At 46.0% G+C, this 87,799-nt stretch carries 63 protein-coding genes; 26 read left to right on the top strand and 37 right to left on the bottom strand.

Features of this window, described 5'->3' with window-relative positions; all coding sequences use genetic code 11:
* The 18 genes from ACT6R0_RS17815 to ACT6R0_RS17730 form a co-directional block, all read right to left on the bottom strand.
* On the bottom strand, positions 1 to 2,675 hold a 2,675-nt coding region (locus ACT6R0_RS17815), incomplete at its 3' end, for a PKD domain-containing protein (protein WP_444655173.1).
* A gap of 25 nt (positions 2,676 to 2,700) precedes the next feature.
* A complete protein-coding gene (locus tag ACT6R0_RS17810) occupies positions 2,701 to 8,061 on the bottom strand; it encodes a choice-of-anchor L domain-containing protein (RefSeq protein ID WP_444655175.1) in 5,361 nt (1,786 codons plus the stop codon).
* A gap of 328 nt (positions 8,062 to 8,389) precedes the next feature.
* Positions 8,390 to 8,872, bottom strand: coding sequence for a helix-turn-helix domain-containing protein (locus ACT6R0_RS17805; protein WP_444655177.1), 483 nt, complete (start codon positions 8,870 to 8,872; stop codon positions 8,390 to 8,392).
* 170 nt (positions 8,873 to 9,042) lie between these two features.
* Positions 9,043 to 9,816, bottom strand: coding sequence for a hypothetical protein (locus ACT6R0_RS17800; RefSeq protein ID WP_444655178.1), 774 nt, complete (start codon positions 9,814 to 9,816; stop codon positions 9,043 to 9,045).
* 95 nt (positions 9,817 to 9,911) lie between these two features.
* On the bottom strand, positions 9,912 to 10,775 hold the full coding sequence (locus tag ACT6R0_RS17795; protein WP_444655179.1) for a T9SS type A sorting domain-containing protein: 864 nt from the start codon (positions 10,773 to 10,775) through the stop codon (positions 9,912 to 9,914).
* Between the two features lie 103 nt (positions 10,776 to 10,878).
* Complete coding sequence (locus tag ACT6R0_RS17790; RefSeq protein WP_444655180.1) at positions 10,879 to 12,741, bottom strand: hypothetical protein; 1,863 nt, start codon at positions 12,739 to 12,741, stop codon at positions 10,879 to 10,881.
* A 285-nt stretch (positions 12,742 to 13,026) separates the two neighbouring features.
* Positions 13,027 to 14,106, bottom strand: a complete 1,080-nt coding sequence (locus tag ACT6R0_RS17785) for a carboxypeptidase regulatory-like domain-containing protein (protein ID WP_444655181.1) — start codon at positions 14,104 to 14,106, stop codon at positions 13,027 to 13,029.
* Positions 14,107 to 14,314: 208 nt separating this feature from the next.
* Entirely contained in the window at positions 14,315 to 15,328 is a 1,014-nt protein-coding gene (locus ACT6R0_RS17780) for a FecR family protein (protein WP_444655182.1), read from the bottom strand.
* Positions 15,329 to 15,396: 68 nt separating this feature from the next.
* Positions 15,397 to 15,999, bottom strand: a complete 603-nt coding sequence (locus ACT6R0_RS17775; protein WP_444655183.1) for an RNA polymerase sigma-70 factor — start codon at positions 15,997 to 15,999, stop codon at positions 15,397 to 15,399.
* 286 nt (positions 16,000 to 16,285) lie between these two features.
* Complete coding sequence (locus tag ACT6R0_RS17770) at positions 16,286 to 16,963, bottom strand: hypothetical protein (protein ID WP_444655184.1); 678 nt, start codon at positions 16,961 to 16,963, stop codon at positions 16,286 to 16,288.
* 13 nt (positions 16,964 to 16,976) lie between these two features.
* Positions 16,977 to 17,687, bottom strand: coding sequence for a hypothetical protein (locus ACT6R0_RS17765; RefSeq protein ID WP_444655185.1), 711 nt, complete (start codon positions 17,685 to 17,687; stop codon positions 16,977 to 16,979).
* 5 nt (positions 17,688 to 17,692) lie between these two features.
* Entirely contained in the window at positions 17,693 to 18,565 is an 873-nt protein-coding gene (locus tag ACT6R0_RS17760) for a hypothetical protein (protein WP_444655186.1), read from the bottom strand.
* A gap of 21 nt (positions 18,566 to 18,586) precedes the next feature.
* Positions 18,587 to 19,657, bottom strand: coding sequence for a polyprenyl synthetase family protein (locus tag ACT6R0_RS17755; protein ID WP_444655187.1), 1,071 nt, complete (start codon positions 19,655 to 19,657; stop codon positions 18,587 to 18,589).
* Between the two features lie 7 nt (positions 19,658 to 19,664).
* Positions 19,665 to 22,256 (bottom strand): hypothetical protein, encoded by a 2,592-nt coding sequence (locus tag ACT6R0_RS17750; RefSeq protein WP_444655188.1) that lies wholly within the window; start codon positions 22,254 to 22,256, stop codon positions 19,665 to 19,667.
* A 1-nt stretch (position 22,257) separates the two neighbouring features.
* Complete coding sequence (locus ACT6R0_RS17745) at positions 22,258 to 23,730, bottom strand: hypothetical protein (RefSeq protein WP_444655189.1); 1,473 nt, start codon at positions 23,728 to 23,730, stop codon at positions 22,258 to 22,260.
* A gap of 193 nt (positions 23,731 to 23,923) precedes the next feature.
* Positions 23,924 to 24,172, bottom strand: a complete 249-nt coding sequence (locus tag ACT6R0_RS17740) for a hypothetical protein (RefSeq protein ID WP_444667432.1) — start codon at positions 24,170 to 24,172, stop codon at positions 23,924 to 23,926.
* 10 nt (positions 24,173 to 24,182) lie between these two features.
* The gene (locus ACT6R0_RS17735) at positions 24,183 to 28,928 is read right to left on the bottom strand and encodes a hypothetical protein (protein ID WP_444655192.1); all 4,746 of its coding nucleotides are present in this window, start codon (positions 28,926 to 28,928) and stop codon (positions 24,183 to 24,185) included.
* A 53-nt stretch (positions 28,929 to 28,981) separates the two neighbouring features.
* Positions 28,982 to 29,545 (bottom strand): phage tail protein, encoded by a 564-nt coding sequence (locus tag ACT6R0_RS17730; RefSeq protein ID WP_444655194.1) that lies wholly within the window; start codon positions 29,543 to 29,545, stop codon positions 28,982 to 28,984.
* Positions 29,546 to 29,726: 181 nt separating this feature from the next.
* Here ACT6R0_RS17730 and ACT6R0_RS17725 point away from each other — a divergent pair, with 181 nt between their 5' ends.
* Genes ACT6R0_RS17725 through ACT6R0_RS17710 form a run of 4 tightly spaced genes read left to right on the top strand, consistent with a single transcriptional unit; the run spans position 29,727 to position 32,185 of the window.
* The gene (locus ACT6R0_RS17725) at positions 29,727 to 30,098 is read left to right on the top strand and encodes a hypothetical protein (protein ID WP_444655195.1); all 372 of its coding nucleotides are present in this window, start codon (positions 29,727 to 29,729) and stop codon (positions 30,096 to 30,098) included.
* A 20-nt stretch (positions 30,099 to 30,118) separates the two neighbouring features.
* Positions 30,119 to 30,766: a 7TM diverse intracellular signaling domain-containing protein gene (locus ACT6R0_RS17720; RefSeq protein ID WP_444655196.1), complete on the top strand. Its 648-nt coding sequence runs from the start codon at positions 30,119 to 30,121 to the stop codon at positions 30,764 to 30,766.
* Complete coding sequence (locus ACT6R0_RS17715) at positions 30,724 to 31,518, top strand: sensor histidine kinase (protein ID WP_444655197.1); 795 nt, start codon at positions 30,724 to 30,726, stop codon at positions 31,516 to 31,518. The genes ACT6R0_RS17720 and ACT6R0_RS17715 overlap by 43 nt, the downstream gene beginning before the upstream one ends.
* A 1-nt stretch (position 31,519) precedes the next feature.
* Positions 31,520 to 32,185, top strand: coding sequence for a response regulator (locus tag ACT6R0_RS17710; RefSeq protein ID WP_444655198.1), 666 nt, complete (start codon positions 31,520 to 31,522; stop codon positions 32,183 to 32,185).
* A 47-nt stretch (positions 32,186 to 32,232) separates the two neighbouring features.
* Here ACT6R0_RS17710 and ACT6R0_RS17705 read toward each other — a convergent pair whose 3' ends face one another.
* From ACT6R0_RS17705 to ACT6R0_RS17675, 7 genes are all read right to left on the bottom strand, one after another.
* Positions 32,233 to 33,549: a TolC family protein gene (locus ACT6R0_RS17705; RefSeq protein WP_444655199.1), complete on the bottom strand. Its 1,317-nt coding sequence runs from the start codon at positions 33,547 to 33,549 to the stop codon at positions 32,233 to 32,235.
* A 67-nt stretch (positions 33,550 to 33,616) separates the two neighbouring features.
* Complete coding sequence (locus ACT6R0_RS17700) at positions 33,617 to 36,043, bottom strand: FtsX-like permease family protein (RefSeq protein ID WP_444655200.1); 2,427 nt, start codon at positions 36,041 to 36,043, stop codon at positions 33,617 to 33,619.
* 2 nt (positions 36,044 to 36,045) lie between these two features.
* A complete protein-coding gene (locus ACT6R0_RS17695; RefSeq protein WP_444655201.1) occupies positions 36,046 to 38,460 on the bottom strand; it encodes an ABC transporter permease in 2,415 nt (804 codons plus the stop codon).
* Between the two features lie 53 nt (positions 38,461 to 38,513).
* Entirely contained in the window at positions 38,514 to 39,218 is a 705-nt protein-coding gene (locus ACT6R0_RS17690) for an ABC transporter ATP-binding protein (RefSeq protein WP_444655203.1), read from the bottom strand.
* 30 nt (positions 39,219 to 39,248) lie between these two features.
* A complete protein-coding gene (locus tag ACT6R0_RS17685) occupies positions 39,249 to 40,682 on the bottom strand; it encodes a S41 family peptidase (RefSeq protein ID WP_444655204.1) in 1,434 nt (477 codons plus the stop codon).
* A gap of 69 nt (positions 40,683 to 40,751) precedes the next feature.
* A complete protein-coding gene (locus ACT6R0_RS17680; protein WP_444655206.1) occupies positions 40,752 to 41,180 on the bottom strand; it encodes a hypothetical protein in 429 nt (142 codons plus the stop codon).
* A 5-nt stretch (positions 41,181 to 41,185) separates the two neighbouring features.
* Complete coding sequence (locus tag ACT6R0_RS17675; protein ID WP_444655207.1) at positions 41,186 to 42,427, bottom strand: efflux RND transporter periplasmic adaptor subunit; 1,242 nt, start codon at positions 42,425 to 42,427, stop codon at positions 41,186 to 41,188.
* Positions 42,428 to 42,569: 142 nt separating this feature from the next.
* Here ACT6R0_RS17675 and ACT6R0_RS17670 point away from each other — a divergent pair, with 142 nt between their 5' ends.
* The 3 genes from ACT6R0_RS17670 to ACT6R0_RS17660 all read left to right on the top strand — a co-directional run bounded on the left by ACT6R0_RS17670 (position 42,570) and on the right by ACT6R0_RS17660 (position 45,700).
* Positions 42,570 to 43,907, top strand: coding sequence for a sigma-54-dependent transcriptional regulator (locus ACT6R0_RS17670; protein ID WP_444655208.1), 1,338 nt, complete (start codon positions 42,570 to 42,572; stop codon positions 43,905 to 43,907).
* 6 nt (positions 43,908 to 43,913) lie between these two features.
* On the top strand, positions 43,914 to 45,239 hold the full coding sequence (locus ACT6R0_RS17665) for a sensor histidine kinase (protein WP_444655210.1): 1,326 nt from the start codon (positions 43,914 to 43,916) through the stop codon (positions 45,237 to 45,239).
* Positions 45,240 to 45,334: 95 nt separating this feature from the next.
* Complete coding sequence (locus tag ACT6R0_RS17660; protein WP_444655211.1) at positions 45,335 to 45,700, top strand: hypothetical protein; 366 nt, start codon at positions 45,335 to 45,337, stop codon at positions 45,698 to 45,700.
* Between the two features lie 91 nt (positions 45,701 to 45,791).
* On the opposite strand, the gene ACT6R0_RS17655 is transcribed toward ACT6R0_RS17660, so the two are convergent.
* Entirely contained in the window at positions 45,792 to 46,481 is a 690-nt protein-coding gene (locus tag ACT6R0_RS17655; RefSeq protein ID WP_444655212.1) for an SIMPL domain-containing protein, read from the bottom strand.
* A 52-nt stretch (positions 46,482 to 46,533) separates the two neighbouring features.
* Complete coding sequence (locus ACT6R0_RS17650; protein WP_444655214.1) at positions 46,534 to 47,166, bottom strand: rhomboid family intramembrane serine protease; 633 nt, start codon at positions 47,164 to 47,166, stop codon at positions 46,534 to 46,536.
* A gap of 108 nt (positions 47,167 to 47,274) precedes the next feature.
* Here ACT6R0_RS17650 and ACT6R0_RS17645 point away from each other — a divergent pair, with 108 nt between their 5' ends.
* Positions 47,275 to 48,174, top strand: a complete 900-nt coding sequence (locus tag ACT6R0_RS17645; protein WP_444655215.1) for a lysophospholipid acyltransferase family protein — start codon at positions 47,275 to 47,277, stop codon at positions 48,172 to 48,174.
* Here ACT6R0_RS17645 and ACT6R0_RS17640 read toward each other — a convergent pair.
* Together ACT6R0_RS17640 and ACT6R0_RS17635 are read right to left on the bottom strand one after the other, a co-directional pair.
* The gene (locus ACT6R0_RS17640) at positions 48,164 to 49,660 is read right to left on the bottom strand and encodes an aminotransferase class V-fold PLP-dependent enzyme (protein WP_444655216.1); all 1,497 of its coding nucleotides are present in this window, start codon (positions 49,658 to 49,660) and stop codon (positions 48,164 to 48,166) included. The two genes, ACT6R0_RS17645 and ACT6R0_RS17640, sit on opposite strands and share 11 nt — an antisense overlap.
* A gap of 115 nt (positions 49,661 to 49,775) precedes the next feature.
* On the bottom strand, positions 49,776 to 50,996 hold the full coding sequence (locus tag ACT6R0_RS17635) for a porin (protein ID WP_444655218.1): 1,221 nt from the start codon (positions 50,994 to 50,996) through the stop codon (positions 49,776 to 49,778).
* A gap of 102 nt (positions 50,997 to 51,098) precedes the next feature.
* On the opposite strand from ACT6R0_RS17635, the gene prmA reads away from it, so the two are divergent.
* Together prmA and ACT6R0_RS17625 are read left to right on the top strand one after the other, a co-directional pair.
* A complete protein-coding gene (gene prmA / locus ACT6R0_RS17630; protein WP_444655219.1) occupies positions 51,099 to 51,932 on the top strand; it encodes a 50S ribosomal protein L11 methyltransferase in 834 nt (277 codons plus the stop codon).
* 21 nt (positions 51,933 to 51,953) lie between these two features.
* Positions 51,954 to 52,229 carry an ATP-dependent Clp protease adaptor ClpS gene (locus tag ACT6R0_RS17625; RefSeq protein ID WP_444655221.1) on the top strand — a complete coding sequence of 92 codons (276 nt, stop codon included), beginning with the start codon at positions 51,954 to 51,956 and terminating at the stop codon, positions 52,227 to 52,229.
* Between the two features lie 71 nt (positions 52,230 to 52,300).
* Here the strand turns inward: ACT6R0_RS17625 and ACT6R0_RS17620 are convergent, their stop codons facing one another.
* Positions 52,301 to 52,759 carry a hypothetical protein gene (locus ACT6R0_RS17620; RefSeq protein WP_444655222.1) on the bottom strand — a complete coding sequence of 153 codons (459 nt, stop codon included), beginning with the start codon at positions 52,757 to 52,759 and terminating at the stop codon, positions 52,301 to 52,303.
* A gap of 556 nt (positions 52,760 to 53,315) precedes the next feature.
* On the opposite strand from ACT6R0_RS17620, the gene ACT6R0_RS17615 reads away from it, so the two are divergent.
* The 10 genes from ACT6R0_RS17615 to ACT6R0_RS17570 all read left to right on the top strand — a co-directional run bounded on the left by ACT6R0_RS17615 (position 53,316) and on the right by ACT6R0_RS17570 (position 70,472).
* Positions 53,316 to 54,752 carry a T9SS type A sorting domain-containing protein gene (locus ACT6R0_RS17615; RefSeq protein WP_444655224.1) on the top strand — a complete coding sequence of 479 codons (1,437 nt, stop codon included), beginning with the start codon at positions 53,316 to 53,318 and terminating at the stop codon, positions 54,750 to 54,752.
* A gap of 159 nt (positions 54,753 to 54,911) precedes the next feature.
* Positions 54,912 to 57,701 carry a triple tyrosine motif-containing protein gene (locus tag ACT6R0_RS17610; protein ID WP_444655226.1) on the top strand — a complete coding sequence of 930 codons (2,790 nt, stop codon included), beginning with the start codon at positions 54,912 to 54,914 and terminating at the stop codon, positions 57,699 to 57,701.
* 246 nt (positions 57,702 to 57,947) lie between these two features.
* Positions 57,948 to 60,992: a SusC/RagA family TonB-linked outer membrane protein gene (locus tag ACT6R0_RS17605; protein WP_444655228.1), complete on the top strand. Its 3,045-nt coding sequence runs from the start codon at positions 57,948 to 57,950 to the stop codon at positions 60,990 to 60,992.
* A gap of 11 nt (positions 60,993 to 61,003) precedes the next feature.
* A complete protein-coding gene (locus ACT6R0_RS17600) occupies positions 61,004 to 62,524 on the top strand; it encodes a RagB/SusD family nutrient uptake outer membrane protein (RefSeq protein WP_444655229.1) in 1,521 nt (506 codons plus the stop codon).
* Positions 62,525 to 62,535: 11 nt separating this feature from the next.
* Complete coding sequence (locus ACT6R0_RS17595; RefSeq protein WP_444655231.1) at positions 62,536 to 64,089, top strand: PKD domain-containing protein; 1,554 nt, start codon at positions 62,536 to 62,538, stop codon at positions 64,087 to 64,089.
* A 6-nt stretch (positions 64,090 to 64,095) separates the two neighbouring features.
* Positions 64,096 to 65,739, top strand: coding sequence for a glycoside hydrolase family 16 protein (locus ACT6R0_RS17590; protein WP_444655232.1), 1,644 nt, complete (start codon positions 64,096 to 64,098; stop codon positions 65,737 to 65,739).
* Positions 65,740 to 65,822: 83 nt separating this feature from the next.
* A complete protein-coding gene (gene bglX / locus ACT6R0_RS17585; RefSeq protein WP_444655233.1) occupies positions 65,823 to 68,126 on the top strand; it encodes a beta-glucosidase BglX in 2,304 nt (767 codons plus the stop codon).
* Positions 68,123 to 68,890 (top strand): glycoside hydrolase family 16 protein, encoded by a 768-nt coding sequence (locus ACT6R0_RS17580; RefSeq protein WP_444655234.1) that lies wholly within the window; start codon positions 68,123 to 68,125, stop codon positions 68,888 to 68,890. The genes bglX and ACT6R0_RS17580 overlap by 4 nt, the downstream gene beginning before the upstream one ends.
* Before the next feature lie 100 nt (positions 68,891 to 68,990).
* Complete coding sequence (locus tag ACT6R0_RS17575) at positions 68,991 to 69,806, top strand: AraC family transcriptional regulator (RefSeq protein ID WP_444655235.1); 816 nt, start codon at positions 68,991 to 68,993, stop codon at positions 69,804 to 69,806.
* Positions 69,807 to 69,953: 147 nt separating this feature from the next.
* The gene (locus tag ACT6R0_RS17570; RefSeq protein ID WP_444655236.1) at positions 69,954 to 70,472 is read left to right on the top strand and encodes a DUF6265 family protein; all 519 of its coding nucleotides are present in this window, start codon (positions 69,954 to 69,956) and stop codon (positions 70,470 to 70,472) included.
* Between the two features lie 49 nt (positions 70,473 to 70,521).
* Here the strand turns inward: ACT6R0_RS17570 and ACT6R0_RS17565 are convergent, their stop codons facing one another.
* The 4 genes from ACT6R0_RS17565 to ACT6R0_RS17550 form a co-directional block, all read right to left on the bottom strand.
* Positions 70,522 to 72,777, bottom strand: coding sequence for a hypothetical protein (locus ACT6R0_RS17565; protein ID WP_444655238.1), 2,256 nt, complete (start codon positions 72,775 to 72,777; stop codon positions 70,522 to 70,524).
* Positions 72,737 to 73,774, bottom strand: coding sequence for a hypothetical protein (locus ACT6R0_RS17560; protein ID WP_444655239.1), 1,038 nt, complete (start codon positions 73,772 to 73,774; stop codon positions 72,737 to 72,739). The genes ACT6R0_RS17565 and ACT6R0_RS17560 overlap by 41 nt, the downstream gene beginning before the upstream one ends.
* A gap of 290 nt (positions 73,775 to 74,064) precedes the next feature.
* Positions 74,065 to 75,525 (bottom strand): aminoacyl-histidine dipeptidase, encoded by a 1,461-nt coding sequence (locus ACT6R0_RS17555; protein WP_444655240.1) that lies wholly within the window; start codon positions 75,523 to 75,525, stop codon positions 74,065 to 74,067.
* 21 nt (positions 75,526 to 75,546) lie between these two features.
* Positions 75,547 to 75,807 (bottom strand): (2Fe-2S) ferredoxin domain-containing protein, encoded by a 261-nt coding sequence (locus ACT6R0_RS17550; RefSeq protein ID WP_444655241.1) that lies wholly within the window; start codon positions 75,805 to 75,807, stop codon positions 75,547 to 75,549.
* Positions 75,808 to 76,104: 297 nt separating this feature from the next.
* Here ACT6R0_RS17550 and ACT6R0_RS17545 point away from each other — a divergent pair, with 297 nt between their 5' ends.
* From ACT6R0_RS17545 to ACT6R0_RS17525, 5 genes are all read left to right on the top strand, one after another.
* The gene (locus ACT6R0_RS17545; RefSeq protein ID WP_444655242.1) at positions 76,105 to 77,166 is read left to right on the top strand and encodes a DUF3810 domain-containing protein; all 1,062 of its coding nucleotides are present in this window, start codon (positions 76,105 to 76,107) and stop codon (positions 77,164 to 77,166) included.
* Between the two features lie 41 nt (positions 77,167 to 77,207).
* Positions 77,208 to 77,702: an RNA polymerase sigma factor gene (locus ACT6R0_RS17540; protein ID WP_444655244.1), complete on the top strand. Its 495-nt coding sequence runs from the start codon at positions 77,208 to 77,210 to the stop codon at positions 77,700 to 77,702.
* A gap of 4 nt (positions 77,703 to 77,706) precedes the next feature.
* Positions 77,707 to 78,348 carry a hypothetical protein gene (locus ACT6R0_RS17535; protein ID WP_444655245.1) on the top strand — a complete coding sequence of 214 codons (642 nt, stop codon included), beginning with the start codon at positions 77,707 to 77,709 and terminating at the stop codon, positions 78,346 to 78,348.
* 23 nt (positions 78,349 to 78,371) lie between these two features.
* Positions 78,372 to 79,226: a TraB/GumN family protein gene (locus ACT6R0_RS17530; RefSeq protein WP_444655246.1), complete on the top strand. Its 855-nt coding sequence runs from the start codon at positions 78,372 to 78,374 to the stop codon at positions 79,224 to 79,226.
* Positions 79,227 to 79,334: 108 nt separating this feature from the next.
* Complete coding sequence (locus ACT6R0_RS17525) at positions 79,335 to 81,467, top strand: outer membrane beta-barrel protein (RefSeq protein WP_444655248.1); 2,133 nt, start codon at positions 79,335 to 79,337, stop codon at positions 81,465 to 81,467.
* Positions 81,468 to 81,532: 65 nt separating this feature from the next.
* Here ACT6R0_RS17525 and ACT6R0_RS17520 read toward each other — a convergent pair whose 3' ends face one another.
* Both ACT6R0_RS17520 and ACT6R0_RS17515 read right to left on the bottom strand, forming a co-directional pair.
* On the bottom strand, positions 81,533 to 82,336 hold the full coding sequence (locus tag ACT6R0_RS17520) for a lysophospholipid acyltransferase family protein (RefSeq protein ID WP_444655249.1): 804 nt from the start codon (positions 82,334 to 82,336) through the stop codon (positions 81,533 to 81,535).
* Between the two features lie 39 nt (positions 82,337 to 82,375).
* A complete protein-coding gene (locus ACT6R0_RS17515; protein ID WP_444655250.1) occupies positions 82,376 to 83,017 on the bottom strand; it encodes an NUDIX hydrolase in 642 nt (213 codons plus the stop codon).
* Positions 83,018 to 83,068: 51 nt separating this feature from the next.
* Between ACT6R0_RS17515 and ACT6R0_RS17510 the strand changes: the two genes are divergently transcribed.
* The gene (locus ACT6R0_RS17510) at positions 83,069 to 83,512 is read left to right on the top strand and encodes a DUF4268 domain-containing protein (RefSeq protein ID WP_444655252.1); all 444 of its coding nucleotides are present in this window, start codon (positions 83,069 to 83,071) and stop codon (positions 83,510 to 83,512) included.
* Between the two features lie 52 nt (positions 83,513 to 83,564).
* Here the strand turns inward: ACT6R0_RS17510 and ACT6R0_RS17505 are convergent, their stop codons facing one another.
* Positions 83,565 to 86,810, bottom strand: coding sequence for a T9SS type B sorting domain-containing protein (locus tag ACT6R0_RS17505; protein WP_444655253.1), 3,246 nt, complete (start codon positions 86,808 to 86,810; stop codon positions 83,565 to 83,567).
* Positions 86,811 to 87,799: the final 989 nt, after the last annotated feature.

The raw sequence follows: 87,799 nt of genomic DNA, 5'->3' as shown, positions 1-87,799 counted from the left end.
TCACCGGGATCATTGTAGTCGCAAAGCGTGTACGGAACAGGGGCATTGGCGACCGGAAGCGGGTTAACGATGAGCTCAACACTGGTTTCTTTAAAGCAGCCCGTTATAGTGTTAGTTACCCGGGCAATTATCGTATCGGTAGCACTAAGGTAGTTCGCGGGGTTAACGATGAGGCCAAGATCATTGTAGAAGGTTACTGCATACAATGCAGGGTCATAACCCTCGAGTATCGCATTTTCCAGTAGGGTAAGATCAAAAACGGACTGCCCGTTGCCGGCATTGTTGTCATAACACTTCCGTAGAGGAGGTAACTGGGCGATCGGGGGAAGATGATAGATGATCAGCGATGCTGCATCATCCTGAAGGCTGGAGCAATACACATCTGACACATTTGTAATACCAATGCTTATTTGTCCCTGAACGCTATCCGGCAGATTTATCCCAACACTATTTCCCATAACAGTGGTTATAGTATAGTTTTGGTTGCCGATGTAGTATAAAAAAGTATAAGGCGCTGTGCCTTCGAAACCTGTAAGAGTAACCGTTGGGCTGCATAATATACTGTTATCTATCACTATAGATGCTTCTGGACGCGAAACCACATTTACAGTATGAATATCATTAAGCAAAGTATGGCAGCTTTCGTTCTCCACACTTATCATTTGCAAAATGTGCTCACCGATAACACTTGTAGGAATGTTGACATACACAGAATTTCCAACAGTGGTGCTAACACTGCCCTGCTCACCATCCAGCAAAAAAGCAAATGTATAGGGAGCCTCTCCCCCGCTTCCCGTGAACGTGAACTGGAAAGGCTCATTTTGGCAAACACTGTCACCACCCTGAGTGATCAAGGCCTGCACGTTCCCTTGGTAGAGGGTAAAGCTTTTCGCCTCTATGCAACCCTGTCCGCTATTGAGGTCTTCTATGCTGACAAATATTTCTTCGCCATCTGTACCATCATATTGCTCCGGAGAAGTAATGGGAGCGGCAAGGTCCAAAGCATTATCATAAGAATGATGGAACTGGAAGCTGTAGCTGTCCGCATTGGCCCCGTTAAGGATCAGGGCAATGTTTTGCGTAAGGTCGAATGGGCCACCACAATTTGACAGGTCCTGAGGCGCCGTAAGGTCCATTTGGGGCAAAACCTCAATGCATTTGGTTTGGGTATGGGTACACCCAAAATCATCTGTTGCCCAATAGGTAAAGCAATGCTGTCCCGCCGTATCAGGACGTACTGTTATAATATTCCCATCGGTCGATAGTATTGCCGGATCGGGAAGCCAGCCTCCGGAAACGATCTGTGGCGTGAATGAAGGTGACAATGACGGGTAAAATTCCAGTCCCCAGGAGAAGAGATTGCCGTTATGCTGGTGCAGGTTATCCCTTATCTGTAGTGTCCACGCACCATTCAGGGGACTACCTATCAAAGAATCGAAACTTTCATGCGGTAAATATGTACCCGGAACTACCTGCGGAGGAAAGCCCATTCCTGGTTCTCCAAGTATAATGGAAGGCGCATTTATAAACGGTACCGATGCTGCCATGGAAAAGCAGTACTCCTTGCCCACCCCTACCGCAGGATCCCAGTCAGGGATCGGGAAGCCAAGGTATTCGCTGCTGCTGAATCCGGGGCTGTTATAATCGAACAATTTTACCTGCTGTCCGTTAGGGCTTATCAAAAGTATGTCGAGATCGTTCACGCGAGCATGCTCGATATTAAGGCATATTGACTGAAGCTGTCCCACATCTGTAAGGAGCTGTCCCGGTGCAAAACAATCAACAAGTAGTACAGACTGTGCCAATGAAGGCGGGTCACCCGAAAATATATCATCGATATAGGCTTCACCACCTTCAAAAGGGCCGCACTGGGATGCATAAGGCGTGGGTATCACGTTCGCAGTGATATCGACCGAATGCCCAAAACATAATTCATCTGTATCTGAAGTAATATCAAATACAGGGTCAGTCGCTACCTGCACCACAAGGTCAAAAATATTGTTGTTCCTGCAAAGGGCAGCATCGGTAATGGTAAGCTTTACCCGATATATTCCGGGAGCATCATAAGCCGTAGTGGCCGACTGACCGTTGACGGCTACCCCATTGCCAAGGTCCCATTGGTATACGGCACCGTTGGAAGATCCGGAAAATATGCCATTACCGTTAAATGTTACCGCTCCGCCGGGGCAAACCCTGATAATAGTACCATCGGCGGCAGGGGTCGAACTTGCCAGCACCGCGGTTATTTCCTGACAGGCAGGTACACACGAAATCGCGGCCATCCACCCCGGCGCGACAATATTACCCCCTGATACGAAACGAACCGTAAGACAGCCCGAAGCATTACCTGCCGAAGCCTGTATGATACCGGGGCCGATCGTTCCCGTATATAGCCCCAACAATGGCGATGCATCGCTGCTGCCATCAAAAACATACATAAAATCGTAATTTTCCTGTAGTTGGAATGTGCTGAAGTTTAAACGTATCTTATTTCCCGTTGTAGCAGGACAAAAGGTTTTTGTAAGCAGCTGGTCATTGTTATAATTGCCCGAAGCCCCGCCGGAATCGTAAAACGTGCCTGAGCAGGTAGTGACAGGCGCATTGTTCATCAGGTAGTTTTGTGACCAAAGCGGCATACAACACAAGATCATTAAAAGAAATATCAGTTTTTTCATAGCAATTATCTTTTGATCACTGATACTAATTCTCCAATGCAAGATAGATCCAACCGGTCTGCACTTCCCTTCCCCCTTCAAATTCAATCACATAAAAATAGGTGCCGTCAGGAAGCTGTTCACCATTTTCTGCCCGGCCATCCCACTCATTGCTATACGGGCCTTTTTCATACAGCTTTTTGCCATAACGGTTAAATATCTGCAGCTTTGCCACATCATAGCCTTCAAGGTCAAAAACATCGTTGAGCCCATCGCCATTTGGCGATATTCCCTTTTGGATAAAGCATGAAGTATCCGTTACCAGTTTTTGACCGGAGCCATCACAATTATCAAGCGTAACCGTTACATGGTATGTACCCGCACCCGAAACTGTTACTTGTTCCGAGCCACTACCTGAAACGATAGTACCACCATCGTTCACCCATGTATAGTCATATTCTGCGTCCGCTACAGCATTGAGCACAGTGGCTTTTAGCAGGTACTCATTGCCATTGCAGCCACCCGTGATCTCCAGCTGCGGTACATCGGTCACAAATACGGTAAATGCCTGTTCTGCTGAACAGCCGGAATTGCCATCACCTGTGTAAGCATATACCACCTGTGTCGCCCCAACTGTTGTGATCTCTCCACCGGTGGCGCCTGTGCTGTTATAATACCTTATACCATCAATTGCAGGAAGTGTGTAGGGCCCGCATGAGTGAACATCCCCGATCTCAGGGAGTTCAAAGCTTTCGGCGATCGTTACCAGGAAACCAAATCCTTCGGTACAATTTGGCCCTGCAGAATAATAGATGTAAACCATGCGTTCCCCAATGGCAGAGATCGTCGTACCATCCAGAATAATTCCTTGTCCGCCCGGATCCGCATAATAATGACCCACCGCCGGAACGGGCAGCGTATATGCCTGGCATTGTATAACATCCTGCGGCTGGCTTAATAATCCCGAAGTATAGAATTCGACAGTGACAGTATCTGTCGAAGAGCATTCGGAGTTGTTGTAGAGCGCGGTAACGGTATATGCGCCGGCAGTTGTGACCGTTAGCGATGGCCCTGTTTGGCCATCAATAACATCATCCCCGTTCTTCCAAACAAATGTGTAGCTGTTTTGGGAAAGCCCTGTATTTATGGTATATGAATCGGCACACACAGCGGTACCATTGGCAATGAGGTGATCGGCCCCAAGATCAATGCTGCCAATATCAAAACTGCCCGCCTCTATGAACACGGCCGAGTCCATGGCATGGTCGCCCCTATCGGCAATGACCAGCTTTATATGGTACTGGTGCCCGGGTATCACATCGGCATATGCCGTCAGCGGAATGGTCATGCCGTTAAAGTTTACCGGAGCCGCCAGTTGCGGTATGCCATCGGGTAAAAAACCCCACTGGTCAAATTCATACTCGCCGTAATATTGCCCAAAATAGACAGGGTTTTGCGAATCGCAGGTGCTGTTGAAAGCCGTATCGCGTATCGTTACTACCGATATGGGAATACTCGTACTGGGCAGCACCGCAAGGTTTACAGGCGGCGCTCCCGGCACGCTCAGGTCGGTAAGGATGAATGCGAAAGAGTCGGAGTAATTGCATTGATAGTAGCCGTATTCATCTGATGCGAATATAAAATTGAAATTGATGAAAGGTATTACAGGTACAAAATCGAATTCCAGCTTTGTGGCGTTATGGCTGTTGAGCGGCGTGCCCGTACCCTCCAGTATTATTGCTTCAAGGTCGGTATCGCCTGTCCAGTCAGGTATCGGGCTATTTGGGCTGGCGCCATCTGAAAGATAGGTATTGTTGGGCCCCGGTACTTTGCCCACATATCCGGTAGTAAGGACTACCCCTTCGGCAAAAGGAAAACCGGAACCGTTCGCATTAAAGTATCCGATGCTGTTCACCGAGCCAAAATCTGTCCCGGTAGACGAAGTAACGTTGGTTATAATGGCACAGGTAGCATCAAAAAGAATATCGTGTACAAGCTCTTCATCAGTAAATAGCTCGCTCGTGGCGATCACCTCAGGCAATGTACCTATGCACACATTAAAATCGTAACTGGCGCCCTGCGGTGCAAAAGCCTGTATATAGTAAGTATCTCCCGGGACAAGTGTATTGGCTATGATGTGGTTTAGCGATGCGTCCTGTGTGCCCGCATAGCACGCCATATAGGTTAGCCCTCCCTGGCAGCCGCCCGAAAAGAGCGAGAATCCCGGCGATGAGGCTACCGTTTGCCCCTGGGCATTGACGCTGTTCATTTTTATATAATGCTCGGTGCCCGTAGCCACGAACTTAAACCATACGTCCACATTATCATTGCCAATGCAGGGATATTCGTTACCTGACGAAAGGCCGGAAACGCCTGAACCGAATAGGGTTGCCTCAACTATTTGCCCGCAATACGCATCGTCATTAACAGGCACAATGATCGCCCCTTCACAAAAGTCGTTGCTTATTGGGGTATGAAGATCATCGTAATACGACCAGGTACTTACATCATCCGCACCACACACAGCACGTACGTACACTTTGTAAGGCAGGCCCGGCGTTAGCGGTCCAAAGGTAAAGGGACTGGCATCTGCCGTTTGCCATCCTGGTGCACCGGGCATTGGGAATGGCGCATTATAGGGAAGCACAAGCACCTGCCATTGGGTCGCGGCGCCTGTTTCAGTCCATTCTACAGTTACGCTGGTTTGCGTTACAGCCGTAACCGTAACATCTGTTGGCTTGGCGCATGTGGGCGCGGGGTTACAAACCACATCTGCCGTCCAGCCCTGCATGCTGGTATCTACCCAGGCGAGCGCGTTGTTGCTTTTGAATTCGAAAGTAAGGCAGCCCAGCGGATTTGTGGCTTCGAACGGGCCCGGCAATTCCGAGCCCCAAAAACCTCCCGGCTGCTGCACATTGGGATATTGGGAGTCACCGGGGCCATTGTTACCTGCTATTTGTGGTGAAGACGTTGTAGGGCCGTCATAGACATACAAGACATCGCCGCCACCGGGATGCAGGGCAAATGAGTTAAAAAACACGGTCACCATGTCCCCGGCATTATCAGGGTATATCGTTACCACCGAAGTGGATACCTGCGGATAGTTCCCCGTTCCGCCTTCATCCATGAAGACCTCGCCGCAAACCGGTGGAGCGGGTTCTGTAGTGAGGGGAACAGGCCCTGCCCATTCACTCATGCCATTACCTGTAGAGGAGCAATTGGCCCTTACATAAAGATCGTAGCAGGTATCAGGGTCAAGGTCTTCGTGAACAAAAGGGTTGTCGGTAGTGGTCACACCCACCGCATCTGCTTCAGGGGCCGGTGATCCGCACAGTACCGCAATAACTTCCCAACTTGTAGCGGGGCCAACATTGGTCCAGGTCACAGTAACCTTTGTAGGCAAGGGCAGGCTTGCCACTACTGCCGTAGGTTTTGGGCACGGCGGCGGCGGCGCGCACGTAACATTGGCTTTCCAGCCTGCACCGTTAAAATTCTGGTTGCTCATAAAATGGAAGGTAAGGCAGCCACTCTCGCTAGTAGCTACGAACGGCCCTGGCACCTGTGTACCCCAATATGCCCCCGGTTCAAGGATGTTGGGCAGCCATCCGCCCGTGTTGCCACTGTCAAACTGTGGGGCAGATGTGGAGTCGCCATCATATACATACATCCCGTCAAAGTTTTGCTGGATGTCAAATTCTGTAAATTCTACTGTCACCACCTCACCGGGTATATCAGGGCATATCGTCACGGTATAGTCGGTATTGGCAGCATAGTCCATCGGCCCCGCGGGATCCATGAAGATACCACCACACACCGGTTCGGGCACAAGCGTCACAGCGGTTTGTGGCAGGGTAGGCTCACTGTAGGAAGGTCCGTCGCACACAGCAATAACAATGATGTCATAACAGGTCGCGGGATCGAGGTTTTCCAAAGTTAGCGTGGGCTGTGAAGCAGATATCCCGCCGGGGCTTCCGGCAACCGGTGCAGGTGAGCCGCAAGGTACCGCATATACGAGCCATTGTGTTGCCGCGCCTACCGGTGTCCAGCTTACTGTCGCACTGTTCAGTGTGGTTTGGGTTACCGTTACAGCCGTCGGCTTTTGGCATGCCGGCGCGGGTGCGCAGGTAATGTTCGCCAGGAAGCCCGAATTGTTCACAGAACCTCCGCTCAGGAACCTGAACGTAAGGCAGCCATCGGCACTAGTTGCCGTAAAAGGCCCGGGGACCTGGTTGCCCCAATAAGCGCCGGGAACGGTCATTATGCCATATCCCACGCCATTGGTACTCATGATCTGTGGTGCATTTACAGAACCTCCATCGTATACATAGATGCCGTCAAAGCCCGGCTCGGTATCAAAATGGGTAAAGGTAACAGTTACGATCTCGCCGGGACCGGGGCATATTGTCGTTATTGTATCCGTATCAGGAAGGTAATTACCGTCTATCCCGCCGTTATCTATATAATTCCCGCCGCAGGTAGACGGCAGGACATCGGTAGTAAAAGGCGGTGAGCTAACCCACTCTCCTTCTTCATACATACAGACCGGGCGTATCCATACCACATAAGCCGTACCGGGAGCCAGCGCGGATGCAGAAGCAAGCGTTGTCTGGGTTACCGTGAAGCCGGTGTTGGCATTTGGGAGCGTTGTAAGTAAGGGTGTGCCGGCAAAAGGGCTTGTAATTGGCATTCCCGCAGGAAGCACATGCACCTGCCACTGTGTTGCCGGACCGGGGCTGTCCCAGGAAACAACAGCGCTGGTGGTTGACGGTACAGCATTTATGTTCGCCACATCCAGACATCGGCCGGTAACCACTACATCATCTATGAGCCAGCGATCTCCGCCCACACCTGAGCCAGTCTGGGTATGCACCCTTACAAAGGCAAGGTACATAGCAGGTTCGGGCAATGTCATGTTCACTACCTTTTCCTCATACACATCATAATCCTGCATGAGGCTGGCTTCGGTCCACGAAGCTACAAGAGTGCTATAGGATGAAGGGAGTGTAGGGTCGGAAGCAGCTGAAGCAGCCCGGACCTCGAAGATGGTACCGTTTTGCGGCTGTAATGTGGTACGGGTACGGAAACGCAGTTGCGAATCGGCAGGAAGCGTAATGAGCGGTGTAGCGAGATAGTCCTGAGAAGTATTGCCCTGCCCTATATTTTCCCTGTTTATATAGGCCGCCCGGGGCTGTGAATGCGCGGGATAAGTACCCTGAGTGTTTAGTGTCCAGCTTTGCTGTGTGCCGGTACCGTTATCAAAAATGTGCCAGGTCCCTGAATTTGGCAAGGTCCATGCAAGGCCTGTAGGTGCAGTTATGCCGGGATCGTCAAAGGACTCCTGGAAGTCCTGGCAAAGGCACCTACAACAACTCATCAATAACATAAGCAGTAGCGTATTCTTTTTCATGGTAAATGTTTTAAGGCATGAAGAGGGCTTCGATGCCGTACAGTTAATAGTTTGTTCGTATGCTGCGGAACATCCGGCCATGTCATAGCAGCGGGACATTGCTTTTTTTTAGTTAATAACACTGTACGCGCATGCGTGCCTTGTAACCAAAACGGAGTGTTATGATGTCGTAAATGTATTGTTTAGATGAGGTTAGGAATGCGTTGTAAAGACCCAAATTTGACCTGATTCAGGAATCAGGACAAATTATTTGCAGTACCGGCAATTGTTAGGGAAAATAAAAACACAATATATAAAAAACAACAATAAAAAACTGAATATCAATAAATTAACCAGTACATTCTTTTTTAAAACCACTAGGTGTAAGGCCTGTTTCAAGCTTAAACGCATGGTTAAATACCGATCTGGAGTTGAAACCCGCCTCCTTAGCGATACCCTGCATGGTAAGGTTGCCATATTTGGCATCAGATAGCAGTTTTTTGGATTCGGCGATGCGATATTTGTTGATGAGCTGGTTAAAATTCATGCCTGCATAGTGATTGATCAGCTGCGAAACTTTTTTAGGATGGAGGTGAACATAGGCCGAAAGAAGATCAACTGTAAGGAAGGGATCGGTAAAAATCCTGTCATTTTCCAGGGCATTTTTTATGCGTTCGAAATTATCCGCATCAGCAACATCCATAATAGGAGCATCCGCGGTTTTTGATGGCATGCCCGAAGACCCGGATATTATTCGTAAAAAAAAGGGATGGGCCACATAAATAAGCGCAATGGCAAAACCGGAAGTGCAGATGATGGCAAAATGGTTCATGCAATATGTGATTTAAAAAAGGCTGTTATCGTGCAAATGTTGTGTGGCCTTATATAGAAATAGTATAAAAAAGGAAACAGAATGCCCCTATCCGGGCATTCTGTTCTTAAAACACAACTGAAAAAAAACTACTCAAATTTTAATGGGTGCCTGATCTTTTTAACCCTCACTTAAAGAAAGTCAAAGTAGTCTACAAGGTTAGTGGTCGCATTAACTCCTGCAAAAGTGCCATTGTCATTCACTTTCTCCTCAAGCACTATGAGCCTGGACCTGTTATTTTGCATTACCATTTGGGCTATGACCTGCTGCCCGGCAACGTAGGGATCTGTAGTACCGTGCTTTACCAACTCTACAGTGATAACAGGCGGAGGCCCAAAAGGGAATTCTACGAAAGTGCCAAAGCTATCCCTGGTTATATTTTGTGCCACGGCAAGCACCTCGCCGTTCGTTTTTTTAATGATGGCATCTATCGCCCCATCGTAGCCGCTGTTGGAATACCTGTTCATGGTCGGGAAGATGAACTTGTACCCGGTCCTGCCCGTAGCGCTTAGCGTTCCCGGCGGCGATGCGAGCACCTTATCAATGTAGATGGCTTCTTTTACATAAAATGATATCGTATCTGCAGGCTGTTCGTCGGTAAAAGTGTATGAATGCAATACCTCGCCCGTCGCCTTGTTCACTACGCTTATATTTTCGGGCAAATGGTCAAAAAACACAAATTTATATTCGTTTTCGATCCTGCCCTTAAAGGCCGTAAGGTCCCCTATTTTAATAGGCTGCCCGTTTGCTACCACCTGCACCGAATCGGCCATGGCATTATAGCCCTTTATCACTATCTTACCCGCTACCTGCGGCCTGTAAAGTGGTGTAAGTTGGTCTTCGCACCCTGTACATACCATTGCCGCACCGATAAAAAGCAGCAATGACCTGAATATACTTTTCATAAAGTCAATTTTTTAATGGAACAGGCCTTTGCCTGTTCAGCTTTGTTTAAAACACTGCCGGTGCCCTAAGGCCCCCGACAGTGTACCTACCTAAACTACTTCTTGATAAATTTCAGCCTTTCGGTCGCGGCACCATTATCGATCGCCACGAAATACATACCTCCGGCAAGCTCGCTTACAGCGATGCCTTCTTCGCTATAAACTGTTTCCTTAACGATCTTGCCACTCAGGTCGAATATCTGTAGCGTTAATGGCCCTGCAGCCACAGATGCCTCTGTAAATTTCAGTTTAAGCGTTTCCGCAACCGGGTTTTGCTCAATGGCAATGGTATCCCTGTTATGGCCTTTAACCCCGGCTATCCCTGACGCAACGATTTTTACATTGTCAATTTCATAGCCTACAAAAAAATTGTTTATGGTTACAAAAGCAATATATACCTGCTCTTCGCCAACATAATCTGTAAGATCGACCGTGTGATCGGCAAATTCAGGATCGGTCATCGACACACGGTTAAGATATACCTCACTTAACAGTTCAAAAGATGCTGTTTCCGGCGATGTAGAAACATAAACATATAAATTGTCGGGACCGTCATATATACTTTTTTGTGCATTGATGATAAGACTTGTTTCACCCGTGTACAATGAAAGGTCTATTGCAGGGCTTTTAACCCACTCGTGATCGAAAGGGTAAGCCCCTCCGTTCCCAAGCGGACTGCCCGTGATCATATCAATATTATAAGCGGCCAATACTGAGCGTTGCCCAATAGTAATGTCAGGCTGCCCGGCATCATTTATCTGGATGTCCTTGTTGGCCTGCCATGATTGCCCATCGGCATTCAGGTCAAGTACCGTCCAGTCGGAAATATTACCGTCATTAAAATCGTCTTCCCACACTACGAATTGTGCGCTGGCAGAAATAGAAAATGCAATTGATGCAAAGAGTAATGATTTTTTCATTTTGTTTGATTGTTTAATAGTTGTTATTTGCTGCATGTGTAACGCTTCGGAAAGTGCAGCTGTCCCGTATTATTGCCGGCCTTCAACGGCCAGCATGATTATCTTAAAATGAATAATTCAAAGAGAGGCTTACAGTCCTGCCGTTCCAGGCCTTAAAGAACTTATTGTCTATACCTTCGTCATATCTGTTCGTAGCCCCTGCTCCAAGTCCAAATTGCGACCTGGGGTTCGTACCTGCTTCGTTATCCAATATTTTCGTGTAGCTGTTCATATTGCTGTAGGTCTCTATTGGAGTGTCGAACAGGTTTTTAAAACCACATTTGAACTCAAGGTTCTTTTGCTTCAGGAACTTGTAGCTTACCTGTGCGTCGGTCGTTGCATAAGGCATACGTATCTCTTCGGCATTGTAGTTGAAACCTACCAAGATGTACTGGTCGCCCGTAGCATTGTGGCGTATGCTAAAGCCTAAACGCTCGCCAATGTAGTCCAACCCCAGGTTGTAGTTGTATGGCGATTGTCCGTATAGCGGTCGGTTAGCCTCATACAGGCCGCCTGTACCGTCTATATTTTGATATCCGGTCACATCGGTATGGTTTATTGCCGCGTTCCCATACAGGTATATCCTGGTAAGGAGTTCGCCTTCACCAAGGAAAGAGAGGTTTTTGTACACCTCTGCTTCCACACCCCACAGCCTGGCACTATGGGAGTTCATGTTAAAGATCGTCCTCGAACCACCATCGCCACCTATCTGTGCCACTGCTTCTATAGGTTTTTCAATATTCTTTTTATATATGCCAAACGATAGTATCTCCCCCCTCGACGGGAACCATTCTGCCTTGAAGTCTAAATTCTCTACAACGGTCGATACGATACCTCCTGTGTAATTCAAAACCTGTGCATTGCGCAACGGATCATAATACGGCATATTGATACGCTCTGAGAACTGTGGGCGCAGTACCGACTTGTTATACCCCACCCTAAGGTTCGTTTTTTCGGTAGGGCTTACCGTAAGGTTTACCGATGGCAGATACTGCCATATGGCCTCGTCCAGCTGCGCCGTGCCAAAGCCCAGTGGTGTATCTGCCTGGCTCGATATATGGGTATATACAAAGCTCTCTGCCCTGAGGCCCCATACAAGCCTTACATACTTGGTCACCTTATTGTCAAGCATCAGGAATGGCGAATGTATCTTAACATCGCCCATGTACTGCTTGCCGTAATTGGTCGTTCTTTGCCAGGCAAAGCCACCCCACTTATAATAAGAGCCGTCCAGCAATTCGGAAATTGGGAAATTGACCTGAGCCCTGTTGGTGCCCTGGCCTATAACTGCAAGTCTTGCTGATTCCTGCTGGTTCGTGGCTTTTTTATAGGTCCCGAAATACCCAGCTTTTATGTCATTTTTAAAATCCTCGCCGAAATTGACCGCATATTTAAAATTGACCGCCGCATTGTAATTTTTCTCCTCATTAGTAAAATTTGCCCTCCTGAAGTTGTCACCGCCACTATTATATATCTCCAGGCTAAGGTACATGTCATCTCCTGCCCTGCCCCAGCCCCTGTTCATAAAGGTCGCGTCTTTTGTATCTTTGCTTGTACTGCTGTAGGCCAGGTACCAGTTGATCTCCAGGTCGCCCAATTTGTGTTCGCCTTCCAGTTTGTTCTGGATAAAACCCTGGTATACCGGGTAGGCTGTTTCAGCCACAAAGGGCAGGTATGTCCCTTCCACGATACCGATAACATTGCCAGCGTAATAATCCCATCCTGTTATTTGGGTAAGCGTGTTGTCATACATATGCATAATGGTGTTGCGTACCGTGAACTTATGCCTGCCCAATGTTATACCGGCATTCAACATACCACCAAGGGTAGAGTTGTAATTATAGGAAGCACCTGAGTTCTTAAACCCGTATCGCTTTAGTGTGGCGTAGCCTTCCCCGGCTTCGGCCAGATATTCATTATTGCGCATCCATGAACCCCTTTCGGTATGCTCTATTTCCAGCTTTTCCTGGGTATTCTTAAATATCAGCGATCCTACAAAACCCCAGCGGTCATCATTGTCAAGATCAAATGCGCGGCCAAGTGCGAACTGGATCGAAGTTCCCGGGTCCGCATTCGTGGTATACGTAGTAAAGTTATCTTGTGTAAATCTTTTGGACTGTTCAATGGCAGGTAAGGCCTCGGCTTCAGTCTGAACTTCGGTAGAGTGATTTTGAATTCCCGCAGGATAATCCCTGCTGCCATCGTCAAAGCCTCAATAATCATGAGCGCCCTGCTGCTTGGTAAGCCTGTCTTTAAAAACGCTTCGGCTGTTGTAAGAGCTTCCTATGGAGAATGATGTAAAATCTTCTTTAGGTATCGCTTTTGTCCTTACCTCAACATATCCTCCCGCAAAGTTGGCATTCATGTCGGGCGTGGCATTCTTACTTACCACCACACTTTCTACCATTGCCGTGGGGATAATGTCAAAGCTGAACTGTTGCTGTACCGCATCGGTGCTCGGGAGGTTAATCCCGTCCATTACCGCTTGGTTCCATCGGTCGCCCATAGACCGTACTACTACAAAACGGTCATCTATGGTGGTTACCCCCGTAATGCGCTTTAATGTTGCACCAACATCTTTATCGGGTGTCCTGGCGATCTGCTCGGCAGATATACCGTCGGACATTTGAGGGGCGTTCTTCTGTTCCAGCAGCATCCCTTCGGTAGTCGCCGTGGCTTTTTTGAATGTTTTTGTTATCACCACTTCATCCAGCGCTCCCACATCCTCTGTCATTACAAGGTTTAGCGTAGTAGTTTGTCCGCCCTCTACCACTATGTCCGTAACTTTCAGAGGCTGGAAGGAAATATAGTCCACTTCAAGGATGTAGCTGCCCGGCTGCAGGGAAAAAGAGTACGAGCCGTCCTCGGCAGATGTTGCCGTCTTATCTGTACCGGCGATCTTTACCGTCGCACCCGGAAGCGGCATGCTGTACTGGTCCAGCACAAGTCCTTTTATGTAGCCCGGTTCCTGTTGTTTTTCGCCTTCGAGGATAACATATCCCGAAATGACGCGATAGCGTATGCCTGTATCGGCCAGTATGATCACAAGAGCTTCTTTCACGCTAATGTCCTGTGCTATCGTTATTTTTTTAGTGTTGTTCTTTATAAGTTGTGTAGCGAAAGAAAAGGATACCCCAGTGCTGCCTTCTATTTGGCGCAGGCTTTCTGTAACATTGGCATTGTTGAGCTCCAGCCTTAGTTTTTGTTCCAGCACCTGTCCATTCGCCTCACCGGCAAATGCAGCGCTTACTATAAAGAAGCGCAGGAAGAACACAAGAATGGAAACCCTCATAAGAAATCGTACATTAATTATCTTTTGTACCTCAATTTGCATAAATTTGTATGTTAACGGTGTTTTCTTAGTGGAAATGTTTATTCTGCACACCGGTTCCCGGTATGTGGTTTACTCCTTAAAGCCGTTCGGCGCCAACCCCGGCTTTAAGACGCGTTACCAGAAGCTGCCCACGGGCAGCTTTCTTTTTTAGGTCTGTTTTATATTATCATATTTTTTTGTGGATGTTTATGGTTTTTCCTTTTATCTCATATTGAAAACTGCCGGTCGCGGCAAGTACCTCCATTATGTCCTCTATAGGCATGCCATTGGTAAGCGATGTATACAGACGCATTTGCCTTAGCCCGGGGTCGGATATTGTAATTTCCATACCATACCAGCGCTGCAGTACTTTTGTGATATCCTGTAATGGCACATCGTTAAAAACCTGCTTCCCATCTTTCCATTCCAACACTTCTGTTTTGTCCACAGCTGTCTTTACGGCTTTCTTTTGCCTTGGGTCCCATGTTACCTGCTCACCAGGTGCCAGTATTGCCAGTTCTTTCATTTCGCCGTCATGTTCACGCGCTACCCTTACTTTTCCTGTACTAACTGCCACAATGGGAGCGCCACCTTCAAAAGCCTCGATCTTAAATGATGTGCCCAGTACTTTGGTATATATATCGCCTGTGCGGATGATAAAGGGTTTATCCGGATCTTTTGTAACATCAAAAAATGCCTCGCCCGATAGCGAAAGCTCCCTGGTGTCATCATCAAATCGTTTTGGATGATCAAGTGTGCTCCCCGGGCCAAGCCATACCTTTGAATTGTCAGGAAGAACAATGAGCATGTTCTTTCCTGTAGGATTAGCGACAGTCATCGCGATCTCAGTATTTTGGCCGTTATAAAAAGTATTAAAAATACCATAACCACCCAGTGTCAGCAACAGGAGTATGGCGGCTGCCATGGCATAACGGAGATATCCTGGCTTTCGTGGTTTAGCGATGCTACTGTTATCTTCAGCCGCGATACGCTTATGTATCTCTTTTTTCCACTGCCTGAGCAAAAGGCTTTCTACATCAGGCGTTGGTGCCGTTGCCTTCATTTCGGGTTCCATCTCATCCCACGCTTCATTAAACACGGCCTGTGCTTCGGGCTGCTGCAGGAACAGGTTCACCTCATGGGTTTCGGCATCGTTGGTTTCGCTGTTGAGGAATTTTTTTATAAGGTCTTTATATGTCATTTTACGTATCCTGTTTTTTGGCCTACATATACTAAGACACAAAAAACACGTGACACCCTTGCCTTATCTTAAAAAAAATCTAAAAAAAATAATTGAAAAACCGCGACCGGTAGTTTATCAATGTAACGTGGCATATTTTTTCGAAGTGAACGCAATGCTGCAGATACATGCCCTTCCACTGTTTTTACAGAAATGCTGAGCCGCTGTGATATTTCGGCATACGAAAGTTCTTCATGCCTGCTAAGCATGAACACCGTTTTACATTGCGGGCTAAGCATTTCAAGGCATTTTTCATACTGCTTTTGAAGATCCTCGAACTCAAGCTGGTCACCGGAAGGATCTTGACCTCTGTATATCGTGGCAGCCGATGCATCTCCAAGGGATATTGTTTCGAGCGCCCTGGTGCGCAAATGATTGAAGACCTTATTACGAATGGCAGTGAATAAATAGGACGGAAGGTTCTGTATGTCGGAGAGCCTTTCCCTGTTCTGCCATATCCAAAACATTACATCCATCATCAGTTCTTCCGAAACTGATGCGTCCTTTGTATATTTGAGGGAGAATTGGTATAGCCTGCCTGAGTATCTCGAAAATATTTCCTCATAAGCGCGTACATCGCCTTCACAACATTCCTGGAGTAGAAACAGATCCGTCTTATTTGATGATCCCATTGGGCGTTTATATAAAAGGGTAAAAATACTTACACATTTTGCAATAAAAAATTACCCCAATATTAACAAATTGTAAATTTAATTATTAAATATTTTTATGTTTTCCAGCATTTTCCAAAAAACAGTTTATAATTACTCCGAATTGACTGATGTAAAGCATAGTGACTGTTTCAGTTCGCTGTGCCGCGATATTGTTCCCCGGTCCCGCAATATTTACCGCATAAAAAACCCTGCTATGTAGTTTAGCAGGGTTAAATACTCCTATGTGCTTATATCGCATAGCAAATTATAAGCTCTGGCATTGCGGCAGCATTTTATTCACCTCACTATTTACTGCCGGTTTAAGCGCACTGGCTATTGCCCCGGTAATTTGCCCTTTAAAGGCACCAACGATCACATTTACCAACGGGTCCAGCAAAAAGCCAAATACCCCAAGGCTGTCAACATGTACCGAAAGCTCGCTGTAATCAACATCCATGTTGCTCATGGAAATAGAGTCGAGGCATATAGCATCGTCCGTCTGGCTGGCAGAGAAAAATCCTGTAGCCGAGGCACGAAGTCCCGATACGGTCGCCGATCCGTCAATGCTTACACTTGGATGGGCAAAGCCACATTTAGCCTCAACGTTGCCCCAAAGCGCGGCATCAAGGTTTTGTGCCATAGATGCCACCACACTTATGTTCCCTACCAATTTTGCAGGGTCCTGGGGATCATCGTGCGTATTGCTTACGGTGATCGAGTTAATGGTAATGCTGCTAAGCCCCCGCATATTGCCAACATTATAGTTGGCCCCGACAGAAGCATCACATAAAATAAGGTCAATGGAGCCTATCCCCTCACTGCCATGCGCTACCTGTCCCCACGGGTCCATGTTATTGCTCCTGATATTCTGTTGTATCGCCCCGTTAATTTGCGGGAGCATGCCCGCGATCATTTGATTCAAAAGGTCTTCAATAGGATTCATATCGTTATTGTTTTTAAGGGTTTAATTGCTGCCTGATGGCATTTTGGAATATTGTGGTCAATTCCCTGCTCAAATTATCTTTGGTGCCTGGGGAATTGAGCTCATCATTTACTTTCGCCACAATAGCATCAATGGTAGTTTTCTTTTTTATAAATTTTGAAAATGCAGTTGGCCAAAACTCACCTCCGCCACTGTCAAAGGTAACTTTAGGCGTGATCAGAGCGGTATCGGGTACGCTGGCCTGAAGCGAATTTATCGTTGTAATAATATTGATCAGCTGGTCGCCGGACAGAAGCATTTGCGCATTAAGTGCTGCTTTGTCTATCGTTACTTCCAGGGTCCCTGTCAGTTGGTTCCCCGTGAATGAAAGAGCAAAATCAGCACTCAGCTCCAGTATCGGGTTTACATTTGGCGGCGGCGGGGACAGTGTGCAAAACTGCGCATTGATGGCAGTGTTAAGCCCTGTAAATACAAAGGAGCCTCCCTCCTGCGCATTTACAGAAACGCTTGGGATCCCCTTTATACTTATGTTGGTAAGCAAAACATTTATAGGTATCACACCTATTGTCTGCTGCCCCAGGTCCAGCCTGTCCATGGTATAGGGGTTAAGCGATGGGTTTTGGGTATCGGTCAATATCTTAGGCAGGTATATCCTGCTGTTGGGATCACTCATTCCGGTCTGGAACAGTTTCGAGAAAAATATATCCTGGTTCACTACTGCCATAACTCTTATTTTAAATCGTTAATTAGGTCATTGAGTTTTCCCTGCATCCCCGACGCCAGGGTCTCCCTCACGCTCTGTTTGTTAATGCTTTCATTAAAGAGCACCTCTATCTTTTTCAGGGTATCATCATTGCTGAACGCCTGGTTTATAGCCTCTTCATTGGGTTCTTTTAAAGGGTCGTCGCCTTCCAGGGTAATGTCGGTCACAACAAGCCCGTCACCTTCTGCGAACACGATGCTTAATCCTGCCATCGTGCCGCTTCCTTCCGGCGCATAGCTTTCCGGTACCGTTACGGTCGTAGTAAGGTCATCATTAAGGCTGATGAGCAGCACCCCGTTAAAGTTCGCCTTTCCTACACTTCCCTTGAAATTACCATCAGAATGGATGTCTTCTTTATGCAGGTTATCATCTGACTGGCAGGTTACATCAAAGTAAAATTTCGCCGGGTCAAAGGTCAGGTCGCCAAGGTCCGGGTAAGCATTCATTTTCGCACTGAACACCACTGCATATTGCATTTGCGCATTTGCCGGATATACCCTGTAAGAAGAGATCAGTGCATTGTTGAGCCCATTTATGGATACCGAACTAATGTTAATAACGGGAACTGTAAAGGCGTGCGCCCCATCATACCCTTCCAGCGATGCCCAGGCTGCATTGCACAGGGTTTCGCTTACCTGGCTTTTAATACTCTCTATGCCGCCCATATTGATCTCTGTTACATAGGGCACCAGCGTTTTATCGCCATCTACCTTCAGGTCTTTCAGGAATATGGGAAGGTAATACCTTTTGTTTGCGGGATCGTTGGCCATAGCCACGAGCGACTGTATGAGGAAGTTTAAAAAACCTCCCGCAGTATCTTTTATGTTATTCTCTATCATGTATAATGGTATGAATTGTTATTAATATCTCCTGTTCACAACATAGTAGGCAATGTCACTCAGGGCAGTGCGGTACTCGTTGTCCGGAAATGTATCAAGGTACCTCATGCTGTCAATGATCTCCGACCGTGCATCAAGCAGTGACTGTACAAATCCCTCACTGTGCCTAATCGCAGTAAGGCCTTCCATCAGGTCGTCTTGTGTAAAAGTGGTCCCTTTCATTATTTTGGTAACTATATGCTCCTGCCCCAGCTCGTTCATGGCATAAATTATGGGTAATGACAGCCTTTTCCTGGCAAGGTCGGTCCCGGGGAACTTACCCGTATCGTCAAGTGACCTGGCAATATCAAACACATCATCAATGATCTGGAAAGCCCTTCCTATCCTGCGCCCGAAAAACCCTATCCTGTTCGCTTGCCTTGTATGGCCGCCGCCCAGTGCCACGCCACACTCGCATGCAACGCCAAAAAGTATGGCTGTCTTGCGTTCAATGGTTTGGAAATAGCTGGCCTTAAGGGTTAAAAAATCCCAGTCGGGGTCGGTTTGCAGCTCGTCGATCTCGCCACAGCATATCCTGAAGGCCGAGTCCAGCACCAGGCGTACCAGGTGCATATCGCGTTCCGTTTCTATCGAATTCGTAAAGCAGCGTATGGCCTGTACAAATTGCAGGTCGCCTATAAGAATGGCCATGTCTATACCCCGGTGCTGATTAACGGAGGGGATCCCTCTCCGCATTGGGGCATGGTCTATGATATCATCATGAATGAGTGTTGCCACATGCAGCATCTCGGTAGATACCGCCGCATTTATTACCTTTTGCGGCAGGGGCTCTTTACTACCCCACATCATCCTGGCACTAAGTATAAGCATCAGGGGCCTAATTTTCTTTCCCCTTTTATAGATCTCCAGTTCTATATCGGTAAGGTAGGGCATCTGTGGCTCCAGCGCTACTTCGAGTGCCGCGGCATACCTGTCCATGTCTTCCTTTACTAAATGCAGTGCTGCGGTTACCGGGTTGCTCACGTCAATGCTGCTTTCGGTGTAAGTAGCGGCGTTCCTGGTCACGGCCGCGCCATATATTTCTGCTTCCATATTTCGTTTATTTTGTGGTTCCGAGAGCGCCTGCGGTATCTACGGCACACTGCTTAAGGGTTTCGAACACTGTATCAACTATCTTCTCAGCTTCATCCAGCGCGACATTAAGCCCGTCTACCAGCGCGTTGAAGATCTCTGATGCGGCATAGCCAATGCCTTTCAGTATGTTGGCGATCTCTTCCGCTGTCTGCTTAAAGCCGTTATATATAGCCTCGGCTATTTTTGCCACCTCCAGCGCAAATGCTACCGCGTTCTTTTTTACCCAGTCTACAAACTCGCTCAACGCGTTGAACGCCGAAGCAAAAAGGTCGGCAATGTTGTCTTTCAGCCATTCCCATACCGTATCTTTCAAGCCGCTAAGCGAGGTAATAGCCTTGCTGATATCGATCTCAAAAATGGTTTTAAATTCATCCTCACTGCCATAGGCAATGTGTATGCCCAAGAGGTCAAAGAGGAACTTGCCTTCAAGCAGGAACCTGCCCTTACTGCCGTCAACAACTATCCCCAGGCCGGCTGCAATGCTAAAGTTAGGCAGATCGATCTTTGGTATCAGGTCAACCCCAAAAACTGTAAGCGGCCCTATCGACACGTTCTTCCACCCAAAGTTGAATTCGAAAGAACATTTACAGCTATACGTTTCAGGGTTCAGCCCGGCCGTAATGGCATACCCGCCCCACGTACCGCTGTCGCCCACCTGTATCCCTTCAGTCACTTTCATACTGAATTCAAAAAGCCCGTCGGTGGTCGCAATGCCGTACAAGTGCTCCTCGATGACATCAAGCACTTTCAGGTAACCACTCGCGTAGAAATACACTTCTTTATCGGCATTAAGGTCCCTCCGTACAAGATGCTCCGCTATCAGGTCGATCTTCATCCCGTCAGATGCCACCGCGATGATCGGGCCTTTGGTAAGGTCCGGCGATCGTTTTTCATTATCCCAGGCAGCCAGCGTAAATACATCGCCTATTTTCACAGCTTTCTCCATTTTAGCCATGCCTTTAAAGCTCTGTTTGCTATTGGTATGGGTGATCTCAACATCCAGCAATACCTGGGTTTGCTGCAGCACATCAAAACTGGCATGGGCCGTAAAGCCTTTTTTGAACTCCTTGGTACCAATGTGTAGTGAATTCCCTTCGACAACTGCAAAATCTACATATTTGATCCGGATAATGTCATTGATGAAATCCATCCCCGGTACCGAGCCGGTATCAACACTGGTGATGCCATTAATAAGGTCGCCAATGGAAAGGTCATTTTTGTCGTTCGTTTTTTTCAGAAGGAAAGCGATACCGGTAACCGCATCAAAGTTGAGCACCTCACCTGCTACGCCAAACTCAAAATCCTTATTATCATCTGTCGTGAACATGAAATCGCCTCCCAACTGTACCGATACTCCGCCTGAAGTTGCCGCCAGGGCCACTGCCGAATAAAACTCTTTTACCGTAAGGCGGCTGTAGCCAAAAGGATGCACCCAGTCGCCCAGCGAGAGCATTAGCTGTATGCTGCCATCAGAAGGCTTTATGGTACTTGACAATGTAAGCCCAATGCCCCCTTCGCTGCCATCCGGCGGATAAAACTTACCATTGGCCGACGCGATGATCTTATAATCGCTGCCTTCCATATCCCATTCCAGCCCAAAGTCCTGAAACTCAAAGATGGCATCGGATCCCGGCTTAAATTTAGACGAACCATATTTCGCCATGAGGGTGAGCTTATCTTTCAGGTCGCTGTTGGCATACAAGGCAAGTGTCTGGTTTTCCCCGATGAGCGAAACCAGTGGCTTTAGCAGGTTATCAAGCTCAAGTGTGGTAAAAAAAGTGATCCCGTTCTTTACCTCAAAATCGCCGGTCACGATAGAAGGTACTTCGCCATCGCCAAATAACTTCAGGCCGGTTAATGTTTCTGCCGATGCTTCAGGCAATGAAGAGAACAGCAGGCCCGACTGTTTGAACTTTACATCTTTAAGCGGCGCCCAAATACTCCCAGGGCTCCATTCGGCCACTACCGCACCGGCAAGCACGCATACTTTTGCATCATCCGGCTCCCCTGTGGCTTCTCCATTGTAAACGATCCTTATCGCGCCTGCGGCCAGTTTTTCCGATCTGTAATACAGGTCTCCCGTACCTCCAAAGTCGATATTCCTGTCCTTATCGATCTTTAAGGAGAGCTGTCCCTTCTCAAAAGTTACCTCGTTAAAAGGCGCATGGTCCAATAGACCCGGCCACAGATCACTGAGCCTCCACGACAGTTTATCCCCCATTGTGGCATCAAGCTCGATCGCTACTTCACTTGAACTTAATTTGGTAAAAGTTACCAGGATATAGGCATCGGCATAGTCGCCTGTTCCTTTCACTTTAAGCTTTGCCTCATCCGCCGTAGCGGTCCCTTCAAATGCTACCGGGCTCATTTCAAGCTGCAGGGCCGCACCGCTTCCCGTTACTTTAAAGCTGCCTGCAGACCCGATAGGTATCGTAACACCGTTAAGGTAATACTCCATCGCTGTTGCTATAACCCCGGGAAAAAGCCCCGAAGCCAGTTTAAGGCTTTCCCCCTTTATATTATCGGTAAGGGTCTTTTTGATATCTGTTGCAGCCATTTTACTTTCTTGAAGATTGAAATGCGCCAAATACTTTTTGGAGCGTGTTATTCAGCCAGTTCCCTATATATTTTTTCACATCATCGCTGCCCAGCTCCTTATTTATCTTATCCTCCATAAGGCTCGCGATCTGGCCCGAATTATTGTAAGCATTGATCACTGCCGAGCCGATAGACTGAAGGCCCAGCCACGAATCCTGATCTGTAATGTCTACTGACGCTATTTTGACATTCGACTTGAAAGATGTTACATTAGCTGTTGCCTTAAGGTCAGGCATAGCGGTAAATGTAAGACCTGCGTCCATTGTCAGGTCGCCCGCATTTATCCTTACCATGAACGACCCGGTCATGAGTGTTGCGTTGGCATCCTCGCCATCTTTAACTTCAAGGTTCTTATCTACATTGCCTATAGCCACCAGGTATCTTTTTTCATCAGCGCTAAGCGAATCCATGAACTCATCATAGTTGCGCGGTGTTCTTTTCTTCATTGCCAGCATCTTTTCCGGCGAAACACCTTCAATAGTGCCATATACCTGGTTTACCGTCATTGGCACCGTGTTTTTTGATGTGTTGCCCGTTTCGGCCACAAATCCTTCAAACTGCAACGCAGCCTGTCCTGCCGCGTTGAACTGTTCTTTTGTGATGTTGCATTTTTCCGGTGGGTTCTTTCCGTAACCAAAAGCCGCATAAGCCACGGCAAGTTTTTGGTTAAAGGCATTGGTATTATAATTCGTGGCGCCATTTTCCCCGTCCATGTATACATTGCCGTTCACCGGTACGTTCGGGTCTTTGCTCGCCTGGTAGGTCGTACCCATAAAATGCTGGTTGGCCGGCTGCACCCATGAGTTTTTCAGGCCCTTGTTGTTTTGGAAAGAATAGTTGTACACCTCGTTATGATCGTAGAATTTATCCATGAGCAGGCCACCGTTCTTTGTTTGCCAAAGTTTTGTGCGCTGGCCCCTTGCTTCTTCAAGATACTCGTCTGTCCCTACCAGTTCCCCGGATCCGGCCATCCTGTCTTTAAAAGGCATAGGCAGTATCGCCGCCGAATCCAGGGCACATTCTGCCAGGCCCGTAGCTACCAGTGTATAGCTTCCTGAAACAGTAATGTCAGGAACGCCGATCACCGCCTTTATGGTACCCTTGGAATCGGTCTCGTCCTTATAGGTAAGTCCACCGTTCGTTACATTATGCATGTCAGATATGATCACGTTAGCGAACCTGATGCCTACATAGCCGCTTTTTACCGGCAGCCATGATATCAGGTTGTCCGATTTCATAAGCTGGAACGACCCAGTCGCGGGTACATTGTCCAGCATGAGGTTGCCCATGGGATCTGCTTTTATACCTTCTTTTGAAATGCCGTCCTTAATAACGTTCGGCAGATAGTAATCGCTTTCAGGGTTCCACATAGCGGCCCATGCGGCCTGTGTAAAAAATTCGTTTGGAGACTCTCCGGTAACTTTCTTAGCCATGATCTTGATAGTTTATGTTATTGTTTATAGGTTTTGCACAGTTATATACTGTATCACATTGCCAAAACTATTTTAAAGACAAGCGCCATAACAGCGTATAAACACCTGTTTTTTAGCACTACTTAAAAGCCCATATAAAAAAGGCCTGCCCGGGATACCGGACAGGCCACACAAAAAAAATATAAAAGGAAAGTTATGTACCGTAATGGCTTCCGCCATGCGATGCTTTCTTTTTTTCTACAAAGTGGTAAAAGGCAAAGGCTACACCTGCTATCGCAAGGAATATAAGCCTTGGGTTCACTGCCACGGGCTCTTCCACCGTGCCGTCCACATCGCCGTTCTCATCCTCAAAGCCGGTCCCGGGGTCGTCATCGGCAAACACCAGGAAATCGCTTAGCAGCATTATGAGGCATATATAAATTTTTAAATATCTGTGTATCATGATAATTTTCTTAATAGATCATTTTTTTACTAATTGTGGCCCCTCCTGTAGTAGTTACCTGCACTACAAGCATCTGCTGTTCTGACTGTAGGGTATCGATAGTGAAAGTGGAAACATCAGGTATAGCGCTGTCATACAGCAGCCTGCCCCTTATGTCCGTTACTTTAACCCTGCTCATGGATAAATTACCGCTGCTTACCGAAATGGCACCATTGTTCTTCCAGACGATCACCTGGCTTATGTCCTCTTTCGGGCCATCAGTCCCCAATGCATCTGCATACACTACATGAAAACGGTCATTGATCGTACCTGCCTCTGTCGTAAAATTATAGGTACCTCCAGTAGTAAGGTTGTGTGTGGTACCAAGCAGGTCGTCCCTGAGGTAAATGTGCTGGCCGTTCGAAAAGATACCTGTAACATGGTCCAGGGTTATTCCATAAGATCCGGCTGTCGTGGCTTTATAGCCCATGGGTACCTCATCGCCTGCATCAAACGCCGCACGTGCCTGGATGGCAAGCATTGTGTCTTCTGCCAGTGTATATACCGCAATGACACCGTCATTAAACAGCCTGCCGTCATATCCATAGTCCAGCCCATTAGTCGTTACTCCGCTGTATACCAGCGCGGCCTGCCCAAACTCACCGGCACTGCCTGTTATGTTGAGCCACATTTTAGAACTGGATGGCGTATCCTGGGCCGACATGCCATTCCTGAAGAACTGCCCGTTGTTCTCCCCTCTCCTCATACTATTCTTAAAAAGTATCTGGCTTGCCGTGGACGCCGCCTTTATATGAAAGCCCTGCCCCGGGTTGATTACCCAGTTGGCCTCATCGCCGTCTTCAAATGCATTGCCGGCAGCAGCATCAGCTTCCTGGGTGGCACCTACATAGGCCGCCAGCGTCAGGGTAGCATAGGCCGTACCTGCAGTACCGTTCCTTTTCCTCCAGAAATACAGTGTCCCATTATCCAGTGATCCACTGTTCTCCAGTATAAGGTCCTGCACACTTATTGGTGATGGGTACGGATTGCCCACTGCGTTGTACCTGTTACCCGTAGCGATGACCGGCACAGCTATTTCGCCATTGTTCGGTACACCCCTGAATATCCCGTTGAACACAGATGCCGATGTGTCGCTCAATCCTTCGGGCATACGTATCAGGTACCCTTTCCCAACGGTAAAGTTCACTTGATCCGGAGTTCCTCCAAAAATACCCGAAGCACTCTGGTAGTTGCTGTAAGCGCCCAGTTCGGTGTTGTACACATAAAATCGTTCGTCAAGGGTTTCCTCAGAAAAATCCTTTAACGTCTGGCTGCCGCTCAGTGGCGATGACCATATTGTATAATCTTTACCATATATCGCGGCACTGTTGCGTTTGTATATGATATTCCCAAAGTTATTGGAGTTGTCTATCTGTACAAGGTTACTGTTATCCTCAAATGTCAAACTGCCTCCTTCTATGTATACCGGCCCTTTTATGATAAAGTCATCCCCCGGCTCAACCACTACGGCACCACCGTTTATCATAAGCGAACAGGCCGTTATTTCGCCGTGCAAAGCCGAATTATAGTCTCCAAAGATAACTGCCGTAACGTTAAAGCATGTTGGCGCGCCATTGCTCCATTCGGTACCGTTCCAGAACGTAGTGCTGCTGCATTCGCTTCCGTCAGATACGGTTACATCTCCCTCTGTACTACAGCCGTTCATGTCCGTTACCGTTACTGTATAGGTGCCCGGCTCAAGTCCTGATGCTGTTGCCTCGTTACCTCCATAAGGCGCCCACGAATAAGTAAAATACCCCGCGCCACCCCATGCATCGGCAAAGGCTGTAGCTGTGCCATCGCATCCTGTGCTTACAGGCTGCAGATAAAGCGACACCGGCTGTGGCTGCCCTATTGTAATAGTATACTCTACCGTACAGCCACCCTGATCTGACACGGTAACGGTATGGTTACCGCTGGCAAGCCCCGTGGCTGTAGCCTCTGTACTGCCCGACGGTGACCAGTAATAACTGTAGTTACCGTAGCCGCCAACAGGTGCCACCGTTGCGGTACCTGTTGCTGCGCCAAAGCACTGCACATCGGTTTTGGATACCGTAGCTGACAAAGGCGTTTCCGGTTGGGTGATCGTAAATGTTTCCTGAATAGTACATCCATTGGCATCGGTAATGGTTACTGTATGCTCTCCTGCCCAAAGACCTGAGGCCATAGCCTCTGTACTGCCTGTAGGCGACCACGAGTAGCTGTACGGCACCGTACCGCCCGTTGGGATCACAGTAGCAGTACCATCTGCCCAGTTGGTACATATTACATTGGTTTGTGAACCGGTAGCAGATAAGGCATCCGGTTGGGCGATCGTAAAGTCCTTTTGTGCCGAACATCCAACGGCATCAGTGATCGTTACCGTATAATTACCCGGCGATAGCCCAACAGCAGTAGCGTCAGCACCTCCTGCCGGCGACCATAAATATGTATAGGCTCCCGTACCACCCGAAGCCACAACAGTCGCGGTACCATTAGCCTCGCCATTACACAATGCGTCTGACTGTGACTGCGTGGCCGTTATAGCCAGTGGCTGTGTTATGGAAAAATCCTTTTGTAAGGAACATCCGTTCACATCGGTAATGGTAACGGTATAATTTCCTGCGGCAAGATCATTTGCCGTTGCAGCCGAACCACCCGAAGGCGACCATGAGTAGATGTATGTACCGGTCCCTCCCGAAGCAGCTACCGTAGCACTTCCCGTGGCGGCTCCGTTACATATAACATCTACCTGGGATCGCGTAGCCGCCAAAGCTTCCGCGGGCTGCGCGATGGTAAAGTTTTTTTGCAGGGAGCATCCATTGGCATCAGTGATCGTTACCGTATAATTACCTGCCACCAGATCACTTGCCGTAGCGCCCGTGCCACCGGATGGCGACCACATATAGCTATAGGCACCTGTACCACCCGAGACAATTACAGTCGCAGTTCCTGTGCTGCTGCCATGGCACAAAGCATCTGTTTGTGACCCTGTGGCTGACAATGCCGCTGCAGGCTGCGTAATGGTAAAGTTTTTCTGGATGGAACAGCCATTGGCATCGGTTATCGTTACCGTATAATTGCCGACCGGAATATTGCCCGCCGTAGCACCCGATCCTCCCGATGGCGACCATGAATAGCTATAATTGCCGGTACCGCCCGAAGGTGTTACCGTGGCACTGCCTGTACTGCTTCCAAAGCACAGGACATTAGTTTGCGACTGTGCAGCCGATAAAGCTGCTGCGGGTTGCGTAATGGTAAAGCTCTTTTGTATGGAGCAGCCATTAGGATCGGTTATTGTGACCGTATAATTGCCTGATGCCAAATTGCTTGCCGTAGCACCCGATCCGCCAGAAGGCGACCATAAATAATTATAATTACCGGCACCGCCCGAAGGTGTTACCGTAGCACTGCCCGTAGCATTCCCAAAACATAAAACATTGTTTTGCGACTGCGTAGCGGTCAAAGGTGCAGCAGGCTGCGTTATGGTAAAGCTTTTTTGCACGGAACAGCCATTGGCATCGGTAACGGTAACAGTATAAGTGCCTGACGCCAAATCGCCTGCAGTAGCCCCCGACCCACCCGATGGAGACCAGTAATAGGTGTAACTGCCCGTACCGCCCGAGGCCGTTACCGTAGCGCTGCCCGTAGCATTGCCGTAGCAAAGTACGTTGGCTTGCGATTGTGTCGCGGTTAAAGCTGACGCAGGTTGCGTGATGGTAAAGTTTTTTTGGATAGAACAGCCGTTAGCATCGGTTATAGTCACCGTATAGTTGCCTGATGCCAAATTGCTTGCCGTAGCTCCCGATCCGCCCGATGGTGACCAGGAATAAGTGCAAGCGCCTGTACCGCCGTTAGCAGCAACGCCGGCACTCCCTGTGCTGTTCCCATAACATAAGACATTGGATTGCGATTGCGTTGCCGACAACGGTGCTGCAGGCTGCGTAATTGTAAAAGTAGTAGAACTGCTGGTACCACAACTTGTGGTTATCGTACACGTCCATTGGCCGGCCGCAAGGCCTGTAGCGGTCCTTGTACCGTCGCCTGCCGGGTTACCCGGGCTCCAATCATAGCTTACCGCTCCGGGAACTGCAGCTACTGTAGCGCTGCCCGTTGCACCTCCGTAGCAAAGTACATTGGTTTGCGTAGCCTGGGTTGCCGTTATTGGCGCGCATTGCCAGGTCATGGTATCGTGCGATACATAACCTGTATTGCCGGATGTAGTTACAACATATTGGTCTATAGCCACATTCGAATTGTTCTGGCCTCCATAGGTTGCCATGTTGATAAATGAAAAACCATTTTGGTAACTCGGATTCATGTTAAAGCCAGAGGATGTAACATCAAAAACAACAACACCGCCAAGCTTTCCGGTAATTGTGACCGGGCTGTTTTGCAGGGCCAGGTTATTGGATGACAGGAACAGCCAAAGGCTTTTGAGCTGGAATGCCGCACCTGTACTGGTAGATATGGTAAATTGTACCGGTACAAAAGCTTTTGCGTAGGTGTCATTGTCGATATAAGCTGTATCGGGGCCGGAGCCATTCCACCCGGTATTAGCGAACATCTTTTGTATGTAAAATTTCCCTCCCGCCTGGGTGGTGATGTTAAATTGCTGCCCGTTATCGTTAAATGTGATCGCGCCCTGGGTCTCTGTCTCAAAGGTCTCCGTTGTCTGTGCACATAAGAATGTGGAAACGAACAGGAGGCAGACGAGTATATAGTAATGTCGCTTCATGATAATGAATTTTACTTTGGTAATACTTGTTTCTTTTTGGGGTAATTTTGTGGCTATGGCCTGGAAGGATAGATCCCTTCAACACAAATGATATAGCTCATGGCCAGGTAAGGGTTCATTAGAGAAAACTCTTTGCCTCCTCCTGTAGTGGGATCAATGGTCACAGTTGTATCGGCAAGCTGCATATCAGGCACTGCGTCAATAAAACCGAAATTGGGTTCAAATGATCTTCCTGTCCCTTTTCCCGGCGCACCAAAGACCGATGTCCTTTTTGGTAAAGGATCTGCGGCATTAGTAGTGCTTACCATAACTTTTGCTGTGTGGGTATGGTCCGGCACATGTGTAGCGTCCAGTATCATTTTTTCTGTCCCGCCATTATCTCCGGGCTTATAAGCTGTCTTCCCTGCTTCGGCTATCGTACCTGCTCCAACAACAGCCCTGCTCCTAAGGTCGGGCAATGCAAATGATCCTGCTCCGTCCCCTCCGTACGTTGTACCAATGAGGCTGAACAAGTCGCCGAACCTGTGTGTCGATAATAGCTGCCCTTCGCAAAACATCCATCCTCTTGGGGCAAAATTGCCCGCAAACAATTTTACAATTCCTGTGTACTCTTCCATGATATTATATTTTTTGTGTTATAAGGCAAAACTAGATCAGCACCTTTCTATAAAATCACGTAGAAATACCTGTTTTTAAATATCCCATTAATTGCAATTTTGCTTAACTTGCACTACGCTATAATTTATTTAAAAGGAAAAGTAGTACAGACAACCAGTATAAACCACTAAATAAAAAGACATGCTTAAAGATGAACTAGCAGCAAAATTCGACAACAGGATCGAATTGGAAACCGCCCAAAACTGGGCAAAGAAATGGCGTGAAGGTAAAGAGGGCTACATTTTTCACAGCCAGGTGAAAGGCTTCCTAATACCTATTGAAGGATTAAAACACATATTTGATAGCGGAGCAGAGGCTGCCAGGGCATACATTGGAGTTGATGATAACGGAGAGGCCAAGCTAATGTTCGTAGGCACAACGTATAACCATCAAATGCAAACGCATGATGATATGCTGCCAAAATCAGCCCAACCCGGCTTTATTTATGATTTCACCCTGCCATGCCCGCGTGCCTGTGGCTATAACAGCCCTTTGAACGACCTTGAACTATAGTAGAACGACTTTCTAAAAAAATGGAGACATTAAAGATCTTTTCGGGGATCGGCCTTGTGATCCTTTGCATTAATGTCATAATTTACCTTATAGGCTTTTTCAGGAATGAAAAAGCCTATAAATATTTCTCGCTTTATCTTTTGGCAATAGGCGTGGTCCAGTTGATCATGCAGGCCTTTGCGCTGAGAAATCAAAACAACCATTTCCTGTCTAACTATTACCTGTTCTCCCAGTTTATTTTATTGAGCATCTTTTTTTATAACCTTTTCCTTGGGGTCGCAAAAAGAAAGAGCCACCTTATAATGGCCACCTCTGTAATAACGACCATAGGGCTGGTCATACAATACTCCGTTTACCCGGACAACTATTTCACTTTCAACTCGCTGGGCCTGCTCATAACTTCTGTGATCCTCATTGCCTATTCAGTACTCTACCTGTATGAACTTCTTGGTAAAAAGCTGCCATTCCATTTCGTGACCATAGGGCTGTTCATTTACCTTATCAGCAGCGCGCTTATTTTTGCGTCTGCCACATCTCTTGTAAGTATAAATGACGAATTTTACGTGTATATTTGGAATACCAATGCCATTTTGTTCATTATATACCAATTACTCGTATTGTGGGAATGGAAACAACGTTTTTTACCCCGGATAACACACCGGCACTGATCGTCCTGGCTGGCATTTTCCTGATGCTGACCATGGGCATTACCCTATTGCTTTTCTTTTTCTTTTCGAATAGGAAGATCATGCAAAAAGAACTCGAAAAGAAGAACATCGAACTGCAGCACAGCAAAGACCTCCTTTCAGCGACCATTGCAACACAGGAAAAGGAACGTAAAAGGATAGCTCAGGACCTTCATGATGACATCAGTTCCAAGCTAAATGTAGTCTCGCTCAATTGCCACCTGCTATCCATGCAGGGTGTTGAGGCAGAAAAACAAGGAGAGATACTCGGATCGATCATAGAATTATCATCTAAAGCCTTAGAGAATTCCCGCAGGATAGCCCATAATCTTTTCCCACCCGTTTTTGACAAATTCGGCCTCCATGCCGCGATAGAAGAATTATGTTCTGAATTCAACAGCCTCGACAACATAGCCGTTGACTATAGTAGCAAGGTAAATTTTGACAATGCCGATAAAGAAAGGCACATGCATATATTCAGGATATTGCAGGAACTGCTCAGCAACTCCATACGCCACGGCAAGGCTACCAAAATGAGCATCCTGTTCGAAAATGAAGCCGGAAAAACAGTATGCCATTATAATGACAATGGGATCGGGTTTGATGTAAATGCCATAAAACAACAGGCTGGGCTGGGAATGAAAAACATACAAAGCAGGATCGACCACCTAAAGGGCAGCCTTACCACAGACTCGGGAACAGGCCACGGAACAACCACGATATTCAGCTTTTAAAATGAGTACCATAAAAATACTTTTAGCCGATGATGAGCCGTTGTTCAGGAACGGCATCGCATTCCTTTTACAGCGGGAAGCTGACATGGAAATAATTTTTGAAGCGTCGAACGGCATCGAGGTCCTTGACTATCTTTCAGGTTGCACCGTATATCCCGATATTATCATAATGGACCTTAAAATGCCCGGTGTTAATGGTGTTGAAGCTACGGAGGCGGTATGCGAACACTTTCCTTCGATAAAGGTAATAGCACTGACGAGCTATAATACTAAGCCATTCATTGCGAACATGATAAGCACCGGTGCGTCATCTTATCTTGTAAAGAACATTACACCTGATGTTTTGCTTAAAACCATAAGGGAAGTGGCTTTAAAAGGGTATTATTATGATGCTTATGTGTTAGAGGTATTAAAAGAGAACATACAGGCCCCAAAAAGATCAAATTTCAACAACTGGGACCTTACGGCCCGCGAAAAAGAGATCATCAAGCTTATTTGCATGCAGCAAAGTACCAAAGAAATAGCCGACACGCTCTTCATAAATTACCGTACCGTTGAGGGTCACCGTAATAACCTGCTGCTCAAAACACAATCGAAGAACATGGCAGGCCTGGTCGTATTCGCGCTCCAGAACGACATCCTCAAACTCGAGGACATAATAGTGTGATCCATCGCAGATGACTTAGTTTAGTCATAAGTCATATGAAAATTAAGCTATATAGCATTGTGCTCAATGAACTTCAGCTTAAGGGTCAGGTACGTTACCGTATATTTTGCTTTCAGCAGATCATATTCGGCGGTGAGCAATTGGTTCTTTGAGGCCGAAAAAACAACAGCTTCGATCAGGCCGTGCGTAAATTTTGCCTGCGCTGCAGTAAATGACCTATCAGCATACGTTCGCGCCTTTTCAAGCTTTTGGGCTATTTCCCGCGCCTGCTGCAGTTTTGCTATTTCCTGTTCTATGAGCTGGCGCAGCTTTATCTTTTCCTGTTCTGCCTCCACGGTCTTTTTTTTGTATTCGATCTTTGCCACCTGCACATCCCTGTGGTTGCGCAACCCATTGAATATGGGTACATTCAGCTGTACGCCTACGTAGTGGTTCTTATTATCGTCGAGCTGTGTCCAGAAAGGGTTTACGCCCTGCGTGCCTAAACCGTTCAGCGGAAGGTAGTAAAATGACGAGTAACTGTAATAAGCCCCCAATACAGGCAGGTATTTATTTTTCTGCATTTTCATTTCCTTCCTTGCAATGTCCTCCGCCAGCTGTGCCGAAACTATGGCGGGATAGTTTTTCAGGGCATTTTCGTATACCGGATCGCTATTTTCGGCGAAAGCCTCTGCATAGCCTTTAGTATCCAGTGTCATAGCATCGGGCGAAAGCCCCGTGGCATTCATCAGTTGGATCAGCTGCAATTTTCTGTTATACAGCAATTGCCTGGTCTCAATGATGCCGTTCTCCTCAAGTGCATAGCTCACCTGCATGTCATACAGGTCGCTTTTGGGCCTGCTGCCCAGTTCTGCCTCCTTTTCTATCCTTTTTAAATTATACACCGCGTTCTCAAACTGCGCCAGCTGTACCTTTAGCAGTTCCTGGGTATACAGCGCATTGAAATAATTCTCCATGATGCTGAGCGAATACTCCGTTGCTGTGGCTTCCTTGTCGGCATTAGCCCTGAGCACCGCCAGCTTGTTGCGGCGTGCCTGTGTAAACACATTCAGGTCAAGCAACGTAAGGGAAGCATTTAGTGAAAAATTGTCCGTCTGGATATTGCTGCTTACCCTGTTATTGGTCGCAGGGTCAATGGTCGACCCTATGCTGTAGTTATGGCTCGCAGAAAAGTCTACCTTCGGCAAAAAATCCATGCCAGGGCTCCGGTAGGTAGCCTTTGCGCTGACGATGTCCAACTCCCTCAGCTGGATATCAAGGCTGTTTTTCCTCCCCTCGTCCAGGCACCGCTGTAATGTCCATACTTCCTGCGAAAAAGCAGCAACAGGAAACAGCATTATATATAGAATAATCTTTAGCTTCATGGCACATTCCGTTAAGGCTGTGGGTACTCCTGCCCCACAGCCGGTATTATTAACTAACTTCAGATCCTTATTCGTACTTAAGGTATTTCAGCACCTCGACCCTTGTAGCGGCATAGGTCTTAGACAGCACTACCACCAGCGTAAGGGCCATCAGCGCGCAGAAGCTCACCGCGAACGGCAGCCACGACACCGGCAGCCTGTATGCAAAATTGTCGAGCCACATATCCAGCAGCAGCCAGGCCGGCACGAACGCTATGGCAAAACCAACAATGCAAAACACCACGTACTGCTGTGAAAGCTCTTTTAAAAGCGTAGCTGTTTCGGCACCCAGGGTCTTGCGTATGGCGATCTCCTTCATGCGGCGCTCTATGTTGAACGATGCCAGGGCGAACAACCCGAACAGCGCTATCACGATCACCACCACATTGAGCAGCGAGAACAGGTTGCGCTGCTGCACATAGCTGTGGTAGGTACGCTTAAAATTCTTGTTGATAAAGTCGTACGTGAACGGAAAGTCGGGGTCTATCTCCTCACGCCAAAGCTTTTCTATAGCGGCTATGGCAGCTTCGGTATGCTGCGGGTCGATCTTTATGTAGATGTTGTGGGCGTTTTGCAGCATCCAGTCCACCGTTTTGTAATGATAAATTATGACAGGCATTATCTTTTCCTGCGGTCCGTTGATATGGAAATCTTTTGTAACCCCAATTATCTTGAACTTGATGCCATCCTGCCATTCTACATAGGAATTCATCGGGTCTTTGATACCCATGAATTTTACCGCGGCCTCATTCAGTATTACCGAACTAATGGTATCCTCTGCGAATTTCGGTGACAGAGTGCGACCCTCCTTCATTTCCACCTCAAGCATTTCCAGCAGATTGTAGTCGGTCACCATGTTCTGCATCGAATAAAACTGGCCATTATAGCCATAGCTGGTATAAAAGCTCGTCCCCTCGCCCACTCCGGCTGTATTGGCCGATACCATCTCCACTCCTTTTATGGCAAGCAGCCTGTGTTTGATGTTCATATACTTGTTCGCCACTATCTTTTTAAATCCGGGCACCTTAAAATCATAGGGGTTGCGGTAATATACCGATATCACCTGATCGGCCTTAAAGCCGGGATCTTTAGTGATCAGGTGGTTTACCTGGCTGTATACCACATACGATCCTATGATGAAGAACGATGCTATGGCAAACTGCCCCACCAGCATGGCATTACGAAGCCAGATCCCTTTTTTGCTGCTGCCAATGGTTCCGCGCAATACCTGCACCTCTTTAAAACCTGACACATAAGCCGCCGGGAATACCCCTGCCACGAGAACCACTGCAATAAAAACACCAACCAGTTGCAACAGGAAATAGCTGCTTTCCATGACAAGGCTTTTGCGGAGGAACTCGTTATAATACGGCAGTGATACCTCAACCACTACCAATGCTATGAGTATGGCAAAAAAGGTGGTTACCATCGACTCGAACACGAATTGGGTTACCACATCGCGTTTAGATGCCCCAAGCACTTTGCGTACGCCTACTTCCTTCGCCCGCTTTATGGCATTGGCAGTCGCCAGATTCACATAATTGGCTATCGACATGATAAGGATCAGTACGGATAGCCCCACCATGATCAGCAGCAGCTGGTAATTGCCCTTGCTTTCAGGTACATCGCCGGCATGGGTGTGCAGCCTGATATCTTTCAGCTGTTCTAAATATACATTTATCGAACCGAACCTTTTGATATACTCCTCTACCGATATCCCGCCGTTTTGCGCGTTCCTTTTGGTATCGTTCTCCAAATACAGCGCCTCGATCTTTTTTTCGACCGATGAGGCATCTTCCGGGCGGGCCAGCTTCATGAACAGTGCGAACCTGAAGTTGCCCCAATTATTTTCATTCTCCTTAAGCTTCGCGTCAATGCGATTGGTTACCATGTCGGGCATGTACGACGACTTGCCTGTAATTTGATATACACCGGTTATGGTGAACGGTTTGTCTTCATATGTTACTTCTCTCCCAAGCACATCGGCAGTACCGAACAGCTTTATTGCAAGTTGGTCGCTTATAGCGATGGACGTTGGGCTAAGGGCTTTTTTGGGATCCCCTTTCACAAATGGAAATGGAAAAAACTCAAAAAATGTAGCCTGAGCGTCTACCACTTTTTCGGCCATGACCTTTTTGCCATCGCTCTTAAGTATGTTGCTGTTGTACCAGCCTGACATGTAGCAGTGGCTCTTTACCTCGGGTATCGTGCTAAGGGCATTTCCCAAAGCATCAGAGCTGGAACCCCACACTTTATCTTCCCCAAGGTCGGAAACCGAAAAGAAGATGTGTTCCTTACCGGGATTCCAGGTATTATAGCTTTGCTCGTCGTTCCAGTACAATATGGCGAATATCAGTCCTGCGATACCAAGGCTTATGCCTAGCACATTCAGCGCGCTGAACAGCTTGTTAGCCTTTACATGGTATAAGTATACCTTTAACCAGTTCTTTACCATGGCTATTCGTATTTAAGATAAGTTAGTACATCTACCCTTGTAGCCACATAAGCCCTTGACAGCACAACCGCCAGTGTAAGGGCCATTAGCACGACAAAGCCGATAATGAACGGCACTACCGACATCTCTATCCTGTAAGCGAAATTATCCAGCCACATATCCAGTAGCATCCATGCCGGCACAAAGGCCACTATGAACCCAACGATGCAAAACAACACATACTGCAATGACAGTTCTTTCAGCAGGGCACTGGTCTCTGCGCCAAGGGTCTTGCGTATGGCAATGTCCTTCATGCGGCGCTGTATGCTATATGATGCCAGGGCGAACAAACCGAAGAGCGCTATCAGTATCACCACGAAATTCAGGAGCGAGAACAGGTTCCTTTGCTTCACATATGATTCGTAGCTTTTCTCGTAATTTTTATTCACGAACTCATAGCTGAACGGGTACTCAGGATCTACTTTCGATGTCCAGAACTTTTCAATATCGGCTATGGTCTGCTCCATATCATCTGCCGACACCTTTATGTATACTTCGTTCAGGTTGTATACCATCCAGTCAATAGTCTTAAAATGGAAAAAAGCCATTGGTGGTATCTCTACATGCGGGCCATAGAGGTGGAAGTCTTTTACTACGCCGACAACTTTCAGCTTTTGCTCATTCCAGTCCACTATTTTTCCCACCGGGTCATTCTCCTTCATCATCTTCATTGCCGTTTCATTAATGAGCATGGTATCAATGGTGTCCGATGCTATTTTTTCTGAAAGCTGCCTTCCCTGTGCCATTTTAACCTGTATCATGTCGAGCATGTCAAAATCTACTGCAATGTTTTGGGCCTGTACCAGCTGGTCTTTATAATCAAAACCCGATGATGAATGGGAACTGCTGCCAAGTGAAAATGCACCGCCTGACACTCCCTCTACACCTTTTATCTTGCTAAGTTCCTGCTTCAAGGTCTCGTAATGGCTGTACATTACTACAGGATCGTCATTTTGCGGTATCCTGTAGAATATCTCTATTACCTGGTCGCCTTTAAGGCCAAGGTCTTTATTACTCGTGAATCGTACCTGTTCATATACAATGTAGGAACCCGTAATGAAGAATGCCGCGATCGCAAATTGCAGGATGAGCATACCGTTGCGCAGCCATGCCCCGCTTTTGCTGCGGCCAAAGTTTCCTTTAAGTACTTTAAGGGCCTCAAAGTTGGCAACATACACCGCCGGGAAAATGCCGGCAACGATCACCACGATGAAAAATATCACTATCAATTGTATGTAAAACTGGCCGCTGCTCAGTTCGAGCGACTTGTCCAGAAATTCATTGTAGTACGGCAATGCCAGTTCTACAATGACAAGCGACAAAATAATGGCGACCAATGCCGTCAGGATGGTCTCAAAAATAAATTGTTTTACAATGTTGCCTTTTGAGGCGCCAAGTATTTTGCGTATACCTACTTCTTTGGCCCGTCTAATGGCGTTGGCGGTAGCAAGGTTCACATAATTTACAACTGAAAGTACCAGGATGAGCACCGACAGCCCCGACATGATGAGCAGGAACTGGTAGTTGCCCCTGCCTTCGGGCATACCGCTCACAACAGATCGCAGCCTTAGGGTGGAAAGTGGTTCAAGTATAGCCTTCATCGTACCTTCCTTTTTAATATAATCCTGAATCGATACCCCTGCATGTTTAGCATTTGGTTTGGTACGGTTATCCATATAGATATTGTCTATCTTTTGGGTAACTGCTTCGGCATCATCCGGCGATTTCAGCTTTAGCATAAGGCCGAAATTAAAATTGCCCCACTGGTCCTCATTGCCCTTCAGCCTTGTCTCCTCCATCAGGTTGGTCACTGCATCAGGCTCAAACGACGATTTCCCCGGAATGCGGTACACGCAGCGTACTATAAGCTTCCTCCCGGAATAGCGTACCTCTTTACCCACTGCTTTTTCATTCCCGAAAAGGTTTTTAGCCACCTTTTCCTCCAGCGCGATGCTCCTGTTATCGGGAAGCCCTTTTCCAATACTTCCCTGAACAAATTCAAAAGGGAAAAGATCAAAGAAATTCGCCTGCGCGTCGAGTATGTTTATCTGCTGCTTTTTTTGCCCATAGTGTACCATTTCATAATAGTACCACTCGTTGAAATAGCAATATTGCTCCACTTCCGGAACATCCTTTATGTACCTGGACAGAGGGTATACATTGTGCGACCATATCCTGTCCTGCCCAAGATCGGTAGACATGGCAAAAACTACGTCCTTCTCCGGATTCCATTGGTTATAGCTGTGCTCGTCGTTCCAGTACAGGATACTGAACACCAGTCCCGCCACGCCTATACTCAGCCCCAATATGTTGAGCGAAGTAAAGAACAGGTTGTTCTTGGTGTTGTATAAATATATCTTCAGCCAGTTCTTTAACATGGTTGATCGTTTTTAATTTGTGATTGATTTTGAATGATGATCGAACTTTGCTGTTAATTGGTCACCAGCACGTCTACGTTCCTGCTGTTCTGCCTTTCGCTCATGATCATGCCGTCTTTCATGATGATGGTACGTTGCGAGAACGAAGCATCATAGTCAGAGTGCGTTACCATTAATATCGTCGCGCCGTTGGCATGCAGGTCGGTAAGCAGCTCCATTACCTCGTTGCCGTTCTTGCTGTCCAGGTTCCCTGTAGGCTCATCGGCCAGTATTATCTTCGGGTTGGTTACCAGGGCCCTTGCCACGGCGGCCCGTTGCTGCTGCCCTCCCGATAGCTGTTGCGGATAGTGCTTCAGCCTGTGTGATATGGCCAGCCTTTCGGCAATGGCTTCCACCTTCTTTTTGCGTTCGCCCGCGGGCACTTTATTGTATATTAGCGGAAGCTCGATGTTATCGTATACCGAAAGCTCATCAATAAGGTTAAAGTTCTGGAACACAAAGCCAATGTTCTCCTTGCGTATCTTCGCCCTTTCGGTTTCCTTTATCCCAACGATCTCCTGGCCCGACAGCTTGTAGCTTCCGCCCGAAGCGCTATCCAAAAGGCCCACTATATTGAGCAGCGTCGACTTGCCGCAGCCCGAAGCGCCCATTACTGTTACAAATTCGCCCTGTTTTATTTCCAGCGTAACCGAGTTCAGCGCTTTGGTCTCCACTTCTTCCGTACGGAATGTTTTTGAAAGGTTTTCTATCTTAATCATGTCTTTATGTCGTTTTATTATTTATAGTTGTTATTTCTCAAAACTGTCTTCGGCATACTGTACCCACTGGTGCTGTGGTATTTCAGCATCAAGATAGTAGTCAGGCTGAATGCCTTTGTCATCTATTGCCATATCAGGGATGCGCAGCGATCTCGAAAGGCAATACCTCAATATGATGCCACACGGCGAAGTAACGGAGTGCATGTTCGAAATATCCAGTACTCCTGCTGTTGTAGTGCCAAACAACTTGGTCTTGCTGCTTTGTTTTGCGGCCAACAAAAACTGTTCGCTCGTACTGCCATTGCCTTGGTTTATCAAAATTGCGACATTTTTTGGAAAAGGATGTACGGTATCAAGTTTTTGAACATATACCGTTTCGTCATTCCAGCCTACATATCCGCCCATGTTATCATTCAGCCTTTTTATCATTACATTTACCTCCGTTTTTTCTTCTTCCGATATCCCCTCTTCGGCAAGATATTCCTGCATGCGGGCATTGTTGAGCGGAGTAGACAGGAACTGCGTGGCCACTACCCGTATCGGGTTGGTATACAGGAACGGAATGATCTCTGCATAACTTCCGTCCGATCCGCCACCGTTATAACGGATATCCACAACAAGGTTTTTGGTTTTCAATATCTTGTCGCTGTTAGCTGCGATCACGCTGTCGATCGCTTTTTTATTACTCCCATCGAACGAAGGTATCCGGAGCACCAGCGTTTTATCGGAATATTGCTGCATTATGGGGCCATTGGTATTTATAAGCTCAAGGTAGCTTTTTACCTGGGGTGTATCCTGCAACTTTGGATCATCCCTCTTCAGCGTAAAACCGCCGAGTGAGATCGTGTTGTTTCCGATCATTTTTACATCGTCCAGCTTGTATTCCGAATAGTTGCGCAGGTAATACACGCCGCCCATTTTTTTACCATCGGTATCCAGCCTCAGCTTGATCTGGTTCTTCTGCCAAACTGTATTTCCCCCATCAAGGATAAACCCAATATAGCCTGTACCTTGCTTCAAAATTGCAATGGTATAAGGCTCACTTTTCCAGATACCTTCGTAGCCGTCCTGCTTAATTCCTGCAAGGTACTTTTTTAACTGTTTGTCAGTGCCTTTGTACTTTTCCCAGTTGGGTTTTGCCTCGGCTACAGGCTGAACAGGTGCCTGCTGTGTATTATCGCGCACCATATCAATATCGATGTGGCCACTGCGGAAAAACTTCAGCCAGTCATAAAGCGCGTACAGGCAGTCATCCGTACTTGTAATAGCTTTTACTTTTTCGGCGAATGCCTCATTGTGCTTTTGGTAGGCAGCTTCACCTTTCCTGTCCAAGGCGAATTTAAAACCGGCGTCGTTCTCCTCAAAAGTTTTCTTTACCCAGTTAAAGTTGTCGGTACAGGAGCAGTCCTGGGCATAAATGGTTGCTCCTAAAAAAAGCAAAGTGATCAAAATGGCCTTTTTCATGTTGTGTTAAATTCGTTTTTTGATTGATGATTGATTTTATTTTGATTGATTTGATTGATGATCGAACTCCTACATCTGCTTCCATCGTGCTTTGTACGACCCCGATGTATCCTTCCCGCGGAAATTAACCTTGTAAATTGTGCCTCCCGACAGCTTCAGCCGTACCGTACCGTTTTGCGAAACGGTGACCGACTTGACGAACAATTCCTTACCCTCATCGTCCGTCACTTCCATTTGCAGCTCACCCTTTTTTACCGTTAGGGTATAATCCAGCTCAATTTCAGTATCCTGTGCGGAGGTTATGGTGATGTAGGTGAGCCCGCTGTAAAATTTGTATGTAGCCTCTGTAAAGTCTTCGCCGTTCACGTTTTTCCATTTCTTGTCTTTTACGGGCTGTACAAAATACGTCCCTGATGAATGGATCGCCACCCGCTCCTGTGCCATGGATCTGAATACCGACACAATTGTGATCACTACTACTAAAATGAATTTGTACATAACTGCTATTCTTCAAAGTTTAAAATTTCTGTTTCCTTATAGTTCGCATACGATGATGTCACTACCCTGTCGCCCTGCTTTAGCCCGCCCAGCACTTCGTGGTACAGCGGGTTTTCACGCCCCAGCTTTATCTCGCGGCGTTCGGCTTTGTCGCCATTTACCACAAATATCCATTTGCCTGCGGTCTCCTCGTTGAACCTCCCTTTTGGCAGTACCAGCGTTTTTTGCTTTTCAGAAAGCATTAGCCTAACGCTGAAGCTAAGGCCCTGCTGCAATGAGAGTTCTTTATCTCCTTTAAAATTCAGTTCCACGGTAAAGCGGCCACTGCGTATCTCGGGGATCACTTTGGTTACCACCACATCGATCATTTCCCCCTTAAAGTCTACTTTGCCCTTTTGGTTCTCGCTTACACGCGGAAGGTAATATTCATCCACCTCAGCCACAAGCTTGTAGCCTTTCATCACGTCTATTTTTCCAATGCTTTCCCCCGCCTGGTAGCTTTTACCCAACACGGGCTCAAAAGAAGTAAGCCTGCCTGCAAGTGGCGCGGTAACTAAAAAATTCTTTTTGTTGGTGCGCAGTATGTCGAGGCTTTTGTACATGATGGCCTGCGATCCTGATATCTGCGCGATCTGTATCCGGTTGGCTTGCTTTTCCCTCTGGATGCTCTGCTGGATAATGTTTTTCCTTTCTTTCTGGAAGCGGAAGTTCTCCTGTGTTTTCTCCCATTCATTTTTAGACAGTATCTCCTGGCTGTACAACTTCTCATTAAGGTCATATAAATTTTTGGCATCTACATAATCGTGTTCTATCGCCACAAGGTCCTTCATCATGCCCAGCTCCTGGTTGCGCAGGTCGAGTTTGGCTTTGTTAAGGTTATTTATCTGCTCAATGATCGAGGTTTCCTGCGTTACATACCCTAATTCGGTGTTCGGGTTATACAGCCTCGCCAGGGGTTGGCCTTTTTCTACATGGTCGCCATTGCCTACGAATATTTCCTGTATAGAACCGCCCTCGATCACGTTCAGCAGCATCGAGTTCAGTGGCTCTGCCTTGGCCTGGAATACAATGAAGTCCTCAAAGTAATCGCTCTCTACGGTCTTAACGGTTATCTCGCCTTTTTTTACGGTAAGGCTCCTTTTTTTGGTCGCTGCCGAATAGCCAAAGTAGCACAGGAACAAAAAAACCGGCGCTGCCAGCAGCAGATATTTATTTTTTTTACTTTTACGATTGATGTTGGTGTCCATTGCATTTGTTTGGTATACGATAATGCAAATTCGTGCCACGCATTTAAAAACTATAACCAACTGAAATACAAAAGCTACCTAAAACCATGAGGATTGCATTATGTCCGTTTTCGGACAGTGTTCGTCCGAAACTGTACACTCCATGAAAAAAACACAAGCCGGCATATTGGTAATAGATGATAAAGAAGACATCCTTTTTGCCGCAAAAATGGTTTTAAAGAAGCATTTTGAGGAGATACATACCCTTGCCGACCCTAAAAAAGCGCTTGCCCTGCTGTCAGAAAACAGGATCGATGTGTTGCTCATGGACATGAACTATAGGATAGGTTTTGAAGATGGCCGCGAAGGCATTTACCTGCTGAAAGAGATAAAAGCCTTTTCGCCAACTACGGTAGTGATCCTGATGACCGCCTTTGGTAAAGTGGAAACTGCTGTGGAAGGATTAAAACTGGGCGCATTCGACTACATACTGAAGCCGTGGGACAACGACAAGCTCATAGCCACCGTAAAGCAGGCTGTCGCTGAAAGCAGGCGCGAACGCAAACAGGAACAGGCTAAGCCGAAAGAGTCGGTTTTCATAGGAGGGTCGCCTGCCATAAAACGCGCCTACTCACTGGCAGAAAAAGTAGCCGCCACCGATGCCAATGTGCTTATACTGGGCGAAAATGGGACAGGAAAATCAGCCATGGCGCGGCACATCCACCAAAGATCACAGCGGGCCGCACAGCCTTTCGTACACGTAGATCTCGGTGCACTGAACGAGAATATTTTTGAGAGCGAGCTGTTCGGCTATGCCCGTGGCGCGTTTACCGATGCAAAGGCCGATACGCCCGGGCGCTTTGAACTGGCAGATAAGGGTACCATATTTCTCGATGAGATAGGCAACGTGCCGCTACACCTGCAATCCAAGCTGCTGCAGGTGATACAAAATAAGCAGGTGACCAGGCTTGGCGAAGCAAAGGCCCGCCCGGTAGATGTGCGCATCATCACCGCTACAAATGCAAGCCTGAAAGCGCTTACGGCAGCACGCGAGTTCAGGGAAGACCTGTACTACCGCATCAATACCATGGAGATACTCCTGCCGCCACTACGGGAGCGCCGTGAGGATTTGGCCCCGCTGGCACAGTTCTTACTCGATGCCATGGCCGGTAAATACGAACGCGATACCCTTGTTTTTGCACCCGATGCGCTAAACCAAATCGAAAAGCATGCCTGGAACGGAAATATCCGCGAGATGGAGAACCGTATAGAGCGCGCCGTGATACTGTCTGATAACGGTATGATCAATGTTTCCGACCTCGACCTCGATATCATCATTGAAACCGAAGTTTCGCAGGATATCCAATTATCGGACATGGAAAGGACCGCCATAGAACGCGCGCTGCAAAAACACGGCAACAACATCAGCAAAACGGCTGAAGAACTTGGCCTCTCGCGCGCGGCACTCTACAGGAGGATGGAAAAATATGACATGAAATAAAAATACATGAAGTCCTTAAAAATATACCAGCTCTTTTTTATCAGGCTGCTCCTCATCATGACGGCAGCAGGCATTGGCATTTATTCACTGGCACTGGGGCTGCCCTATACAGCCTTCTTCTGCCTCCTTGTTACCGTACTGCTGTTGGCCGAGTTATTCTCTTTCATAAAGAATACCTATCTGTTTTACGACAAGGTGCTTTCGGCCATATTAAATAACGATTTTTCAGCCGATTTTTCAAGGCATAGCAATTTCGACAATTATAAAAACCTTTTACGCCTGTATGACACCCTCAAGGAACGCCAAAATGAGCAGGCTACCAAAGACCTGGTATACCGCACTATCCTTAATACCATCGAAACGAGTGTACTTATCCTTAATAAGAACGGCGATGAATGGGCCATATTCCTGATGAACGATCATTTTTCGGACCATTTCAGTACGCCAAAGGTCTCCAAATGGAAATACCTCCAAAACCAATTGCCTGCGCTTTGCAACATTATCGAGGAACGCGATTTCAGGGATCTCAGGACATCGGTACAGATAAGCCTGGGCGGTGGGGAGAGCCAGACCTACATGCTGCAAACGTCGCGAAGCACCACCTTTGGGCAGGAATATTACATTGTGATGCTCGACTCCATACAAAAGGTAGTAGCCAAAAAAGAAAAGGACGCGTGGATCAACCTCATGAAGGTAATATCGCACGAGCTGATGAACTCCATTACCCCGATACGTTCCCTAACGCAGAACATGAATGAGCTCGTAGCACAGGATACCCTGAGCCGCGAGGACATGGAAGACATTCGCGAAAGCGTACACACCATGATACACCGCAGCGACCACCTGCAAAGCTTCATAGAAAGCTACCGCAAATTGGCTATGCTACCATCACCCGACAAAAAAAGGGTGGAGCTGAAAAGCCTGCTGGACAGTTCGCTCGCCGTGATGGCCCCCATTTTCAAAAAAGCGGGCATAACAGTAAATAATGATGCCACCCAGAACCGATGGATCATGGCCGATGCCAGGCAAATGGAGCAGGCGCTCATTAACCTCCTCACCAACAGCATGTATGCTCTCGAGGGCAGCGACAGGAAAGAGATAACCATTGCTGCTGAAGTGAAGAACAACCGTACCTTCGTTACTATAAGCGATACAGGACTGGGTATCGATAAAGAGATCGAGGATAAGATATTCCTGCCGTTCTTTACCACCAGGCCCGATGGCGCGGGCATTGGCCTGACCCTGTCCAAGAACATTATTGAAGCACACGGCGGCTACCTCAGCTTTAAGAATGAGGGTAGCGGGGCCACATTTATTATCAGCCTTTTATAATTAATGCAATGCCCGTAACCGACATTTAAAATAACTATAACACAGTGCTTTTATTTTTTGGAGTACCTTTAAGGTTAAACATTAAAATAGTACCCATGGACACAAATACATCCCCTACCCACAGCGTTGTCTTAAAATATACCCTTGACAGATCTGACGACATAGCGCTTAACTGCGACCACTGGACACCAACGGATTTCGCTGGCGCCATAGATTCAGGGCTGCTGATATATGAAGGGCTGCTTGAGGCCGGCAGTGCTATAAATACCCCAATTCAAGGCGCTGACACGACCACTGTTTTCATATATGCCGACATACCGGAGATCAGCCATCCGTTTGAGATCGAAAACTTTTCTCAGTCTCTTGTTGATGCCCTGCAAAGCGGCGCATGCTCTATCGAGGTAAACAGCCACCATACCGTTGTAATTACCATTAAGGTCAACATTGCTAATAACAACTAATCCCACAGGAATAACGATTGATCGTATTTGATATTCGCAATGAACATAAAAAAAAGGGAGCCGAAGCTCCCTAAATTATTTTATGTTGCTATTATTTCAGTTCATAGCTAATGTTCACGTTCGCTGTAACTACGATCTCACCTACTGCAAGCGTTTCCATGGGAGCACCGTCGGCCATCGTTTTAAACTCGGCACGCATCATTGGTACAGGGTAATAGGTTTGTGTGTTATCGGTAACTAATAGGGCTTTACCTACAGCCTGTCCCAACGCGCCCGCATAATCCCCGGCTTTCTTTTTAGCATTGGCTATAGCTAAAACCCTTGCTTCGCTGTCATACTGGGCCTGCTTTGACGTACGGAACTCTACACCGTTGATGTTGTTGGCACCGGCATCTACTACACCCATCATTAGGGCATCGTATTTAGAAAGGTCCTTCAGGTGGATAACGATCTGCTGGCTAGCTACAAAGCTGTATTTCTTTTTATCGTAATCATAGTTCCTGTTCAGGCTTACCCTTTTGGTCTGGTAGTCCTTCTCAGGCACTTTCGCCCCTTTCAGGTATTTGATGATTGCATCGATAGCCGCATCGTTCTTTTTCTTTACATCATTGGCATCAGAACCTGTGTTCTCTACGCCAATGGTTATTACCGCCTCATCGGGGGTTACATATACTTTTCCCTCGCCCGATACATTGATCTGCGGGATCTGTTTCTCCTGAAGGGTCTGGGCGTTGGCCATCATGCTTACGGTGGCGAACAATACAAGTGCAATTCTTTTCATGATATTTATTTTTTGATTTTGATTATTGTTCAGATTTCAAATTACGTGCCAATTATAGCTTGCCCATCTTCGCCATTACGAACAAAATGATGATGGGTACCGCCAACACAATGACTACAAACGTATTATGCTGAAAAATTTCCGGCATTCTTGAAAGGGTAATGGCATACCCGCCAATAGCCCCACCAAAGTGTGCGGTATGCCCGATGTTGTCCCTCTTAACCTTCATGCCATAAATGGAGAACAGTAGGTAAAAGATGCCATAGAGATATCCGGGAATAAAGAAATTGATCTTCATTTCCGGATATATCAGGATAGCAGAAAACACCACCCCAACCACCGCACCTGATGCTCCGAGCGCGGAGTAATGGTATTCATTTTTATGGAAATAAAGCGTGAGCAGGTTGCCCGCGAAAAGGCTGACAAAATATACTATTAAAAAACCTACGGTCCCTAATGCGCCTATGACCCAGGGGGCAAAGAAAAACAGCGTGATCATATTAAAGATCAGGTGGGTCATGTCAGCATGGAGGAAAGCAGAAGTGAACATCCGGTACTGCTCACCTGCCCTGATAGCACCAATATGGAACAGGTACTTTCTCTTGAAAGCTTCGTCGTTAAAACCTTTATAACTCACTATCGCGTTGATGGCTATCACCGCTATCAATACCAGATCTGTATCCATTGTTTTGTATAGAAATTGTAAAATTAGTTATTGCGCGCAAACTGTGCGTTAATTATCTTACAAACTTTAAGTCGGGAATAAAAAGTATATTTGCATAAAAATTACAGCATGCAGCTTTTAGCCTACGCGCTCGCATACCCCATACTACGTTTTATATCCATACTGCCTTTTTGGGCACTGTATTTCCTTTCAGATTGTACTTACATACTGCTGTACCGTATCATCGGGTACCGCAGATCGACCGTGCGAAAGAACATGGCACTGGCACTACCGCATTTGTCAGAGAAAGAACGCCGTGAGGTTGAGAAAAAGTCGTACAGGCACTTTTGCGATACTTTTTTTGAAATGGCCAAATCGCTTAGTATTACTGATAAGCAGATACGGCAGCGCTTTACATTCACCAATATGGAGCTTGCCCACGAGTATGAAGATAAGGGCAAAAGCGTGGTTGTCCTTATAGGCCATTACGGCAGCTACGAATGGCTCCTCTCCATGAACCTGCATTTCCATACGTTCAAAGGCATCGGTATTTACAAAGCCGTCCGCAATAAATACTTCAACGAGTTGGTAAAGCGCATACGTCGCAGGTTTGGCGCAGAGCTTATTGGGACCAAGAGCATCATTCCGGCCATGCGCAAAAATGCCCGTGAGGGAATAAAAGGTTTTTACGGTTTTATCAGCGACCAATCGCCCAAAAGCCAAAGTATCATTTACTACGGTAAATTCTTTGGGGTAGAAGTGCCAATGCAGGTGGGCGGCGAGATATTAGCCAAAAAGCTCGACATGAACGTGATGTTCGCCCGTGTGGAAAAAGTAAGCCGCGGCCACTACCAATGCACTTTTGTAGCTTTGGAGGGAAGCCCGAAGGAGTATCCGAACTTTGCCGTGACCGACTGGTTCATGAAACTGCTTGAGGAACAGATAATCGAAAAACCGGAGTATTACCTTTGGACCCACAAAAGGTTCAAGCACCGCAAAAAAGACACTGACAATAAAGCTACAGCGTAAACCAGTCCTTAATTATCTCATTTACCTCGCCGCCTGAATTGGCATGGGCAAATTCGTTGCTGTTCTTATTATAATTATAGTCCTTAGCCCATTCGGCATGGTTTTGCGCCAGTGCCTCAATGGCATCGCATACATATTGTATCTCGGCGTTGGTAGTCGTTGGGTGTATGGACATGCGTATCCATCCCGGCTTTTGTATAAGGTCCCCCGCCGTGATCTTATCTGTAAGGTAATTAGACATTTCCTGGTCTACATGCAGGAGATAATGGCCGTAGGTCCCGGCACAACTGCATCCGCCACGGGTCTGTATGCCGTAACGGTCGTTCAGCAATTTTACACCAAGGTTAAAGTGCATCCCATCGATATAGAATGATACTACGCCCAGCCTGTTTTTATGCTGCCCGGCAAGGATGTTCAGGTTCGAAATGTTCCCAAGGCGTTCGAACACATAGTCAATGATCTCTTTTTCCCTTTCAAGGATGTTGGCTACACCCATCTGCTCTTTCAGCTTTATCGCAAGGGCGGTTTTTATTACCTGCAGGAAACCTGGTGTGCCTCCGTCTTCCCTTTCTTCAATATCATCTACATATTTATGCTCGCCCCAGGGGTTGGTCCAGCTTACGGTCCCCCCGCCCGGATGATCGGGGATCATGTTCTTGTACAGCTTTTTGTTGAACACCAAAACGCCTGACGTGCCGGGGCCGCCAAGGAACTTGTGCGGCGAGAAGAATATGGCATCCAGATAAGCATCCTTATCTTCAGGGTGCATGTTGATATCAACATAAGGCGCAGAACATGCAAAGTCTACAAAGCAAACTCCGTTATATTGGTGTACCAGCTTAGCGATCTCATGGTATTGGGTTTTTATGCCAGTAACGTTACTGCATGCCGTTACCGATGCTATTTTGAGGGTACGGTCTTTATATTTTTCAAGAAGTTCCTTAAAGCTGTCCAGGCAAATGAGCCCTTCAGGACAGGCGGGTATCACTTCTACATGCGCAATGGTTTCCAGCCATGATGTTTGGTTGGAGTGGTGCTCCATGTGCGATACGAACACTACCGGCCTTTTTTCTTCGGGAACATTAGTATATTTCCTAAGGTTCTCCGGCACTTTCAGCCCCAAAATGCGCTGGAATTTATTGATAACACCGGTCATGCCGCTGCCGGTCGTGATGAGCACATCATCCTCGCTGGCATGCACATGGTGCTTTATGATATGCTTGGCTTCATGGTAGGCATTGGTCATTGCAGTGCCCGAAACAGTTGTCTCAGTATGGGTATTGGCTACAAAGGGGCCGAATTCATTGAGCATCTTCTCCTCGATAGGGCGGTATAATCTTCCGCTGGCGGTCCAGTCAGTATACACGATCTCCTGCTTGCCGAATGGCGAAGTGAATTCCTGCCCTATCCCGACAATGTTTTGCCTGAATTTTGCGAAATAATGCTCCAACTCACTTTTGAGCATCGTATCTGCAGCCTGTAGCATAGTAGTAATGTTTGATTCCTGCAAATGTATCAAAACTTATCGGAAGTAGCATTTCCAAAGGTTTTTTTGCCACGAATTACACAAATTTCACAAATTTTGTTGAGGACCATCTAATCTATATCCCCATCTCTACCTGGAAGCGGATGTACCAGTTTTGCTTTGAGGTATTATCGAAATAGCTGAGTTCATCCAGTGTAAACTCCAACTGCGCCTTGAAGGCGTGTTCCCAAACGTACTTGGTCAGTCCCAGGCTGTATTGTTTCGCATCCGGCGCGAGTGCTGAGATATCTTTATTGGCCTGCTGTGTAGAGAATCGGCCTATCAATTCAAAATTAGACGGAAAGAGGTAGCTGAGCTGGTAATCCATGCCATTGCCTGTAAAGATGTATTCAACATCTGTAGCATCTTCCGGGTTCACGGTGATCGGGTTTTTCGCAACGCGCTGCATGTAAGCCGTCATGAATGCCCAGCCGTCATATTTAAACATGCCGTCGAAGAACAATGACCGCATGTCCCTTTTCTCAAAAAGGTCGTTGCCCAGCTGCCCTCCCGTACGCCTTGCCTTGTTATTGAACTGGTATGCTCCAGAGATCATGACCTTGGGTGTTTGCTCTCGCTTTAGGTCGCCTTCAAAATAAGCGCCATCTTTTGTGAACGCACCGAAAGGGTACAGTTCCGCTTTTCCGGTATAGGCAAGGCCATTATCCGGCTCGTCGGTTGAGTTGCGCCCCTCGCCCATGGTTACTGCACAGCGTAGATTATAGGAGAACTTATCGACCGATTCGTGCTGGTTGTGTACCTGGAAGCCAAAATCCCTGTCGATGTTGAATTTTGCGTTGTTTATGGTCCTGTCGCTTAGCTGCAACCCCCCGGAAGAGTTGACACGCTGGCGGTTCCCCGGAAGTTTGGTTTGCCCAAAACCGAAATTCCAGCTTTTTGTAGGGCGGTAAAACACCACTGCGTCGCGAATTATGTTGAGGTTCTCCCCCTCCTTGACCTCTCCCACATCGCCCGGGGCAAAGGAAAGCTGGATAGCATAAATGAACCGTGGGTCGCCCACATAACCGTCAAAGCGCAGCCGGAGGCGGCGGATCTGCCCATCAATTGCCGACTCTTCTCCCTCTTCCTGAAGATAAGTAGCACGGTTTTGTATCCTGAAGCGGATGTTCATCTGGAAAAGGCTATCAGGCGAGGTAATGCCCAGCCCCTTGCCATAGTTATAATACGGCAGTGCAGAGAGCTTGAGGTCATTGTCGGTCGTGGTTCGCTGTAGAGTGACCTGCGCAGTGGCAGGCAGGAGAAAGAAGATGAACAATAGCGTAATAATGCGTTTCATTCCTGTAGTTGTGTTGTTAGTTGTATTGATGATGCAAACTTAACACATTAATAATTATGACTCAATATTGCTTTACCATTACCTTTGCAAAAAATTTAGGTTATGTCGAACATATACATGGGTTACCATTTTACCATCGAACCCAAAGAGCCGGGCACCGAAATACTGATCGCAGAGCTGGGCGAAACCGCATTTGAAAGCTTCATTGAAACCGAAGAAGGGCTTTCGGCGTATGTACAAAAAGAGTTTTGGAACGAAAATATCCTTGAGGATATCCGGATATTGGATTCGGATGAATTCAGGATAAGCTATACATTTGAGGAGATAGACCAGGTAAACTGGAACGAGGAGTGGGAAAAGAATTTCGAACCGATCGATGTGGACAACACTTGCCGTGTAAGGGCACCGTTCCATGAGAAGAAAGATGTGGAGTATGACATTGTGATCGAGCCCAAGATGAGCTTTGGCACCGGCCACCACGAGACTACCTTCATGATGATACAGCACCTGTTGGAAACCGATGTTGAGAATAAAAAGACCCTTGACATGGGCTGCGGTACTGCCATCCTGGCTATTTTGGCCGAAATGAAAGGCGCCCGGCCGATAGATGCCATTGACATTGACAACTGGTGTTACCTAAATTCCATTGAAAATGCAGAACGTAACAATTGCAGGCATATTTCAGTTTATGAAGGTGATGCGGCATTGCTGGATGGAAAACGTTACGATGTGATCATAGCCAACATTAACCGCAACATACTGCTTAATGATATGCAGGCATATGTGAACTGCCTTAACAAGTATGGAATATTATTGTTGAGCGGTTTTTATGAGGACGACATACCGGCTATAGATGCTTCGTGCAGTGAAAAAGGCCTTACTTTTGTGAAAAAGTTTAGCCGAAATAATTGGGTTTCACTAAAATATGTAAATTAGTACCGTATAAAAACGTTGGAGATGAGCACAAGGGAAAAAGTTTTAGAAGAAGTACTTGTTAAGGAATTGACTTCCCTTAACAACGAGATCGTATTGTATAATGATGATGTAAACACTTTTGACCATGTTATCAATACGCTGGTAAAAGTTTGCAGGCATACCGCCGAGCAGGCTGAGCAGTGTTCGCTGATCGTACATTATAACGGAAAATGTACTGTAAAAACAGGAGAATACAACGATCTGGAACCGCAATGCACGCAATTGCTTGAGGCGGGATTAAGCGCTGAGATCGTTTAATTAAAAATACTTAAATATAAAAAGGATGCCGCAACGATTGCAGGCATCCTTTTGATTTATAGTAAAAGATGTTATTGTGCAGATCCTACTCTAATATATGTGTCGATCTGGTATACGGTAGCGCTGCCTTCCTGCTCCATGTAAATAGTTTTGGTGCGAAGTTGTGTCTCGGTTAGCTCCTCGATCTTGAATGATTCAAATTCTTCTCCTTCGCCTACTGTTAATGTCTCACCATTTTTCATATACGTTTCAGTACGCACTACTTCATCACAGTTGTTATCACCGTTATAAACTACCCATTTGTATACACCATCCTCAAGGAATTCTACATAGTCCTTACTGCAACCTTCAGAATGAGTATAATCCTCTAGTGTTTCCTGCTCCATTACCCTAAAGCCTGTTTTCTCATGTTGCCATTTTCCTCCTATTAGTGATGCGGAAAATTGTGTGCTATTGCTATCATCATCACTACATGATGTAAAGGCGAAACCTGCTGCAACAAATGCTAATAATAGTGTAAACTTTTTCATTTCGTTAGATATTAAATTATTTTAGTTTTGATATTGGAACAAAATTATGGCCGGAAATAACGGTAAAAAACTAAAAAACAGTTAATTAGTTTTACTTTAACATCATGAAGAATGTACTTTTAACATTCAAAACACTTAAAATCAAAAACTTAAAATGCTTTTGAATTTTTAAAAATAAAACTCGATGTTGATCAAACTAATAATTATTTAACATATTAAATATTTAATATGTGAAAACAAAATAAAAAATTATGTTATGGTCATTTGTTAGGCCAAGATAATCATTGATGTGTCTGGAAAAATACTACAACAAAAGTTAGATCAGTACTTTTTTAACTATACATTACCACAACATTTGCTGTCTCTTAACGATTTTGTGTCAATGTAGAAAAAGCGTTATTTTCATTTATATCTTTGTATTGATTGAGTTTTTCGGAATTAACGATATGAAAATTATAGCGTTAATTTTTTGTATAGTTTCTATATAGTAAATTTGTTACATCGTTTTCGTTGAATACAGTACTTTTATCCCATTAAACCTCTTAAAACATTATTTATGGAATTGAAAAAATTACTCAAAGCCAATTTATTTAAAGCAACAGTTTTTGCAGGCACGCTGATCAGTGTTTTTTCTGCCAATGCACAAACCGAGCTTACAGTGGATGCGAACGCTGCATTCATAGGATATGTTGGTGTTATCAATCCTGCGGACAATGCATGGCTGTGGGGAAGTGGATGGGAAGTTGCAGACCTTAAAAGCGTTGTTAATACAGCGAATAACACAGTAACCCTTTTCCCTAACTACAACCTTTATGGTAGTGGTGATGACCCATCTTACTGGACGAATGGTGAACTAGGCGCCAAAATTATCGAGGCCAGCACTTATGTAGAAAATAATTCCCTTATAGGCCAGGATGTGGTTTTTAGCGGGAATGTGAACAGCAATAACCTTGCTGCAGGCTATGAAGGCCTTGCATTTATTAAAGTCATGGATGCGTCATACGCAATATTGAGCAACCAGACTGCCGAACTTGATATGGGCAACTTTACAATAACTACGAACGTTGCCAACTTTCCAACTGCTGCACACGTACAGTATGGATTTTCAATAAAAGGACTTAACGGCAACCCGGCACATGAGATGGCGAACGGCAAGATCGAAGTTACTGCCGGCGATCCGGTGATAGAAGAGCCGGGCGAGGACGAAACTGTTGTTACCGTTGACACTTCACTTACCGAGGTAGGATTTGTAGGTGTATTTAACCCTGCGGACAATGCCTGGTTATGGGGAAGCGCCTGGGCAGTTCCAGACCTTAGGAGTGATGTGAACGATGGCAACAACACCATTACACTATATCCTAACTACAACCTTTATGGTTCAGGCGATGATCCGTCATATTGGACTAATGGCGAATTTGGAGCTAAGATCGTTGAATGCAGCACTTACTGGGAAGGTACAGGCCTGTTAGGACAAACGATCACCTTTGAAGGAAACACGCTAAGCAACTCGCTTATAAATGCTTATGATGCGCAAGTTTTCATTAAAGTAATGGATGCCACTTTTAATATGCTTGATTACCAACATGAGGCTCTTGTAGGCGGTACGGCATTTAGCGTAACTTCTCATGCAGAAAACTTCCCAACTGCAGCACACATTCAGTACGGATTCTCTGTAAAAGGCCTTAATGGTAACCCTGCGCACCTCGCTACGAACGGTTTCGCAGTTGTTGGTGCAGCTACTGCCAGCGCTGTAGATTTCAGCAAGAAAGCAGTTGTAATGTTCCCTAACCCGGCAAGCAGCGTACTTAACTTCTCATCTGAAGATGGTATCGATAGCATAGAGATCTTCAACATCATGGGACAAAAAGTTGTAAGCGCAAAACCGTCACAAAATGCTGCATCTGTTGATGTATCAGGACTTACGAACGGTGTTTACATTGTAAATACAATGGTGAACGGAAAGCAGAACGCTGCCCGTTTCATCAAACAATAATTCATATTTCTAAATTTCATGTTGATAAAAGCCGCCTATTCATATTTGGGCGGCTTTTTTTTAACGCATTATTAAGAGATCACCTCGCGATGTACAGCCATTTTGTTTTCAAGTCGTATATTCGTAAAACCATCTGTAACTAACCAAACCTACCACATTTTGATCAGAAAGGCACTTTTATTCCTATTGTTGTCCCTGGCAGGATATGCCCAGGAACTGCCGCCTATTTTAAAATATACCCCGGAAATTTACAATGCCGGCAACCAGAACTGGATGATAAGCCAGGACAGCGGTAACTTTATGTACTTTGCCAATAACGAAGGCCTGCTGGAGTACAACGGGTCTTCATGGACACTGTATCCATCTCCGAATGAGACTATACTACGCTCGGTAAAGGTTATCAATAACCGCATTTACACAGGGTGCTACATGGAATTTGGCTACTGGGAAAGGCAAAAGAACGGTACGCTTAAATACAATTCGCTCAGTAAAAGTGTAAAAAAGAGCATTCTCGACGATGAACAGTTTTGGAATATACTGCAATTTGACCACTGGGTTATATTCCAGTCCCTGAGCCAGATATTTATTTACGATACCAAAACCGCAAAATTCCAGATACTTAAGCCCGATACCGGTGTGAACAAAGTGTTTACCGTGAACGGCACGATCATGTACCAAACCTTTGGCGCGGGTTTATTTGAAATTGAGAACGGCAGCAGCAAGATGATAAGCAACAATGAAGCTTTCATTAAAAATAAGATCGTTAACATATTTCATGCCAACGACGGCCTGCTACTGCAAACACAATACAACGGATTACTGGAGTATCGCAATGGCGTTGTAGCACCATGGGCGACCGACGCGGATGACCAGCTGCGCATCAGCAGTATTTACAACAGCCAGATGCTTTCGGACGGCAGCTTCGCACTGGGTTCGGTATCTAATGGTATCTTTATTATAACGCCAACAGGCAGGCTGAAATACCACATTACCCAAAACAAAGGCCTTAGCAATAATACGGCCTTATCAGTATTTGAAGACAGGGATAAAAACCTGTGGGTCGCGCTTGATAACGGCATAAATTGCATCAATCTGCAGTCCGCCGTCAGGAGCTTTGTGGACGATACGGGATTTTTAGGTACGGTTTATACATCGATATTACACAACGGGACGCTTTATGTAGGCACCAACCAGGGACTTTTTTGCAAGGCTTACCTTAGCAATGATGATTTTAAATTCGTTGCAGGTACCAAGGGTCAGGTATGGTCGCTATATGAACATGGCGGGACGCTTTTTTGTGGGCATGACTCGGGAACTTTTATGATCAATGGTGCGGCATCGACTCATTTGTTCTCGGGATCGGGGACCTGGAAGTTCGAAAAATACCCGGGCAACAGCGATCTGCTGCTACAGGGGAATTACCATGGCATATCTGTACTGGAAAATACCGGTGGCGGATGGAAGTTGAGGAACTGGATAAGGGGGTTCGACTATTCGAGCCGCTATTTTGAACTGTTGGGCAATGACATATACATAAGCCACGAGTATAAGGGCGTTTTCAGGATAACTACTGACAGTGAGTACAATAAAGTACTGAGGTCCCATACCTATAAATCTCCGACAAAGGGCAAGAACGCAAGCTTAAGCAAGCTTAACAATGACATTTTTTACGCTTCTAAGGATGGCTTTTTCAAGCTGGACAGGAAAACCAGAGAATTTGTAAAACAGGAAAAATTATCGAAAAGCTTTGTAAACAACGAGTACATTTCGGGTAAACTTACACCTGACAGGACCGGGAAATTGTGGTTTTTCACCAAGAACTACATCAATTATTTTTCGTGCGGCAAGCTGAATACGGAACTGAAGCACGATGTGATCCCGATCCCATCGTCGCTTACCAACTCCATGCTGGGATATGAGAACATAACGCAGATAACGCCAAGCACATACCTGATAGGAACGACCGATGGCTATTACACCATCAATATGAGCGATCTGTTATTTAATCGTTACAATGTATTCATTACCAATGTTTCGAGCAATGTAATGAACGAGAGCCCGGTTTCGCGGTCCATAAAGGATGAAGGCAGCTTTAACCATAATGATAACAACGTTACCTTTTCGTTCACCGTTCCTGAATACGGCAAGTATATCAATGCCGAATATCAGTACATGCTAGAAGGTGTACAGGATGAATGGAGCGAATGGAGCACAAGGACATTTGTAAGTTTTAAGAACCTTGCTTCGGGGGAATATACCTTTCGTGTCAGGGCAAAGACGGGTAACTCGACATCCTTCAACACTGCCGAATATACGTTCACTATCCTAAAGCCATGGTATGCTACGACCATAGCCCTGCTCATATACCTTGTGCTTGCCATCATTGCGGCTTACCTTATAAACAGGGCATACAAAAACTATTACCAAAGGCAGAAGGAAAAGCTTATTGAGGAGAACAACAGGCTGCTTGAGATAAAGGAACTTGAGAACGAACAGGAATTGATGAAAGTGCGCAACCAGCAGCTCGAACAGGATTTTGATAACAAGAACCGCGAACTGGCCGCCTCAACAATGAACCTCATCAAAAAGAACGAATTACTCTCGATGATAAAGGATGACCTGAAGAAATCGGGCGAAGGCGGCAATATAAAATCGGTCATTACCACCATCAACAAGAACATCAATGAGGATGATACCTGGGATATGTTCAAAGAGGCATTTAATAATGCGGACAAGGACTTTTTAAAGAAGATAAAAAAGGCACACCCGTTGCTTACGCCCAATGATCTTAGGCTATGTGCGTACCTTAGGCTCAATTTATCATCTAAGGAGATCGCACCTTTGCTCAACATATCTGTAAGGAGCGTGGAGATCAAGCGATACCGTTTGCGTAAAAAAATGGAGCTGCAGCACGAATTAGGCCTTGTTGAGTACATTCTGTCAGTATAAACCACTACAACAATTAATCAAAACACCTATACATTCCCACAACAAACCGTGTATATACAAGGTTTTCGTTAGCTTGATATAGTCATATGAAAAACACTTAAAATAGTGTTAACAGTAGCATATCAGCGATAACCAACTGAGATGGTGACTTTTTTTGGGAATGTATATATTTTGTAGGGGTTGATTTTGATCTATTTATTCCAGACTACCATAATTTTAGAACATCACAAAAACCAAATTTTTTATATGAAGTCAAAATTATTCTTAATTGCCTTTATGCTGGTTTCAACATTTTGTTTTGCACAAAGTGTTGAGATCAGCGGTACGGTAAATGAAGCGGCGACCGGTCTCCCCATACCCGGAGTGAGCATTACGATCAAGGATTCAACTGGTGGTACAACTACTGACATCGATGGTAATTTTTCGATATCGGTACCTACCGGGGCAACACTTATATTTAGCTATATAGGTTTTGAAACGCAGGAGATGATAGCTGCCTCTAACCAAACCGTGACTATCAGCCTGAAAGAGAGCACACAAACTCTTGACGAGGTAGTGCTTATTGGTTACGGCTCGCAAAAGAAAAAAGAAGTAACAGGTGCAGTGAGCGTTGTAAGTGCACAAACTCTTGAAAACCTAAGGCCTGTGAAAGTAGAGCAGGCATTACAGGGTACTGTTTCAGGGGTTAATGTGACCACTACATCGGGTTCGCCCGGCTCGGGCCTTACCATCAGCATACGGGGTATTGGGACCAACGGCAACAATAACCCGCTGGCAATTATCGATGGATACATTGGCGAGCTTGGGCTGCTTAATCCTCAGGATATAGAGACCATTACCGTGCTTAAGGATGCACAGGCCGCTATCTACGGGTCAATAGGTGCGAACGGTGTGATATTGATCACTACTAAAAAAGGAAGGAAAAACCAAAAGCCAACCCTTTCGTACAATTTCTATACAGGTTTCCAGGAAACTACAAGGGAACTGCCTACATTGAACGGTTCGCAATATGCGGCCTACCTCAACGAAAGCTATGCCAATGGAGGTGACCCCATCCCCTACCCTAATTTGGGCGGGCTTGGCGCCGGTACCAATTGGCAAAAAGAAGTATTTGGGAAAGAAGTACCTATTATAAGCCATGACATGACACTACAGGGAGGATCTGAGTCGATCACATATTCTGTTAGCGGCTCCCACCTTGATCAGGAAGGTATCGTTGGCGGTAAAAAGTCGGCTTTCCTAAGGAATACGGCAAGGCTTGCGCTTAATGCCGACCTTAGCGACAAGCTAAAACTGAACACCAACGTTATTTATACCTATTTCAACAGGAGGAACCTTAATGAGAACGCATTAGGATCGGTACTGTTCAACGCTATTAACGTATCGCCTTTACAAAAGCCGTATGACGATAGCGGTGACTTTTCGCTTGTACCGTCTACGACCGGTTTTGGTAATGAGATCATCAACCCGCTGGCGCAGATAGACAACACGTATAATTCGTACCATTATAAAAAACTTAACGGTAGCTTTGGGCTTGATTATAACCTGTTCAAAGGTTTGACCGTAACTGCGAGGATGGGCTTTAACACCTCTAACAGCGAGTCAAAGACCTTTGCCAAAATGGTAAATTATGGTTCCGGTAAAATATACAACGTAACACGCAGCAGTGTAACGCAGGGTGCCGTAAACGATAACAACTACAATTTTGACCTGTTCGCGACGTATCAGAAAACTATAGCAGAAAGCCATAACTTTAGCTTTACGCTTGGCAATACCATATTTAAAGAATGGGGTAACGGACTATACGCCACAGGTTATGATGTACCGAACAATTCATGGGAGTTTGCCGACATTAACCTTGCCAATGGCCTGCCTACACAGCAGCCGAACAGCTCTTACACATATGACGAGAGAAGGCTTTCGTATTTCGGGAGGCTGCAGTACGACTATAAAGGCCGCTACCTGCTCTCTGCCATGCTGCGTCGCGATATGTCAACAAAATTCGGCCCCGAGAACAGGGTGGCTTACTTCCCTTCGTTCACAGGTGGTTGGGTCCTCTCGGATGAGTCGTTCTTCAAACAGAACAAAATATTGAATTTCGCAAAGATCCGTGCCAGCTATGGTACATTGGGTAATGACAACATCGGATCAAACCTGTACACATCATTGCTAAATGGTGAGGCTATGTATGTATTCGATGGGGCACTGACGCCGGGTAGGGCAACAGGCGTTATTACCAACCCAAATGTAAAATGGGAAGAAGCAAGGAAATTTGACGTTGGTGTCGACCTGAATTTCTTTAACAGCGATGTAACCTTTGTAGCCGATTATTTCGTAGATACACGACATGACCTGCTTGTGCCTGGCATACCTGTATCGGGTATTTTAGGAGCTGCGGCGCCGGGTTCTGGATTTCCGACGATCAATGCGGGTAACGTAAAAAATTACGGGCTCGAGCTTGCTGTTGGTTACAAAAAGGACCTTACAGACAATTTGAGGATCGATGTTAATTACAATGTTACGTTTATCAAAAATAAGGTACTACAGGTAGACAATGCTACAGGATATCTTCAGGGTGGTAATTTCGGCACAGCTGAACCTGCCGCGAGGATGGAAGTGGGCAAGCCAATGGGATACTTTTATGGTTACAGGACCGATGGTATTTTCCAGAACCAGGCCGAGATCGATGCTGCACCTTCGCAAACAGGCCTTGGCGCACAGACCGTACAGCCGGGCGACATACGATTTGTGGACATGAACGGCGATAACAAGATCGATGCAAATGATAAGACCAACATTGGCGACCCAATACCGGCGGCCACAATGGGCTTTAACATTAACCTGAAATACAAAGGTTTCGACTTCGCGGCATATACGTTCGCATCGATAGGGAATGACATGCTAAGGAACTATGAAAGGACCGTGCCGAACGGTAACAGGCTAAACTATGTTCTTGACCGTTGGACAGGAGAAGGTACCAGCAACACCGTACCAAGGGCTACTACGGGAGCAACGAACAACAATGTGATCTCTGACTATTTTGTTGAAGATGCATCCTATGTAAGGATACAAAATGTCCAGTTGGGCTATACGTTCACAGAAGACATATTGGGCAAGGCAGGGATTACAAAAGCAAGGCTTTATGTGGGTGTGAACAACCTTTACACTTTTACTAAATATATGGGTTATGACCCTGGAGCTTCTTCCGGTGCGCCAATTGGCGGTGGTATCGACTATGGTTTTTACCCGGTACCAAGAATGTACATGATAGGAGCGAACATTAATTTTTAATTTAAGAAAACATGAAGAAGAGAATATTAACTGTCATAGCCGCATTTACTATCTTAAGTATGTCGGTATCTTGTGGGGATGATTTTGTAGACAGGCAGCAGCCCTACTCTATCGACTCCGAAAACTACTTTAACTCGGAAGATGATTATCAGCAGGCGCTTATTGCTGTGTATGACATATTGCAGCCATCCTACCAAAACGTACTTTTGGGAGAGATAGCTTCTGATAATACCCTTGCCGGCGGCGAGAGCGCGACCGACGTTCCCGGTTTCCAGCAGGTGGACGACATGACCCATACCCCGATCAATCCAGAAGTAAAAAAGATATGGGACTGGATGTTCGCTGGGATTAACAGGGCCAATTACATCCTTGAATTTAAAGATAAGACCGATTTTGAAGGCAAGGAGCACGTACTGGCACAAACACGTTTCCTGAGGGCTTACTTTCATTTTGAGCTTGTAAAATGGTTTGGCGGCGTACCAATGAAAGGCGACGCAAGGTTTAAGCTGGGTGATGAGACCACGATCCAACGTTCATCTGCCGAAGAGGTATATGCTGCTATCGAGGCCGACCTGCTGTATGCTATTGAGAACATCAATACCGGCGCACCGGCACAGCAGGGCCGTGTGACAAAGGGTGCCGCTCAGGCATTGCTTGGCAAAGTGTACCTGTACTGGGCAGACCTTGGCAACGGGAACCCTACGAAATTCGCGGATGCGGCCAACGTATTGGAAAGCCTGATATCAAGCAACGCATATAGCCTTGTTACAGACTACAGTACCATTTTTGAGAATAATAACGAGAACAATGCTGAGTCTGTGTTTGAGATACAGTATAGTGATGGCGAAGGCGGAAGCTTTGAATGCCTCCAGTGCAGCGAGGGTAACATTGCCGTGGGCTTTAACGGGCCCAGGGGATACAACGGGCCTTTCTTTGAGTCCGGCTACAGCTTTAACGTACCTACCCAGGAGGCCTATGATATGTTTGAAAGCGGAGACATGAGAAAGGATATAGCGATACTTAATATCCAGGCGATCGTTGACGCTTATCCTAACTGGAATAATGGCGCCGGCGTTCAATATGGCCAGGGGTACGAGCACACAGGCTTCTATAACAGGAAATATATACCAAGGGTGGGCGACCTTAACCCACAAGACCCGAACCTTACCAACCCGAACAACTATAGGGCTATTCGCTATGCCGATGTGCTGCTTATGGCTGCTGAGGCATACAACAGGGGCGACATTGACGATACAAGGGCACAAATGTACCTGAACATGGTGATACGCAGGGCTTATGGGAACACCCTGCACGATGTTACTGAAACAGACTCAAACCTTACCGAACTCATTTGGCAGGAAAGAAGGAAAGAGCTGGTAGGCGAAGGCCATCGTTTCTTTGACCTGGTGCGCACCAAAAGGGCAGCGGGCACGATACCCGGCTTTATTACGAACAAGCATGAGCTCTTCCCGATACCTTTCGAAGAAATACAGTTCTCTAATAACCTTTGGCAGCAAAATCCTGGCTATTAATAAAAAAAGATATGAAACAGATAAAATTTATTTTCAGCATCCTGTTCGTAGCATTGCTTGCAGGCTGCTCTGATGAAGACGGCGATACCACATTTGCCGATAAGGCCGACGCGCCGCAAAACATTTCGGCCCTGTTCACCATTACTCAGGATAATAGCGGCCTTGTTACCATTGCGCCCCATGGCGAAGGAGTGGTGTCATATGAAATATATTTTGGTGACGGCACCGAAGCCCCTGCGGCCGTGCAGGCAGGCGGAAAGGTAAACCACGTATATACCGAAGGCCAGTACAGCGTTAAGATAATAGCGACGGGAATTAACGGCAAAACGACAGAAGTTACCCTGCCACTTACCGTGACATTCGTACAGCCTGAGAACCTTGAGGTAACCATTACCGCGACGGTAGGGAATCCGTTCAAGATCAATGTTACCGCTGAGGCCGACTACGAGACGCACTTTGACATATTTTTTGGAGAGGACCCGTTGGCTCCGGCAGTTCAGTATAATGAAGGCGCTCCTGCGGTTACGCATACCTATGCTACTATTGGTACCTATACGATAACGGTTATTGCTTACAGCGGCGGCGCTGCTACGGCTGTTTACACACAGGATGTGACCATAAACAACCCATTGCTGTTGCCTATAAATTTTGAGAACCCTACACTGAATTATGCCATTACTAACTTTAATGGCGCTACAGGTTCAAAAGTTGCCAATCCGCATTCAGGAGGTATTAATACCAGTGCCAACGTTGCAGCGATGACTCCGGCAGCAGGTGCGGTATATACGGGTGGCTTCCTGACGCTTGACACACCTGTAAACCTTACTGTAAATAAATTCATCAGGGTAAAAGTATGGTCGCCGGCAGCAGGAGTTCCTGTATTGCTTAAGCTTGAGAACCTTACGAACGGCCAGGTGGGCCACGAAGCGACTGCGGTAACAACTGTCGCCAACCAATGGGAAGAATTGGTATTCGATTATTCATCTGCAAGTACTGCACAGCAGTATTCCAAGCTTGTTTTCTTCTTTAATGCAGCAAACAACGGAACGGGCGATACGTACTATTTTGATGACATTGTACAGTCGGCTACAGGTATTCCGCTTGCATTCCCTATCACATTTGAACAGGGAGGAGTAGATTATGATTTTGAAAGTTTCCAGGGAGCAGCGACATCTGTAATAAACAATCCACACATTGGCCCTGCGAACCCAAGCGCAAAAGTGGCTCAGTTCTTTAAGCCTGTTGGCAGCCAGGTATGGGCAGGCTCATTCCTGACCATGACCGACCCTATTGATTTTACTACAAATAAAGTTATTAAGATGAAGGTATGGAGCCCTACAGCAGGAACCCCTGTGATCGTGAAATTTGAAAACATGGCCGGAACGAACAACATAGAGCGCGTTGTATCCACGTCTGTTGCTAATCAATGGGAGGAAATGACCTTTAATTTTAACGATATTGTAAGCGCCAACAATTACAGGAAGATCGTTATCTTCTTTGGTGGAGGTCAGCCGGGTACAGGCGCGAATTACTATTTTGATGACATTAAACTTGTAAACAATTAAAAAAGCATGAAAAAGATATTAAAACCTTTCAGCATTCTGGCGGCACTGCTTATGCTTGTGATAGCATGCCAGGACGACGACAAGAAGTTTGGCGACCTGGTTGCCCCGACAAACCTTACCTTTAGCTATGATATTGTTGGTCAGTCGGCCGAATTTCCAAATGGTGACGGTACCGGGAAGATAGTGATGCATGCCGGCGCTGATAATGCCATTAGCTACAAATTCATTGTGGAAGGCAATGATGCGGGAACGGTTTCCGGCGGGAATTTCCCATATACGGCAACAACGCAGGGCGTGAACTCTTACGAAGTTACAGTAGTAGCCTATGGCAAAGGTGGTGTTGCTACAACAGCTTCTTTTATGGTAGAGAATGTTCTGCTTAACTTTCAGGATGAGGAAACTACACAGTTCCTTACGGGCGGCGCAAGCAAAGTATGGTACATTAAAGCAGCCGAGCAAGGACACCTTGGCGTAGGCCCTAACACTCCTGACGGTGCAAACAACTGGCCGTCATGGTACTCTGCGGCTCCGTTTGAAAAGGCCGGAGCCGAGGCAAGCGATTGCTTTTACAACAGCAAATTTACTTTTAGCCTTGTTGACGGCTTGATCAAATTTGAACATGATAACGGAGGGGCGACCTTTGTGAACAAAGATTACACTGCCGAAATAGGCGGAACTGCAATAGGGACCGATACCTGCCTGCCACACGATGTTTCGGGCGTGAAGAACGTTACCCTTGGAGCATCGAGCTCGTATGTGGCCAATGTGAGCACAGGTACGCAATTTACGATATCTAATAACGGTTTCATGGGCTACTACATTGGGGCACACACGTTTGAGATAATGGAAATTACGGCCAACAGGATGCAGGTTCGCTTTTTACAGGGCAACAGTACCGCGAACGCCTGGTACATGGTATTCAGTACAGAGCCACCGTACGGAACTGAAGAGCCTGAGTACAATACCCTTGCATGGGAAGACCAGTTTAACTACGAAGGTGCTCCGGATGCAACTAAGTGGAATTTGGAGACCGGCAACAACGGCGGATGGGGTAACAACGAGCTGCAATACTACAGGGCCCAAAATGCTACTGTGACCGGCGGATCACTAAGGATCACTGCAAAGGCCGAAAGCTTTAACGGCTTTAACTACACCTCTGCCCGTATGACGACCGAGGACAAAAAAGAGTTTACTTACGGAAGGGTGGAGATACGTGCCAAACTTCCTACGGGCGGCGGTACATGGCCTGCGCTATGGGCATTGGGTGCCAACCACAACCAACCGGGCTTTACATGGCCGGCATGCGGAGAGATCGACATTATGGAGCACGTGGGCAACCAGCAGGATGTCATTCACGGCACGCTTCACTATCCCGGGCATTCTGCCGGTAATGCGAATACTTCTTCAACCACAGTTGCGGGCGTTTCTAATGATTTCCACATTTATGAATTAGTATGGAGCCCAAGCTTTATTAAATTCTATGTAGACGGTGAGCAGTTTAAAATATTTGCCAACTCCCCTACTGTTCCTTTCAACCATGATTTCTTCCTGATATTCAACGTTGCAATGGGTGGCAACATGGGCGGCGCTATCGCTCCCGGCTTTACCCAGTCGACAATGGAGGTAGATTACGTAAAGGTTTTCGAATAATATAAAACATCTGTTCTAATATCCAGTGCGGAGGGAAGCCCTAAAAGCGGCTTCCCTGCCCCATTGGACACTAAAAAATTATAATGAAATATAATTTACCAAAATATGCCCTGGCAGCCCTCCTTGCCATAGCACTGGGATGCAGTTCCACAAAACAGGATATTGCTTCATCATCATTGCCGATCGAGCGAAAAGTAGATTCGGTTTTGAAGCTCATGACACTTGAAGAGAAAGTGGGCCAGATGAACCAATATAACGGTTTTTGGGATGTAACGGGCCCGGCGCCAAAAGACGGAGACGCGGCCGAGAAGTATGAGCACTTAAAAAAAGGCTGGGTAGGCTCTATGCTGAACGTAAAGGGTGTAAAGGATGTAAAGGCTTTGCAAAAAATTGCCGTGGAACAGACCCGGTTGGGAATACCGGTCATTTTTGGTTATGATGTGATCCACGGATATAAGACCATAAGCCCCATACCACTTGCCGAAGCGGCGAGCTGGGACATGGAGGCCATAAAAAGATCGGCAGGGATAGCTGCCGCCGAAGCAGCAGCTTCGGGACTGAACTGGACTTTTGCCCCTATGGTAGATGTGTCCAGGGATGCACGCTGGGGCCGCGTTATGGAAGGCGCGGGCGAAGACCCTTACCTAAACAGCCTTATTGCTGTTGCAAGGGTACAGGGATTTCAGGGAGACCTGGGCGAATTTAACCTGGCAGCTTGCGTAAAGCACTTTGCAGGGTACTCTTTTGCCGAATCTGGCAAAGATTATAATACGGTAGATATAAGCCATAACACGCTTCATAATATAGTGCTGCCGCCATTCAAGGCAGCCGCCGATGCAGGTGCTCTTACCTTCATGAACTCGTTTAACGAGGTTGATGGCACCCCCGCGACAGGCAACGCATTCCTGCAAAGGGAATTGCTTAAAAAAGAATGGAACTTTAAGGGATTTGTAGTGTCGGACTGGGGCTCAATGGGCGAAATGATGGCCCACGGCTATGCGAAAGACCTGAAGCATGCCGCAGAACTTGCCGCGAACGGCGGCAGCGATATGGATATGGAATCGCACGGTTATGTGCTGCACCTCGCAAACCTGGTAAAGGAAGGCAAGGTATCTGAAGATAAAATAAATGATGCCGTGCGCCGTATACTAAGGGTAAAGTTTGAACTTGGCCTTTTTGATAACCCGTACAAATACTGTGACGAAACGCGTGAAAAACAAACCATAGGCAAAAAGGAATTCCATGATGGTGTGCTGGACATGGCCAAAAAGTCGATAGTGCTTTTAAAGAATGACAGCAAAAAGCTGCTGCCACTAAAAAAACAGGGGCAGAAGATCGCGGTGATAGGCGCATTGGCTAATGACAAGACCAGCCCGTTGGGCAGCTGGAGGATCGGGGCCGATGATAACACTGCCGTATCTGTAATGGAAGGGCTCCAGGAATACAAGGGCAACCAGTTGGTATATGCCAAAGGTGCCGATGTGGCGCTGGGCAACCCCAAATTCATTGTGGAGACAAAGATAAACATGACCGATAAAAGCGGCTTCGGCGAGGCTGTAAATGCTGCAAAAGGTGCCGACGTAGTGATCATGGTATTGGGCGAGCACGGATTGCAGACCGGAGAAGGCCGTAGCCGTGCCGAGCTTGGTCTGCCGGGCGTTCAGCAGGAATTGTTGGAAGAGGTATATAAAGCCAATCCGAACATTGTACTGGTACTTACCAACGGAAGGCCGCTGGCGTTGCCATGGGCAGCACAGCATATCCCAAGCATTGTGGAAGCATGGCATTTGGGCACGCAAAGCGGGCACGCGATCGCGCAAGTACTTTATGGCGACTACAATCCGAGTGGCAAGCTGCCAATGAGCTTCCCAAGAAGCGTAGGCCAGGCGCCTATATACTACAACCATAAAGCCACGGGAAGGCCGGGCAACGGACAGCCTACAGAAAGCGTTTTCTGGTCGCATTATATCGATGAGCAGCCTACCCCACTCTACCCTTTTGGGCACGGATTGAGCTACTCTAAATTTGAGTACAGCAACCTGAAGCTGGGCAGCCCATCGTTTGCGGCGAAAGGAAAATTAACCGTATCTGTAGATGTGGCAAATAACAGCGCAGTTGACGGCAAGGAAGTAGTGCAGCTATACATAAGGGACTTTATCGGGTCGGTCACACGGCCGGTAAAGGAACTGAAAGGCTTTGAACTTGTTGAGATAAAGGCAGGACAGAAAAAAACAGTTACATTTACCATCGACGAGAGAACGATCGAATTTTATACCGCGAATGAAAAGTGGGAAGCAGAACCGGGTGATTTCAGGGTGTTCGTGGGTGGAAGCTCATCAACATCGCTGGAGGCAGGATTCAGCTATAATAAAGATGCAAAACCATGAAAAGAACCGCGATAGCGATAGCAATTGTGTCGGCCCTGACAGTTTCGGCACAGGTGAAAAAAGGCAAGCTGGTGTGGGAAGAGAATTTTAACGGCAAAAAGCTTGACGAGAAGGTGTGGAACTTTGAGACCGGAGACGGCTGCCCCAACGTATGTGGATGGGGCAACAACGAACGCCAGATCTATACTAAAAACAACCACAGGCTGGAGAACGGACACCTTATCATAACGGCAAAGAAAGAGGGCGACAAATATACCTCGACCCGTATAACCACTGCCGGCAAGAAAGAGTTCAAGTACGGCTATATCGAGGCGCGTGCCAAGATACCTACCGGAAAAGGCATCTGGCCTGCCTTTTGGATGCTGGGCTCGAACATTGGCCAGGTAAGCTGGCCGTTGGCCGGAGAGATAGACATTATTGAATATGTGGGCAAAGACCCGGGCATGGTGTACAATACCCTGCATTTTAAAGACCGCCACGGTGGCAATGCCCTGGGACACCGTACAGCATTCCCTAAGATCGAGGAAGGATGGCATACGTATGCTGTGAACTGGACGGCCGATAAGATCGATTTCCTAGTGGATGAGAAAGTACTGTTCACTTATACGCAGGAAAACAAAACCCAGGAGAACTGGCCTTTTGACCAGCCTTTCTTCATATTGCTGAATATGGCGATAGGCGGTAACTTTGGCGGGCCGGATGTAGACGACAGTATTTTCCCGCAAGAGTACCACATTGATCATGTAAGAGTATATTCCAACTAAAATAGACTTGAGTTAGTTCCGAAGAACGGGTGCCTGAGAAGGTGCCCTTTTTCATTGTAAGCCTGTTGTTAAAAATCGTATTATTGCTTTTTAGAAGAACATGGAATATAACGTTTATGATCCCAGAGAGGAACTGGCCCGGCAGGTACGCTACCACTGGAGCCTGGATGCCGGTGCCGATGGACCCAAAGAACGGGAACGCATTTTTCCTGACGGTTGCATTGAACTGATCTTTAATTACGGCGAGCTTTTCCGTAAGCATGAGCCGGACGGGACTTCGTCCCTGCAGCCGCGAGGTATCCTGTACGGGCAGATACGATCGTACATAGAGGTGCAGCCAACCGGGGCGGTGGGGCTGTTCAGTACACGCTTCAATCCTGCGGGACTGCAGCCATTCATCGACGTTGATGTAAATAATTTTACCGGAAGGGCACTGACCGTTGCTGAAATATGGGGCGATGACGGGATCGCTCTGGAAGCTGCGATGATAGCATGCGACAATAATGAAAACCGCAAAGCCACCGTTGAAAATTTCCTCCTGAAAAAATTAATGTCGGTCGCTTATGATAACCGAGATGTAGAATATTGTGTGGAATCCCTCCTGAAAAGCGAAGGCAGCGTAAGCATTGATAAGATGGCAGATGAGTTAGAAATAGGGCAGCGCCAATTGGAGCGGAAATTTGTCGCTGCAGTAGGGCTTTCTCCAAAGTTCCTGGCGCGCATCATACGGTTCCAGAATACGTTACAGCTTATCGAAAAGAAAGAATTTATAAGCTTTACGAATGTGGCCTATGACAGTGGATTTTATGACCAGGCACATTTCATCAGGGATTTTAAAGAATTTACCGGACTCAACCCTAAGCAGTATTTTTCGGAGAATTTAGAGATGGCAAAACATTTTGTTTTTGATGAATAGTCCTCACCCCCAACCCCTCTCCGAAGGAAAGGGCGAAACGTGCTCACTCAGCAGTAATTCCGATCATGATAATAATACCTTATGTCGCTTTTTTACAATTTTGCTGTTTATCCAAACTGCATATTTGCATCAAAACAAATCATAACAATGAATAGGACACTTACGCTTTTATCAACTGCAATAGTATGCGGGGCAGTGCTATCGTGCAACAGCAAAAAGGAAACGGAAAGTATAGCGACCAATGCGCCTGATGTTAAGACATATCCTTTGATGAAAAAAGCAGCCTGGCTTATCGGCAGCTGGGGCAACACTACACCCGAGGGCATTTTGACCGAGAAGTGGAATAAGGAAAACGACTCGGTGTACCACGGCGAAAGCTATTTTGTGATAGGCAAAGACACCGTTTTCTCTGAAAGTATCCAACTCGAAGAATCAAATGGCAAACTGGTGTACAATGTTACCGTACCGGGACAGAACAACGGCCAGGCCACGCCGTTTGAGCTAACCTCATCGTCCGATTCGCAAATGATTTTTGAGAACCTGAAGCATGACTTCCCGAGCAAGATAACGTATAACAAAATTACCAACGACTCGCTAGTGGCTGAAATATCCGGCATGCAGAAAGGCAAGCCGGCCACTGAAACTTTTGAAATGAAAAGGCAGTAATTTTTGACTTATATAATACGAAACCCTGCCGTTAAAGCAGGGTTTATCGTTACCGCCGTGCCTCAAAATACCTAAAATAAGAGGCACACCCCGATTCATACAGGTCGCTGTAATACGATGGATAGAGCTTCCTGAACTTATCCCTGTACTTGTTGTGGGCAAGGGCATAATCGTAGCTGCTGGTGTTATAATCATCTTTTGTGGTTACGTGCCAATATTCCACTTTCTTATGCTCGCATTTTGCCGCCAGCCTTAAGCACAGCGCACGGAATTTCCGTGTTTTGGCATATTTATAAGCCTCCAAAAAGTATTGCTTTGCCTGATCGCAATTATGGAAATCGTCCTCATCGGGAAGTGAACTGGTAAGCTTGACGCTCGACCATGTATAGCGCCGCATGTACCAGGTATTGCCATTCTGGGTCATGTTGTAATAGCAATTCGCTGCAAGGAAGTTATAATAATCCCTATCCTTTTCGGCAGGGTCGGCACCTTTTGCTATGTATTTTATCAGGTGCTTCGTTATATCGGCCTTGGTAAGTTGTATGCTGTCTCTCCGCTCGACAAAATCGGGCGTATATTTAAATTCATAGAATGGGTTGTCATCCAAATACCCGGTACTGCGTGAATCGGGCGCCATTTTGTTGAAGGCCGCAAGCGCTTCGTGCAGCCTGTTGAGGCGCAGGTACTTTGTCCCCAAAAGGTCATTCAACTCGTTCACATCTGTTGCTTTGGCATACAGCCAACTGGAAAATGCGTCCTTTTTACGGTTATTGTTTATATCCGAAATAAGGTTTTTTACCGCAGTAGTGCTATAGGTCCCATCGATATATTCGAACCAGTAGCGGTAATAATCATTGTAATAAGGCGTACGTTGGTCCTTTGCCTTCCATTCCGTGTCGTTAAGGTGCGAATAGATCAGCGCTGCATCGGTGGTATTGCCGAGGTACTCCAGTTCACGGCCTATGGCGAATACAAACTTTTCATTGTGGTTTTCCAGCTCCGACATGAGCAATGCCTTTACCAACCCTGGTATTACCGCGCTGCCTTTGGGTTGGTTGGCCGTAAGGCACAATGCCTTGATCAGCGCCAGCTGGTGCTCTGTATCCTTTGGCAAATCGTGCTTTAGTGAGTTGATATATGAGAGGCAGCCATTATGATCGTTTACCATAAATAAGAGGTATGCCTTTGCCGAACGGAACACCTCAGCATCATGTACCTTATTCAGATCGACCGAATTAACAAACCGCAGCAGCTTTGCCGCATACTGCCTGTCGTCGGCTATCCTTTGCAGCAGGAGCGGTGTTGTGTTTTTTTCAGGCTGCCACGGATCTTCTGACAGCGACGGACTGAAATAGGAATAATACGGCGTATAGATCCAGTCCTCCAGCTTGTTCATTTCGCGCACGAGCAAAAAACCAAGAGCTTCCGACGATGTGTCATTTTTGTAAATGCCTTCCAGCAACTTCAACGATCGATCGGTTTTTCGCATACCTGCCATTTCGTAGATCTCAGCTGCTTCTTTCTTGTTTTTGGCATGCTTCAGTACTTCTGCTAACGGTAACTCATTATGGAAATAATAGGATGCCACGAAACGCTTGTCCGGCGCTTGTGCGAAGGCCAGTGCCGCGTAATAGCTTTGCAGCGCCGGATCTTTTTCGGCGGCGGCCCTAAAGTAAAGGCTCCAATAATCGATAATATTCCCGGGCTGTTTTTTAGCGAAATAACCATCATATATACTTCTTAACTTAGCATAGTCTTTGTTATAAAATGCCATGCGTATCGCCAGGAAATAATAACGTGACCTGATAAGCGCATTCTTTGCGGACCTTGCCTTGTCAATGGCGATATCTATCCTGCTTTTGCGCTTTGGGGCAACAATGTCGGCATCGCGTTCCCATGGATCTTCATAGTATTCGTTCATACTCTCGATCTCTTTCGCAAACCTTAAATACTCAAGTGCTTCTTTATCGTTTATTTTGTTCAGGTGATCCAGCATCTCATTGTCAAAGATGGCATTGCCGTATACTGCATCCTCCACACTCTGTGCCGATACTTTATTGTTGCAGTAGCTCCTCCATAACGCTATATTTGGGTCGGTATCCCTATCCTGCCGGTAATCTATAGGTGGGTCATATAAAAAATAGGACGCTGTATAATTGAACATGCCATACCCCGGATACCTCCCCAGATAATCCTTAAAAAAGCAGTAACGGATATCGTCGCCAGTAGGATAATACCAGCAGGCGCGGGCAGTTTGCACAACACTACTCAGTAAAAGCAGTGTAAAGGCGAGCGATCTCTTCATGGCTGTATTTTTTTAATTGTCCTTCATCTAGGTGGAAAAGCGCAACGGTAATGGTGTCGTCCAGCGGTACGTTCTTCTTTATCAGTTGTATCACTTCGGCCAGGGCTTCTTTTGTCACTTCTTCCTGCTTGATCCTGTCGCCTCTGCGGATGAAAATGTCATCTACCACAGTATCCCTCACCGCCTCATACCATAAACCCTCGGTTTTACGGAAACCTCCATCGGCAATTGGGTTGCTGTGGAGGATCGCGCGGAACTTATTGTTCTGGTACAGCTGGGCCCACGAATATACCGGCAGGGCAATGTCCAGATGCAGCGGGTATTTTTCATCGGTGTCGAGGTAACTGGCCAGCTCGTCTATATCAAGTATGGTATTCTTCTTTTTGTCTTCCAGCGGGTGTATCAGGTTGTAGCACATCAGCATGGCACTATCCACCGGTGGCACACCCATTTTATCAGGATATTTGTACGGATACAGCCGCAGCGTACAGCTGATCTTTTTCTGTGACAGCGCCTTCAGCTTTTTAAGGAAATAAAAATAATTGTCTTTTGTAGAAGGTGTCCAGTCGCAGTCCATCTGGTACTCCTTAATACGCCCAAAACCTATGCTGTCCCTGGTTACCTGGACAGCATATTTCCTGATCAGGAAGTTTACATTGTCCGCGAGCGAATCCAGACCTCCATGGGTGCATTTTTTAAATACCTCGTTACGTAAATATACTACCGGCACTACCGTATAATTACTGTCCGGGTCATACAGGTGGAATTGTGTTTTGGCCGTGGGAATGCTGCCAAACAGGTCATCCGACTCCACCTCAAAGAATTTCACGTACAGCTTTTTGGCTTTTACCGACTTTACCAGAGTATCTTCAGCATCGGCAAGGTTCCAGGATGCATTCTTCCAAAAGTAGAACGAACGTTCAACGCGCACTGCTTTGTGCTCGGTACACGATAACAGCAAAAGTGCCGCGAAGAGCGACAGGATCATGGGTTTCATCAGTAAGGTTGGGATTATAAAAGACTAACGTAAAAGCCTGTTAAAAGTATATGTTTTGCTTCAATTATTTTCATAAAAAACCTGTTTATTTCTAAACAGGTTTTAATGCGATCTATATCGTTAGAGTCTAACATTAATTTATTTAACCACATAGATACATAGGCATATAACCACGTATAAATGACAGACGCCGATAGCGCACATAGTGAAGCGAAGCTTTAGCCTTGTGTTCTCAACTAGCCTGAATTATCTACTTCTAAAAGCTATGTAGCTATGTGGTAAAAGACCGGTTACTTCTTTGGTATGTTCTCCAGTATCTCCAGTATGAACTTCCAGTACTTCTGTGCTGATGATATACTTGCCCTTTCATCGGGGCTGTGCGCGCCTTTTATGGTCGGCCCGAAGGATATCATATCCATTTCAGGATAGTTCGTCCCCAAAATGCCACATTCAAGTCCGGCATGGCAGGCTACTACATTGGCTTTGCTGCCGTTCTGCTTTTCGTAGATCTCGGTAAGCACGTCAAGTATAGGCGAATTAACGTTAGGTGTCCATCCCGGGTAAGAACCGGAGAACGTCACCTCGCAGCCTATAAGCTCAAATGCCGAACGCAAAGCATTGGCAAGGTCTAACTTACTGCTTTCAACAGATGAACGCGTCAGGCAGCCTACAGACAGTTTCCCGTCCTTCACGATCACCCTTGCAATGTTGTTGGAAGTCTCCACCAGATCGGCCATGTCGGCACTCATGCGGTACACGCCGTTATGGGCAGTATACAGCGCGCGGATCAACCCTTCCTGTACACCCAGTTCCATTACTTTGGAAGGCGTATCTGCTTTCTCTATCAATATCTCCAGGTTCGGCTCGGTGGTTTTGAATTCGGTTTTGATGTCGTTGATCACTTCCTGCATGTCGAATACAAAAGCCTCATCGAATATTTCGGAAATGATCACTTTGACAAAACTCTCCCTAGGAATAGCGTTGCGAAGGCTGCCGCCGTTTATTTCAGCGATCTGCAGGCCAAAGTTCTCAAAGCTGTCAAACAGCAGGCGGTTCATGATCTTGTTGGCATTGCCCAATCCTTTGTGGATGTCCATCCCCGAATGGCCGCCATTCAGCCCTTTCACGGTAATGCTGTAGCCTACTGAGTTTTCAGGAACGTCTTCTTCGTGGTACTGCCTTTCTGCGGTCACGTCTACGCCACCGGCACAGCCGATGTCTATCTCATCGTCTTCCTCGGTATCGAGGTTTAACAGGATCACGCCATTTAATAATCCACCTTTAAGGCCCATCGCGCCGGTCATACCGGTTTCCTCATCAATAGTAAAAAGCGCTTCAATGGCCGGGTGCGGAATGTTAGTGCTTTCCAGTACCGCCATGATGGTCGCTACCCCAAGGCCGTTGTCAGCGCCCAGGGTTGTCCCTTTTGCACGCACCCAGTCGCCATCCACATACATGTCGATGCCTTGCGTATCGAAGTCGAACACCGTATCGGAGTTCTTTTGGTGTACCATGTCCAGATGGCTCTGCATCACGATCGTCTTACGGTTCTCCATGCCTTTGGTGGCCGGCTTTTTAATGATCACGTTACCCACTTCGTCCTCAATGGTCTCAAGGCCGAGCTTGCTGCCAAAATCTTTCATGAAGGCAATTACCCTTTCCTCTTTTTTGGATGGGCGCGGCACTTCGTTCAGGTCGGCAAATTTATTCCAGAGCGCTTTTGGCTCAAGGTTCCTTATTTCCTGGCTCATTTATGTTTGTTTGTTGTTTGATTATACTATATACTTCTTAAAAATATCTTTTACGTCCTTCTCCCCTACCTCGCCTATCCAAATATTTTGCGGCTGCAGGCAGATGTTGGGGGCCGTTTTGCAATTGTCGGTACATTCCATGCACGTAAGCACTACATTGCGCTTCAGGCCGTATTCCTTTATAAGGTGCTTAAAGCCTTTGAACACCTCATTATTGTAGCGGCTGCATTTTTTGCCGTCGCAAATGAATATAACTTTTTCCGGCGCATCGATCTTCTTCATTGAGGTGTCCTGTTTGCTATGACAAAAATACGACTTATAGTCGTTTACTTACTATCGTAAATTGATTTATTGACCTCACCCCAACCCTCTCCAAAGGAGAGGGAGAAGCTTCTCTCGGATGGGTATAAAAAATCAAATTGAAGATTACAACTATCAAACTTTAAAGAAGCGATTAATTTTACTGCTGGCACTCGTTCCAAGCTCCCCTCTCCTTTGGAGAGGGGCTGGGGGTGAGGTCGTTTATACTTGCTAACGATATTAAAAAACACCCTATATTTACAGTATCAATACCGCCCCATGAAGAAAAAGAAAGTCCTTGCCCTGCTCCTTGTTGTACAAATGATCATAGTGAACGTGCTGGGGCTTTTCCCAGATTTTGTAGAGCGCTTTTACAGCAACGGGATCTTTCCTTTGCTATCGAAAGGTTCGCGGGTATTATTGGGATGGACAGGCATATCGATAGGCGACATCATTTATTTTATTGCCATCATCCTCTGCCTTCGCTGGCTTTGGCTAAGGCGCAAGACCTGGCGGAAGGAATATAAGGACAACCTGCTGACGATGGCCGCGGCATTTTCCATTTTTTATTTCCTGTTCAATTTTTTATGGGCGCTTAACTACAGGCGCGTACCCCTGCATGAAAAAATGGGCATCGGGAAAGATTACGAGCTGACAGAGCTTGTGGCTTTCACCAAAAGGCTCATCATAAAAACCAATGCCATCCATGCGCATATCGAAAAGAATGACAGCGTGAAGATCGTTAGCCCATATACTGTGGAAGAGATCTATTTAAAGTCGATAAACGGGTACCAAAACCTGGCGAAGCCTTTTCCTTATTTTGCGTTTGAGCATGAGAGCATCAAGTCGTCACTTATGAGCACTCCCCTGTCCTACATGGGTTTCGGCGGCTATCTTAACCCCTTTACCAATGAAGCGCAGGTAAACCGCAACCTGCCCAAATATAACCTGCCCACAACCGCATGCCATGAGATGTCGCATCAAATAGGCTATGCCAGCGAAAGCGAGGCCAACTTTATAGGGTACATGGCTTCGATCTATAATGATGATGCTTATTTTCAATATTCCGGCTATTCCTTTGCCCTTAAATACTGCATGAACAACATTGCCCGGAAAGACGAAAAGCTTGCCAAAACCCTTGCGCCGTTCATCAGTAAAGGAGTGCTGGCTAACTTTAAGGAGAGCGAAAAATTCAGTGAGGAATACGATTCTTTTGTTGAGGACATTTTCGAATTCGTTTACGATAAGTTCCTAAAGGCCAACAATCAAAAGGACGGCCTCAAGACGTATAGCAAGTTCGTGGGGCTGCTGGTCAATTATTATTCTGATAAAGAATTATGATGCGCCTGTAACAAATTAGTTGTTTCACCTACCAATGCAGCATGAGTGCATCACTTGAAAAGTCATTTGTAAACCAGCTTCAGGAAAATCAGAACCTGATACATAAGATATGCAGGCTCTACACCAATAATGAAGATGCCCACAAAGACCTTTTTCAGGAAATAACCATTCAGCTGTGGAAAGCCTTCCCACAATTTAGGGGCGATGCCAAATTCACTACCTGGGCCTACAGGGTGGGGCTTAACACTGCCATTACCCTTTACCGTAAAAAGACCCGTACGGTAGAAACCATAGAATTTGACAACAAGCTGCACAAAATAGACCAGGACGAATACAACTATGAGGAAGAGGAGCACATAAAGCTTCTTTACCAGGCCGTGCAGCAACTTAACGATATTGAAAAGGCGCTCGTGTTCATGTATCTGGAAGACAAGGACTATACCGAGATCGCCGAAACGCTGGGCATCAGCGAAGTGAACGCCCGCGTGAAAATGAACAGGATAAAAGGAAAATTGAAGAAAATATTAAATCCATAATAAAATGGACGAGTTAGATATATTAAAACAAAACTGGAAGAGGACTGCGGAGAACTTCCCCAAATTCTCCGAGCAGGACATTTATGCCATGCTGCATAAAAAGTCGTCTTCCATCGTAAAATGGATACTCATCATCAGCATACTGGAATTTGTATTCTGGCTGGGCATTTCATTCCTGATGAAGGACAGCCAAAGCACAAAACAAATGGATAACCTGCATGTAGATTACATTACCATACCCATGACGGTGATAGGCTACATGATCATCATTTACTTTTTCTGTAAATTCTATATCAATTATAGGAAGATAACGGCTACCGATAACGTAAAAACACTCATGGCAAACATACTGAACACGCGCAAAACCGTAAGCAATTATATTATTGCAAATATTTTGTTCATCATTGTTTCATGTGTTGTGATCTTCACGATCTTCTTCCAGAGAGACCCTGTACTTCTGGATACTTTAAGCAAATATGAGGCGAACGGCGACGCATCGATGTTCTACCTCATATACATTGCCGCCGCTATCATATGTATGGCTATTTTCATACTGTTCATATGGCTATTTTACAAACTGATATACGGCTTTCTCCTGAAACGCCTGCACCGTAACTATGAGGAACTGAAAAAACTCGATTTCTAAACCCAACTAAACCAAAACCTGCCATGAAAAAATTACTGATCGCCGCCTTTAGCCTTGTTGCCTTTTTTGCCAATGCCCAAAAACTGGATAAGGGCCTGCTTTGGAAAATATCCGGGAACGGGCTTAAAAACCCATCGTACATTTACGGCACCATGCACATTGTATGCGATAACACACTGGACAAAAAAACGCTAAAAGCACTGGATGATACCAAGCAGCTATACCTTGAAATGGATATGGACGACCCAAGCCTGCCCATGAAAATGATGAGCGGCATGATGATGAAAGACGGAAAGACCCTGAGCACTATGGCCAGCGCAGAAGACCTGAAGCTAATTGACGATTACCTGGTACAAAACACGGGCATGGGCATAAAAATGATGGATAAGTTCAAACCATCGCTGGTAGGGATGATGGTAATGCCTAAGATGGTGGACTGTACGATAAGATCTGTTGAGGATGCCCTGATGAACGTTACTAAAGAACAAAATGAGGAAACCTACGGCCTTGAAAGTTTAGAGGAGCAATTTGCTGTATTTGATGCCATACCTTACGATGAGCAAATGAAGGAACTGATAAAGTCGGCAAAGGAAGGTACCGAAAAAGGCAAAGCCATGTTCAGCAAGATGCTCGAGCTTTACAATGCTAAAGACCTTAACGCCCTGATGGATTTCATGAATGCCGAAGAAAACAAATTTTACGGCGACAACACCGATGTGTTGCTCGACAAACGCAATGCCAACTGGATACCTAAGATCGAAGAAGCCGCTAAAAAAACACCAACATTCTTTGGCGTAGGCGCAGCGCATTTGGGCGGAGATAAAGGCGTGATCGCACTGTTAAGAAAAAAAGGGTATAAAGTGGAAGCTGTAAAATAATCCTTTCATAGCGGCGTTATACCTTTTTAAAAAAAACCTTACATATAATTATAATCGGCCTGTAAATTGTACAGGCCTTTTCATATTCGACCAATACCTTACCAGTCTATGAAATACATTTACGCATTACTTATCACTTTGGCTTCTGTCGGAATGTTCGCACAGGTTGCGAACGACACTATCAAAACCGACAGTATTCGCACAATGGAGACCGAAATGGACGAACTTGTCATCGAAAAGAAGAAAAAAGCGATCGAGCGCCGGGCCGACAGGGTGATATTTGATTTTGAAAGCCAGGCACACCTCAATTCGGGTTCGCTTATGGACGGGCTTAAAAAACTTCCGGGTCTCATCATATCCGACGTTGCGGGGATGATGTACCAGGGCAAGGCGTTACAAGTGTATATGGACGGAAGGCCCCTGAACATCTACTCTAACGAGCTTACCGCCTACATGGAAGGGCTACCGGCCAACTCCATCGAAAAAGTGGAGATCATTACGCACCCCGGCGCCGAATTCCCGGCAACATCGGGTGGGGCGATCATCAACATCATCTCCTCCAAAAATTCGAAGCAATATTTATCGGCCACCTACTCCAACGGCTACAGCTATACCAAATATGAAGACTCCAGGCACCGGTTCAACAACAGCCTGCTCGTAAGCTCGGGCGGAAAAGGCTACAGCTGGCAGCTAAACGGTGGGCAAAGCTATAACGAAGGGTACCAGACCAGCCGGTTCGCCGCAGATGACCTCCTGCTTACACAAAACTATTCCGACAGGGTGAACCGTTTTTATTACCTCAGGTCAGGCGTTAAAATTGAGCTGGGCAAGGACCGCCTGCTGCTGAACTACGACTTCAATACCAATAAGAATACATCATATGTAGCCGCAACGGGTACAGATATTACGTCGGGCGATCCTTTTTTTACTGACGACAAAAGCATGACCGACCGCTTTTATCATGATGGGATGATCACTTACCAAAAACGCTTTGACAATACCCTGAAAAAACTGGACTTCCGCCTGAATTTCAATAATAATAAAAGTGATTTTGGCATGAATTCAAGGTTGAATGATGCCAATGTGCTCGAGAACAACAGTGACCAAAATTTTGTGCAGTTCAAAACTGATTATACACAGGAATTCAATGTGCTGGATAAAACCAAGGTAAACGCAGGAGTTCTGGCCGACCATCTTGACTTTACAGCTGAGAGCTTTGGCACTACTAACCTTGAATATACGCGCTCTACCTACGCTGCCTATGCCGAAGGGCAGGTAACCTATAAAAAGTTCGACTTTATACTGGGCGGAAGGCTGGAATCATATGACATTAAAGGAAATACCGATACCGATGACCTGATACCCTTCAACCTGACGCGCTTTTTCCCTAATGCTACGATACAATACAACCTGATGCCGCAGGTACACATTAATACCAGCTTCAACAAAAAGATAAGCCTGCCTGATACCGGCTCGCTTAACCCCAATAACACCAATTACCAAAACCCGAACGTGGGCTTTTTTGGCAACCCGAACCTTGACCCGGCCATCTTTAACAATTATGAGGTGGAGCTTAGCGCTTTCGAATATTTCACGATAGGCTATTCATATACCGATGCAAAGGACATTATCGTAAACAGGATCATCCAGAACGACGATGGTGCGGCAAGTGTTTCGGTGAACATCCCGAATTCAAGCATCCGGAACTTCAATATTGGCTTGCCGATCCCTTACATGCTGTTTACCAAAGGCCTTGACGCGGTATTGAAAATGGATTTTAACCCGGATGAGATCAATTTCATTTACCTGTACGCGGGCAACCAGCTTCACGAGATCCCGGGTATTGACACCAAGCCGGTATGGAACTTCAACGTTTCCTCACAGATCATCCTGCCGAAGAAGGTGAAGCTTATGGCTAACTTCAACACCACTACCACCGGAGGCAACTATTACTATTATACGGTAAAGCGTCCGGCCTACCAGTCGCTGGACCTTACGTTTTCGCGGAAGTTCATGTCAGATAACCTGTCGGTATCATTATATGTAAACGACCTGCTCAATACCAACAAGCAGGAATTCGGCGCGGTAGGTACGAACCTGATTTACAACAGCAGTTTCGACTCCAGGAGGGTCGGCCTATCATTAAGCTATAAAATACCGACCCGGAACAAACAAGCCCAGGAAAGCAATATCCTGAATAATGGGCAACAACAGCAGCCGTCGCAGGATGTGATAAAATAAAGAGAGAGGCTTGCGGGCCTCTCTCTTTATTTTATATTAGTCTGCCCGGGCAGATCGCCTCTGATCTAATACTGCCACTTCCGTTGTTGGTTGAGTTCCTCCTGCCTTTCCATTTCCTCGGTAGGTATAACTTTAAGGAACGAGGGGTGTTGCTCTATGGCATATTCTATTTTCTCAAGGATCGATTCTACGCTTTCGTTATCGTAATCGATCTGTAATGGTTCTTTTATTATGAAAGACTGCAATATTCCCTTCTTCTTCAGGCGCAGGCCTTTCTTGTCGAAGGAACGCCGGAAACCATCGATAACAATAGGTACAACAATGGGCTTATGCTGCTTGATGATGTGTGCCGTACCTTTACGGATGGGCTTGAACGGCTTTGTAGTCCCTTGCGGAAAGGTGATCACCCAGCCGTCTTCGAGTGCTACACGGATGTTCTCTGTATCATTAGGGTTTACTTCACGCTGTACGTCTTTTCCTTTAGCACGCCACGTACGCTCTACTGTTATGGCACCTGCATAGGAAAGTATACGGGGCAGCAGGCCTTCTTTCATGGTTTCTTTAGCCGCAACATAGTATATATTGAGCTTGGGGTTCCAGATGTACATTACATCCTTAATATTGTCCTCACGGCCTTTGAGCGAAGCATTGAACACATGGAACATGGCCACGACATCTGCAAAATAAGTCTGGTGGTTGGAAATAAAAAGCACATTCCTGTCAGGCAGCGCACGGATGATCTCCGAGCCGTCTATCTGCAGTTCGTTAAAGCCCCTGTAGCGGCGGTGCGTAAGCATACCGAACACGCGTATGAGCCATTTTTTCAGGAAAAGTATATGTCCGAAGGGATTTCTTTTAAATAAACCCATGATTATAGCAAAGTAAACCGCAAACTTACGAAAACGATACTATTTTAAGGCGCTTTTTATAGTTTCTTTAAGTTCGCTCATTATCATCGCGGTAGCGCCCCATACTATATGGCCGCCGGCCCGGAATGCGGGCACAGTAAGACTTTGTGCGTAAGAAGTTCGCATCTCGGCATTCACCACTATCGAATCGTCCAGCATTTCGTCCAACGGGAGATGTATTAGCTCTACGACCTCTTCAGGGTTAGGTACGAATTCAGGTTCATCGGCGGAAACCCCCAAAAAAGGGTACACCAGGAAATTGCTGGGTGGTATGTATATTTCTGAGAATGGCATAACGACCTCTATCGCGCCCGGCAGTACTCCTATCTCTTCGAAGGTTTCACGAAGGGCTGTATCTGCAAGGGTTTTATCGCCAGGTTCAGCCTTTCCTCCGGGAAATGATATTTGTGAGGAGTGAACACCCGGATAGGCATTTCGTTTTATAAGCGCCAGATGTGCCTGCCCGTTTATCGGGTAAAAAAGCATCATTACCGCCGAAATGCGTGGGTCTTTATCTTTGTAAAATCCCTTGTTCAGCGTAGGTACACGTTCCAAAGGCGACATTTTCATGTGCGCATCTATGGCAGGAAGCTGTTGCTGTAGTATCTTTGGGATGTATTTTGTAAATTCGGTAAAAAGCATTTGTAGGGATTTCATCATAAAGATACTCCAAAATGCATCAAAATAAAATGTATGTTTAGCAAAGCTGAGGCTCAAAAAATGAAAAAAGAATTCTGGACCGCATTCGCTGATGCGTATCCCAGAAAGTGGCTGCTGTATGACACTAAAATTAAAGACGTTACTTTTAAATTTTACGTTGACAATAAAAAAGCCCAGGTAATGCTCGACATTGAGCCGAAAGAAGATGACAAGCGCATCATATACTTCGAAAAAATGGGATCGCTAAAAAATATCCTACTCGATGAATTTTTGCCTGAAGCTGTATTCGAGCGTAATTTTTATCTGGAGAACGGCAAGGTCATTAGCCGGGTGTGGGTAGAATTAACAGGTATAAGCCTTTACAACATGGCCAGTTGGGCAGTGATATTCCGGTTTTTCAATATCAGCATGGATGCCTTTGAGCGCTTTTTTTACGAGTACGAGGACTACATCCGCGATCTCGATATTAACACATAATAAAAGGGCCTGCTTTAAATAGCAGGCCCTTTTTATCTTTAAGTAACCTGGGTTATCGAAGCATTGCAAAGTGGCCTCTTAACTCCCTGCCGTCTTGTCTTGTAACTACGAACCAGTAGTCGGTTGATGGAAGCTGTACGCCGTTCAGTGTTCCGTCCCAGCCTTCATGGTTAGATCCAAATGAGGTTACCAGCTTGCCGTATCGGTCAAATATCGTCACTTTCATCTCTGGCTCCATCATCGAATATTTGATGCGCCATTTATCGTGTACACCATCGCCGTTCGGCGTAAAGAAGTTAGGATAATTCATCAGTACTACCTGCTTGGTATCTATCCCGCAACCGTTACTATCTTTAGCATAGATCGTATATACTCCTGCTTCAAGTCCGCTAAATACATTTTCCGGCTGATAATTCACTCCGTCAAGCGAATACTCGAACGCGCCTTCTTCTTTGGTATTAACAGTGATCTCATTTTGATCCCTTGTCCAGTCTTTTGTATCGATCGTTGTGATCGTTGGGGTGATCGATGCCTTGATCTCAATTTCTGTAAAACCGTCACAAACCTTGGTGCCGTAAGCTTTCTCAACAATAACTGTATATACGCCCGGATCAGATACCATGATGCTGCGTGTAGTTTCGCCGGTCGACCAAAGATAGCTGTTGTATCCTGCATTGGCTGTAAGCAGTAACGCTCCGTTATCACATATTGTACCTTCGGCAGTTATCACAGGCTCCTGATAGTCACCTATGAACAGTTTGAAAGAAGTAACCCCATGGCATATAGATATTTGGTTATGTACAAGCCTTACAAAAATCTCCTGACCGTTGGTTACGTTAGTATAGTATTCCGGCAAAGCATTCACGCCATTATGCGCATCTTCTTCTGTAAGGTGGTATGTAATGGTATACATAGCGCTGTGTAATGGACCAAGTACTCCCCGGTTTTGGTCAGTAAGATGGAACTCATGGTTTAGAACGGTCCCTGATCCAGCGCAAATGATCATATCACCAGGATTCGTAGCATCCGCTATAGACGGAAGCGATTGTACATTCAGCCTCTTCTTTACAATGTTGCCACATGAATCTTCGATCTCAAATGTATATTCAGCCGGCGCCAGGTTAGAGAACACATTGCTGGTACCATTGTTCACTATGTATGAAACATTGTCTTTCTTCACGATCCTGTACGCAATAGGATAACCGGTAACATCAAGCATGATGTCGTTTGGCTGGCCAAGGCATGCAAGAGAATAGGCAGAGTTGATCGTAAAAGCCTCAGTATATTCAAATTCACCCAAAATGCTCAAACACACCTGGTTTTCGGCAACGCCATTACCAAAGGTGTCAAACTTTTTTACTATCCTGAACTTACCTGAATAGTTGAGGTTATTGCGTACAGTATTATTATTGAGCTTTATGCTGTTGGCCGTACCAGGTACTGTCCCTTCGGCATAAACAGTATTGTTTCCGGGATGTCCCCATTTACCTGTTGCAGGGTTATATTTTTGCAACCAGTATGAAGAGCCTTCAAGGCCATTACTGCCATCGGTAACCTTAACAGAAAATCCGCCGCAATTTGGTGTATAAACATAACTGTTTACCGGAGCCCTGTACCCTTCAACATTAATTGTCTGATGAGACACTATACCACAAATATCAGTTGCCCTGAACGTATATGTACCTTCCGGAAGGCCGGACATATATAAGTCGCCATCATATAGGATGTTCGTTACATCATGAGGTATTCCAGATCCATATGCAGAAGGGGCTGCAATTATTGACACCGATTGAAGGTCCCCATTACCACTTCTAACACGTACAGTTCCAAAACCGGCTTCGCAAGCAGGAAGGGTAGCAATGTTGAAAGGCTTCTCAACAAAAGCAGGCACAACAACATCTTCCTGATATTCGAAACCACAGTCATCTGTAAAAATAATCGTATAGGTTCCTAATGGCATGTCATTAAGTCCAAGTTTACCTGTTGAATTAATGTTTGACGTAACATTTTTAGGAAGCGTAGCTGTATAAGTTCCCGGGGCCGCGATTATAGTTGCCGTTACGACTTTTTGCTTAGGAACACTTACCCTTATCTTGCCGAACTCAGAAAAACATCCGTTATTAACACCACTCACAGATGGTACAGGCTTCTCAAATTCTATTAGTAATGAAGCTCTAACCATTCTTCCACATATATCTGTTATTTCAACTTCATAATTTCCAAAAGGCACCGGATCAGTATCACTACCATAGTTTAAGGTTGGCTCTGTAAATGGCCCTGCAGAATTGAATGCTGCCGGATCGAAACCTTGAGGAAAACTAATAAAGTTAACAGTATATGATGTAGTGTACTTTGACGCATTTAGTATAAGATATTTTTCTGCACATGGCGCATCACCTGTCGACAATGTCAGATAAACAGACGGATCAACAACATCTCCTATCCTCTCATATACGGCATTACAATTATCTGTAACAGTTATGTCATAATCGTAAGCTTCTTCAAGTCGGGGCAAAACCGCAGCTATAGTAAGCGAATCCGGAGAACCCGTAACATACTCCTGATCAATAACGATCTGATCCCCACCCAATGTCATGGGCGAAAGTGTATAACGCACCTGCAATGGATAATTGATACTGCCCTGCGATGGAGTGATCGTGTTATTCACTGTGATCGAATCGCACGCCATGCCTCCTTCGGCATAATCGCCTCCAGATATAGAAAGTGTCGCATTTACAACATTAAGGTTAAAGGTTTTTACCCTGCCTACCCCGCAATTATTAAAAACCCTTACATTATAAGAGCCCGATGGCAGACCGGTAAATGTATTAGCAGTTTGTAATGGCCTTGTAACAGGACCGGATATGATCTCATAAGAAGCAGCAATACCGCTTAATGTATTCACGATGATTGTACCGCTTCCGCTGCAACCCTGGCCTTGTGAAGTCACACTAAAGTTAAATGGCTGTATATTGCTGGCGATGGTTATGTTTTGCTCTTTAGTATTCAAAAGACTACCCAAAGACTGGAATGCCACAACTTTATAAGTACCAGAAGAGAGGCTTCCCAAAACATTTTGAGACAAAACCGCTATAGGAGCATTGGTATCCGGCAACATATACACTTTGTACAAGATCGCAGCATTTACAGTAGTGTTTGATACTGTAAAAGACAATGAGCCATTACCCTGGCACGTTTCGTCTGTTTTAGACACTTGAAGGTTAAAATCTGAAAGCTGTGCACTAACAGAATTTGAGAATAAAATAACCGCAACAAAGAGAGTAGTGAAAAATTTCATAGTTCAGTTTATTTACATTAATTACTTCTTAACCCTTAATTCCTACACGATTGTTAAGAAGTACATTACTTCATCATTTTCTACTCTGCAATATTACAAAAGAAACCATATAAATATTTGATTATTAGTTAGTTACAAATGTATTTGGTCGATAATTTTTGCAATATTTATATTTTAAATATTCTATATTAATTACAAATTACTGTACCTTAGTCAATTATGAAAAAAATATTTAAAATATATTTAATTTACGTATTGTGTTAAAATTTATTAATTTTTAAATATTTCTTTTAATTTTAATAAATTATCAACAGAATATTATCAAATTTTAACTAAAAACAGATTATTAGATAATGAAATAAATTGAATTATCAAAATATATGTGATGAAAATTCTCACTCGGATTGCCAAAAAAATCTTAAAGTGTACAAAATGAATATGTTAATGAATAATCTTACATCAAAGAGAAAATTTAAGCGGGTCAAATTCGCTTTATAGACCTTATTTTTTTGAGCTATTATCTATGTTAGGGTCAACAATTCCACTTCTCCTATAATATCTGGAAGGCCGTGTTGCAGTTTTATTCGGAGTATTCTTTAATAACTCTTTATGCATAGAAATCACGAAATGTTTTTTAAAGTGCTGTGAGCATGACAGAAGGTCATTCTTATAGTGACTATGTAACAATATTTCGCAGTAGAAATATACATTATACCCTGTTCGTATAAAGGATATACTCTAAACAATATGATACGGTCTAAAGATCAAACCTTACTATTTGTCCGTTAATTAAAGATCTAAAATAAAACACATTCGGTTTGTGTAGGGTTAAAAAAAAGCGATGCCCGGATAGAGCTGTTTGGCTTAACACATTGTAACACCATCTATGCAAATCTTAATTCGAGATATTATAAAACAAAAACCCCTTCATCGTTATGATGAAGGGGTTCTAAAAAAAGGCGATGACATACTCTCCCACAAGATGCAGT

The sequence above is a fragment of the Flavobacterium sp. genome (genome assembly GCF_052437795.1).
GTDB lineage: Bacteria > Bacteroidota > Bacteroidia > Flavobacteriales > Flavobacteriaceae > Flavobacterium.
This window is presented reverse-complemented; position numbering and strand designations above follow the sequence as displayed.

Bases quoted from the DNA above. Each gene is read 5' to 3' on its own strand.
- ACT6R0_RS17810 (WP_444655175.1), bottom strand. From the start codon at position 8,061: ATGAAAAAGAATACGCTACTGCTTATGTTATTGATGAGTTGTTGTAGG.
- ACT6R0_RS17805 (WP_444655177.1), bottom strand. From the start codon at position 8,872: ATGAACCATTTTGCCATCATCTGCACTTCCGGTTTTGCCATTGCGCTT.
- ACT6R0_RS17800 (WP_444655178.1), bottom strand. From the start codon at position 9,816: ATGAAAAGTATATTCAGGTCATTGCTGCTTTTTATCGGTGCGGCAATG.
- ACT6R0_RS17795 (WP_444655179.1), bottom strand. From the start codon at position 10,775: ATGAAAAAATCATTACTCTTTGCATCAATTGCATTTTCTATTTCTGCC.
- ACT6R0_RS17790 (WP_444655180.1), bottom strand. From the start codon at position 12,741: ATGCGCAATAATGAATATCTGGCCGAAGCCGGGGAAGGCTACGCCACA.
- ACT6R0_RS17785 (WP_444655181.1), bottom strand. From the start codon at position 14,106: ATGAGGGTTTCCATTCTTGTGTTCTTCCTGCGCTTCTTTATAGTAAGC.
- ACT6R0_RS17780 (WP_444655182.1), bottom strand. From the start codon at position 15,328: ATGACATATAAAGACCTTATAAAAAAATTCCTCAACAGCGAAACCAAC.
- ACT6R0_RS17775 (WP_444655183.1), bottom strand. From the start codon at position 15,999: ATGGGATCATCAAATAAGACGGATCTGTTTCTACTCCAGGAATGTTGT.
- ACT6R0_RS17770 (WP_444655184.1), bottom strand. From the start codon at position 16,963: ATGAATCCTATTGAAGACCTTTTGAATCAAATGATCGCGGGCATGCTC.
- ACT6R0_RS17765 (WP_444655185.1), bottom strand. From the start codon at position 17,687: ATGGCAGTAGTGAACCAGGATATATTTTTCTCGAAACTGTTCCAGACC.
- ACT6R0_RS17760 (WP_444655186.1), bottom strand. From the start codon at position 18,565: ATGATAGAGAATAACATAAAAGATACTGCGGGAGGTTTTTTAAACTTC.
- ACT6R0_RS17755 (WP_444655187.1), bottom strand. From the start codon at position 19,657: ATGGAAGCAGAAATATATGGCGCGGCCGTGACCAGGAACGCCGCTACT.
- ACT6R0_RS17750 (WP_444655188.1), bottom strand. From the start codon at position 22,256: ATGGCTGCAACAGATATCAAAAAGACCCTTACCGATAATATAAAGGGG.
- ACT6R0_RS17745 (WP_444655189.1), bottom strand. From the start codon at position 23,730: ATGGCTAAGAAAGTTACCGGAGAGTCTCCAAACGAATTTTTTACACAG.
- ACT6R0_RS17740 (WP_444667432.1), bottom strand. From the start codon at position 24,172: ATGATACACAGATATTTAAAAATTTATATATGCCTCATAATGCTGCTA.
- ACT6R0_RS17735 (WP_444655192.1), bottom strand. From the start codon at position 28,928: ATGAAGCGACATTACTATATACTCGTCTGCCTCCTGTTCGTTTCCACA.
- ACT6R0_RS17730 (WP_444655194.1), bottom strand. From the start codon at position 29,545: ATGGAAGAGTACACAGGAATTGTAAAATTGTTTGCGGGCAATTTTGCC.
- ACT6R0_RS17725 (WP_444655195.1), top strand. From the start codon at position 29,727: ATGCTTAAAGATGAACTAGCAGCAAAATTCGACAACAGGATCGAATTG.
- ACT6R0_RS17720 (WP_444655196.1), top strand. From the start codon at position 30,119: ATGGAGACATTAAAGATCTTTTCGGGGATCGGCCTTGTGATCCTTTGC.
- ACT6R0_RS17715 (WP_444655197.1), top strand. From the start codon at position 30,724: ATGGAAACAACGTTTTTTACCCCGGATAACACACCGGCACTGATCGTC.
- ACT6R0_RS17710 (WP_444655198.1), top strand. From the start codon at position 31,520: ATGAGTACCATAAAAATACTTTTAGCCGATGATGAGCCGTTGTTCAGG.
- ACT6R0_RS17705 (WP_444655199.1), bottom strand. From the start codon at position 33,549: ATGAAGCTAAAGATTATTCTATATATAATGCTGTTTCCTGTTGCTGCT.
- ACT6R0_RS17700 (WP_444655200.1), bottom strand. From the start codon at position 36,043: ATGGTAAAGAACTGGTTAAAGGTATACTTATACCATGTAAAGGCTAAC.
- ACT6R0_RS17695 (WP_444655201.1), bottom strand. From the start codon at position 38,460: ATGTTAAAGAACTGGCTGAAGATATATTTATACAACACCAAGAACAAC.
- ACT6R0_RS17690 (WP_444655203.1), bottom strand. From the start codon at position 39,218: ATGATTAAGATAGAAAACCTTTCAAAAACATTCCGTACGGAAGAAGTG.
- ACT6R0_RS17685 (WP_444655204.1), bottom strand. From the start codon at position 40,682: ATGAAAAAGGCCATTTTGATCACTTTGCTTTTTTTAGGAGCAACCATT.
- ACT6R0_RS17680 (WP_444655206.1), bottom strand. From the start codon at position 41,180: ATGTACAAATTCATTTTAGTAGTAGTGATCACAATTGTGTCGGTATTC.
- ACT6R0_RS17675 (WP_444655207.1), bottom strand. From the start codon at position 42,427: ATGGACACCAACATCAATCGTAAAAGTAAAAAAAATAAATATCTGCTG.
- ACT6R0_RS17670 (WP_444655208.1), top strand. From the start codon at position 42,570: ATGAAAAAAACACAAGCCGGCATATTGGTAATAGATGATAAAGAAGAC.
- ACT6R0_RS17665 (WP_444655210.1), top strand. From the start codon at position 43,914: ATGAAGTCCTTAAAAATATACCAGCTCTTTTTTATCAGGCTGCTCCTC.
- ACT6R0_RS17660 (WP_444655211.1), top strand. From the start codon at position 45,335: ATGGACACAAATACATCCCCTACCCACAGCGTTGTCTTAAAATATACC.
- ACT6R0_RS17655 (WP_444655212.1), bottom strand. From the start codon at position 46,481: ATGAAAAGAATTGCACTTGTATTGTTCGCCACCGTAAGCATGATGGCC.
- ACT6R0_RS17650 (WP_444655214.1), bottom strand. From the start codon at position 47,166: ATGGATACAGATCTGGTATTGATAGCGGTGATAGCCATCAACGCGATA.
- ACT6R0_RS17645 (WP_444655215.1), top strand. From the start codon at position 47,275: ATGCAGCTTTTAGCCTACGCGCTCGCATACCCCATACTACGTTTTATA.
- ACT6R0_RS17640 (WP_444655216.1), bottom strand. From the start codon at position 49,660: ATGCTACAGGCTGCAGATACGATGCTCAAAAGTGAGTTGGAGCATTAT.
- ACT6R0_RS17635 (WP_444655218.1), bottom strand. From the start codon at position 50,996: ATGAAACGCATTATTACGCTATTGTTCATCTTCTTTCTCCTGCCTGCC.
- prmA (WP_444655219.1), top strand. From the start codon at position 51,099: ATGTCGAACATATACATGGGTTACCATTTTACCATCGAACCCAAAGAG.
- ACT6R0_RS17625 (WP_444655221.1), top strand. From the start codon at position 51,954: ATGAGCACAAGGGAAAAAGTTTTAGAAGAAGTACTTGTTAAGGAATTG.
- ACT6R0_RS17620 (WP_444655222.1), bottom strand. From the start codon at position 52,759: ATGAAAAAGTTTACACTATTATTAGCATTTGTTGCAGCAGGTTTCGCC.
- ACT6R0_RS17615 (WP_444655224.1), top strand. From the start codon at position 53,316: ATGGAATTGAAAAAATTACTCAAAGCCAATTTATTTAAAGCAACAGTT.
- ACT6R0_RS17605 (WP_444655228.1), top strand. From the start codon at position 57,948: ATGAAGTCAAAATTATTCTTAATTGCCTTTATGCTGGTTTCAACATTT.
- ACT6R0_RS17600 (WP_444655229.1), top strand. From the start codon at position 61,004: ATGAAGAAGAGAATATTAACTGTCATAGCCGCATTTACTATCTTAAGT.
- ACT6R0_RS17595 (WP_444655231.1), top strand. From the start codon at position 62,536: ATGAAACAGATAAAATTTATTTTCAGCATCCTGTTCGTAGCATTGCTT.
- ACT6R0_RS17590 (WP_444655232.1), top strand. From the start codon at position 64,096: ATGAAAAAGATATTAAAACCTTTCAGCATTCTGGCGGCACTGCTTATG.
- bglX (WP_444655233.1), top strand. From the start codon at position 65,823: ATGAAATATAATTTACCAAAATATGCCCTGGCAGCCCTCCTTGCCATA.
- ACT6R0_RS17580 (WP_444655234.1), top strand. From the start codon at position 68,123: ATGAAAAGAACCGCGATAGCGATAGCAATTGTGTCGGCCCTGACAGTT.
- ACT6R0_RS17575 (WP_444655235.1), top strand. From the start codon at position 68,991: ATGGAATATAACGTTTATGATCCCAGAGAGGAACTGGCCCGGCAGGTA.
- ACT6R0_RS17570 (WP_444655236.1), top strand. From the start codon at position 69,954: ATGAATAGGACACTTACGCTTTTATCAACTGCAATAGTATGCGGGGCA.
- ACT6R0_RS17565 (WP_444655238.1), bottom strand. From the start codon at position 72,777: ATGAAGAGATCGCTCGCCTTTACACTGCTTTTACTGAGTAGTGTTGTG.
- ACT6R0_RS17560 (WP_444655239.1), bottom strand. From the start codon at position 73,774: ATGAAACCCATGATCCTGTCGCTCTTCGCGGCACTTTTGCTGTTATCG.
- ACT6R0_RS17555 (WP_444655240.1), bottom strand. From the start codon at position 75,525: ATGAGCCAGGAAATAAGGAACCTTGAGCCAAAAGCGCTCTGGAATAAA.
- ACT6R0_RS17550 (WP_444655241.1), bottom strand. From the start codon at position 75,807: ATGAAGAAGATCGATGCGCCGGAAAAAGTTATATTCATTTGCGACGGC.
- ACT6R0_RS17545 (WP_444655242.1), top strand. From the start codon at position 76,105: ATGAAGAAAAAGAAAGTCCTTGCCCTGCTCCTTGTTGTACAAATGATC.
- ACT6R0_RS17540 (WP_444655244.1), top strand. From the start codon at position 77,208: ATGAGTGCATCACTTGAAAAGTCATTTGTAAACCAGCTTCAGGAAAAT.
- ACT6R0_RS17535 (WP_444655245.1), top strand. From the start codon at position 77,707: ATGGACGAGTTAGATATATTAAAACAAAACTGGAAGAGGACTGCGGAG.
- ACT6R0_RS17530 (WP_444655246.1), top strand. From the start codon at position 78,372: ATGAAAAAATTACTGATCGCCGCCTTTAGCCTTGTTGCCTTTTTTGCC.
- ACT6R0_RS17525 (WP_444655248.1), top strand. From the start codon at position 79,335: ATGAAATACATTTACGCATTACTTATCACTTTGGCTTCTGTCGGAATG.
- ACT6R0_RS17520 (WP_444655249.1), bottom strand. From the start codon at position 82,336: ATGGGTTTATTTAAAAGAAATCCCTTCGGACATATACTTTTCCTGAAA.
- ACT6R0_RS17515 (WP_444655250.1), bottom strand. From the start codon at position 83,017: ATGCTTTTTACCGAATTTACAAAATACATCCCAAAGATACTACAGCAA.
- ACT6R0_RS17510 (WP_444655252.1), top strand. From the start codon at position 83,069: ATGTTTAGCAAAGCTGAGGCTCAAAAAATGAAAAAAGAATTCTGGACC.
- ACT6R0_RS17505 (WP_444655253.1), bottom strand. From the start codon at position 86,810: ATGAAATTTTTCACTACTCTCTTTGTTGCGGTTATTTTATTCTCAAAT.